Source organism: Pseudomonas sp. SGAir0191 (assembly GCF_002812565.2).
GTDB classification, from domain to species: Bacteria; Pseudomonadota; Gammaproteobacteria; order Pseudomonadales; family Pseudomonadaceae; genus Aquipseudomonas; species Aquipseudomonas parafulva_B.
Genome location: NZ_CP025035.2, coordinates 4,144,757 through 4,256,873 on the forward strand (window position 1 = coordinate 4,144,757; position 112,117 = coordinate 4,256,873).

Sequence of the window (112,117 nt, forward strand, 5' to 3'; positions counted from 1 at the left end):
TGGTACACACGCTTGCCTACAAAGCGGGTAAGGTCCACCGGGCCGGTGCTGACCACCAGCACCCAGTCGGCGTCGGCGATCTGCGCTGCGTCGAGCTGTCGTTCGGGATGCTCGGCATCCTGCACCTCGACCTGGGTGGTCCAGCCACGGCGCTGAGCCGCAGCCGCCAGCAGACGTGCGCTGAGCACGCTCGATACCTGGCCGTTGGGGCAGGCAGTGAGAATGACAATGTTCATTGGCAACCCTCTTGTTGTTCTGTCAGGCTCACAGCGGCTTGCAGGCGGGCCAACTGGTCATGGTCGTTGATGCCGAAACCCACCTGGGTGACGGCCTGTGCGGCGATGGCGGTGGCACGGGCCAAGGTGCGCGATGCGGCTTCACCCTGCAACAGCCCGTGGACCATGCCGGCCACGAGGGAGTCCCCAGCACCGACCGTGCTGGCCACCTTCACCTTGGGCGGTACCGCCGCCAGGGTGAAATCATGGGCGAACCAGCGTACCCCGTGCTCGCCGGCCGAAACCACCACGTGCTCGACGCCCTCATCCAGTAGCTGCCGGGCGGCCAGTCGCTGTTGACTGGCATCGTCCACGGGCGTGCCCAGGGCTTCGCCCAACTCTTCGGTATTGGGCTTGACCAGCCAGGGCAGGCTTTGCAGACCGACGCGCAGCGCCTGACCGCTGGTGTCCAGCGCCACTTTCAAGCCCATGGCCTTGAGCTCATCGAGCAAATCACCAAACCATTGAGGGCTAATCCCGCGTGGCAGGCTCCCAGCAACGACCACGGCGTCATGCCCCGGTGCTTCCTGGCGCAACAGGCGCAGCAAGGCATCGCGGGCGGCCGCGTCCACTTCCGGGCCCAGGCCATTGATGTCGGTGACGCGGCCATCGGCCTCGACCAGCTTGAGGTTGCTGCGGGTTTCCCCAGGCACGCGCACGAAGCAATCGCAGAAGCCGCGCCAGTCGATCAGCGCTTCGAATGCCTGCAGGTTGTCCTGCCCAAGAAAACCACTGACGGTCACGGTATGGCCCAGGTCGGCCAGCACCTGGGCGACGTTCAAGCCCTTGCCAGCTGCGTGGCTGTGCTGGGCCTGGCTGCGGTTGACGTGACCGGGGCGCAGGCTGTCGAGCCCGATGGTGATGTCCACGGCAGGGTTGAGGGTCAGGGTCAGGATCTTGGCCATTCAATAACGCTCCACCAGCGCGCGAACCGCGGCGGCGCTGTCTTGTTGCAAGGCCTCGCGCGCCAGGGCGCGGGCTGTACGGGAATCGGCCTGGCGCACCAGGGCCTTGACTTCGGCAACGCTGCGCGACGCCACGCTCAGCTCGTCCACTTCAAGCCCCAGCAGCACCGCGACGGCCTGCGGGTCAGCCGCCAGTTCGCCGCAAACCCCCACCCACTTGCCATGGGCGTGGGCGGCGCGCACTGTCATGTCGATCAGGCTGAGGACCGCAGGATGCAGCCCATCGGCCTGGGCGGACAGGCTGGGGTGGCCACGGTCGATGGCCAGGGTGTATTGGGTCAGGTCATTGGTGCCGATGCTGAAGAAGTCCACCTCGCGCGCCAGTTGCGGCGCCAACAAGGCTGCCGAGGGCACCTCGACCATGATGCCCACCTGCAGGTCTGCCATGGGAATCTCCATACGCAGGCGCTCGACCATCGCACGTGCCTCGCGCCACTCGTGCATCTGCCCGACCATGGGGAACATGATGCGCAAAGGGCGTTGATCGGCGGCGCGCAGCAGGGCACGCAGCTGGTCTTCCATCACCTGCGGGCGCTGCAGGGTCAGGCGCACGCCGCGCACGCCGAGGAAGGGGTTTTCTTCCGCGGCGATCGGCCAGTAGGGCAGCGGTTTGTCACCGCCCACGTCCAGTGTACGCACCACCAGCGGGCGCCCGTCCAGGCCATCGAGCACGCGCCGGTACTCGGCCTCTTGGGTGGCCACATCCGGCGCCTGGGAATGGGCCATGAAGATCAGCTCGGTGCGCAACAGGCCGACGCCTTCGGCCCCCTGCTCCACCACTTTGGCGATACCGCTGCTTTCACCAATGTTGGCGAACACTTCGATGGCATGGCCATCACGGGTCACGGCTGGGTCGAAACGTTTGGCCCAGGCGGCTTGCAGACGCTGCTCGCGCAGGTCGCGCTCAGCCAATGCACGCTGCAGCTCTTCGGCTGGCGGCGCGACGTTGACCACACCGCGCTGGCCGTCGAGCAGCAGCGGCGTGCCATTTTCCATTAGCAGCACGCTGGCGCCGGCTCCGACCACGGCAGGGATACCCAGCGCCCGGGCGACAATGGCGCTGTGCGCGGTGGCGCCACCCTGGGCCGTGACGATACCGGCAACCCGCGCCGGGTCGAGCCTGGCGACATCTGAGGGGCCGACCTCGCTCATCACCAGTACGTAAGGTTGGTCAGGCTCGCTCTGCGTCTGGACCCCGCACAGCTGGGCCAAGACGCGGCGGCCCACGTCGCGCAGGTCGGCAGCCCGCTCGGCCAGCAAAGCGTCATGCAGCGCTTCCTGCTGGCTGGCGGCTGACTCGATCACCGCCACCCACGCGGCAGCGGCACTCTCCCCCTGGGCCAGGCGTTGCTCGACGTCGTCGGTCAGAGCCGGGTCGGCCAGCATTTCCTGATGGGTGACGAAAATCTCGCCGATGGCCGCGTCGCTGCGCTGCACCAGCACCTGAAGATCGGCACTGACGGCAGCCACCGCCTGGGTCAGCTTGTGACATTCCTGATCGTACGACTCGCCGTGCAGCGGGTAGTCGTACGTGCGCTCGGTCACGACGTGGGCAGGGCCGCACGCGATACCCGGGGCAGCGCCCACACCCTGTACGCGGCTGCCGGCCGCCGGCGCCTTCGCCGTTTCGATGGCTGGCTGCGCAGAGGCCTCTGGGACAAGCGGCAGCGCCTCCACCTCCTCGCCCAGCCCTTGCTCGATGGCTGCCAGCAACGCAGGCAGGGCATCGGCGGCGATAGCGGGCTCGGCCACCAGTTCCAGTTCCTGGCCACGGCGCGCGCCCAGGCTCAACAGCTTGCTCAGGCTTTTCACCGAGACGCCAGGCTGACCGCTCTCGACCACGCGCACGCGAATGTCGCCCTCGAAACGTTTGGCCAGTTGCGCCAGCACCTTGGCTGGGCGGGCATGCAGGCCGTGGGCATTGGCCAGCAGGATGCGTGCGCTCGGCCAGTCGGCAGGCGCCTCGCCGCCGAGCACTTCGAGCACGGCGCGGCTGCTGGTGGCCTGGTAGAGCATCTGCCCGCGGCCTTCGATCAACACTTCGCACAACCGTTCGAGCAATGCCTGGTGGGCAGCCCCCAGGCTGGCCAGGCAGAACAGGCCAGTCAGCGGTTGATCGCGATAACGCACAGGTTGTGCCGGGGTGACGAAGGCCAGGCCTGGCTGGCGAACCTGGCGTTCGCTGTGCAGCCACCACAAACCCTCTCCCAGCGGCAGCGGCTCTGCCTGCTGGAGCACGGCGGCAAAGCCGCTGTCCACGCAGTTGGCGCGCTGCAACAGGCGCGCACCGCGCCAGGCCAGCTCATCGAAGTCTTCGGCCGGAAGGTTCAGGGCGATCAACTGCGCATCGAGCGCCAGCGCCTGCGGTGCACCCTGCAGCAGTTTGAGCAAGGCCTCGGCCGAGCCCGCACGGCGCAGGGCTTCTGCCAGATCGGTTTCGCCCAGGGCACGGGTCAGCAATTGCAGAAGGCGCAAGTGCTCGTCAGAGCGCGCGGCGATGCCAATGGCCAGGTACACGATCTGCCCATCCCCCCAATCCACACCCTCGGGAAACTGCAACAGGCGCACGCCCGTGGTGTACACCAGGTCGCGGGTCTGCGGCGTACCGTGGGGGATGGCGATGCCCTGGCCAAGGAACGTGGAACCTTGCGCCTCGCGATCCTGCAACCCTTGCAGGTAGCCCTCGGCGACCAGTCCGTCGGCGACCAGGCGATCCGCCAGCAGGCGCAATGCATGTGCCTTGTCTGGGGCCGTCTGGCCCATGGCTATCTGCTCCTTGGCGAGCTCAAGCATGACCTTCTCCCTTTGCAGTTCCCGGATGGGTACTGGAGTATTGTTGTGAAATTCACGGAAATGGCCAGTTCAACCGCCTTGCACAGTGGGCAGCAGAGGCAGAAAATCAGGAGGCTGAAACGTTTAATCTGACCAGGCGGCCACGTTACTCGATAATCTGCCGATGAAAAAGCCCCATCCTGTCGGACAATTGCGACAATGCTCGCCTGCGCTCGCTGCGGTATCAGGGTCAAATTGCCTGGTCATCGCCTACAGCCAGCTTTGGTCATAACAAGGAAAACTCGGTGAAACTCAGCGATATCGCCCGCCTGGCCGGTGTGTCCGTCACTACCGCCAGCTACGTCATCAATGGCAAGGCCGAACAGCAACGCATCAGCAACAGCACCGTGGAGCGCGTGCAGGCGGTGGTGCAGGCCCATGGATTTACGCCCAACCCTCAAGCCGCTGGCCTGCGCAGCCGGCATACCCGCACGCTGGGCTTCATCCTCCCGGACCTTGAGAACCCCAGCTACGCGCGTATTGCCAAGCGCCTTGAGCAAGGGGCTCGGGCCCGGGGCTACCAGTTGCTGATCGCCAGCAGTGACGACCAGCCCGACAGCGAGCGCCAGTTGCAGCAGCTGTTCCGGGCGCGCCGATGCGATGCCTTGTTCGTCGCCAGCTGCTTGCCGCCGCACGATCAGAGCTACCGCGAGTTGCAAGACAAGGGCCTGCCGGTCATTGCCATCGACCGAGGCCTGGACCCCCGGTATTTCTGCTCGGTGATCAGCGATGACCATGATGCCAGTCGTCGTCTGGCCGCCAGCCTGTTGAGCACCTCGCCAGGCAGCATTGCCTTGATCGGCGCACGCCCTGAACTGTCGGTCAGCCAGGCACGCGCCGGTGGCTTCGACGATGCGCTACAGGGCTTTGCCGGTGAGGTGCGCCGCTACCAGGGCGAAGCGTTCAGCCGAGAGTGCGGGCAGCGCCTCATGCAGCAATTGATCGATGAGCTGGGTGGCCTGCCCGATGCCTTGATCACCACTTCGTACGTGCTCCTGCAGGGAGTGTTCGACGCGCTGCACGCCCAGCCCACCGAGTCGCGCCGGTTGCAGCTGGGTACATTCGGCGACAACCAGTTGCTCGACTTCTTGCCGCTGCCGGTCAATGCCATGGCCCAACGTCACGGTGACATGGCCGCCAAGGCACTGGAACTGGCCCTTGCCGCGATTGAAGAAAAACGCTACGAACCAGGCGTGCATGCGGTCTCGCGCACCTTCAAGCAACGAATCGACCCGTCATGAACCTGCGTCTGATCGACACCCACACGCACCTGGACTTCCCGGACTTCGACGCCGACCGCCCGAGCCTGATGGCCCGTGCAAGCGCGCAAGGCGTCGAGCGAATGGTGGTACTGGGGGTTCATCAGGCCAACTTTCAGCGGGTATGGGACCTGGCCTGCAGCGACTCACGCCTGGCCGCGGCGCTTGGCCTGCACCCGGTCTACCTTGAAGATCATCAACCGAGCCACATCGAGCAGTTGCGCGCCTGGCTGGAGCGCTTGCGTGGCGATAGCCGCCTGTGTGCGGTGGGCGAGTTCGGACTGGATTACTACCTCCCTGAACTGGACAAGGCTCGTCAGCAGGACGTGTTCGAAGCGCAGTTGCAAATGGCGTGCGACTTCCAGCTACCGGCCTTGCTGCACGTGCGCCGCAGCCACGCCCAGGTGATTGCCACCCTCAAGCGCTACAAGCCCATGCGGGCGGGTATCATCCATGCATTCGCCGGCAGTTACGAAGAGGCACGTGAGTACATCAAGCTAGGCTTTCGGCTTGGGTTGGGCGGCGCGGCGACCTGGCCCCAGGCCTTGCGGCTGCGCCGTACGATTGCCCGCTTACCGCTCGACAGCGTGGTGCTGGAGACCGACGCACCGGACATGGCGCCGGTCATGCATCCGGGGGTGCGCAACAGCCCCGAGCACCTGCCAGACATCGCACAATCGCTGGCAGAGTCAATGGGCGTGCCCGTCGAGCAATTGGCCGAAGCGAGCACGCGCAATGCCTGCGAGCTGTTTGGTTGGCAAGCCCTGCGTTGATTCGCACCGGCCCGCCCCGCGCGGTCAGGCCAACACGGTCCACAACGCGAAAGCGGCATACCACAGCACACCACAACGCAGCACCAGGTCCCATAGGCTATCCAGGCGCCGCATCCCGCAATCATTCTCACTGGCAGTGCCGGCATTAGTGCCGTCATCAGCCATACGCCCGACGCGGGCTACCAGGTGCGCGGCAGTAATATGCCAGTTCAACAACTCGTGCAACATTTCGCGGGCAACGGCGACGAAGTTGCCGACCAGGGCAAAGCTCAATGCCACCACCCTGACCGGCACCCAGTCCATGAGGTGGCGAAGCTGCTCGGCGCGGTGCCGGAGTGCGGGTCGCTGACTGTGCGCTTGGCACAACGCCAGAAGGCGGTAAGCCAGGGCAATGGCTGGCCCCAACAGGAAATACCAGAGGATGACGGCGAAAAAGCCCTGATAAGCCTCCCACAGCAACCTGCTTTGCAGGCGTTCGCGCAGGTTGCGTGGCCCATCGGCCACTATGCCAAGGTCACGTGCAGCCACGTGCAGCGCGGCTTGTTCATCGCCCCTGTGCCAGGCGTCACGCACAGGCCCAAGGGAAGCCTTGGCATCACCACGTCCCAGGCTATAAACCAGCACCAGAAGATGCACCGGCAAGGCCAGCAGGCCGTAGGCAACGGGCTCAAGCACATGTAACAGCAGTGTCAGCACCAGCACCGGAGCCAGCACCACAGCGGCCAGTACCCACCCTACCGGCAGCCCACCTTTGCGCTCAAGGCGCGCCAGTTCGCCAAGGAAGAAACCGTCACGCTGGACCAGATGGCGCAAGCCGGAAAATTTCTCGAACCACAGCACCAGGATCAACACCAGAAAACTCATGCCTCAGCCCTCCTCGCGCTGTAACGCCTGGCGATACCGCACCCAGTCGAAGGCAGGGCCGGGGTCGGTCTTGCGCTGGGGGGCGATATCGCTGTGCCCTTGGATACGCTCAAGTGCGATGGCCGGCCAGGCCTTGCGGATGTGCCGCGTCAAGCGGTCGAGGGTCAGGTACTGCGCCTCGGTATACGGCATATCGTCAGTGCCCTCCAGCTCGATGCCGATCGAGAAATCGTTGCAGCCCTCACGGCCGTCGAAACAGGAGACGCCGGCATGCCAGGCCCGATCATGCAACGAGACGAACTGGGTCACCGCCCCCCCACGCTCGATGAACAGGTGTGCAGAAACTTTCAGGTGCTCGATGCTGGCGAAATACGGGTGTGCGTTCGGGTCGAGCCGGTTCTGAAAGAACGCCTGGACGTAACCGCCGCCGAAGTTGGCCGGCGGCAAGCTGATGTTGTGAAGCACCAGCAGAGAAATCTGCTCACCTTGCGGGCGAGCATTGAAATTCGGTGAGGGGCAGTGGGTGATTCCGTCTCCGTGGAACCAGCCAGTGGCACGGTCCAATTGCATGAGGGGCCTATCCTGAAAAGTGCTGCACAGAGCGTCAGTATGCCCTGCTGCCGCTAGCGTTGACACGGTAATCATCACAAGGCAGCGGGCCCGCTCCTGTGCAAATCCTCTATGACCGCTTCCAGGGCGCGCTCGAACAAAGGACCGTCATCCAGTACGCGAACGGTGCCGGCTTCCAGGGCCTGGGTGAGGCCTGCGCCACTCCACTCCCGCACTTTCATACCGCTGCGATTTGCAAAGACGAGCTTGTCGCAACTGTCCAGGCGTGCCACCAACTTGCAGCGCTGAATGCCACTGTCATCGGACACTTCAATCCAGGTGCCCATGCGCAAGCGTTGCACCTTCTGCGAGACCTTGCCCTTGTCACCGGCCGGTTGCTGCCCAGGCCCGTCTGCCTCTTCGGCCAACGCCAACAGGATGTCCTGGGTGACCAGGATGTCGTCCTCGTCTGCCTCGGCGCCACCTGCATAAGCACGTATGTGCAGTTGTTCGAGTTTGCGGAAAAATTCACGGGTCACCAGCGAGTCGGTCCCGACACTGGCCAGCCCATCGCGCAACGACTTGAGTAACGGTGGTACCTGATGCACCAGGGCCTGCGGCTGAAGCGATGGCGTCACACTGGCCAGCAAGGTATCGAGGGTCTGCAGCGCACTGCGCCAGCCCAGAGACGCTTCGCCGTGTCTGAGCCAAGCCAGCATCATCACCTGGCTCCAGTTGTTGATCAGCATCTGTACCACTGCCTGGGGCCAGACCCGTCCGCGCAGGCGCTGGCTGAGCACGTGTTGCACCTGTCGCCTGGCAAGCGATGCATTGGCCCGCCCCTCTTCGGCATCCCGGGTGCGCTGCTCGAACAACTCGGTACGCCGCCGTTCATGCTGGGTCTGCCCGAGAAAGTCCTCGAGCAGCTCACCGAACAGACGCGTGTCTTCGGCAAAGTCGATGAGCAGGCGCTGAACCACACGTTCAGCGCGCAGTTGCAACGCATCACCCTGCTCTTGCTCGCGCGGATCGCAGCCGAGCCCCGCCGCCGCCATTTCGTTGAGCAGCCGTCGGGCGGGATGACTGGCGCGGCTGAGCAGCCCCCTGTCCAGCAGCGCCACCTTGAGCAGCGGGATCTGCAGGCGCGCCAGCACGGCTCGCAGGCAGGGGGGTAGATTGTCGTCGCGAGCAATAAACCTGAACACGTGATCGATCAGGTTGATCATGTCTTCGTCGTCCCCGCCAATAAAGCGGCGGGTACCGCTACGCACGCTGATGGTCAGCAGCAACTGCTCCACTTGCTGGCCAAGGGCGAAATCGTCAGCCGCATCGGGCTCTGGCACATAGTGCTGCAGATGTGAGAGTAACCGCAGCAGATCGGCTCTGCTGACCGGCTGGGCGCCGGCCGGTGCCTCCAGGCGAGGCGCGAACAAACCACGTGCGGATCGCAGAAGCGGTTGCAGGGAGGCGAACAACGCATCGCCTGCGGTATCTTCGCTCGCTTCAGGCTCATGGTAGGAGCGCTCGTCCGGCTCTGCCAGCAAGTAACTGTCCCCGGCTCGTCGGCAAGGCGTCGGTGGCAGCTGACCCAGCACGCCTGCCGCAATCAGCAGCCTGTTGGCTTCGCCGTAGATGACTTGCGCGTCGCACAATACATACCGCTCGAACAGCTTGAGCAGCACCAGCTTGACGCGCGGCCCTACACCCAGGCTTTGCCCGGCCTCGAGAAAGCAGCGACACAAGGCAATCGGGTTCAGGGGGTTGCACTGCTCAGGCACATGACGTTCGAGCAGCGTCTGCAAGCGCAGGCCCAGCTGCTGTAGCGCGACGCCATCACGGGCCTTTACCCTGGTCACCATCGCCTCCACCGCTGCTGCACGCTCGGACTGACCGGGGGTGAACGACAATACGGGAGCGACGGTTGCCGGGGTATGCTCAGGCTCAGGCTCGGCCAAGCGCGCGAAGGCTTCATGGACGGTATCGAGAAATAGCCGCTCGATGCTCTTGCGCTTGAGTCGCAAGTCGCGCATGGCTTCGAAATACAGGTGCTGAGCGAACCGGTCCGCTGCCTTGTCGGCCATTTCGAACAGGGTATCGTCAGCATTGTCGAACAGCGCCTGCAAACCCTGGCGCAGTTGCAGGGCGGCCTGATCGCGCACCTGCAGCAGCGCGATGGGCAGACTCGTGGGGGGCGTGCGCCGTCCATGTTCAGCCGCCGCCAAGGGCACTACCTTGCCCTCTTTGTGCATCCTGTACTCCTTGCAGGGTGTCGGGCCTAGACGCGGCCAGTTTCGCCAATAGCATGACGCCAAATATCAGACAGCATTATCAGGAATAATTCCTTTTACTGCCAGACGCGTTTCCTTGCTAAATGTCTTGACCCTGCACAGGCAGTGATTGCTCAACCCGTTGCGTCATGGCAGCCGAGCACCGGCTGTACACGCCTGCGCCCTGCCCTATAATCGCGGGCATCTCGCTTGTGGAGCCAACCATGCCTAACCTACGCCTTGCCGACCTCACCGCCGAAATCGAAGCCAACGTGCGCCGTGCGTTGCTGGAGGACATCGGCAGCGGCGACATCACCGCCCAGCTCATCCCGGCCGAGCGGCTGGCCAAGGCAACGATCATTACCCGCGAAGCGTGTGTGGTGGCCGGTACGGCCTGGGTCGATGCGGTGTTTCGTCAACTCGATCCACGCGTAGCCGTGCACTGGCAGGTGGTAGACGGCGATCGCGCCCAGCCCAACCAACCGCTGTTCCACCTGGAGGGCCCGGCGCGGGCGCTGCTCAGCGGCGAGCGCAGTGCACTCAACTTCCTGCAGATGCTGTCCGGGGTCGCCACGCGCGCGCGCACGTTGGCGGATCTGGTCCAAGGCACTCACGTACAGTTGCTGGACACCCGCAAGACCTTGCCGGGCCTGCGCCTGGCGCAAAAGTACGCAGTGACTTGTGGCGGCTGCTACAACCACCGCATAGGCTTGTATGACGCTTTCCTGATCAAGGAAAACCATATCGCCGCCTGTGGTGGCGTCGCCGAGGCGGTACAAGCCGCACACCGCATCGCCCCCGGCAAGCCGGTGGAAATCGAGGTGGAAAGCCTGGAGGAATTGCATCAGGCGCTAAGCGCGGGTGCCGACATCATCATGCTCGATGAGCTGACGCTCGACGAGATGAAAGAAGCCGTCGGGATCACCGCTGGCAAGGCCAAGCTGGAGGCCAGTGGCGGCGTCAGCGAAACGACCCTGCGGGCCATCGCCGAAACCGGTGTGGATTACATCTCGATAGGTTCGATGACCAAGGATGTGCGAGCGGTCGACCTGTCGATGCGCCTGAGCCTGTAACACGGGGCCGCCAGGCGGCCCCGGTCGAGGGATCAGAACGATGCGTTGGCCAGGCCGTCCAGGTAGCGCTCGACGTCCAGGGCGGCCATGCAACCAGCACCGGCCGAGGTGATGGCCTGACGGTAGACATGGTCAGCCACGTCACCTGCGGCGAACACACCCGCGACGTTGGTGGCGGTGGCGTTGCCTTCACGGCTGCCGCTGACCACCAGGTAGCCGTCCTTGAGGGTCAGCTGGCCCTCGAACAGCGAGGTGTTCGGGGTGTGGCCGATGGCGATGAACACGCCATCTACCTTGATCTCGTCAGTGCTGCCATCGTTGTTCTTCAAGCGCGCGCCGGTCACACCCATGTTGTCGCCCAGGACTTCATCCAAGGTAGCGTTGAGCTTGAGTTCGATCTTGCCTTCGGCGACGCGGGCATGCAGCTTGTCGACCAGGATCTTCTCGGCGCGGAACGTATCGCGGCGGTGCACCAGGGTCACCTTGCTGGCAATGTTCGCCAGGTACAGCGCCTCTTCAACGGCCGTGTTGCCACCGCCAACTACTGCGACCGGCTTGTTGCGGTAGAAGAAACCATCGCAGGTGGCGCAGGCCGATACGCCCTTGCCCATGAACGCTTCTTCCGACGGCAGGCCCAGGTAGCGAGCACTGGCGCCAGTGGCCACGATCAGGGCGTCGCAGGTGTAGGTGCCGCTGTCGCCGGTCAGGGTGAACGGCTTGTTGGCCAGGTCCACGGCATTGATGTGATCGAAGACGATTTCAGTCTCGAAACGCTCGGCGTGCTCCTGCATGCGTTGCATCAGTGCCGGGCCGGTCAGGCCGTGCGGGTCGCCTGGCCAGTTGTCGACTTCGGTGGTAGTGGTCAATTGGCCACCGGCCTGCATGCCAGTGATCAGCAGCGGCTTGAGGTTGGCACGGGCCGCATAGACCGCTGCGCTGTAACCGGCAGGGCCGGAGCCCAGAATGATGACGCGCGAATGACGTGCTTCGGACATGTCGAACTCCTGTCGAGCGGGCTGGAAAGGCCAGCTGTGCAAATGAAGTAGGGCCTGCACCACGGGCAGGCCGGTGACGCTGAAATATGAGCGCACTGTAGCGAGGTGGCAAAGAGTAAGGAAATATCCTTAGACAATCCACCTCATAGCCATCGTCTATGCGCGTCGTTGCGTTGGCAGGGTCCGATCATTGGCTTTTGTTACCACCGGTTTCACCCAGATGGCGCAGCTTCCGCATCCCCCCGAAACTCGGTAATGTCTGCCAACCACCTTTTCTGCGGAGTGATACATGCAAGCCCCCGTTCTTTCCGGGCCGCAGTACCTGCGCGAAGGCCTGAAGCTGATCCTGAGCCCTGGCCTGCGCTTGTTCGTGCTGCTGCCGCTGACCATCAACCTGCTGCTGTTCGGTGGCCTCATCTATTTTGCCGGCCACCAGTTCAGCCAGTGGCTGGACGCGCTGGTGCCCACACTGCCAAGCTGGCTCAGCTTTCTGACCTATATCCTCTGGCCCCTGTTCGTGGTGTTGCTGGTGCTGATGGTGTTCTTCACCTTTACCCTGGTGGCCAACATCATCGCCGCGCCGTTCAATGGCTTTCTGGCTGAGAAGGTGGAAGTGGTGGTGCGCGGCGACGATCACTTCCCGGCCTTCAGCTGGGCCGAGCTGCTGGCGATGATCCCCCGCACACTGGGCCGCGAAATGCGCAAGCTCGGCTACTTCCTGCCGCGCGCCACCGGCTTGTTCATCCTGTCGTTGATCCCGGTGGTCAACGTGGTCGCCGCGCCGCTTTGGCTGATTTTCGGCGTGTGGATGATGGCCATCCAATACATCGACTACCCGGCCGACAACAACAAGATGAGCTGGCAGGACATGCTCGCCTGGCTGCGGGAGAAGCGCTGGCAGTCCCTGGGCTTTGGCGGGGTGACCTACCTGGCGTTGCTGATCCCGGGGGTGAACGTGGTGATGATGCCGGCGGCGGTGGCTGGGGCTACCTTGTTCTGGGTGCGTGAGAACGGGAATGCACGGGCCGTGAACACACCTGCGCATCGAGCCTGAGCCTGCCCCAGGCGTTACCCTACCTCATCTACAGGAGCAGACCATGAACCGCTTCAGTCCCGCCAAACTCAAGCTGTCGAAATGGACCGCGACGCAGCCGGTGAACCGTGAAAAGCACTTCCTGGTCACCGACCTGGAGCACGACGAAGCGGGCGTGTTGCTGCGCGTGGAACTGCAGGCGGTGCACAGCGGGCGCAGCGAGTGGCTGGATTGGCGGGTGCTGCGCGACGCCCAGGTATGGGCGATGGGCTGGCGATGAGCGAGTGACTGACCGAACCGGCCGCGTGCCCGTCAGGCAGCGGCCGATCTTAGGCGCGTCCAACGGGAGCGCCGCCGCGTCGCCTCACCATGGAACACAACTGCCCAGCATCACTGCCCCAGGCGGCTGGAGAACTGCCCCACCACATCCACCACCCGCCTGGCCCCTTCCTGGATTTCCTCGATCACGTTTCCGGTCTGGTCCGCCAGCGCGCGGCCTTCTTCGGCCTGGCGCTTGCTGGTGTCGATGATCGACACTGCAGCCTGGGCCAACTGCTCGTTTTGCTGCACCACACGGGCTATTTCCTCGGTAGCCGTACTGGTGCGCGAGGCCAGCTGTCGCACCTCATCGGCCACCACCGCAAAGCCCCGCCCCTGCTCGCCAGCACGGGCGGCTTCGATGGCGGCGTTGAGCGCCAGCAAGTTGGTCTGCCCGGCGATATCGCTGATGGTCTTGATGATCGAACCGATGACCCGCGACTGGGTATCCAGCGCCTGGATGCCTTCGGCAGCCTGAAGCATCGAGGCTTCGAGCCCACGCATGACGCTGACGCTCTGCCCGACCACCTCTGTGGCCCGACGGGCGCTGGTGTCCGTTTCCCGGGAGGTGTTGTAGGCGACGTCCGCCGCCTGGGCCACCGCTTGTTCCTGGTTCACCTGATCGGTGATGACCGTGGCGAACTTGACCACTTTGTACAGCTCATCGTGGGCGTTGAAGATCGGGTTGTAGGAAGCTTCCAGCCAGATCACCCGGCCATGGGCATCGATCCGACGGAAGCGTTCGGCAATGTACTCACCGCGGCGAAGCTTGTCCCAGAATGCCTGGTAGGCGGGTGAGTTGACCTCGGCCGGTTCGCAGAACATGCGGTGGTGCTTGCCACGGATCTGATCCAGCCGGTACCCCACTGCCGACAAGAAGCGTTCGTTGGCGGTCAGGATCATGCCATCGAGATCGAACTCGATAACCGCCGTCGAGCGCATCAGCGCCTTGATCAGGCTCTCGTGCTCGCGGGAGGTGACGATGGTACGGGTCAGGTCGCTCGAATGCAGGGTGAAATACTTGATGCGCCCGTCGCTACCCTTCACAGGTTGCAGGATCGAACGTAGCCAGGCTTCCTGGCCGTCCCCGCGCAGCAGGCGAAACGCGCCATTGAAATGCTCGCCCCGGCTGATGGCATTTTTCATGCGCTGGTGAAAATCCAGTGACTTGACGTGGGCAGGCACGATGTCGTCGATGTTGCGCCCAAGCAATTGGTCAGCCCGATACAGCATCTCGGTTTCGAAATTGCCATTGACGAGTTCGATCCGACCGGCAGGATCGAGTTGCAGCACCAGCATCTCGCTGTCCAGGCTGCTCTTGATCTGGTCGATGATCATCAGTTCTTCACGCAACTGCCGGATTTCTTGCTTGAGCTTGTTGTTGAACATCACCGCTCTCCTGGAGCGTGGGGGCGAATGCAACTGCATCGGCGGGCAACTGCGCCTCTTGAGTGCAGCCTTGATGAATATTCGTGCGCGTTACAGGCGTCATGCCCCCTGCATCATGCCGACGTCACTTCGCCGTCATGCCTCGGCAATGCAGCAAGTGGATAATCTGTTCATGAATACACCAGCTCTGCACATCTGCCTCGTCAGCGATACCTTCGCCCCGCACGTCAACGGCGTGGCCTGCACACTGTTGAACCTGAGCGAAGGGCTGCGCCTGCGTGGCCATCACGTCAGGATCGTGCGCCCCCGACAGCCAGGAGAGCAGGCTTCGGGGCACAACCCTGGCGTGCGACTGTGGCGCGACTGGCCACTGCTCGGCTATCCGGGTTTGCAACGGGACAAGGTCTCCCTGCGCACGCTGGCAAGGCACTGGCGCCGGCAACGGCCTGACGTCATTTACATCGCCACTGAAGGCCCCCTGGGGCTGAGCGCATTACGCACCGCTCGGCGATTAGGGATCGCCGTTGTTAGCGGATTGCATACCCACGTTGCGCACCTTTCAGGGCAACACGGCATGGGCGTAGTGGGACGCCTGCTAAGCCTTTACCTGCGCTGGTTTCATCGCCGGGCCGTCTTGACGCTCGTGCCCAGCTTGAGCCAACGGCGTTGGCTGGAACGCCGCGGCTTCGAGCGGCTGGTGCACATGCCGCACGGTGTGGACGCGGAGCTGTTCAACCCGGCCCGTCGCAGCCAGGCGCTGCGCGAACACTGGGGTCTGGGCCACGATGATATCGCCGTCCTGCATGTGGGGCGGTTGGCACCGGAGAAAAACCTGGGGCTTTTGCAAAGCTGTTTCGAGGCTTTGCAACGGGCTATGCCACAGCGAAGGGTACGCCTGATCCTGGTGGGGGACGGGCCACTGCGGGGGAAGCTACAGCAGCAGGTCCCCGGGGCTGTGCTATGCGGCGTCCAGCGAGGCGAACAACTGGCCGAGCACTATGCCAGCAGTGACCTGTTTCTGTTCCCCAGCCTGATCGAGACGTTTGGCCGTGTGGTGCTCGAAGCCATGGCGTCAGGGTTGGCGGTGGTCGCTTATGACCAGGCAACGGCTGCGCAGCACATCGGCCATGGCCACAATGGGGCGCTGGCCATGCCAGGGGATGCGGCAGCCTTCATCGATGCCGCTTGCTGGCTGTTGCAAGACAGCGAGACCCTGCGGCGGGTGAGGCTCAACGCTCGACAGCATGCCAGCCACCAGGGGTGGTCGAAAATCGTCGACCAGTTCGAAGCGCACCTGCTCAGCGCTTCACAGAGCGTTCATGCGCGCCAAGCGACCTCGATACAGCCCATGCCGCCGCTGTGAAGCCACTGCAGCGGCCGAGGTGAGCACCCGGTGCATGATCAGCCCAGGGCCTTTTCGATGGCCTGGACCACCGCAGGATCATCCGGCGCCGTGCGCGGGGAGAAGCGCGCCAATACCCGCCCGTCCTTGCCCACCAGGAATTTCTCGAAATTCCAGGTAATGTCCCCCGGAAACTCCGCGCCCTCGCCCGCCAGAAGGCGATACATCGAATGGCGCTGAGGCCCGTTCACATCGAGCTTGGCGCCGAGCGGAAAGCTCACGCCGTAGTTCATGCTGCAGAATTCCTGGATTTGCGCTTCGCTCCCCGGCTCCTGCCCTGCGAACTGATTGCAGGGCAGGCCAAGGATCGTGAAGCCTTTGTCCTTGTACGTCTGGTAGAGCTGCTCAAGCGCCGCGTACTGAGGTGTCAGGCCGCACTTGGAGGCCACGTTGACCACCAGCACTACCTGCCCCTTGTACGGCTTCAAGGACAGATCGCCACCGTCAAGCGCGTTCAACTTCAGGTCGTGAAATGCACTCATGCTGTAATCCCCTTTTCAGGTCGCCGACGGCACCTGGGCAAATTGCGCCCACTAAAAAGGCGTTCGTTCAAGCCGTCGCCTTCCTTGGGAAGGCAGGGGGGCTTGCCCGAACGCCTGGCGACTTTCTGAGCTTAGCGCAGAAAGATCAGTGGTGATGGCCACCTTCACCGTGGATGTGACGGTGAGCGATTTCTTCTTCGCTGGCGTCACGTACGTCAACGACCTTGACCTGGAAGTTCAGGCGCTGGCCGGCCAGTGGGTGGTTGCCATCGACGGTCACGTCGTCGCCGTCCACGTCACGGATGGTGACGATCTGCATCTGGCCATCGGGGGCCGAGGCGTGGAACTGCATGCCCACTTCCAGCTCGTCGACGCCTTCGAACAGGCTGCGGTTCAGGGTGCTGACCAGCTCGGCCAGGTATTCGCCGTAGGCCTCTTCAGGCTCGATGGAAACGGTCAGCTCGTCGCCGGCCTGTTTGCCTTCCAGGGCTTTTTCCAGGCCTGGGATGATGTTGCCGGCACCTTGCAGGTATACCAGCGGCGCGCCACCGGCGGAGCTGTCGATGGTCTCCCCGGCGTCGTTAGTCAGGGTATAGTCGATGGAGACAGCCTTGTTGGCGGCGATCAGCATGGGGCAAGACCTTTTGCAAAAGAATGTAGAACGCACAAGTGTAACCAAGCCATCGCCCGATTGCGAACCTCGCCTGGATCCGCCCATGCCCATCAGTCGGATCATCGCTTTTTCCCAGGATGCCGAAGGCCACTGGGTCGCCCAGTTGAGCTGTGGCCACACCCAGCACCTGCGCCACGTACCGCCCTGGCAGCTGCGCCCATGGGTGCTCGACCCCGAACAGCGAGCGCAGCGCATTGGCCAGGCGTTCCCGTGCGGTTGGTGCGCACAGGGTGCCGATAGCGCTACCCTTGATCGCTGATCCCTTGCACCGCTTATTTCGAGAAGCACGCATGCAGACTTTTTTCATCGCACCAACCGACTTTGGCGTCGGCCTTACGTCCATCAGCCTGGGCCTTGTGCGCACACTGGAGCGTGCCGGCCTGAAAGTGGGCTTCTTCAAGCCTGTTGCCCAGCCCCACCCGGGCGACACCGGCCCGGAGCGCTCCACCGAGCTGATCGCTCGTACCCACGGCATCATGCCGCCGACGCCGCTGAGCCTGGCCCAGGTCGAACGGATGCTGGGCGATGGTCAGCTGGACGAGCTGCTCGAGTCAATCGTTCGCCTGTACCAGCAGGCTTGTGTCGGCAACGACGTGGTAGTGGTCGAGGGCATGGTCCCTACCCGTCACGCCAGCTACGCAGCCCGCGTGAACCTGCACCTTGCCAAGAGCCTGGATGCCGAAGTGATCCTGGTATCGGCCGCCGAACAGGAAGTGCTCAGTGAACTGTCCGGCAGGGTCGAGCTACAGGCCCAGCTGTTCGGAGGCCCGCGCGACCCCAAGGTGCTGGGTGTGATCCTGAACAAGGTGCGCACCGACCAGAGCATGGAGCAATTCTCGACGCGTCTGCGTGAGCACTCGCCGCTGCTGCGCGGCAACGATTTCCGCCTGATCGGCTGCATTCCCTATCAGCCGGAACTCAATGCCCCGCGCACGCGGGATGTGGCAGAGCTGCTCGGGGCCCAGGTCCTCAATGCCGGTGACTTTGAGCAGCGCCGCATGACCAAGATCATCATCTGCGCCCGCACGGTGGCCAATACCGTGCCGCTGCTGACATCTGGAACGTTGGTGGTGACGCCCGGCGATCGCGACGACATCATCCTCGCCGTGAGCCTGGCAGCGATCAACGGCGTGCCGTTGGCAGGCCTGCTGCTGACCAGCGACAGCAAGCCCGATGCGCGCATCCTGGGGCTATGCCGCGGGGCGCTGCAGGCAGGGTTGCCGATCCTGTCGGTCAGCACAGGGTCATATGACACCGCCAACCAGCTCAATGCCCTGAACAGGGAAATCCCGGTCGATGACCGCGAGCGCGCCGAGTTCATCACCGACTTCGTGGCCAGCCACCTCGACGGCGCCTGGTTGAGCCAGCGCTGCGGCGCTCCGCGCGAGATGCGCCTGTCACCTGCGGTATTTCGCTATCAACTGATCCAGCGCGCGCAGCAGGCCAACAAACGTATCGTCCTGCCCGAAGGGGCCGAGCCGCTGCTGGTGCAGGCGGCGGCCATCTGCCAGGCACGCGGCATTGCCCGCTGCGTGCTGCTCGCCAAGCCTGAAGCGGTCGATGCCGTGGCCCGAGCCCAGGGCATCACCCTGCCCGAAGGGCTGGAGGTGTTGGACCCGGACCTGATCCGCGAGCGCTATGTCGAGCCCATGGTGGCGCTGCGCAAGAGCAAGAACCTCAACGCACCGATGGCCGAACAACAGCTTGAAGACCCGGTGGTCATCGGCACCATGATGCTGGCCCTGGACGAAGTCGATGGCCTGGTCTCGGGTCTGGTGCATTCCACGGCCAATACCATCCGTCCTGCATTGCAGCTGATCAAGACCGCACCGGGCGCCAGCCTGGTTTCTTCGGTCTTCTTCATGCTGTTTCCGGACCAGGTGCTGGTCTACGGCGACTGCGTGATGAACCCCCACCCCAATGCCGCCGAACTCGCCGAGATCGCGCGTCAGAGTGCTGCATCTGCACATACCTTCGGCATCACGCCACGGGTCGCGATGATCAGTTATTCAAGCGATTCGGCAAGCGACGAGGAGGTGGAAAAAGTGCGAGAGGCCACACGCATGGCCAGGGAGGGGGCCGAGCAGCTGTTGATCGATGGGCCGCTGCAATACGATGCGGCTGTCAACCCTGCCGTTGCACGCGACCTGGCGCCGCGCAGTCAGGTGGCCGGCCGCGCCACGGTGTTCGTATTCCCGGACCTGAACACCGGCAATACCACACACAAGGCCGTGCAGCGCAGTACCGACGGCGTGAGCCTGGGGCCCATGCTGCAGGGGCTGCGCAAGCCGGTGAACGATCTACCGCGCGGGGCGCAGGTCGACGACATTGTGCACACCATTGCCCTGACCGCCATTCAGGCAAGCGAAGTGCGCTGAATACGGGGGCCATCAAGTGGCCCCCACCTTCGGGTCAGGGATACTGCTGAACCTGGCCCTGCTGCTGATCGTACTGCTGGCCAGGGATCGGCTTGAGGTTCACTTCCACGCGGCGGTTCTGCGCACGGCCATTGGCATCGGCATTGCTGGCGATCGGTTGATCCGGGCCCATGCCGCGCACGGTGACCCGCGAGGCGTCCACACCCTGGGAAGTCAGGTAGCTGCTGACGGCCTGGGCACGACGCTGGGACAGGTCCATGTTGTGCTGGCGGCTACCGGTGCTGTCAGTGAAACCCACCACTTCGATGTTGTTCTGGTTGAACTGCTTGAACGAGCCAGCCAGGTTGTTCAGCGGCGCGTAGAAGCTTGGCGAGATGTTGGCCGAATCGGTGGCGAAGGTGATGTTGCCGGGCATGATCAGTTTGATCTGGTCGCCCTGGCGCTGAACCTCGACACCGGTGTTGGCCATTTTCGCGCGCAGTTCGGCTTCCTGCTTGTCGGCGTAGTAGCCGTAGCCGGCCGCCGCGGCGCCAATGGCCGCAGCGCCGATCAGTGCGCCCTTGCCACGGTGATTGTGATCGATCGCGGCGCCGGCCACGGCACCGGCCAGGGCACCAAGGCCACCGTACTTGGCGGTCTTGCTCATGCCGCCGGCCTCTTGCCCCTGGTTCTCATAGGGGTTTTGCCCCGCACAGCCGGTCATCAGGGCAGCAGTGGTTGCGACGATAATCAGGCGACGCATGGTGAACATGGGCAAGCTCCTCGTGTTGGTCATGTATGCCGTAGGTCTGGAACGGCTCTATGTCAGGCTTGGAGTGTCTTGCCGGGTGAAAATTCCGCGCCCGCCTGCGCATTTGTGCACCGCCCTGTTCACCCCTCAGGGCAAATACAACCGGAACAGGCCGCCCCCGAGCGCCCCCCCGTTGGAGATGTCGATGCGGCCCTGCACGCCGCCGCTTTCATGCAAGGCCGCAATGCGCGCAGCGAAATACAAGCCAAGGCCCGTGCTGCCACTGGTGGAGTCGATGCCCTGGATGTATTCCTGTTGCCGTTCGATCATGCGCGCCGGGTAGCCGGGCCCGTCATCGTTGATGCAGATGACCAGTTGGTTGTCGGCCTCTTCGATGGTGATCAACAGGGCCTTCTCGGCGAACCGCGTGGCATTGGTGATGACGTTGGTCACCACCGATGCCACCAGCTCGCGATCGAAAAAGCCCAGGGGATTATCGGTATCGATGCGCCAGTTCGCCTCGATGGCATTGTGCTGCAAGACTTCTTCGTGGGCTGCCAACTGCGCCTCGATGAAGTCGTCGAGTTCGTGGTAGTCCGGGCATACCGGCAGTTGATTCACACCGAGCTTGTACAAGCCCAGCAACTGCACCAGCATGCCATTGAGGTGCCGGAACTCATGCTCCATCACCCCCTGTTCCGCGCCACCGCGCAGCTCTTCGGGCAAGCGCTGGACCCACTGGCCGTGGGACTGGATCAGTGCCGAGAGCGAATTCTTCAGGTCGTGCACGGTGGAGGCGATCACCGTGGAAAAATCCAGCCCCTGATTATCAAGATTCATGCGCCGAACACCCGGGTATGCAGTTTGCGGTAGCGGTCATAGCGGTTATCGCTGGCGGGGATACCGGCCACGCTGGTCAAGGCGTCGCGGCATTCCTGCATGATCGCAGGCTGAGGATTCTCTCCGCCAATGCGCAGCAGCGCCTGGGCGGTATTGAGGGCGATACTGATGTTCCTGGGCTGCAGGCCCAACGCTTTACGGAACAGCTGCAACGCCTCGCCGAGCTGACCTCCCTGGTAACTGCGCACGCCCTGACGATTGAGCGTAACGGCTTCGGTGATGGCGTTCAGCACACTGGGGTCATCCGTCAGCTGGCCTACTCTTTCCATGACCTTGGGGTCGTCGCCATAACTCTCCACACAACTTCTGAGCACGCCGATGGCCGCGGCATCCTGCCCCGACGCCTGCAATTGTCGGGCAACGGTCAGGGCCGCATCGACCGAGAAGAACTGGTTCATCTTTTCCAGGCGCTGGACGGCCTGGTCGGTCAGCTTGGCCGCGGTCTCCGGGTCGCCGGCCTGCTGCAGGCTGGCGGCTTTCATCATGCGGGCACGCACCTGAAGGCCTTGGTCTTCCGGGTTTTCCTTGGCCACCTCGCTGAGCGTGGTGTTGATCTCGACCCGGGTGCGAGCGTCCAGACCGAAGCCTGCATTACGGCTCATCAAGGCCTGCACCAGGCCCAGGTTGTTCTCGGCATCCTTGTAGCGTGAGCTCTGCCCCTGATTCACGGCGTGCCGGAACGCCTTGGACGCGCTGTCGAAGTCTTCGTTGGCCAACGCCAGCTTGCCCAGCTTCGATTGGCGCCGAACCGATAACGGCGAAAGCCGCACGGCCTCCTCCAATAGCCCTTGGGCGCGCTTGGTTTCGCCTTGCGCCTCCAGCACATCGGCCATGCCATCGTAGAGACTGGGCATGATCGGGAAGGCCTTGAGCGCCTGCTCGTAGACGGCCTGGGCCTGGGCATGCTGGCCGCGCTTGTGCATCAGGCTGCCCAATGCCGCATAGACCCAGGGCTGCGGGCGGCTGGCGAGAATGGCCTTGAGAAACTTCTCGAGCTCTTCGAAGCGGTTGAGGTTGCGCAGCGCATCGGCCCGGTAGCGTAGGCACAGCGGCGCCAGACGCGGGTCGCGCTTGCACAGCTCGGCACAGGCTGCCAGCACTTCGCCTGGGCGGTTGCGGTCCAGGGCCTGGAGAATCGGTTTCAACAGCGCTTTGCGCTGGTAGAGCTTTTCCACGCGCTGGGCAAGGCCTACCCGGTTGAAGGGCTTGGTCAGGTAGGCGTCGGGCTCGTGCTCGATGGAGCTCAGTACAATGGCCTGGCTGCTTTCGGCAGTGACCATGATGAACACGCATTCGTGGCTGATGTGCTTGTCGATGATCAGGTCTTCGAGCACCTGCTGGCCGTTTTTCTTGCCATCGCCCAAGTGAAAGTCTTGCAGGATGCAGTCATAACGCTTCTGGGCGCACATGCGTAGCGCCTGCTCGCCACTGTCGGCGGTGTCCACGTCGCGAACGCCCAGCTCGCGCAGCATGGAGCGGGTCGACGTGCGAAAGTCGGTGAAGTCGTCAACGATCAGAAAACTCTTTTGCCCGAACTGCAGCATCAACACGACCTGCCCTGGAAGAAATGGAAAGATGGCACGAGGCGAACCACCGAACGCTGTATCGGCAGGCGGTCGGAAAAGATAAGCGTGGCGTACGCGCCACTTCGAAGGTGGCATCAGGCCAGCATTTTAACTATCCACCGCACCCCCTGCCAGTGTCACTCCAGCAAGCCAAGTGCCTTGGCCTTGGCTACGGCCTGGGTGCGGCGCTCGACCCCCAGCTTGCTGTTGATGTGGCTGGCGTGTGTCTTGACCGTGTGCAGCGAGATGAACAGCCGCTCGCTGATCTGCTGGTTCGACCAGCCCTGGGCGATCAGCTCCAGCACAGCCCGTTCGCGGCTACTGAGTGCATCAGCACTGGCGGTGGTGCATGGCAAGCCGGGCAACCGTTCGAGCAGCTGGGCCCGAACCGAACTGTTGTCGCTGCCCTGGACCTGCTCGCGCAGCCACTGCGGGTAGCGTTGCAGCAGTTCCTGGAACGGCTGCAGCACACCGCCACTGGCCGCCTGTAGCAGTGCCGGCAGCAACCGTGCTGCCTGTGCCTGGTGCCCCTGGTCAAGGTGCAAGGCGATCAACGGGCACAAGGCGCTGACCGCCAGCATCATGCCCCCACAGCCCTGGCCACGCTCGGCTAACTGTTCAAGGTTGCGCGCCGCCTGTGCCTCACGCCCCTGAATGCGATCAAGCGCGGCTTGCTGCAACGCGACATGGCAGGGCAACAACGGGTGGAATTCGGGCGCCAGGGCCGCCTGCGCGCCGCCGTAAGTCTGCCCCAGGCGCGACAGCCATGACTCGGCAAGGTCCATGCGCCCTTGCGCGAGCCAGAGCTCGCATTTGACCAAAGTGATCATCGCCAGGTAGTACACAGGTGGCACGTCCCAGATATGCATCAGACGTTCGGCTTCGGCGAGTTCAGTGAACGCCTCGGCGAAGCGCCCTTCCCGGCCGTCGAGCATAGCAATCACGCAATGACCGATGAGCACACTGATGTCACGGCAGGCACGTGCCTCGCCCAGGCCACCACGCAGCCGAGCCAGCCCCTGCTCCGGACACAGGCGCGCGACCAGCAGATAGCCTTCGTACAAGGTCAGCCGCGCCCGGATTGCATACAACCGCTGTGCAGACAACCCGTGCAAACGCTGTAGCCCTTCACGCACTTCGCCCAGTGCACGCACGACCTCGCCTCGGGCATGCAATACCCGGGCCCTGTCGTAGTGGGCCAGGGCCTCGAACAGTGGATTGCCGACGCGCTGCGCCAGCTCCAGCGCTTCCCTGTTCCAGCCCCGCGCACGCCAGAAGTCGCCCTCGGCGATGGCCAGGTTCGACAACGTCGACAGGCACACCAGACGCTGGCCATACCGTTTGCAGGGCAGGCTGTGCAGTGCTTCGGTGCAGCAGGTCAGGGTGCGTTCACGATCGCCCCGGCCTCTGGCGATCACGCCGCTCAGCGCCAGCCACTGGGCGAGCATGGACTTCTGGGCAGTGGCAGAAGGCGCCGGCAGAAAGCGCCCCAGATGGCTTGCCAGTTCCTCGGCAGCGTCGAGCTGACACGCCAGGCCAAGGGCCCAGCTGTACAACACGATCAGGCGCGGTGTGCTGACCAACAGGCTGTCGGGCAGGTCCATTTTCCAACGCAGCAGCATCGCGACGTTCTGCTCGGCCAGCAGTTGCTCTTCGGACAAGCTTTGCACGAGATCGGCCGCCGCGTTCAGATCGCCCCCGCGCAACGCCTGCTCCACCGCCTCGTCCAGCAAGCCCTGGGACTGGAACCAGCAAGAGGCGCGCAGGTGCCGCTCGGTCAAAGGCTCGCGTGCCTGGCGGCTGCGAAGCAGGTCGGAGAACAGATGGTGGTAGCGAAACCACCGGCCGTGCTCATCCAGTGGCACCAGGAACACCTGGTGCGATTGCAGAAAATCCAGGATGGCGTTGCTGTCCTGTTGCAGCCGTACCGCGTCGCACAGGGGCGCGCAGAAGCGTTCCAGGCATGCCGTCTCGTCGAGAAAGCGCTGCACAGGCGCCGGCAGTATGTCGATCACCTCTTCGAGCAGGTAATCGCGGATCAGGCCTTCGCCACCGTGCAACGCCTGGGGCAGAACGTTTTCATCGCTGGACTCGCTAGCGGCCAGCTGCCAGAAACGCAGCCCGGCCACCCAGCCATCGCTACGCTGGATGAGGTTGTCCAGCGCCTGGCCACGCAGCCCAGTGGGCCTGCGCCCCAGCACCGCCAGCGACTCTTCGGCGGTCAGGCGCAGGTCCTGCTCGCTCAGCTCGGCCAATTGCCGGGACAGGCGAAGGCGTGCCAGGTGCCAGTCCGGGCGCTGACGGCTGGTCACCAGCAGCACGAGGCCTGCGGGCAAGTGATTGAGGAAGAATTGCAGGCAGTGGTCCAGGACAGGACCTTGGGCAAGGTGGTAGTCGTCCAGCACCACCAGCAAGGGCGACTCGCTGCGCAAGTGCAGCGCCAACGCGTCGAGCACCGTGCCAAGCCACGGCTCGAAAGCAAACGGCTGGTGGCGCTGGCGCATCTTCAACAGCCCCATCGCCTGCCCCCCCATGGCGGGGCAGTGCTGCTGCAACCCGTCGAGCAGGCGCTCGAGAAAGCGCCCGGGATCGGCGTCTCGCTGGCTCAAGCCCAACCACAGCGTGCGCCAATGGGCAGGCAGCGTCTCGCAGAACTCGATGGCCAGCGAACTCTTGCCGAAACCCGCTGGCGCACTGATCAGCAGCAATCGCCCGCCTAGCCCGGCCTGCAGGCGCTGGCACAGGCGCTGACGCGGGACATGGCCATCGGGCAAGGGCGGTCGAAAGAAGTGCTCGTCCATCAGGCCCACGGCCTGGCTGGTGCATCCATGCGTACGGGACAGATCTGTCATGGCCGGCTCGTTCTGGGTGGACAAATACGGCGTAGGGGTGGTTGCGAGACTAGCGGTTAACGCCCTGCATTTGAAGTTGACGGGGAGACTGCGCCGGAAAAAGACTACGACAAAAAGCAACAGCGCCGATCGACGCAGGCTGGAACGGGGGTTTTGGCGGGGTATTCAGACGGTTTATCGCAATGGCCCGGCGCTTCTGCCGGGGGCTGGCACCCCCTGCATTGGCGCGATGGGGCCACCGAGGGTGGCCCTGTCACTTACTTCTTCGGTATCAGCGGATGCCTGACTGACGCAGGGCCGCAGGCTGGAAGTCGGCCTTGCTGGCAGTGAAGCCGAAGTCGTAGGCACGTTTTTCTTCGTTCTTCATGCCCAGGGCCAAGTAGCGCCCCGATTGCAGGTCATAGATGGCTTCCAGGGTGATCCACGGTACCTCGACGTTGTAGTACGGCTGCGCATGGGCTTCAGACACACGCCAGAGCTGGTTGCGCCCGTCATACTGGTCGATCACGGCGGCTTGCCAGGTGTCCTCGTCGATGTAGAAGTCACGCTTGGCATAGATGTGTCGCTGGCCGGGCTTGAGCGTGGCCACCACGTGCCAGACGCGACGCAGCTCGTAACGTGCCAGGTCCTGGTTGATGTGCCCTGCCTTGATGATGTCGGCGTACTTGAGTTTCGGGTCGTCGAGCTTGAAGGCGTTGGAGGCGATGTACAGTTCCTTCTTGCCTTCGAGCTTCCAGTCATAGCGGTCCGGGGCGCCGTTGAACATGTCGAGGTTATCGGAGGTTCGCAGGCCGTCTGCAGCGGTCCCCGGGCCGTCGTACGACACCTGCGGCGCCTGGCGCACGCGGCGTTGACCGGCGTTGTAGATCCACGCCTTGCGCGGTTCCTTGACCTGGTCGAGGGTCTCGTGAACCAGCAACACGGTGCCTGCAAGGCGAGCTGGCGCAGTCACTTCCTGCTTGAAGTAGAACAGGATGTTCCCTGGATTGTTGGGGTCGTAGTCTTTCATTCGATCACGGAACACGAACTGATCGGAGAACGACACCGGGTTGAATGATCCATTCTGCTGCGGGGTCGCCTGGATGACCTGGCGGCTCACGCTGCCGCCACGGTAGCGAGTGATGTGGTTCCAGATCACTTCCAGACCGTTCTGCGGGATAGGGAACGGCACCGCCGTGCGGAAGTTGTTCAGGCCGTTACCCCCCTCCACCAGGGTGGCCTGAGTGGCGTTTTCCTTGATTGCAGCGAACACCTCGGCCGGTACCGTTGCCCCACGGTGCGTCTTGTAGACGGGAAGCTTATAGGTGTCCGGGTAGCGCTTGAGCATGGCCATCTGGCCTGGGGACAGCTTGTCCTTGTACTGCTCGGCGTTCTGCGCGGTGATGGTGAACAGCGGTTTCTCAGTACCGTAGGGGTCGGCGAGGAAACCTTTGCCATCGACGCTGCCGGCCGTCTTCGAGAGCGGCTGCCATGGCCCGATGGAGCCATCGGCATTACCGGCCTTTTCCGCGCCCATGGGGGTCAGGGTGGCACCCAACTTGGCTGCTTCGCCGGCCGGTACTGCCGCCATCACGCTGGTAGCCAGCAGGGACAGGCCCAGCACACCGGCTTGCAGCAGACTTCTGGTGTTGTTCATGTCGTGTCGTCCTGGATCCGTATGCTTAGAAGTTCACGCCGAAGCTGAGGGCGAGGAAGTCGCGGTCATCCACGGTGCTGTACTTGCCGTCGAAGAAATTGGTGTACGACAGGCTGGCGGTGTAGGTGTTCTGGTACTCGGCATCCAGCCCCAGGCTGACCGCCTTGCGTCCCTCCTCGAAGTTGCCGCCAGGGCCTGGCGAATAACCGGAGACGTCATGGGACCAGGCCACGCTCGGCTTGAGGTTGACGCCTGCGAACACATCGTTGTAGTCCCAGATGACCCGGGCGCGGTAGCCCCACGAAGTGCTGGTGGTATAGCCGTCGTTCTCGCACTTGCGGTTCAGGTTGGCTGTCGAGGCACCGGCGCCTGCACCACTAATGGTGCTGGTGTTGAGCGCCTGGCAGGTATTGGCCCCACCGGTGGCGGGCAACGGGCCGGGGCCGAACACCGGGTCGCGGCCGTAGCGTGTGTCGTAGGCGCTTTCCAGGCCGCCGACATGGGTCACGCCCACCTCGCCCACCACGGTCATGCGGCTGGCACCCATCACTTGGTCGAAGAAGTGGGTCAGGGTGGTCTGGAACTGGGTGACTTCCTTGCGCCGGTAGCCATGCAGGTCCTGGCCAGGCACGCCATCGAGCAGCGAAGCGTTGCTCAAGGCGCCGCCCAGCGGGCGCACACCGGCGAACAGGATGTCGGTGGTGTTGAGCTGCACAGGAGCGTTGGGACGGTAGCTGATTTCACCGCTCCAGGCGGTGCCGGTGGGCAGGGTGGTGGAGAAGCTCAGGCCATACAGGCGGATGTCCTCGGGGTACTCGACGAAGTACTTGGAGTTGCCGGCCACGATCAACGGTGCCAATGCACGCAACTGCGCTGGAAGGGTCGGGATCGCGGCGAAGACCGAAGGCGAGGCGCCGGTTGCGCTGAAGATCGGCGCACGGCTGTGATAGTTCATGAAGTAGGCGCCAAACTCGGTGTCCAGCGGCTCGAACATGTAGCGCATGGCCACGCCGAACTGCCCGCTGTCACGGGCATCACGGTCGCCGCCACGGCGCACCATCACCCCTTCTTCGTTGAGGTTGACGCCGCGGGTGGCCAGGAACTGGCGAGCGGCGGCAGGCACGGTACGGCTGCTGTTGAGCACACGCAGGTTGTCGGTGCAGCCGTCGGCAATGATGTCTGGCTGCGAGAAGAACGTGCCGCAGTTGTCGACGACGGTCTGGTCCCACTCAAGCTGGTAAAAGGCCTCGGCCGACAGGTTGTCGGTCAGGCTCTGGGAAACATAGAACATGTTGACCGGAATCAGGCCTTCCTTGATCTCGGCCCCTGGCCGGCGAAACGCCGACACGTCAATTGGGTTGACGGCATTGATGCCGCTGCCGATGAAGGTGCTCTCGCCCCAGCTGACCACTTGCTTGCCCAGGCGCACCGAGCCTGGCTGATCGCCGATGGAGTAGTTGTGGTAGACGAAGGCGTCGAGCAGCTCGGCACCCGAGGACTTGGCCCCTTCCTTGCGGTTGGAGTCGCTGATGTCCTTGAATTGCCGGCCCTCGTCCTTGAGTTCGAAGTCGTACCAGTACTTGCCGCGCACGAAGATGCCGGTATCGCCGTACTTGAGCTCCAGGTCGTGGATGCCTTTGAAGATCTTGGAGAAGGTCTCGCCCTTCTTGAAGTTGAGGTGGCCATCGTCGGACGTTTGCGAAAGGCCCTTGCCGCCGTTGTTGACCCCGATCAGGTTGCGGTTGGGACTGGCTGTCGACCAACTGGCGCCGATGGAGAGCGAGGAGTCGAACTGGCCTTCGATTTCACCGATGTTGAAACTGACCGCGAAAGCGGGACTGGCAAGGGTGGACGCCAGGCTTACAGCCATGGGCAACCTGGCCCTGCGCCAGAACGGGTTTGCAGATTTCATCGACGCTACTCCATGTTCTTTTTTGTTATGGCAGTGGTGCTTCCAGGAATGGCCCGAACGACCGGTGTGCAAGACAGCGCCTGCTCACCCTCCCCTCCCGAAAAGCCCCTGGCCCCGACTATAGCCACCAAGGCACAGGCGCTCGATCCCTCTAAAGTGTGATTTGCGCTCCGTGCCGCCTGGGCGGTGCTGTGTGCTCCGATTGCGCCCCGGCCGTGCTGAAGAATGGCGCATTTGCGCCATTTGGCAAGCACTGCTCCGCTCTGGCATGCGGGTTGGCCCAGGACAGATTGCCGCATACCCGCTTTCACAGGGTGGACAGGAAGGCACTGTTACAGGCCTGCCACTCGATGATGTCCTGGCGGATGCGTTTCTTGTCGAGCTTGCCGACACTGGTCTTGGGAATTTCAGTAACAAGGGCGATCTGGCTGGGGATGGCCCACTTGTTGATGCGCCCCTGCTCCACGAAAGGCTTGAGGTGTTCCTTGAGTCCCCTGGCATCGATCACCTGGCCTTCGCGCACCACCACCAGGGCAAACGGGCGCTCGCCCCACTGGGGATCGGCCGCCCCTACCACAGCCACTTCCCGCACAGCCGGGTGCGCGCTGATCATGTCTTCCAAATCCAGCGAGGACAGCCACTCACCACCGGTCTTGATCACATCCTTGATGCGATCGCGGATGTCGATAAAACCCATGCTGTCGAGCGTGGCGACGTCGCCGGTGTGCAGCCAGCCGTTCTCCCACAGCGCCTGGCTCTTTTCCGGCTCCTTGAAATAGCCCTGGGTCAGCCACGGCGCACGCAACACCAGTTCACCCTGGGTTTCACCGTCGGCGGGCAGGAAACGCCCTTCTGCATCGATGATGGCCGTTTCCACCAGCGGCACCGGTACACCGGCCTTGATGCGGTAGCTGATGCGCTCATCTTCGGTGCCGGCCTGCAATTCGTCGTTGAGGTGCGCGGCACTGATCAATGGGCACGTCTCGGACATGCCGTAGGCCGCTGTCAGCTGAATGCCGCGGGCAAAGGCCGCATCGTAGAGCGAGCGGTTCAGCGCACTGCCGCCGATGATGATTTTCCAGCCGGCGAAATCCACACCTGTGCCGTGGGGGCAGTTGAGCAGCATCTGCAGGATGGTCGGTACGCAGTGTGAGAAGGTGACCTGCTCTTCGCGCCACAGCTTGAGCAGCATCTCGGGCTCGTAGCGGCCCGGGTACACCTGCTTGATGCCCAACATGGTCGCAACGTAGGGAATACCCCAGGCATGCACGTGGAACATGGGGGTGATGGGCATGTACACGTCATTGCTGCCCAGCAGCCGCACGCTGTCGATGCTGCCCATGACCGAGGCTTCGGCCAGGGTATGCAGGACCAGTTGCCGATGAGTGAAATACACCCCCTTGGGGTTGCCCGTGGTGCCTGTGGTGTAGAAGGTGGTGGCGACCGAATGTTCGTCGAAGTCGGGGAAATCGTACTGCGTGCTCGCCCCAGCCAGCAGCTGCTCATACTCGCCGACCAGGTTGGGCAAGGCCGCATGGGTATCCACCCCGTCGGTCAGCAGCACAGTGCGCTCGACCGTGGTCAACTGGCCGGCAATGGACTGGTACAGCTCGATGAAGTCACTGTTGACCAGCACCAGGCGGTCTTCGGCGTGATTCATGGTGTAGAGAATCTGGTCGGGCGAGAGGCGCACGTTGATGGTATGCACCACTGCGCCGATCATCGGGATGGCGAACATGCACTCAAGATAGCGGTGGCTGTCCCAGTCCATCACTGCCACGGTGTCGCCGGCCTTGACGCCGGCTTCGCTCAGCACGTTGGCCAACTGCGCGATGCGCTGGCTCAACTGCGCATAGGTCAGTCGCACCTGGTCCCGGTAGACGATCTCACGGGTCTTTTCGTAGCGGCTGGCCGACATCAGCAGGCGCTTGATCAGCAGGGGGTAGGCGTAGGCGTCGTCGGCGGGCTTGAGGAGACGGGTCTGCAGCATAAATATCCCTTTTATTGAGGCGCGGGCTTGCAAGGCGTGGCGTCACTGTAGTGCGCGACTGCGCCGGTCAAATCAGCCGAAGGAATGATTTGGCCGGTGGAGCCTGCGGCTTCAGGCGTTGACGGGCGGCAAGCAGGGGCTGGACACTGATCCACAGGCGTCAACCAGACCTTCATCCCCTTTTGTTGAACCGGAGCCCACCTATGCCCAGCTCGCGCCACGCCGTTTTTCTCGACCACGACTCCCTGGACCTGGGCGACCTGGACCTGACGCCGCTGCATCAATCGTTCGATTCACTGGCGCTGTTCGCCGCCACGACGCCAGAGCAGGTGGCCGAACGTCTTCAAGGCGCTGTTGCGGTGATCAGCAACAAGGTGGTGCTCGACGCCGCCTGCCTCGAAGCCAACCCACAGCTCAAGCTGATCCTGGTGGCTGCTACCGGCACCAACAACGTCGACCTGGCCGCCGCCCGGGCGCAAGGCATCACGGTCTGCAACTGTCAGGGCTACGGCACACCTTCGGTTGCCCAGCACACCCTGGGCCTGCTGCTGGCACTGGCCACGCGCCTGTGTGATTACAACAAGGCGGTGGCCGAGGGACGATGGGCCAATGCCAGCCAGTTCTGCCTGCTGGACTATCCGATCGTCGAGCTGGAGGGCAAGACCCTCGGCCTGCTCGGCCATGGCGAACTGGGCGGTGCGGTGGCACGCTTGGCCGAAGCCTTCGGCATGCGCGTGCTGAGCGGGCAGATTCCAGGCCGGCCGAGCCGTGCCGACCGCCTGCCACTGGATGAGCTGCTGCCACAGGTCGACGCCCTCACCCTGCATTGCCCCCTGAATGAGCACACTCGGCACATGATCGGCGAGCGCGAACTGGCCCTGCTCAAGCCCGGTGCACTGGTGGTCAATACCGCACGTGGCGGGTTGATCGACGAGCAGGCGCTGGCCGATGCATTGCGCAGTGGTCATTTGGGCGGGGCTGCAACCGACGTGTTGAGCGTCGAGCCTCCGGTAGACGGCAACCCCTTGCTCGAACCTGGCATCGAGCGCCTGATCATTACCCCTCACAGCGCTTGGGGGGCTGTCGAGGCGCGCCAGCGGATCGTGGGCCAACTGGCGGAAAACGCCCAGGCGTATTTTGCCGGGCAGGCACGCCGCGCGGTCGGCTGAGGCACAGTCGCGGCTCTGCTACACTGCGCGATTTTTCGGAGGCGTCGTCCATGGACCCGCGCAGTGAAGTGTTGCTCCGCCAGGCAGAGCTGTTCCAGGGCCCGCTGCTGATTGCCGGGGCCCCGGCCGATGGCCTGTTGGCCCAACTGCCCCAGGCCCATGCCTGGACCTGGCACGCAGGCGATCACGCCCTGCTCGAAAGCCGCTTTGTCGGCCGCTGCCACTGCGCGGTGGAGCCCCCGGCGGTGGACGTGCCCACTGCCGTGCTGTTTCTTCCCAAGTCGCGCGAGCTGGCGGCTTACCTGCTCACCACCCTGGCCGCACGCCTGCAAGGCGGCACGTTGTACGTGGTGGGTGAAAAACGCGGAGGGATCGAAAGCGTCGCGCGGCACCTCCAGGCTTTTGGCAAGCCGCGCAAACTCGACAGCGCCCGGCACTGCCAACTGTGGCAGGTCAGCGTTGAACAGGCGCCGCAGGCAGCCGCGCTGCACACACTGGCCAAGCAGTTCGAGCTGTCACTGCCAGACGGCCCCTTGCAGGTGGTGAGCTTGCCTGGAGTCTTCAGCCACGGCCGCCTTGACCGAGGCACGGCGGTGCTGCTGCGCCACCTGGAGGCGCTGCCAGAGGGCCACGTGCTGGACTTCGGCTGCGGCGCTGGCGTGCTGGGTGCGGCAGTGAAACGGCGCTACCCTGGCAGCCACGTGACGATGCTGGATGTGGATGCCTTCGCCGTGGCAGCCAGCCGCCTCACCCTGGCGGCCAACGGCCTGGAGGCCGAGGTCGTGCAAGGTGACGGTATCGATGCGGCCCCTTTGGACCTGGAGGTGATACTGAGCAACCCGCCATTTCACACCGGGGTCCATACCGATTACCAAGCATCGGAGAATCTTCTGCAAAAATCGGCCATTCACCTGCGAAAAGGCGGCCAAATACGCTTGGTTGCCAATACTTTCCTGCGCTACAAACCGATCATCGAAGCGGCGCTGGGCAACTGCCAGGTCCTGGAGGAAGCCGACGGGTTCAGGATCTACCAGGCAACACGCTGATAAAAACAGCGCTTGCCGAAACCGTTTCGCCTAGGCAGAATCCGCACCGTCCTAGGGGAGTAGTCTCCCGCGAGCGCCACGCTCGCCCGGTACGCGTCAACATACTTGGTCCACAGACCATGGCGCGTGCGACCCACCATGCAAACGTGCATGACCAGGCCTGCGCAGACAGGCCCGGGGTTTGACAAGACCTATGACACGAACACCTTACCCGGGGCGGGGAGGTCGTACGTGTCATAGCCGTGTCGACCCGCCCCCGTAGGAATCCTGATGCTGGAATCTCTGCTGGTACCCACCGCAATCGTTGCCCTGGCCGAAATCGGCGACAAGACGCAGCTGCTCGCGCTCATCCTCGCTGCCCGCTTTCGCAAGCCCTGGCCCATCATTGCCGGTATCGTCGCCGCTACGCTGGCCAACCATGCCGCAGCAGGGGCCGTGGGCGCCTGGTTCGGCAGTTTCTTCAGCGACGCTGCGCTGCATTGGATCCTGGCCGCCAGCTTCACCGCCACGGCCCTGTGGACGCTGGTGCCGGACAAGATGGACGACGACGAAAACCCTGCGCGCCGCTTCGGACCGTTCCTGACCACGCTGATCGCCTTCTTCCTGGCCGAGATCGGAGACAAGACTCAGGTCGCCACGGTCATGCTGGCTGCACAGTACCCTCACCTGATCATGGTCATCGTCGGGACCACGCTGGGCATGCTGATCGCCAACGTGCCCGTGGTGCTGGCGGGTAATTTCGCCGCGGACAAACTGCCGCTGACGCTGATTCGCCGCCTGGCGGCCGCCGCGTTCTTCGTGCTCGCGATCGTTGCGGTCTACACGGCCATGAAGGCCAGCGGCTGGGTGGGTTGAGGCACGGGCGGGCAGAGCGGAGCCTTCATGGCACTTGCTTGCCCGCCTGCAGCGGGCCTCAGGGCTTGGCCGCTGCCTGATACAGCGGCATGACTTTGGGGATGGCTGCCTGCAAGGCGGCAATACGGCTGGCCGAAGCCGGGTGAGTACTCATGAACTCCGGCGGGGCCCCTTCCGAAGCCTTGCTCATCTTGTTCCACAGGGTGATGGCCGCGTTCGGGTCGTAGCCTGCACGCGCCGAGAGCTCGAGACCGATCAGGTCTGCTTCGTTCTCGTTGGCCCGGCTGTTGGGCAAGGTCATGGCGTAGTTCACCACAGTGTCGGCCAACGCCATGCTGTCCTGACCCAGGCCGAAGATGGCGCCTGCACCCTGACGCGCCATTTCCACGCCGTAGGCCTTGGACATCGCTTCACGGCTGTGCTCGCGCAAGGCGTGGGCGATTTCGTGACCGACGACGGCCGCGATCTCGGCGTCGTTGAGCTTGAGCTGATCGATCAGGCCGGTGTAGACGATGATCTTGCCGCCTGGCCCGCAGTTGGCATTGAGCTCATCGCTCTTGATCACGTTGACTTCCCATTTCCACTGCGCAGCGTCCGGCCGGAACTGGGGCGCCTGGGCAATCAAACGGTTGGCGATGGCCTGTACGCGCCTGGCATCTGCACTGGATTTGTCGAGTAAGCCCTTGCTGGACGCTTCGCCCAGGGTCTGCTGGTACGACTGGGCGTACATGGTGTTGACCTCGTCGGGCGAGAGCATGCTGAACATGTACTGCTTGCGCTCAACGCCCACCGCACCGCCGCTGGTGGTGTTCACCCCTTGGCAGCCAGCGAGCAGGATGCCAGCGCTCATTAGGCTGATGACAAAAGACTTACGCATGGAAACACTCCTTTTTACATGCGCCGTATCCTAGGATGACTCATGGGTGGGCCGCCATAGCCGCAGGGAAGATTTTGTACACCCGCCCGCTCTGCGCGGCGAGCAACCGAGCATGCACTGGCACTCAGGCCGGGGTGAGGCACTCGGGCGCGTCCAGTTTCGGGTCGTTGACGAAAGGCGCCAGGGCCCGCTCGCGCAAGGGCACCGAGGGGCTTGCCAGCAATTCCTGCAAACGGATCAGCGGCGTCTGCGGGTCCAGCCAGGCAGCCTGCCCTGCTTCGTCCAGAATCAGGGGCCTGCGTTGATTCATCGCCGCCTGGGTGACCACGGCGCAGCTGAGCCAGACTTGTTCCTGTACGGCATAAGCCTCCCACACAGCGGCGAAATACAGCGACGCCCCCTCGCCCGGTGTCAGCCAAAAGGGCCGTTTGCGCACGCTGCCTCGCCACTCATAGAAACCGTTGGCCGGTATCAGGCAGCGTCGTTGGCCAAAGGCTTCGCGGAACATCGGCTGCTCGGCCAGCGTTTCGGCGCGGGCATGGGCGGGGGTGCGGGAAAGGTCGGTGAGCCACGGCGGCGTCAGGCCCCAGCGCGCCTTGGCCACTTGCAGCTGCCCGTCCAGCTGGCGCTGGATGAGGACGGTATTGCCGGGCGAAATATTCCACTGGGCAGGCTGCCCGGCGGGAAAGCCAGGCAGGCTGGCCAATGCCTGGGGCCAGCGGAACAGGGCGTAACGTCCACACATGAGGTAATTCTAAACCTAGCAGATCAAGGTACCGGGGAAGCTCTCCGGCTCGTCGCCAATCAGCGGCTGGGCGCCATTGTACGCATCGATCAACTGCCGTGCGTATTCGGCCTGTTCATCGGCCACCGACAAGCCCAGCAGCCCGTGCAGGGGCAATTCGCCGGTCGCCCCGACCAGGTCGCGGCCCACCAGGTGCGCCTGCACCCCTTCGCTGGCGAGCATACCGGCCAGCATTTCTGCTTCGAGCAGGCTTTCGGGTTCGTAGATACGCCTCATCACGCATCGTCCTCACGTCTGACATCGAGCATCCATTCGTCGTCATGCACCTGCAGCACGAACACGATCGGCTGACAGCACACCTGACAGTCTTCGGTGTATACCTGGTCGCCGCCGGACAGATCGACGGAGGTTTCCACCCGCTCGCCACAATAAGGGCAATCGTAGAACTCTGTTTCCAGCATCAGGGCCTCCACGACGAGTTATGCGTATAATTGCCGCTCTGTTTACAGGGCCACGTGCGTCCGAGCCGTTTTTCGGAGCCTGCCCGTACTTCATTATTACCCTAGCCGTTTCCAACAAGAGAGCATGATGGGCGAATTCGATGCCATCCGACCATACGACGACGCTGAGGTCCCTGGAGTTCTGGCACGCCTGCTCAGCGACCCGGCATTCCTCGATATCCTGACTCATTTCCGCTTCCCGCGTGCGGCCGGTGCCCTTGGCTGGCTGCTTAAACCGCTGATCGCCCGGCGCCTGCGCAAGGAGTTCGCTGGTGTGACCTGTGTATCGACCCTGCAGGACAAGGTCGAGCACTACGTTGATCGCACCATCGACCGCGCCACCGATGGCGTGACCTATTCGGGTGTGGAACAGCTCAAGGCCGGCACGGCTTATCTGTTCCTGGCCAACCACCGTGACATCGTCATGGACCCGGCATTCGTCAACTACGCGGTGTACCACGCCGGCCTGCCCACCCCGCGCATCGCCATTGGCGACAACCTGCTGCAAAAACCGTTTGTCAGCGACCTCATGCGGCTCAACAAGAGCTTTATCGTGCACCGCTCGATCACCGGCCGTCGCGAGAAGCTGGCCGCCTACCAGCTGCTGTCGGCCTACATCAATCACTCCATCGTCAACGACGCCACTTCCATCTGGATCGCCCAGGCTGAAGGCCGCGCCAAGGATGGCGACGACCGGACCGATTCGGCCATCCTCAAGATGTTCCACATGAGTCGCAAGGACGAGGCGTTCGGCGCGGTCATCCAGAGCCTGAACCTGACGCCGGTATCGATCAGCTACGAATACGACCCCTGCGACCAGGCCAAGGCCCGTGAGTTGTACATCCGCGCCACCACGGGTACCTACCAGAAGGCACCTGGCGAGGACGACCACAGCATCGCCAAGGGCATCACCGGCTACAAAGGTCGCGTGCACATCAACTTTGCACCGCCGGTGACCCAGTATTACGAGGACACCAAGCAGCTGGCCGCGGAAATCGACCGGCAGATACTCGGCGGTTATCGACTGTTCCCGGTGCATTACCTGGCCTACGCCATGTGGGCCGAGCAGGATGACACGCTGCAGGTGCCAAGCGCCGAGCAGGTGTTCCCTGCCGACGAACTGGCCAAGGCCAAGGAAGAATGGCAGCGCCGGCTGGATGCCTGTCCTGAAGAGCAGCGGCCTTACCTGGTGTTGCAGTACGCCACGCCGGTGCGCAATCAGTATCAGGTCAGGCAGCAGGCACCGCTTGCTTGAGCAGTGAGGGGGCGCTGTTGAACGCGAGCATCCCGATCAGCATGAGCCCCCAATTTACTCAGGCCCAGGTGCTGACCCACGACAGCACCAGCGCACTGGCCAGGCAGGCGAAGCCCATACCGTAGCGCTGCCTGGGCACCCACCCTGCGAATCGCGCATACGGCCTTTGCAGCCCTCCCGGCCCTGGCTGTGCATCGGCCGCGCTTCGCCTGGCGCTGTGCAACAGCAGCCCGCCTGGACACGTCAGCAGCAAGGCCAGCACATTGATGAGCTTGGTGGGATGGGCGGCAATCAGCCCCCAGAGCATGTGCATGGACATCGCGTCACCTCGGCGTAGACCTGAACAAAAGCCAGCATTCTACCCAACCCACCTGACGCTGCCTGCACGGTACCGACCGCGTGTCATTTAATTTCATCTGTCATCGGTTCGTCATCAGAACAGGCCACCCTGTCGTCCTTCCTAGCACCGGAGCTTGTCATGCTGCATGCCGAAAACCAGGACCGCCTCTACCTCGTTGCCCAGAGTGATGAGCAACAGGCGCTCGTCGATGGCCTGGCCATCAATGTGCAAGACCGTCAATGGCTGGTCTACTGCGCCCTGGGCGGGCATGCCCATGAGCACTGGCCCGAGGTGGATGCCCAGACCGGGATCAGCCTGCTGGACCTGCGCATAGCGACGGCCTGATACCGGTACGCGGCATAAAAAAACCGCTGGCCGTCACCGGGCAGCGGTTTGGATGAGCCATTGAAGGCTATTGCGCCAGCACCTGACCGATACTTGGGTCCTTGAACAACCGGGTCAGCGCGTCGCTCAGCACATCGCTGACCAACTGGGTGTTGGTGTCCTGGTTCGGCGCCATGCCAAAGCGCTGGTCCAGCGAAGCGCCATAGCGACCGGTGTAGCGGCGACCATTGTTGGCGACGTCAGCACGGAAGGTGGCGCCGATGGTGGCTTCGGTCACGTACAGTTTGTCCTTGGGCGACTGGTACTTGAGCTCGGCCAGGGTAACGGTCAACTGGGGCGCGTTGCCTGCAGTGGTGGGCGTAAAGCCCAGCAAGCGCACGGCAGCCTCGGCCTGGGCCTGCAGCTTGGGCACCACCTGGTTGCCGCTGACACTGATGGTACTGGTTTCCGGGTACATGCCACCGCGGGTGCCCAGCGACGGTGAAGGCCTGCCGTCTACCACTCGCACCACCACCGGCTGCCCCTGCCCCACCGGGGTGAGTTGCGCCGTGAGCTTAGGCTGCGGATTGAGTTGTTGCGGGCTGTGGGCACAACCGACCAGGCTGAGGCTGGCTACGGTGATCAAACCGAACAACAGTCGTTGCAACATGCGCGATTCTCCAGAAAATGCGGCGATGGCGCACAGTATACCTAGCGGCAAGGGCCTGGCTACAAGCGGCGTGCACCGCTTGCACCCGGTACGTCCGAGGTTGTCACAAACGCTTAACCGGCAACGCTTAATGTGGCTGCACGCTCACCTGCACAGGACATCTGCCATGGTCTCGCTTTTGCACCTGCTGTTGCCTGCTCCTCGCCACACCGCCTACGCCCTGCTCGACATGAATGGCACGTGCCTGGCCTTCAAGCACTGCTCGCAAGCACCTGAGGGCGATGGCTGGGTGCAGGTGCACGAGGTGCAGCTTGCCTGGCTGGGTCATGCACTGCCGGACGGTGCCCGGGTTTGCAAGCCGACAAGTCGCCGCTGGCATCAACGCAACCTGGCTGCCTGAAAAACCCTGCAATAAAACCGCGAAATGGCGACATTTCTAGCTGCGACCTCGCTATAATCTCCCCCCGATTATAAGGACGTCTCCTGATCGGGCCCCGCATCCGCCGTCTGACCACGGCAAATCTACCCGCCTCGCCCACAGAGAGCCTTCCACTCAGGTCTTGCATCGGCTGTCGTGCCTGCTTCCATGGCCGTCACACTGCATAGAACCTGCGGGTTGCCATCGCGCAGTCCCCTTTTGAGGTTCACGTCTCCAAAAGAGCGTGAAAAAACGGTTTTCACTACTTCACAAGAGTGTGGCGAGCAAATGAACAATCTGGCATGTGCAAAAGCGGCAGGTGTGTCCCCTTCAGCCCTGAACAGGCAGCAAATGGCCCCAACCTGGATGCGTGTCTGAGCGGCTTGCATAGCGTATCCGACGGTCGTTGACCATAAGTCGAATTGCCGCACCTGGGGCAAACAGGGTTCAATAGGCAAACCCAAAGACTGGTTGGCGGTGTCCGCGGACGTTGCATGAACTGCGAAAAGTCGGACATGGCGATCCTGGAGAACCCGGTGATCCTGTGCTGTCAATTAGGTAGCTGTAGATTGTGGAGACGCGTTAAATGGCGCAGAACGAATCGGTTGATGTAGTACTGGTAGGCGCAGGCATCATGAGTGCCACCCTGGCCGTACTGCTCAAGGAGCTCGACCCGACCCTGAAACTCGAAGTGGTCGAGGCGATGGACTCCGGGGCCGCAGAGAGTTCCAACCCCTGGAACAACGCAGGCACCGGCCACGCTGGCTTGTGCGAGCTGAACTACACACCCCAGGCCGCTGATGGCAGCATCGACATCAAGAAGGCCGTGCACATCAATACCCAGTTCGAGGTGTCTCGCCAGTTCTGGGCCTACCTGAGCAAGAAAGGCAACTTCGGCCCGGCGCGGGCGTTCATCAACCCGGTACCGCACCTGAGCTACGTCGAGGGTGACAAGGGCATCGCCTTCCTGAAGAAGCGCTACGAACTGCTCAAGCAGCATCACGCCTTTGCCGAGATGGAGTACACCGACGACAAGGCCGTGATGAACGAGTGGATGCCGCTGATGATGCCGGGCCGCCCAGCTGACCAGCACATTGCCGCCACCCGGGTGCTCAAGGGGACCGACGTCAATTTCGGGGCCCTGACCAACAAGCTGCTCAAGCTGCTGGGCGACGCGCCCGACGCGCAGGTCAAGTATTGCAAGAAGGTCGTAGGCCTGCGTCGCAACGGCGCCGGCTGGACGGTCAGCATCAAGGACGTCAACAGCGGCAACAGCCGCGAAGTGGACGCCCGCTTCGTGTTCCTCGGCGCCGGTGGCGCTGCCCTGCCGCTGTTGCAGGCCTCCGGCATCCCCGAGAGCAAAGGCTTTGGCGGCTTCCCGGTCAGTGGCCAATGGCTGCGTTGCGACAATCCGGAAATCGTCAGCCAGCATCAGGCCAAGGTCTATAGCCAGGCCGCCGTCGGCGCGCCGCCCATGTCCGTGCCGCACCTTGATACGCGCGTGGTCGACGGCAAGAAATCCTTGCTGTTCGGGCCGTACGCCGGCTTCACCACCAAGTTCCTCAAGCACGGTTCGCTGCTGGACCTGCCCCTGTCGGTACGCCTGGGCAACCTGGGCCCGATGCTGGCGGTGGCCCGTGACAACATGGACCTGACCAAGTACCTGGTCAGCGAGGTGATGCAGTCGATGGAGCAGCGCCTGGAATCGCTACGTCGCTTCTACCCCGAAGCCAAGGCCGAAGACTGGCGTCTGGAAGTGGCTGGCCAGCGTGTGCAGATCATCAAGAAAGACCCGAAAAAAGGCGGTGTTCTGCAGTTCGGTACCGAGTTGGTGTCTGCCCAGGACGGCAGCCTGGCGGCGCTGCTGGGCGCATCGCCCGGTGCTTCGGTGACCGTCTCGATCATGCTGGAGCTGATCGAGCGCTGCTTCCCGGAGCAGGCGAAAGGTGCCTGGGCAGCCAAGCTCAAGGAGATCTTCCCGGCACGCGAGAAGACCCTGGCCACCGACGCTGCGCTTTACCAGAAAATCAGCGCCGATAACGATGCGGCACTGGACCTGGTGCAAAGCAGCCCGGCAGCCAAGCATTACGCCTGAACCGCCCGGCCAGTGAAAAACGCCCCTCGGGGCGTTTTTTCATGCCCCAGAGCGGGCGTTTTCGATGATTTCGATGTACTCGTCGCCATTGCGCTGATCGGCAATCTGCTCGGCGAACGTCTTGCCATGCTCGTCCTTGCCATCGAGGTCGAAGCCTGCTTCGACGAAGAAGCCGACGAAACGCCGGAAGTCATCTACGCGCAAGCCGCGGTACGCCTTTAGCAGTTTGTGCAGCGAGGGCGACGTGACCCCATCGGCGGGCTCGAACTGGAGAAACGCCTTGATGTAGTCGTCACTGATTTCGTCACCGATTACCTGTTTCTTGTCTTTACGCATTGCCGACTCCAACTGGACCATCACGATGTTCAAAGGGCGGCAGTGTACCTTCCGCCGCGCGCGAGCCTCAACGCGTACGTACGGTGCCAGTGTGCAGGTCCGCCCAGATGTGCCCGTTGGCATAGGTGAGAAACTGCACATACAGGGTCTCGTTGCGCAGCAGGTCCATGATGACCCGGTAATCGCTGAGCGGATAATTCAAGTTCAGCGTGCGAGTCTTTTCGTCGTAGACCGGCTTTTTCAGGCTCTTGGCCGCTTCGCCGTCGAAGGTCAGCAGCACCTGGGTCATGGTGGCCGCCTTGCTCAAGGGCTTGCCCTTGAGGCGCACCTGCAAGGATGAGGTGATCGGAATGGGTTGCTGGTCCGACTGGCGCTGGGCGCCGACTACCACGGTGTAGTCGGTGACTTGAAGCAGTTGCTGAGCGGTGGGCGCTGCCTGGCGCAGGGATTGGTCATCGGGCGGCAGGAATTGGCTGTGCATCGGCGCGGCAGCCAGGGGCAAGCTGACTGCCAGCAGGAACGGGATGAACGCACGCATGTGAGGCTCCTTGGCTTGAAGGAGCACTCTAGCATGCTGCACCTGAGCGGCAGGTAGGCTGCGCTCAGAGCCCCTTGACGGCGAAGATGCCGTTGGCGTTGCGCCAGTAGCCCTTGTAGTCCATGCCGTAGCCGAAGATGTAGCGATCGATGCACGGCAAGCCCACGTAGTTGGCCTTGAGGTCCGGGCTGGCCTTGCGGTCGTGGTCCTTGTCGATCAACACGGCCGTGTGCACGGCGCGGGCGCCGGCGTGCTTGCAGAAATCGATGATGGCGCTGAGGGTGTGGCCCTCGTCGAGGATGTCATCGACGATCAGCACATCGCGGTCGATGAACGAGACTTCCGGCTTGGCCTTCCAGAACAGCTCGCCGCCGCTGGTCTGGTTGCGGTAACGGGTGGCGTGCAGGTACGAGGCTTCCAGCGGGAACTGCAGGTGGGTCAACAGCTTGCCGGCGAAGATCAGGCCGCCGTTCATCACGCAGAACACCACGGGGTTCTTGTCGTGCAGTTCTTGGCAGATCTGCTCGCCGACCTTGGCGATGGCCGCTTCGACTTCGGCTTCGGTGTACAGGCAGTCTGCTTCACGCATGACTTGACGGATATGCTCGAGATCGGCGGACATGGCGCTCTCCAGGAGGTGCATTTTGGAAAAGCGGGCAAAGGTACGCATCCGCTCGTCACAGATCAAGCGTTTATGGACTAACGTGCAAAATGATCAGACGACAGCACAGGCTGAATAGATTAATCTAGCGCGGTTTTTTTGCCCGCCTTTCGGAGCCCCCCTATGCCCACTCGTGAGATCCGCCATCCGCTGATCCGCCACAAGCTCGGCCTGATGCGCCGTGCTGATATCAGCACCAAGAATTTTCGCGAACTTGCCCAGGAAGTCGGCGCCCTGTTGACGTATGAGGCCACCCAGGACCTGCCGCTGGAAACCTACGAAATCGACGGCTGGTGCGGCAAGGTTGCCGTGGAAAAGATCGCCGGCAAGAAGATCACCGTCGTGCCGATCCTGCGCGCAGGCATCGGCATGCTAGACGGCGTGCTCAGCCTGGTGCCGGGTGCCAAGGTCAGCGCGGTGGGCGTGGCCCGCAACGAAGAGACGCTTGAGGCCCACACCTACCTGGAAAAGCTCGCGCCGGACATCAATCAACGCCTGGCCCTGATCATCGACCCGATGCTGGCCACCGGCGCCTCGATGGTTGCCACCATCGACCTGCTGAAAAAGGCCGGTTGCCGGGAAATCCGCGCCATGGTCCTGGTAGCTGCCCCAGAGGGCATCGACGTGGTGCACAAGGCCCACCCGGATGTACAGATCTACACGGCCTCGATCGACCAGCGCCTGAACGAACATGGCTACATCGTTCCAGGCCTGGGTGATGCCGGCGACAAGATCTTCGGCACCAAGCAAAAGGACGCCTGACCATGCAGGACGGCTACAACGACCCGCTCTGGCGTCAGGTCGTTTCAGGCGCGCAGATGCTCTTCGTGGCATTTGGCGCGCTGGTGCTGATGCCCTTGATTACCGGCCTGGACCCTAACGTCGCGCTGTTCACGGCGGGCCTTGGCACCTTGCTGTTTCAACTGGTCACCGGGCGTCAGGTGCCGGTTTTCCTGGCATCGAGCTTCGCTTTCATCACCCCGATCATTCTCGCCAAGGGTCAGTTCGGCCTGGCAGAAACCATGGGCGGCGTCATGGCCGCCGGGTTCGTCTACACCTTCATGGGCCTGATGGTGAAGATCAAGGGCACAGGCTTCATCGACCGCATGCTGCCCCCGGTGGTGATCGGCCCGGTGATCATCTCCATCGGCTTGGCCATGGCACCGATCGCGGCCAACATGGCGATGGGCAAGGCTGGCGATGGGAGCGTGCTGCTGCCCTACAGCACCGCCATGCTCATTTCCATGCCGGCCCTGCTGACGACGCTGATCGTGGCCGTGTTCGGCAAAGGCATCTTCCGCCTGGTGCCGATCATCGCCGGCGTGCTGGTGGGTTTTGCCCTGTCGTTCGCTTTCGGGGTGGTCGACACGGCAAAAATTGCAGCCGCCCCTTGGCTGGAATTGCCCAACTTCACCGCCCCTGCCTTCAACTGGCAGGCCATCCTGTTCATCGTGCCCGTGGCCTTGGCACCGGCGATCGAGCATATCGGCGGGGTCATCGCGGTAGGCAGCGTGACGGGACGGGACTACCTGAAAACGCCTGGCCTGCACCGCACGCTGCTGGGTGACGGCATCGCCACCACGGCAGCCGGCCTGTTCGGTGGACCGCCCAACACCACCTACGCCGAGGTGACCGGCGCGGTCATGCTGACCAAGAACTACAACCCGAAGATCATGACCTGGGCTGCGGTGTTCGCCATCACCCTGGCCTTCATCGGCAAGTTCGGCGCCCTGCTGCAGAGCATTCCGGTGCCGGTGATGGGCGGCATCCTCTGCCTGCTGTTCGGCTCGATCGCAGCCGTGGGGCTCAACACCATGATCCGCCACAAGGTCGACCTCGCCGAAGCGCGGAACTTGGTGATCGTGTCGGTGACCCTGGTGTTCGGTATCGGCGGGGTACTGGTCGGCAGCGGTGACGGCCCTGACGATTGGGGCCTCAAGGGCATCGCGCTGTGCGCCATCGTGGCGATCGCGCTCAACCTGATCCTGCCAGGCAACGATGCCTGGAAACACAAGCAACAGGATGATCAGTTGCCTTGACGCCTGAGCCGCCTGGCTTGTCCCAGTCCTCGACGGGGTCAGGCCAGGCAGGCCATTACGCGTTTTCGCAGAGCTTGGCCAACACCTTCACCCATTCGGGGTGTTCGTTCATGCAAGGCACCAGCACCAGCTCCTGACCACCGGCCTCGACGAATTGCTCGCTGCCGCGCATGCCGATTTCCTCGAGCGTCTCGATGCAGTCGGCCACGAAGGCCGGACACATCACCAGCAACTTCTTCACTCCGGCCTGGGCAAGCTCGTCCAGCCGCGTCTCCGTATAGGGTTCGATCCACTTGTCCCGCCCCAGCCGCGACTGGAACGACACCGACCATTTGCCCGCCGGTATGCCCAGCCTCGTCGCGAACGCCCTGGCCGTGGCCAGGCACTGCCCGCGGTAACACACGGCACGCACCTCGGCGCTGGCGCCTTCGCAGCATTCGGCTGCACGCAGGTCATGTTTCGTACCGCTGGGGAAGAGCTTCTTCAAATGGCGTTCGGGCAGGCCATGGAAGCTGAGCAGCAGGTGATCATAGTCCTGCTCCAGGTAGGGCCGGGCACTGGCGACCAATGCGTCGATGTAATCCGGATCATCGTAGAACGGTTGCAGCACGCGCATCTGCAGCGGCAGTTGCTGCTCGGTGATGGTCTGCCGGGCGAGTTCGACGACGGTGGTCACCGTGCTGTCGGCAAATTGCGGGTACAGGGGGGCCAAGGTGACCTTGCGTATGCCCTGCGCCGCGAGCCGCTCCAGTACCTGGGGCAAGGCTGGCTGACCGTAGCGCATGGCAATTTCAACCGGCCCATGGGGCCAGTGGTCGACCATGGCCGCTTGTAGGCGACGGGTAAGCACTACCAGCGGCGAGCCCTCGTCCCACCAGATCGAGGCATAGGCGTGGGCGGACTGCTCGGGGCGCTTGATCAGGATCAACGACACCAGCAGGCGCCGGATGGGCCAGGGCAAGTCGACCACATAGGGGTCCATGAGAAACTGATTGAGGTAGCGGCGAACATCGGCTACCGACGTGGAGGCCGGTGAACCCAGGTTGACCAGCAGCAAAGCGTGATCGGTCATGCAGCATCCTATGTCAGAGGCGACTGGACAAATTGCCCAGCGCCGATTGCAGATCGTTGAAGCGGAATGTGAACCCGGCCGCCAGCAACCGCGCGGGGTAGGCACGCTGGCCACCGAGCAGCAGGTTCGACATCTCGCCCAGGCCGGCTTTTAGCAGCAACCCAGGCAGGGGTATCACAGCAGGCCGGTGCAGCGCCTTGCCCAGCTGCTTGGCAAATTCACGATTACGCACAGGTTCAGGTGCACAGGCATTGTAAGGGCCGCTGGCGTCGGTGCGCTGCAAGAGAAAATCAATCAGGGCGAGCTGGTCGTCTATATGGATCCAAGGCATCCACTGCCGACCGTTGCCTATCGGCCCTCCTAGTCCCAACTTGAAGGGCAAACGGAGCCGGGACAGGAAGCCGCCGTCGCTGGCCAGCACCAACCCTGTACGTACCAGCACCACCCGAATGCCCTGCGCTTGCGCACGACACGCCGTTTCTTCCCAGGCAATGCACAGCTGGCTGGCGAAATCTTCGACCACAGGAGGCAGGTCTTCGGTCAACTCGCGTTCGCCGCCGTCACCATACCATCCCACGGCCGAACCTGAGATCAGCACCCCAGGACGCTGCTCACGCCTGCCCAGCCATGCCAGCAATTGCTCCGTAAGGGCGATGCGGCTTGACCAGAGCAGGTTGCGCCGAGACGCCGTCCAGGGTCGGTCGGCAATAGGCGCACCGGCCAGGTTGACCACGGCGTCGAGGTGGTCGGCCGCCTCCAGCTCATCAAGCTCGGCAATGCCCCTGACGCCTTCGCCGCAAAGCATCGCCACTGCTTCTGGACGTCGACTCCACACGGTGAGCCGATGCCCTTGAGCAAGCCAGTGACGGCACAAGTGCCGGCCAATCAACCCGGTGCCGCCTGTCAGCAGGATGTGCATGGCAGTGTCCTCATGGAATAAGGCAGTGGTCTATTTTTAACATCAAGGCACTTTCTAGCGCCCATGCTCTCCCATAAACATAGGCCAACCAATCATTACTTACGGGATATACTTATACACATTCGAATGATTGTACAGGTTTGCCTGACAGCGTAGTCTGCGCATAGCAAGGTTTGAAGAGGCCATCATGACCATACCTATTGCCATCATCGGGGCAGGCATTGCCGGCCTGTCAGCCGCCCAGGCACTGCAGAGCGCCGGGCAGACCGTGCACCTTTTCGACAAGGGCCACGGCAGCGGCGGGCGCATGGCCAGCAAACGCAGCGAAGCCGGCGCCCTGGACCTGGGGGCGCAATATTTCACCGCCCGCGACCGCCGTTTCGTCGAAGAACTGCAGCACTGGGTAACCGCCGGCTGGGCGGCGCAGTGGAAACCGCAGCTGTACAACTACCGTGACGGGGCGCTCACTCCCTCCCCCGACGAACAGACGCGCTGGGTGGGCGTACCACGCATGAGCGCCATTACCCGCGGCCTGCTCAAGGACATGACCGTGAACTTCGCCTGCCGTATCACCGAAGTCTTTCGCGGCAAGGACTACTGGCACCTGCAGGACACCGACGGGTGCAGCCACGGTCCGTTCAGCCGGGTGGTGGTTGCCGTGCCAGCGCCACAGGCAACGCCGCTGCTGGCTGCCACGCCAAAGCTCGCAGCCGTGGCCGCCGGGGTGCAGATGGAGCCGACCTGGGCGGTGGCGCTAGGCTTTCAGGCCCCTCTGGATACGCCCATGCAAGGCTGCTTCGTCCAGGAAAGCCCGCTTGACTGGCTGGCCCGCAACCGCAGCAAGCCAGGGCGCGACGAGACCTTGGACACGTGGGTGTTGCACGCCACTTCCAGTTGGAGCCGACAACACATCGACTTGTCCAAGGAGGAAGTTGTCGAGCACCTGCGCGGCGAGTTCGCCGAACTGGTCGGTTGCGTCGTGCCTGAGCCTACGTTCGCCCTGGCCCACCGCTGGTTGTATGCACGCCCTGGCAGTCATCACGAATTTGGCGCCTTGGCCGACGCCGACCAAGGGCTATATGCCTGCGGGGACTGGTGCCTGTCCGGGCGGGTGGAAGGTGCATGGTTAAGTGGCCAGGAGGCCGCGCGCCGTTTACTTGAACACTTGGACTGATCGGCTATCTACACACTAAGGGTTCGCATCGGGCCCGCTATGTGCTGGAATATTCCTGTACATAATTTATGATTTGTACAGGTTTATGGAGGCAGCTATGCACGACCCCGCAGTTCACAACAAGCCGCGCATCGCTATCAGTGCCTGCCTGACCGGGCACAACGTGCGTTACAACGGTGGCCACAAGTCCTCGGACCTGTGCCGCACCCAGCTGGAAGAACATTTCGAATGGACGACGGTGTGCCCAGAAATGGCCATTGGTCTGGGGGTACCCCGTGATCCCATCCGTCTGGTGGGCGACCCTGAACATCCTGAAGTCGTAGGCACGCGCAATCCTGGGCTGGACTATACGAGCCCCTTGCGTGATTACGGCAAGCAAATGGCCGCCGAACTCGATGATATTTGCGGCTACATCTTCATGCAGAAGTCGCCCTCGTGCGGTCTTGAGCGTGTGAAGGTCTACCAGGACAACGGTCACCCAGCCATCAACGGCGGTCGTGGCGCCTATGCGCAGGCTTTTTGCGAGCTAAGGCCAGACCTGCCGGTCGAAGAGGAAGGCCGCCTGCACGACCCTGTGCTGCGCGAAAACTTCATCAGCCGCGTGTACGCGTACGCCGATTGGCAGCATCTACTTGAAGAAGGCGTGAGTCGCCACGCACTGCTGGCTTTCCACGCCCGCTACAAGTACCTGCTGATGGCGAACAACCCGCAGGCGTATCGCACCTTGGGACGCATGCTCGGCACCATGAGCAAAGACGACGACCCTGACGTTATTGCCCCCCGTTATTTCTCCGAGCTGATGCAGGCCTTGCGCCGCCGCGCCAGCCGTGGCACTCACAGTAATGTGCTGCAGCACCTGAGCGGCTATTTCAAAAATGCCCTGACCCCTGCCGATAAAGCCGAGCTGCAAACGTTGATCGGGCAGTATCAGCAAGGGGTCGTACCTTTGATCGTGCCGCTGACCCTGCTCAAGCATCATCTGCGCAACCACCCCGACCCCTACCTGCTGCAACAAGCCTACTTGCAGCCTCATCCTGAACGCCTGGGGCTACGTAATGCGGTCTGAGATTCTTTTACCAATTGGTGAGTTGGCCCGGCGCACGGGCGTCAACCCGGTCACCCTGCGCGCATGGGAGCGGCGCTACGGTTTGCTCAAGCCACAGCGCACGCCCAAGGGGCATCGACTGTACCCGGTCGAACAGGTCGAGAGAGTAGAAGCGATCCTGGCATGGTTGCAGCGAGGCGCATCGGTCAGCCAGGTGGGAGAGTTGCTGGACAAGCCACTCAGCACACCACCGACTGGGGACTGGCAAACCCGTCAGTTCCAGATGCTCGAAGCCATCGCCAACCTGTCGCAACGGGCGCTCGATCATCAGCTGAACCAGGCCATGGCGCTCTACCCCGCCGTCACGTTGTGCGAGCAGTTGCTGCTGCCTTTGCTGGACCTGCTGGAACTGCGCTGGCGCAACTACTTCAACGCACGGCTTGAGCAGGTGTTCTTCCACACCTGGTTGCGCAGCAAACTGGGCGCGCGGGTGTATCACGACAATCAGTTGCTACAGGGCCCACCGGTTCTGCTTGCCGAAGACAGTGACCGAGGCTTCGACCCCGGCCTGTGGCTGTGCGCATGGCTGTTCACCAGCAATGGCTTTGCGGTGGAAATCCTCGAGCAGGCCGTGGCCGGTGCGCAGTTGCAGAGTGCAGCTGCGGCCTTGAAGCCACGCGCAGTGCTCTTGAACCTCGGCCCGCGCATCGATACCCGCGCGTTGCAGCGCACGCTTCAGAACCTGCAATTGCCCACCCTTGCCGGGGGTGCCTTGCTCGCCCTGCATCAGACCCAACTGGGCTCGCTCGACCTGCCTCACCTGCACACCTTCGATACCCCTCAAGCGGCCTTGCGACTACTGCAAGGCCTGTGACTGCCAGCCTGGAGAGATTCCGATTTCATGCATTTGACCTGGCTTCGCAGTGACCTGCGCGTTACCGACAACACGGCCCTTAGCGCCGCCAGTGAACGTGGCCCAACCCTGGCCCTGTGGCTTATCAGCCCTGGCCAATGGCAGGCCCATGACGATGCGGCCTGTAAAGTGGATTTCTGGCTACGCAACCTGCGCGAAGTGCGGCAGTCGCTTGACGCGCTCAACATCCCACTGCTCATACGCAAGATAGACACCTGGGATGATGCGCCTGAGGCTGTGCTCGATGTCTGCCGAAAGCACAATGTCCAGAGCGTTCACTGGAACGAGGAATACGGCATCAACGAGGCCCGCCGTGACGCAGCCACGTGCAAATTGCTCAAAGCTTCAAAGGTTGAGGTTCACACTCACCTCGACCAACTCCTGTTCCGTCCTGGAACGGTGCTGACCCGTAGTGGCGGCTACTTCCAGGTGTTCGGCCAATTCAAGAAAAATTGCCTGGAGCACTTGCACCGCAGCCTGCCCTCGATGGCCGCACCGGTTAAACGCCAAGCCCCGACATCGATCAAGAGCGACCCGATTGCGCAACATGTCGAACCCTTCGAAAAGCCCGCAGACGCGCTGCGCAAACGTTGGCCCGCTGGCGAGAAGGAGGCTCTGGCAAGGCTTGCCCGGTTCACCGATGAAATCATCGACGACTACGAGACGCTGCGTGACCTTCCTGCTCGGGAGGGCACCAGCCAGCTGTCAGCCTATCTTGCAGCGGGGGTCATCTCACCCCGCCAATGCCTGCATGCCGCGCTGGCCCACAACCGGGGCGAGTTCGACAGCGGCAGCAGCGGCGTCCAGACCTGGGTCAACGAATTGCTCTGGCGCGAATTCTACAAGCACATCCTGACGGGCTATCCCCAGGTGTCCCGGCATCGTGCCTTCCGTGCGCACACCGAGGCGTTGCCCTGGCGTAAGGCACCCAAGGAGTTCGAAGCCTGGCAGCAGGGCCGAACCGGCTTCCCGATTATTGATGCGGCCATGCGCCAGATGCTGGCCACCGGCTGGATGCACAACCGGCTGCGCATGCTGACTGCCATGTTCCTGAGCAAGAATCTGTTGATCGACTGGCGGCTGGGGGAACGTCACTTCATGCGCCATCTGATCGACGGGGATCTGGCAGCCAACAACGGTGGCTGGCAGTGGAGCGCATCCACCGGTACCGACTCGGTGCCCTACTTCCGGATCTTCAACCCCGTGTCGCAGTCACAACGCTTCGACCCCAAAGGCCGCTTCATCCGTCAATGGGTCCCTGAATTGCAGGGCATCGACGACAAAAATATCCATGACCCTGGAAAATGCCACGGCTTGATTGATGCTAATCTCTATCCCAGTCCTATCGTCGATCTTCACAGTAGTCGACAGCGGGCGCTCCAGGCTTTCAAGGAGTTGCCCCGCTAGTCGTGTATAGAGGGCAATGCCGTGAGCGGCTCACGCAGTTTTTGGGTTACGGGCGCAACGGATGGGCTGGGCCTGGCACTGGTCCGCGATCTTTTGACAAACGGGCACCGTGTCGCCGCCAGTGCAGGTGCAAGCGAGGAACTCGATCGCTTGTGCATGCACCATGGCGATCGTTTGCTGCGGCTTCCAGGCCAGTTGCAGCAGCAGCCTGATGCTGACGAGGCAGGCCGCATGATCGGCCATGCCTGGGGATCCTTGGATGGCTTGATCCTGAATGCCGCCACCTGTGATTACCTGCTTCCAGGCACCTCGGACGGCGAGTTGTTCGAGCATCTGATCACCACCAACCTTCAGGCGGCACAGCACTGCCTTGAGTACGCCACGCCCCTATTGGCCAAGGGCGATACGCCCCAGATAATGGCTGTTTTCAGTCGGTACTCCGCCGCGCAGCTTTACGCGCCGACGCAGTGTCCTGCTGGCTGGAACAACGCCGTGCAGTGGGTGAGGGAGCAGCGCCCGTCGTTGCTTGCCAATGGCATAGCGTTGACGGTGGTAGCACCGCAGTCCCTGAAAAACCCCGTGACGGCCGTCAGCGCGGTGCCTGAGGACTGGACTGCCGACACTGCCGCGCTAGAGCTTCTGACGCGCTTGCCTGCACGTGAGCCTGAGCTGGTGCTCGAGACGCTGAACCCGTCGAACCTCTGGCCGCTGCCGCAGCACTAGGTGGTACTGCGAGGGTAGAAACGCCAGTCATGCAGGGCACTGCTCAGGACGTGAAACGTTCTACGTCCTGAGATGGGTGCCACAGCACCGGAAGGATATCCATCAACGCACGTGGTTCGGCGCTGGTCCAGAAGCGGGTCAACCGAGCTGGGCCGCGTGCAAGCAGATCAGCCCCTGCGAGCAGGCGTTCGAGTTGACGGGCCACGGCAGCGCCCGTATCGATGACGGCCACGTGCGGGGGCACCGTTTCAGCCAGCAAGGGTTTCAAGAACGGATAATGCGTGCAGCCCAGTATCAAGGTATCGCAGCCTGCCGCCAGAAGCGGTTCAACGTAACTGCCCAGCAAAGTGCGTAACACCGGGCTGGTCAGGTCCCCCGTTTCGATCAGTTCGACAAGCCCAGGGCAAGGCTGGGTGACTACCCGCACGTTACTGGCAAAGCGATCGAGCAAGGCGGCGAACTTGGCGCTCTGCAAGGTCCCGGTCGTGGCCAGCACGCCGACTATCCCTGAACGGGTAGCCGCTGCGGCAGGCTTGACCGCCGGCTCCATGCCCACGATCAGCCAGTCAGGATAGTGCGCACGCAGGTCGGCCACCGCAGCCACGGTGGCCGTGTTGCAGGCCAGTACCATGGCCTTGGCGCCTTGCTGATAAAAGAAGGCGGCGATGTGGCGACAGCGTTCGCGAATGTAGTCCGGCGATTTTTCCCCGTACGGTACATGGCCACAATCGGCGAGGTAGTGAAGCGTTTCGTTGGGCAAGCGCTGACGAATCTCGGCAAGCACTGACAGCCCCCCCACCCCGGAGTCCATCACCCCGACTGGCCCCTCGCGCTTAGCCACCGCGCTTGCCACACACCGCGCAGCCAGGGTCGCGTTTGACCCGCAATTCACGGATACGCGTGCCCAAAGCGTCGATCAGCAACAGTCGCCCTACCAAGGGTTCGCCGAAGCCGGCCAGCAGCTTCATGGCCTCCAGCGCCTGCAAGCTGCCCACCAAACCTACCAGGGGGCCGATCACGCCCGCCTCGCTGCAGGTCAGCTCAGCCTCGCTGCCGTGACCATACAGGCAGTGATAGCAGGGGCTGTAGTCGCGGCGCGGGTCGAAAACCGAGAGCTGGCCTTCCAGGCGGATCGCGGCGCCACTGACCAGGGGCTTGGCAGCCGCCACGCAGGCCGCATTGACCGCCTCGCGCGTCCCGAAGTTATCCGAGCAGTCGAGGACCAGGTCCACGGCCGCTACGGCAGCGGCCAGCGAGTCCTCATCCAGCGCCTGCCGGTGGGCAACCAGGTCGATTTCCGGGTTGATTGCCTGCAGACGCTGCAAGGCCGAGTCGACCTTGCTCATGCCCACGCTGGCACTGTCATGGATGACCTGGCGCTGCAGGTTCGTCAGGTCGACCGTATCGAAATCTGCCAGGTGCAACTCGCCAACGCCAGCAGCCGCCAGGTACAGCGCCACGGGCGAGCCCAGGCCGCCAAGTCCGACGATCAGGGCCTTGCTGTGCTTAAGGCGCAGCTGGCCGTCGATGTCGATCTGGGACAGCAATACCTGCCGACTGTAGCGCAGCAGCTCCTGGTCGCTCAGCATGGCAGGTGCCCCAAGGTGATGCGCGGGTGGCCGCCCAGATCGGTGCGGCTGCTCACCTCGACAAAGCCGTTTTCCCGCAGCAGCACCTGGACGGCATCAGCCTGGTCATAACCATGCTCGAGCAGGAGCCAGCCGCCTGGGGTGAGGTGGCTTGGCGCCTGCGCGGCGATGACCCGCAGGTCATCCAGACCATCGACCCCGGCTACCAGCGCGCTGCTGGGCTCGAAGCGTACGTCACCGTCGATCAGGTGCGGGTCTGAAGCCGCGATATAGGGCGGGTTACTGACGATCAGGTCGAAGCGTTCGCTGGAAAGGCCGTCGAACCAGTGGCTGACCTGGATGCGGGCGTTGGCCAGGCCAAGCCGCTGGCGGTTGCGCTCGGCCAACGCGGCGGCCTCGGGCACGCGATCGATCGCCGTTACCTGCCACGCCGGTCGCTCGCTGGCCAGCGCCAGGGCAATTGCACCGGTGCCGGTACCCAGGTCGAGCACCTTGGCCGGCAGCGCAGGCAGCAGCTCCAGCGCCGTCTCGACCAGCAGTTCGGTGTCCGGGCGCGGGATGAGCGTATGCGGGGCCACTTCCAGGTCGATCTTCCAGAAGCCCTGCTGGCCCAGGATATAGGCCACGGGCTCTCCGTCCCTGCGCCGCTGCAGATAGCCGTCGTAAGTCTGAGCAGCGTCGCTGCTGACGATGCGTTCTGGCCAGGTGTGCAAATAACTGCGCGATTTGCCAAGCGCCGCCGCCAGCAGCAACTCGGCATCCAGGCGCTCGGTAGGCGAATCGGGTAACTGCGCGTTGCGCAGCAGGCTGGCGATGATGGTCATCAGTCCCCCAGAGCAGCCAGTTGGTCGGCCTGGTATTCGGCCAGCAGGGGCTCGATCACCGCATCGACCCCACCGGCCAGCACGTCGTCCAGCGAGTACAAGGTCAGGTTGATGCGATGATCCGTGACCCGACCCTGTGGGTAATTGTAGGTGCGAATGCGCTCGGAGCGATCCCCGGAGCCCACCAGCAGCTTGCGCTCACTGGCGATGGCGTTCTGAGCGGCACTGGTCTGCATGTCGTTCAACTTCGCCGACAGCCAGGACAAGGCGCGCGCACGGTTCTTGTGCTGGGAACGCTCTTCCTGGCATTCAACGACAATGCCCGTGGGCAAGTGCGTGATGCGGATGGCCGAGTCGGTCTTGTTCACATGCTGACCGCCTGCGCCGGACGCGCGGTAGGTGTCCACGCGCAAGTCGGCTGGGTTGATCTCGATGGCCGCTTGCTCATCCGGCTCCGGCAAGACCGCCACGGTGCAGGCCGAGGTGTGAATGCGGCCCTGGGATTCGGTTTCAGGCACGCGCTGTACACGGTGCGCGCCGGACTCGAACTTGAGCTTGCCGTACACGTTCTCGCCCTCGACGCGGGCGATGATTTCCTTGTACCCGCCGTGCTCGCCTTCATTCTCGGAGAGGATTTCCAGCCGCCAGCCGCGCTTTTCCGCGTAGCGCGAATACATGCGAAACAGATCGCCCGAAAAGATCGCCGCCTCGTCGCCACCGGTACCGGCGCGAATCTCGAGAAACACGTTGCGCCCGTCGTTGGGGTCCTTGGGCAGCAACATGCGCTGCAGCTGAGCCTCCAACGCCACCAACCGGTCCTTGGCCTCGCGCACCTCCTCCACGGCCATATCACGCATGTCCGGGTCGCTGTCCTTGAGCAGCGCCTGGGCGCTTTCAAGATCGTCCTGGACTTTGCGCCATTGCTGATAGGCCGTGTGCACCGGTTCGACTTCGGCGTACTCGCGGGAATAGGCGCGAAAACGTGTCTGGTCGGAAATGACCTCGGCATCACCAAGCAAAGCGGTGAGTTCTTCGAAGCGGTCCTGGAGAATGTCCAGTTTATTGAGCAGCGACGCTTTCATTACAGGGATTTGTCCGTGGAGCCCTCTTGGAGGGCAAAGAGTTCCTGGGCCATGGCCAGCGCATCGAGGCGGCCCTCGGCCGAGAGCTTTTTCAGCTGCACGCTGGGCGCATGCAGGAGCTTGTTGGTCAGGCCGCGCGCCAATTGGGCCAATACGTCTTCAGGGTTGCCACCGTTGGCCAGCAAGCGCTGGGCCTTTTGCAGTTCTTCATCACGCAGCCGTTCGCTTTGCTGGCGGTAGGCCCGCAGCACATCGACAGCAGCCAGCTCACGCAGGCGCGCCATGAAATCCTCGGCCCCCACCGCCACCAGTTCTTCGGCGGCCTGGGCGGCGCCCTGGCGGCTCTTGAGGTTTTCGGCAACCACGTCATGCAGGTCGTCGACGGTATAGAGGTACACATCGTCGAGCTCGCCCACTTCGGTCTCGATGTCGCGCGGGACGGCGATATCGACCATGAAGATGGGTTTGTGCCGGCGCTGCTTGAGGGCGCTTTCGACGGCGCCCTTGCCCAGAATCGGCAATTGGCTGGCGGTGGAGCTGATGACGATATCGCTGTTGGCGAGCTCTTGGGGGATATCGGCGAGTAGCACGGCGTGTGCACCGAATTGCTCGGCCAGGGTGCTGGCGCGCTCGAGTGTACGGTTGGCCACCACGATGCGGCGTACGCCCTGCTCGTGCAGGTGGCGGGCGACCAGGGTGATGGTTTCACCGGCGCCGATCAGCAGGGCCTGGCTGCGGGCCAGGTCGCTGAAGATCTGCTTGGCCAGACTGACCGCCGCGAAGGCGACCGACACGGGGTTTTCGCCGATGGCGGTGTCGGTACGGACCTGCTTGGCGGCGCTGAACGTGGCCTGGAACAGGCGCCCGAGCAGCGGCCCCACGGTGCCGGCTTCGCGGGCAACGGCATAGGCGGACTTCATCTGGCCGAGGATCTGCGGTTCGCCGAGCACCAGAGAGTCGAGGCCGGAGGCAACGCGCATCATGTGCCGGACGGCATCGTGCTCTTCGTGCACGTAGGCGCTGGCACGCAATTCGTCGAGGCTGAGGCGGTGATAGTCGGCCAGCCACTGGAGCACGGCATCGGCCGACAGCTGGTCCTGCTCGATGTAGAGCTCGCTGCGGTTGCAGGTGGACAGGATCGCTGCCTCGCGACTGGTGGTGAGGCGGCAGAGCTGCTGCAGGGCATCCACCAGCTGCTCCGGGGTAAACGCCACGCGCTCGCGTACGTCTACCGAGGCAGTCTTATGGTTGATACCAAGTGCAAGAAAGGCCATGCAAGATCGCTGGTTGTGACAGGAAGCCGATAATTGTCCTCTTTCGCAGGTTAGAGGACAACCACCGTTCGCTATTGCGCTGATAGTCGTGCGGCTATCACCTTTTCGTAGCCTGCCCAGGGAGTGTTTTCAAGTCTTGCCGGCTTTTGATCCTGACCTTGATATTCACGATTTCAGCAGGCCGAACGCGGGCCTTGCGCATGGAGGTGACGGCATGGAAGCCCGTCAAGCGCGGGGCCCTAGAATTAGGCCTGCAGCGCCGGTCCTCCCGAGAACAAGCCCTAAGCTCGGCCTCCTGAAGTCGCAATCTGCCGCACCTGATCTACTGCTCGCTTGAACACAACAGTCACAGAAAAAGCCAGAGCCATCGGCTCGACATCGCCCTGGCCAATCACGCCGACCGGGTCGAGGAGACTTTTGAAATATGTCAACAAGACTTGTCCACAGTCTTGTAGTCCATTTCCCAAATATATGCTCGCCTGTTGCCCTACCTTCCTTCCGCAACTAGTCTTGAGACCGTTACATCGATACTCCTCACCGAAACAGCGATACCAGCGGGATAACATCGCGTTAGCAGTCAGACGCTTTATTCGTACTGAAAAATAATTTTCTATGCTGGGTTAGGCTTCATGCGTGGCCGGAAGCCATTTAATAGGCGCGAGCAATGGAAGAGTTTACAGCATTTCGCAGGCACTCAGCGCTTCTTTGGGGCGTTAACTTGTGTGCTATTTCGGCCTCTACGCTGAGCTATATTTATCTCTCCTACTATATTTATGCGCATACTGCTAGCCTAATCCTTTCCCAAGTGGTGCTGTTTGCACCCATGGTTCTGCCGGTCATTCTTGTCGCTCCAATCTACCGTCTGGCTGACTATCTAGCGCCACGCACCTTGCTGTGGAGTGCCAACTTGCTGTCGTTAGTCTGCGCGGCGGTCACCTACAAGAATCTGCCACATCATGTGGAAGTCGCCGTTTTAGGCGCGCTGGTCATTGGCACCCTGGATGCGCTGCAACGGGTAGGGCGTATTGTTGCCATCAAGTGGTATTTCCCGGGCGCGCAAATCGCCAACTCAGTGCCTCTGACACTTACCGCACAATTCATCGCCGGCGGCCTGGCAGGCCTCAGTCTAGTACTGTTCAAAGCCAGTATGACGCCTGGGTTAGCCCTGCTCATTACTGTCAGTCTTTTTTCCATCGCGGCTTTGGCGGCCTATCTACTGCCTGCGTCAACAAAGCCTCCGATCACCGCGCAGGTCGCCCCACGACTATTGAAAGCCCTTGGCTCGCTTTTGCAGGAGCATCCCGCGCTACGCCTCAGCCTCTGGCAGTTCATCATCTTCGTCAGTCTTTTTCAGGGTTTCTTCAATGTGTCCAGGGTGCTGTTGCCGGCCCATGTGCTGGGCTTGGGAGAGGTATATGTCGGTTTGTTGCAGGCCGTCAATAGTGTGGCAGCTTTGGTAGGCGCAGTACTGTTCTACCGTTTGAGCAAGTGTAATTTGCGCCCACCACCAACGCCAATGGCTTTAGTCAGCGGCCTGTTCATGATGTTCGCAGCGTTCGGCAATGATATTCATTCCAGTTACATTGCGTATTTTTTCTACATCTTCTTTTTTGAACTGGCATTTTTCAAATTGCAGGCCGATCTTGTCAGGAGCACACCTACCCGTGCAATGCCGTTGATGGCATCTGTCCAATATGCCGGGGTTTACTTAGGCATGATAATTACCATCTTTGTCGGTTCAATTCTGGTTAGGTATGCAGGCCTGTTCAGCACGAGCGTTATCTTCGTTGCTTTCTATTTTTTCGCAACCAACGCCCTTCGGAAGACAGTTGCGATAAACGGAAAAAAATCTATCTAAATAGCTTCTTCAAGGTGAACTCTATGCCCACATTGGCGCGTGCATTTCCGTTCGTACGTCTTTTGGATTTTGCGAACGTATTAACACTGTTCAATATCGGCTTGGCCTTCGGCACTTTTTATTTTGCGTTGCTAAGACGGTTTGTTCTGGCGGCAACGGTGATTTGCCTGGCCGCAATGCTCGACTTCCTTGACGGCCACATAGCCCGACGCTACCTGGCGGCGAACAATGCGCAACGGGCCTTTGGCAAGCATCTAGACAGTTTTGCCGACTTGCTCAATTTCAGCATCACGCCAGCCCTTATCATTCTAATCCTCCAGCCGTCTCTTTCGGCCACGCTGGCCGCAGCAACCCTGGTTTTCACGGCTATTTTGCGGCTGTCGCTGTTTGGCATGTCCAGCACATCGGCTGATGGGGGGTATCAGGGGCTACCCACCACCTATTCAGGATTTGTCTTTGCGCTGGCGCTGATGGGGCTATCGGCCGGGCATTACGGTGCCGGCGTGATCGTCGGCCTGGTGACCCTGGTCGGCATCCTCCAAGTCACCAGCTTGAGAATTCCCAAATATGGCGCACCTTCGACGGTCGCGTGCTTTGCACTGCTGTTCGGGCTCAGCACTCTTTACTTTCGTCTCTGGTAATCCGAGGTCCCAATGAAACACGTGGTTTTCGTCGACAGCACCGTAAGCGGCCTGCTGGCTTTTGAGGCAGCCAAACAGCTTGGCTGCCATGTCACCTTCATTCATCAACGCGACGCCTCATTCCTAACAATTTCGATCAAGGACGACACCTCCCGTCTGGAGCCTTACCTGCGATATGTTGATACCTATTTGCGTATCGATAATCTGGAAGACGGCGAACTCAGCCAGTTGTTGGCCAACCTGCACGCAGAGCATCCTATTGACGCCCTCCTATCTACCTCTGAAGCAGCCATATTACCGGTGGCGCGTGAGGCTCAACGTATCGGCACCCTCTACCCGAGGTACGAAGTTCTGTGGGGCGCGGTATATAAGAGTCGATTGCGCGAAACGCTGCGGGCACACGGAATACGCTCTCCTGATTTTGAAGTACTAAGCGAAGATCAACTGATCAACGGGGTAGTTCCGAGTTTGTCACTGCCATTCGTTGTCAAGCCGACCCGAGGATTCGCCAAGCAATTTTCCGCCATTTGCCACAGCCAGGCCGACTTTGACGCCTTTCTTGCCGAGCTGCACCAGAGTCGCAAGTGTGCTGACCCTATGATCAACCACTTGATAAGCCGGGACTATCTGGTCGAGCAATACATCGGCGGTACATTGCATTCAGCGGAAGTCATCGTCCAAGACGCCAAGGTCTCCTGCTTTGCGACCACCATCCGTTTCCGCGCCGACTATAGCGAAATATTAGAGATGACTGCGACCATGCCGTCAGGCCTTGACGCAGCACAGCGCGACGAGATCAAAGCCTATGTGCAAGCAGTGTTCAGCGCTCTGGGGCTGGACGTTGGCCTCTATCATGTTGAACTGTTGCGCGATGCCAAAGGACCCTGTCTAGTGGAGATCAACGCACGCATGATGGGTAGCGTAGCGCCGCAGATGTACCGGATGCTGACGGGCATCGACCCGTTCGAACTACTCATCCGTCTGCACCTGGGCGAGCCCATTCTAATTGACGACTCAGTGCTTCAGCGCGCAGGTAGCGTCGTAACTGTCGCCTCCCGCAATGGCGGTCATATTTCCAACGACTACGTACCTGACACCCTACAGTCATTACTGGACAAGTACGGCATCCGGTTTTGCACCGCCCACGTCGCGCCTGGCCAGGCGGTAAACGTCTATAGCGGCAACATCGGCACAATTGGCCACGTCATCGTTGAGGACGACTGCCCCTACGCTGCGGCGAAAAAGGGCAATCGCTTCCTGCGCGAGCTGTCCTCACTTTACGGCCTTGAACTCGCGACTTATACCGGCGTCGAGTTGGATTAAACGTGAAATAAACAGCCCCCTGCGAAGGACTGATTCGACTGATTAGGGAAGACATATGCACTCGGTAAATCCTTCTCCCGTGTTCGCTTTCTCTGGCAAGGCCGATACTCTGCAGCAATTGGGACCACCTCTGAGCACCGGGCAAGTGTTGCCCCTTCATCGATTCACCGTGGCACAGTGGCAGGAGGACTCGCAGGCTGTGATCGCGCAATGCCAGGCGTTCTTTGGCGACGAGCCGCTAATTGTACGATCCAGCTGTCTAGCCGAGGACCGCCACGGCCATTCCTGTGCAGGAATGTACGCGTCAATTCTAGATGTGTGTGGCGGCCAAGCACTCGTCGAAGCCATCAAGACGGTGATCGCCTCCTACGGCCTAGCTCGCGAGCGCGATGAGGTACTGGTGCAGCAGATGGCGTGACCGGAGAAGTCAAAGGCATCGGTCGCGAGATGGCCAGCGATTTCCAGACGTTGCATAAGGACGATTTTCTAAAGCTGCACGGTCATGTCCGGCCGGGTACCTATGATATACGCGTGGCACGCTACGACGAGACGCCCGAGCGTTATTTTGACTGGCAGCGCCCAGTACAGCGCCCCCCAAAACCTATGAACGGACTAACTGTATCTCGGGCCCAAGTCAACGCTATTCAGCAAGCTTTTGACCAGTGTGGTCTTAACGTTACCGCCGAGCAGTTCCTGCAATTTGCTCAGCACGCTATTGAATCGCGCGAGAAGCTCAAATACCTCTATGCAGCTTTTGTTTCGGATGTTTTGCGCTCACTGTGCGACTGGGGTGAGGTCCATGGTTTTGACCGCGACCAACTCAGCTTTGCGCAAATCGCCGACTTAACTGGCGTTTACGCCGACATCGATCGTAAACGCTTGCATCAATCGATCGCCCACAACCGCAGCCGCTGGTATGAAACGCAGTTAGTCCGTACGCCAAGCATCATCTGTCAGCCGCAAGATCTTTTCAGCCACCGAGTGCACTGGTGCAATCCCAACTTCATTACTCGGCGAGTCACTCAGGCGCGGGTGGCTCAAGTGCGTCCAGGACAATGGGCACCGGACATAGAGGGTTGCATTGTTTTAATCGAAAACGCTGATCCGGGTTTTGATTGGATTTTTACCCACCGTATTGCTGGCTTCATCACCGCCTACGGGGGCGAGAACTCGCATATGTCGATCAGAGCCCGAGAGTTTGCCATTCCCGCAGCTATCGGCGTGGGCGATACTCGATTCAAAATCCTATTGGCGGCGACGAGCCTGCTGCTCGACTGCGCCGAGCGGCGTATACAGGTGCTGGCGTGATTTTGGTTGGGGTGACCATGCTCAGGGTGTTCAACGCCGAACGCCAGGAATGGCGGGACGCGCTCGACCAGCGCTGGGTCGAATTCTTAAACCAATGTGGGCTGACCCCGCTGTACCTTCCAAACGACTCACGCGTCAGCATGGCGCTAGTTCAATCATTGCGCCCTCAGGGCCTCTTGCTTACTGGCGGAGGGAGTTGCCAGGCCCTGAGTGGTGCAGCCGACACACGCGACGTCACCGAGAGGGTCTTGCTTGATCTTGCGGAAAATCTACGGCTTCCGGTGTTCGGCGTATGCCGCGGCATGCAGGTAATGTTGACGCGAGCTGGCGGCACTTTGGAACCTTTGGAAGAGCACGTAGGCGAACACATGATCAATGTGCAAGAACAGCGGCGGCGAGTGAATTCCTATCATGAGTATGGCTTTCGCAAGGCGCCTGACGGCTACCGCGTACTGGCCCTGGCCGACGACGGGGTGATCGAGGCTGTGTATGACCACCACCGTCGGCATACCGGAATCATGTGGCACCCCGAGCGAGAACTACCTGCCGATCCATTGGATATTCACCACGTGCGAAATGCCTTTGGAGCTTTTTCATGAAAGCCATTATTCTTGCTGCAGGTCGCGGGAGTCGCTTAAAACCCCTGACCGATGAACGTCCCAAGGCCTTGGTACCCTTTAATGGTGTGTCACTGCTGCAGCGGGCGATTGAAACGCTCCGTCGATGCGACGTCAGCGAGGTCGGCATCGTTGCAGGCTATCGAAGCGAGATGCTTACATCCTTCGCCGACACTTTATTTCACAACCACCGCTGGCACAGCTCCGGTATTTTCAGCTCACTAAATTGCGCCAGCGATTGGTTGAGCAAAGCGCCTTGCCTTGTTAGCTACGGTGACATCTTCTACGACAGCACCCTGGTATCCGAGTTAATCAACCATCCAGCCGATATTGCCCTGGGCTACGATCCCGCTGCAGTGAACCTCTGGCAGCAACGCTTCAACAATCCGTTACCAGACCTGGAGAACTTCCGCTTAGTCAATGGAGTGGTGAGCGCTATTGGACAGGCCGCTACCAGTCTCGAGGTCATTCAGGGCCAGTACATAGGCTTGTTCAAAGTCACGCCAGCGGGTTGGCAGGCGTTGAAAAGGCAATTGAAAGGGCTCACGCCTCAGGCACGCGACCAAATCGACATGACATCGCTTTTAGGGGCACTCGTCAGCAAAGGTTTTCCAGTCGCCGGCGTGGCGACGCACGCTCCGTGGGGAGAAATTGACTGCCCCAGCGACGTGGCACTGTACGAGCGGATCTATCCTGACCTGTGATTTCGACAAAAGTATCGGGGCGACTAGCGCTGAAGGTAGAGTCGAGGATCGCAGCGGGTGACTACCGTTACTATCGGACCTTTTTAAGTGTCTCTTGCACCACGTGAAAATTGAGTAAAGGAAAAGTCCCCCGGAATATGACAGCCACAAAACTTTGACAAGTACGCCTGATCCGCGTCTGGTAAATGGTCCAAGGTTTTGCAGGCTCTGGTGGCTGAACCGGACATAGAAGTGGATGTTCCAAGGCTCACCCGCACAGTGCCGGTTCTTCCAGGGCCATAAAATTACAGGCAGGGGCTGGTTCATTGCGTCAAAAGTCCCTTCGAACCTCTACCCCATCCCGCGGTCCCACTCTGCATCACCCAGCCTGTAAACCACGACCTTTGCAGGTGGGTTTGCCCCAACGCTTGTGTCATCATGCTCCCACCGCCGGTGAGTCCTTTTTAAAGCCCTCTATGAACAAACCCTACGCATTGCTGCTTGCCTTCGCCCTGCTCCAGGGCTGCCAGAGCCTGCCCGCACACAAGGCCGAGCCTGCTGCTGCCGACGCCGGCAAACCCGAAGCCGAGAAGCCCATGGTGTACGGCTCGTTCAAGCAGGATACGCTCTATAACCTGTTGGTAGCCGAGCTTGCCGGGCAACGCAATCGCTTCGACATCGCCCTGGCCAACTACACCGATGAAGCCGCGCGAACCCAGGATCCTGGCGTCTCCGAACGCGCCTACCGTATCGCCGAATACCTGGGCGCCGATGAACCTGCGCTGGACAACGCCCTCATCTGGGCCCGCAACGACCCGCAGAACCTCGATGCGCAACGCGCCGCCGCCATCCAACTGGCCCGCGCAGGCCGCTATGACGATGCCATGGCCTATATGGAAAAGGTCCTGCAAGGCCAGGGCGATACCCATTTCGATTTTCTGGCCCTGTCGGCTGCCGAAACCGACCAGAGCACACGTGACGGCCTGCTGCAGAGCTTCGAACGCCTGTTGGTCAAGTACCCTGACAACGGTCAGTTGATCTTCGGCAAGGCCCTGCTGCTGAACCAGGACGGCAAGGCCGAAGAGGCGCTCGAACTGCTCGAATCGCACGCGCCACAAAACGGCGAGATTGCACCGATCCTGCTGCGCGCTCGCTTGCTGCAAGCCCTGGACCGTGGTCCAGAAGCCCTCCCCCTGCTGCGCAAGGCGATTCGCGAAAACCCCGACGACAAGCGCCTGCGCCTGACCTATGCCCGGACCCTGGTCGAACAGGACCGCATCGCCGACGCCAAGGGCGAATTCGTCAGCCTGGTCCAGCAGTATCCCGAGGACGACGAGCTGCGCTATTCCCTGGCGCTGGTGTGCCTTGAAAACAAGGAGTGGGATGAAGCCGAAGGCTACCTGCAGGAGTTGGTCGAACGCGACAGCAACACCGATGCCGCGCACCTGAACCTTGGCCGCATCCGCGAAGAACGCCACGACCCGGCAGGTGCCCTGCGCCAGTACGCCCTGGTAGGGCCAGGGCCCGACTACCTGGCCGCGCAACTGCGCCAGGCCGACATCTTGATCGCCAACGGCCGCGGCACCGAAGCCTCTCGCCTGCTCGCCGAAGCCCGCGAAGCCCAGCCCGACTACGCGATCCAGCTGTTCCTGATCGAATCGGAAAGCTACAGCAACAACAACAAGGACGCCCAGGCCAACCAGGTGCTGCAACAAGCCATCCAGCGCTACCCGGACGACCTCAACCTGCTCTACACCCGTGCCATGCTCGCCGAAAAGCGCGATGACCTGGCCCAGATGGAAAAGGACCTGCGCGCCATCATTGCCCGCGAGCCGGAAAACGCCATGGCCCTGAATGCCCTTGGCTATACCCTGGCCGACCGCACTACCCGTTACGCCGAAGCCCAGGCCCTGATCGACAAGGCGCATCAGCTGACTCCGGACGATCCAGCGGTGCTCGACAGCCTGGGCTGGGTGAACTATCGCCTGGGCAACCTCGACAAAGCAGAGGGTTACCTGCGCCAGGCCTTCGCCAGCTTCCCCGACCATGAAGTCGCCGCCCACCTGGGCGAGGTGCTGTGGGCCAACGGCAAGCGGCGCGAAGCCCGCCAGGTATGGGCCAAGGGCTTCGAAGCCCAGGCCGACAGCCCTGTGCTGCGCAAGACCCTCCTACGCCTGACCGGATCCGAGACCCTTTAAGACCATGCTATTGCGCCATTTCGTAACCTTCACCCTCATCGCCCTCCTGGCCGGCTGTGCCGGCATTGGCAGCCGCGAAGCCTTGCAGGGCCACGGCGACCCACAGCAGTGGCGTGCCCACAAACAGCAGTTGAGCAGCCTCGACGGCTGGCAGATCAACGGCAAGGTGGGCATCCGTGCCCCACGCGACTCGGGCAGTGGCACCCTGTTCTGGCTGCAGCGCCAGGACTACTTCGACATTCGCCTGGCCGGGCCGCTGGGCCGTGGGGCCGCACGTCTGACCGGCCGGCCTGACGCCGTGGTGTTGGAAGTGGCCAACCAGGGCCGCTACGAAGCCACCAGCCCCGAAGCGCTGCTGGAAGAGCAACTGGGCTGGAAGCTGCCTGTTTCCCACCTGGTCTGGTGGGTGCGCGGCCTGCCAGCGCCGGACACCAAGAGCAAGCTGACCCTTGACGGCGACAGCCGCCTGGCCAGCCTTGAACAGGACGGCTGGCAGGTCGAGTACCTGAGCTATGCCGAGCATAACGGTTACTGGCTGCCTGAACGCCTCAAGCTGCACGGCAAGGACCTGGACGTAACCCTGGTGGTCAAGGACTGGCAGCCCCGCCAGCTGGGGCACTGAGTCGATGCAAGCGCTTACCCTGCCCGCGCCGGCCAAGCTGAACCTGTGGCTGCACATCATTGGCCGCCGTGCCGATGGCTACCACGAGCTTGAAACGGTCTTCCAGTTTCTCGACCACGGCGACGAGCTGAGCTTCGCTGTGCGTGAGGACGGCATGATCCGCCTGCACAGCGACCTCGATACCGTTCCCCATGACAGCAACCTGATCGTGCGTGCCGCTCGCCAGCTGCAGGTCCAATCGGGTACGCCCCTGGGCGCGGACATCTGGCTTGACAAGGTGCTGCCGATGGGCGGTGGCATCGGCGGCGGCAGCTCGGATGCCGCCACCACCCTGCTTGGCCTTGCGCACCTGTGGCAACTGGATTGGGACGAAGATCGCCTGGCTGCCCTGGGCCTCGGTCTGGGTGCCGATGTACCGGTATTCGTGCGCGGTCATGCCGCCTTTGCCCAGGGTGTGGGCGAACAGCTCACGCCGGTCGATCCAGAACAACCCTGGTATGTGGTGCTGGTTCCGCAAGTGTCTGTAAGCACAGCAGAAATTTTTTCACATCCGCAGTTGACACGTGATTCACTCCCCCTTAAGATGCGCCCCGTTCCCAAGGGAAACAGTCGAAATGACTGCCAACCGGTGGTAGAGCAGAATTACCCGGAAGTTCGCAACGCGCTGAACGCACTGGGAAAATTCACAGAGGCTCGACTAACCGGAACTGGAAGTTGTGTGTTTGGGGCCTTCCCAAGCAAAGCCGAAGCTGATAAAGTTCTGGCCCTTCTTTCAGCGACCCAAACAGGGTTTGTGGCGAAAGGAAGCAATATTTCGATGTTGCATCGCAAGCTGCAAAGTCTGATCAAGAAGTCGAGTGCCTAGCGCTCGCAGCAACAGATACAGGGGCGTCGCCAAGCGGTAAGGCAGCAGGTTTTGATCCTGCCATGCGTTGGTTCGAATCCAGCCGCCCCTGCCATTTTCCTTATACTCATCCAGGTATACCCTCAGCCTTCAGGTACTGCGCGTGTCCAAGATGATGGTCTTTACGGGGAACGCTAACCCCGATCTGGCTCGGCGTGTCGTACGTCAGCTGCATATCCCTCTCGGTGACGTCTCTGTCGGTAAATTCTCCGACGGCGAGATCAGCACTGAGATCAATGAAAATGTCCGCGGTAAAGACGTCTTCATTATTCAGCCGACCTGTGCACCGACCAACGATAACCTGATGGAACTGGTAGTGATGGCCGACGCCTTCCGCCGCTCCTCAGCTTCCCGAATCACCGCCGTGATTCCTTACTTCGGATACGCCCGCCAGGACCGCCGTCCGCGTTCGGCACGTGTAGCCATCAGCGCCAAAGTCGTCGCTGACATGCTCACTGTCGTGGGTATCGACCGTGTACTCACCGTCGACCTGCACGCTGACCAGATCCAGGGTTTCTTCGATATCCCGGTCGACAACATCTACGGTTCGCCCGTACTGGTCGACGATATCGAAGACCAGCGTTTCGAGAACCTGATGATTGTCTCCCCGGACATCGGTGGTGTCGTGCGCGCACGTGCTGTCGCCAAGTCCCTGGGTGTCGACCTGGGTATCATCGACAAACGCCGTGAAAAGGCCAATCACTCCGAAGTGATGCACATCATCGGCGACGTCGAAGGGCGCACCTGCATCCTGGTAGACGACATGGTCGATACCGCCGGCACCCTGTGCCATGCGGCCAAAGCCCTGAAAGAGCACGGCGCTGCCAAGGTTTACGCCTATTGCACGCACCCTGTCCTGTCGGGCCGCGCGATCGAGAACATCGAGAAGTCGGTCCTGGACGAGCTGGTGGTGACCAACACCGTTCCGCTGTCCGCCGCTGCTCAAGCCTGTGACCGTATCCGCCAGCTGGATATCGCACCGGTTGTCGCCGAAGCGGTTCGCCGCATCAGCAACGAAGAATCGATCAGCGCGATGTTCCGCTAAGCGGAACGCACGCTGACGAAAAGCGCCCCGCCCCAGCACATCTGCTGGGGCGGGGCTTTTTTGCCATCCCCGCTGGCGCTGGTCGCAAACGCCCTCGGGGGGCTATTTTGGAGAAACAAAATGACTGATTTCACTCTGAACGCCCAAGCGCGTACTGACCTGGGGAAAGGTGCGAGCCGCCGCCTGCGTCACTCCGCCAACATCCCAGCCGTTGTATACGGTGGTGATAAAGAAGCTCAATCCCTGACCATCGTGGCCAAGGAAATCACCAAGCTGTTCGAAAACGAAGCGGCCTTCAGCCACGTCATCGAACTGAACGTTGACGGCGTCAAGCAGAACGTCATCATCAAGGCCATGCAGCGCCACCCGGCCAAGCAGTTCATCATGCACGCCGACTTCATCCGCGTCGTTGCAGGCCAGAAACTGACCGCCAAGGTACCGGTTCACTTCATCAACGAAGAAGGCCCGGTCAAGAAAGGCGGCGAAGTTTCGCACGTTGAGTCGGAGCTGGAAGTTTCCTGCGAAGCCAAAGACCTGCCTGAGTTCATCGAGGTCGACCTGGCCAATGCTGAAATCGGCACCATCATCCACCTGTCGGACCTGAAAGCTCCGAAAGGCGTAGAGTTCGTCGCTCTGGCCCACGGTGATGACAAAGCAGTTGCCAACGTTCACGCACCACGCGTGTCCGCTGAAGCAGAGGAAGAAGGCGCTGCCGAGTAATCCACTCGCACGCCGGCGTTGATCGGGTTACAGTGCCGCGCGCCCTGTAACCCACCAACTCCAAGGAAGAGCCCCTGACGTGACCGCCATCCAGTTGATCGTCGGCCTGGGTAACCCCGGCCCCGAATACGAACAGACCCGGCATAACGCAGGGGCTCTTTTCGTTGAACGCATTGCCAGCGCCCAGCGCATCTCGCTGACCGCTGACAAGAAATATTTCGGCCTGACGGCTAAATTCAGCCATCAGGGCAACGATGTTCGCCTGCTGATCCCCACCACCTACATGAACCGCAGCGGCCAGTCCGTGGCGGCGTTGGCCAATTTCTTCCGGATTAAACCGGAGGCCATCCTGGTGGCGCACGACGAACTCGACCTGCCTCCTGGCGTTGCCAAGCTCAAGCGCGGCGGCGGCCATGGCGGGCACAACGGCCTGCGCGACATCATCGCGCAGCTCGGCAACCAGAACGACTTCCATCGCCTGCGGCTCGGTATTGGCCATCCAGGCGACGCCAAGCTGGTCTCCAACTTCGTCCTGGGCCGCGCACCGCGCGCCGAGCAGGAGAAGCTCGACGCCAGCATCGACTTTGCCCTCGGTGTGCTGCCGGACGTGCTCGCTGGCGACTTCGCCAAGGCGATGCGCGAGCTGCACAGCCAGAAGGCCTGATTTCCTTTAGAGAGGGGAATACCCATGGGTTTCAATTGCGGCATCGTCGGCCTGCCCAACGTCGGCAAGTCCACCCTGTTCAACGCCCTGACCAAGTCTGGCATCGCGGCAGAGAACTTCCCTTTCTGCACCATTGAGCCGAACAGCGGTATCGTGCCCATGCCCGATGCGCGCCTCAATGCGCTGGCTGAAATCGTCAAGCCCAACCGCATCCTGCCCACCACCATGGAATTCGTCGACATTGCAGGCCTGGTGGCCGGTGCTTCGAAAGGCGAAGGCCTGGGCAACAAGTTCCTCGCCAACATCCGCGAGACCGACGCGATCGCCCACGTGGTGCGCTGCTTCGAAGACGAGAACGTGATTCACGTTTCCAACAGCGTCGATCCCAAGCGCGACATCGAGATCATCGACCTCGAACTGATCTTTGCCGACCTCGACAGCTGCGAAAAGCAGTTGCAGAAAGTGGCCCGCAACGCCAAGGGTGGCGACAAGGACGCCCTGGCGCAGAAGGCCATTCTGGAACAGCTGATCCCGCATTTCACCGAAGGCAAGCCAGCGCGCAGCCTGATGAAGAACATGAGCGCCGATGAAAAGGCCCTGATCCGTAGCTTCCACCTGCTGACCAGCAAGCCGGTGATGTACATCGCCAACGTTGCCGAGGACGGTTTCGAGAACAACCCGCACCTGGACGTGGTGAACGCCATCGCCGAGGAAGAAGGCGCGGTGGTCGTACCGGTGTGCAACAAGATCGAAGCGGAAATCGCCGAGCTGGACGACGGTGAAGAAAAGGACATGTTCCTCGAGGCCCTGGGCCTGGAAGAACCTGGCCTGAATCGTGTGATCCGTGCCGGTTACGAGTTGCTGAACCTGCAGACCTACTTCACCGCCGGCGTGCAGGAAGTACGTGCATGGACCGTGCGCGTAGGCGCCACTGCCCCGCAAGCGGCCGGGGTGATCCACACCGACTTCGAGAAAGGCTTCATCCGTGCCGAAGTCGTGGCCTATGACGATTTCATCCAGTACAAGGGTGAGAGCGGCGCCAAGGAAGCCGGCAAGTGGCGCTTGGAAGGCAAGGATTACATCGTCAAAGATGGCGACGTGATGCACTTCCGCTTCAACGTTTGATCGACGCTTAACCGCAGCGTAAACAAGCAGGAGCGTTCAGCAGCCCGATTGAGGGTCTGCCGAACGCTCCTGTTTTTATTCAAGCCCGCAAAAAGCGGGAGCACGGCGCCAGTGCGTGCGGCTTACTCACCTCCCAGACCGCTGCTCGCCTGCCAGCATCACCAGCAAGACGATCACCATCACTGCGGCACCCAGGTTGTAGAGCATGCCGGCCACAAACGCATGCACATACTGGCCGGCTTGAACGACCAAGTCTTCCCCTGGCAGCGCTGCCGCGAAGAAAATCCCCACCACGGCCATCCCCAGCGCCGCACCGACCTGCTGCACGGTCGCGATCACGCCCGAGGCCATGCCCGCCTTCGCTTCGTCGACCAGGGCCAGTACCAGGTTGAGCAAAGGGGTCATCACCAACCCCTGCCCCGCACCTACCATGATCAGTACCGGGATCAGCCAAACTGGCACCAGCTGTGCGCCTGCCGCCTGGACCTGGGCAATCAGCAACCCGATCGACAGCGCGTACAGCAAGGCCCCTACCATGATCGCTCGTATTCCCCAGCCCGCAACCAGCCGCGGGGCAGCAAGCGATGCCAGTACGAAACCCACACTGCAGGGTGCGAAGATACTGCCCGCCATGAAGGGATCCAGACCCAGCCCGCTCTGCATCAGCAGGGCGAAGCACAGAAAGAAGGAACTGGATGTGGAATAGACCACCAGCACCAGCAGCGTGCCCAGTGCAAAGCGGCGCTGCGTCAACAGTTGCATGTCCACCAAGGGCAACCTGCCGGTCGCTCGTCGCCGTTGCTGCTGGCGCTTGAACAGCGCGAGCAAGCCCAATGCCAGGCCGAGCGCGAAGAAACTCCAGGCAGGCCACCCCTGCCCCGGTCCTTCGATCAGCGGCACGAGTAGCAATGCCAGGCCTACGCTGACCAGCGCCACGCCTGCCCAGTCCAGGTCCGGGCGCTGGAGCGCGCGGGTCTCGGGGATGTAGCGCGCCGCCACGATAGCCAGCAACCCAATGGGTACATTGATCAAAAAGATGCTGCGCCAGCCTGATCCGAACAGGTCAGCATGTACCATCCAGCCGCCCAGCACGTGGCCTGCGATGGCAGCCAGCCCCAGCGTCATCCCTAGCAAGCCGAAGGCGCGGCGGCTGTCCTGGGCGTCGAAGTTGACCCGAATCGAAGCATAGACTTGAGGGAACAGCAGCGCGGCGGCCAGCCCCTGCCGAGCGTCGCCATCTGTTCCTGCTGGCACATGCCCGTCCACCCGCAGAACCAGGCAAGACCTGGTGTGTCTTGCCGCCGCTGGTGAGGCGTTTGATGCACGACCTGCCGCACGCGGCCTTCGTCCTCAACCTGCGCGGGGATGTAATGGGGTTCAATGGGCTAGCCGACGCACTCTTCGGCTTCGCCGCGCACCCGCCTGAGCGCCGCAACCTGCTCTGGCTGCTGTTTACCGACCCGACGATGCATAGGCGCTTGTACGACTGGGACAGCCAGGCCCCAATGATGCTGGCAAGCTTTCGCCGCGACTTCGCCCGGGCCACGCAGGAAGCCGATATCCACGCATTGGTGGACGAACTGGAGCATGTCTCGCCGGCCTTCAAGGCCGGCTGGCGCACCCACGACGTGCATGCATCCTGCAGCGGCGTGCGCCAACTGGTCATTGATGGGCAGGCCCAGCCGTTCGAGCATACCTCGCTGACCGTCGATGAAGACCGGCACCTTCGGCTGGTGGTATACGCACGCCAAGATGGGCCGCCAGGCAGCCCATGATTCACGCGTCGTTTTCAGCTTCGGCCGGGCGTTGCCCGTCCTGCAACAGCACCATGCTCTGCGGCGCAGAGAGGGCGATACCTTCGTCGCGCAGGCGCCCCAGTATGGTGAACAGCAGGTCACTGCGGGCACCGCCCACCAACCGCGGCCCTGCCACATAACCACTGACGCCAATCACCATGCCGGCATTGGTCAGGTCCTTGAACGACACCGACGGCGCCGGTGCATCGAGGATGGCCTCGTGCTCCTGGAAGGCAGTCAGCAGCAGCTCACGGACCCGGTTGGCGTCGGTGTCCAGGGGCAAGGTCAGGGTAATACCGACCACGCCAAGGGCATTGCCCATGGTCACGTTGCGCACGTTCTGGGAGATGAACTGCGAGTTAGGGACGATCACGGTGGAGCGGTCCGACATCTGGATCTCGGTAGCGCGCACGTTGATGCGACGGATATCCCCCTCGACACCTGCCAGGCTCACCCAGTCACCCACCTTGACCGGGCGTTCGGTAAGCAGGATCAGGCCGGAGATGAAGTTCTGCACGATCTGCTGCAGGCCGAAGCCGATACCGACCGACAAGGCACTCACCACCCAGGTCAGGCTGGTGAGGTTGATGTGCAGGGTCGACATCACCAGCATGGCCAGGAACAGGAAGCCCAGGTAACCCACCAGGGTGACCAGCGAGGCGCGCATGCCGGCGTCCATGTCGGTTTCCGGCAGCAGGCGCTCACTTAACCAGCGCTTGACCACACGAATGGCCAGCATCCCGCCTACCAGTATGCCAAGCGCCAGCACGATGTCCTGGGGCACGATGTTCAGGTTGCCAAGTAGCTTGCCGCCCGTGCCATCCCAGTCACCCAGGCTCAGCAACAGTTCGCTGGGGCTGGTGCCCGACGGCATCAAGGTCAGCAGCAGGGCCAGGATCACCACGACGGTGCGACCAATGCCGGCGAGCACCGTGCTCGCCTGCGCCTGGTGCCGGGGTGCCAGGCCCAGCGTCGAGGCCAGCGCCAAGCCACCCGGTTGGCGAGGCGAGAGCAGCATTTCGCACAGATCACTCAGGAACGTTGTGAGCAAGTAGGCGCACGTGACGACCAGGCTTACCCATAGCAGCTTGGCTGTGAGGAAATAGGCCAGGGTGAGGTACCCGGTGATCAGCGATAGCAGGATCGCGGCTAGCCACACCACCATCACGAACGGGATCAAGCCGGCCAGGCCCGTCGCCCGGTCAATGCCATGCCGACGCCGAGCACGGCGGTAGGTCATCAGGGCGCCGGCGAAAATCAACGCCACCACCAGTGCAGTAAGGCCATTGACCGCCACGGTCAGGGCCAGGCTGACGCCGATCACACTGTTGACCCGCTCCAGGGTCATCATCACCATCAAGGCCAGTGCCAGCACCTTGGGGAACCAGCCCAGGGCCTCGGCCACTTCGTCGGCAATCGCCGGCAAACGCCAGGAGGGACGCTGCAACATCAACAGTGCCCGGCCAAGGCCGGTAATGAAGGCGCTGAACACCACCAGGGCAAGAATATGGTCGGTCAGGCTGGCCAGGTCCGAACCCAGTTGCGCACTGCTTTCAACGCCCCAGCGCAGCAGCGATACCGAGCCGGCAATGGTGCCCAGGGTTGCCAGGCTTACGCCCACGGCCAAGGCACTGCGACGCAAGCGTCCCTCCGGTAACCAGCGCACCATGGACCTTGCCAGCAGCCGCTCCAGCAAACCCCGCACCAAGGTCCATACCAGGATCGAAGCGATCAGGCTGGTGAAGAACAGCCAGCGGTGTTCAGCGCTCAGGGCACTGTCGAGCGCATCGGTGATCTCGCCGCGCAGGTCATGCAGCCGTGCCACATCGTCCTGGGTCGGGCGGATCATGCTCTGCCAGAACGCAGGGCTCAACGGCGACGCTGCCCGGCTGGATATCTGCGAGTTGAACAGGCTGCGGCGCAGGTTGACGATCTGCGTGGACAGGTCCCGCGCCGACTGGGTCAGCTTGGTGGCCTGATCCTGCTGGGTCACCAGGGTTTTCTTCTCGGCCTCCAGCGCCTTGCGCTGCTGGGTCAAGGTCGCAGGCTCGTCCGGCTGAGCGGGGCCGATGACCTTCAACTGATCGTCCACCTTCTGCGCATCGGCTGCACGCTGGGTGCTCAAGGCATCGGCCTGGCGCTGGACCTGCACGGCCGCCATGCGCAGTTGCGCCAGCAGGTCGTCGTTGGCATCACTGGTGACGCCCTGGCGAATCTGGTCCAGTCGGTCGCTAAGCTGGTCGACGGTCGCGGTTTCGTCCAGTGCTGGTGCGTCAGCGGCAGCCTGCGCCGTCGTCGCAGGGGCAGGTGCCGACCAGGCTGGGTTGGACGCTGTCACAATCAGCACCAGCAACAGCATCACGCTGTGACTAAAGCGGGAAAGGCTGACACGCCTCATCGAACATTCCTCTTTGCAATTCGATCTGGCGAGCGATTCTACGCCGCTTCGGGCCATCAGGAGAGGGCTGTTTCGCGCGCCAGCAATTGCCGTTTGCGCTCGATCCCCCAGCGGTAGCCGCTGATGTCGCCGTCCCGGCGCACCACCCGGTGGCATGGAATGGCCACGGCAATACGGTTGGCCGCGCAGGCCTTGGCCACTGCCCGCACCGCCTTGGGGGCGCCTATGCGCTCGGCGATGTCGCTGTAGCTGACCCGGCAGCCAGCGGGTACTTCACGCAGCGCTTGCCACACGCGCTCCTGAAAGACGGTGCCCTGCGCATCCAGCGGCAGGTCCAGGCCGAGCGCCGGCGCCTCGACGAACCCAATGACCTGCGCCACGACCTGTTCGTAGGCGGCATCGGCACCGATCAGCTCGGCGTTGCAGAACTGGTCTTCCAGGGCGTGCACCAGCGCCTCAGGCTCATCGCCGAGCAAAATCGCGCAGATGCCCTTTCCACTCTGGGCAACCAGGATGGCACCTAGTGAGCACTGGCCCACGGCGAAGCGAATGGTCACCCCGGCACCACCTGCGCGAAACTGCCGGGGTGGCATGCCCAGCCGCTGCTCAGCCCCGGCATAGAAGCGGCTGCTGGAGTTGTAGCCCGCCTCGAAAATGGCATCGGTGACCGAGCCCTGCCCATGCCCCAGGCTGGTCCTCAGGCGCTGGGCGCGGAAGGCCTCGGCGTAGGCTTTGGGTGTAAGGCCGGTTTGCGCCTTGAACAGCCGATGCAGGTGGAACGGGCTGACGGCCAGGCGCTCGCCCAACTGCTCCAGGCTGGGCGGTAGCTCGCACGCCTCGATCAGGCGACAGGCATCGCTGACCAGGCGCCGCGTACGCGCCGAAATGGCAGGCCGGCCCGTGCAGCGCTTGCAGGCGCGGTAGCCCGCTGCCTCGGCCAATGCCGGGGACTCGAAGAACTCCAGGTTGCTGCGCAGGGGGAGCCTGGCCTTGCAGCCTGGATAGCAGTAGATGCCGGTGGTGCGCACGGCATAGACGAAATGGTCCGCCGCCTCGGCAACACGTGCCGCAACGGCCTGCCAGCGCTGCTCGGGAGTGGTGTAGGTTGTCATGTTCGTCTTCCAGACTGAGTGCAGTTCGGCAAGCGCTCAGGCCCGCCACAAGTACCAGGCGGCGACGGTGCGATAAGGTCGCCAGGCGGCGCCCAGCGCGCGCATCTGTGCAGGCGTCGGTGCTTTTTCCAAGCCCTTGAGCCGCCGATAGCCCTCCCGTACGCCAAAGTCATCGACCGGCAACACATCCAGACGCTCCAGGCTGTAGATCAACAGCATCTCCACTGTCCATCGCCCTACCCCGCGCAGCGTCACTAGGCGCTCGATCAATTCATCGTCAGCCATGCCCAGGGCCTGCTCGCGGGTTGGCACCACACCGTCCAGGCGGCCTTGGGCAATGCCCAGCACCGTGGCCAGCTTGCTGGCCGAAAAGCCGCAGCTGCGCAAAGCGGCGGGGTCCGCTGTCAGCAGTTGCGTGGGCGTGGGGAAAGCCTCTTGCCCAAACAGCGCCAGCAGTCGCCCAAGGATGGCGTCGCCTGCACGGGCGTGCAGTTGTTGGTAAGCGACCGACCTCACCAGTGCCTCGTAGGGTTCGCGCCCTGGGGTAGTGCGGTGGCGGCAGGGGCCGACGGCGGCAATGTGCCGCGCCCAGTCCGCATCCAGGCCACCCAGGTATTCGGCCGCTTGTCGGTAGGCGAGGGGTTCGGCGTCGATCAACATTGAAGCGGCTCCATCGATCAGTGGAGATGCCAGCTTAACCCAGCCACTCATCGGCCGACTGCCGGATCTTGCGCAAGTAATTCCTGAGGCAGCATTGCCCGCCATGGCCTTACCCGCATAGAATTGAGAACCATTCACAATCACATCCGACAGGAACCGACCGTGGCGACGATGCAGCTTCCCGACACGCTCAAACCGACCGAGGTCGCCCTGCTCTACCAATCCCACCATGCGTGGTTGCGCGGCTGGCTACGCAGTCGCGTCGGTTGCAGCGAACATGCGGCCGACCTGGCCCAGGACACCTTCGTGCGCCTGTTGCGCGCCCGGCAGACCTCGCCGTTAAAAGAGCCTCGCGCCTACCTCAGCAGCATCGCCCGCGGCCTGATGATCGATCAGTTTCGTCGCCGTGCGCTGGAGCGGGCCTACCAGGACAGCCTGGCGCACCTACCCGAAACCGATATCCCGAGCGAAGAACACAGGCTGGTCATTCTCGACAGCCTGGAGCGCCTCGATCGTGCCCTGCACCAGCTCAAGCCGCGTGCTCGCCAAGCCTTTCTGCATGCGCAACTGGACGGGCTGAGCATCATCCAGATCAGCTTGCTCCTGGGCGTTTCGAAAGCGACCGTGGAGCGCGACCTGGCCAAGGCGCTGAAGACTTGCTACCGGTTGCGTTATGCCGACGCCTGACCAAGCACCCGCCCAGGCCCGGGTCGACCAGGCCATCGACTGGTTGGTGAGGCTACGCTTCGGCAGCCCAGGGCCGGATGCCGAGGCGCAGTTCCAGCAATGGTTGTCGTTGCACCCTCACAATGGGTTGGCCTGGCAGCGCGTCAGCAACCTGGGCGATGAGCTCGCCGGGCTACCCAAGGACCTCAGCCGTCGTACCCTGCAAGGCAGCGAGCGCCAGGGCATCAGCCGGCGCGACCAGCTCAAGCTGGGGGCCCTGTTGGTGGTCGGCAGCGGCCTTGGCTGGATGGCGCGCGAGCCGCTGGGCCTGCCGGAGCTGCTGGCCGACAGCGCCACTGCCACCGGCGAGCGCCGACAATTGCAAGGCAGTGATGGCAGCCGCATCCAGCTGAACACCGCCAGTGCTATCGACCTGCGCTTCACGGCGAGCCAACGCCGCCTGGCGCTTCTGCGCGGTGAAGTCAGCCTGGACAGCAATTCTGACGACAAACGCCCGTTCTTCATCGATACCCGAGTAGCCACCCTGCGCACCCTCGACGGGCAACTGCTGGTGCGCCAGAGCGATCACGGCTTGCTGGTGGCGGTGCGCCGGGGCGAAGTCACGGTGATGACCGGTGCTACGCCAGTGCGGGTGCATTCCGGCGAGACCTTGCGCGTGCAGGCCAATGGAAGCCATCAAGCCGTCACCCCGCCCAGTGACCCTTGGGGCTGGACGCAGGGTGTGCTCAGCGTTCGGCAAATGCCGCTGGCAGATTTCGTCGCTGAGCTGAACCGATACCGGCCCGGTCTGCTGCGCTGCGCCCCAGCGGTGGCGAAACTGATGGTTTCCGGGACCTACCAGCTGGCCGACACCAATCAGATCCTGCAGCTACTGGCCCGCAGCCTGCCAGTGTGTATCGATTACCACACCCGGTATTGGGTCAACATCGACGCCGCTTAGGTCACTGACACGGCTCAGTTGGTAACCACCGGAGCGAGCTGCAATGCCGTTCCTGCAGGCAAATCCGCTAGCTTTCAGAGGGGGTGCAGGACGGCTGCTCACGCCGATAAGACTGCCGTGCAAAGCACACGAACAGCCCGGCCATCAATGCCAGTGCCATGGGCAGCCCGTGGGGCGCCACGTCCATGGCCGCGCCGCTGATCAGCGGCCCCACCAGGCTGCCGACGCCCCACAACAAACCGACGCTGGCATTGGCGGTGACCAGGTCCTGCCCTTTGAAACGCTGGCCTATCAACACCAGTGCCAGGGTATAGATGCCGCCCGCGACAGCACCCAGTACTACCAGCAATGGCCACAACAGCCACGTCATGTTCAGCAACCAGGGCAACCCGATGCCAATGGCCATGGCCACTACCCCGCACGCCAGGTGCAGGCCGGTGCGCTCGACGCGGTCGGCAAGCCAGCCCAACGGCAGCTGGAACAGCATGTCCCCTGCGAACACCACGGTCACCATCAGCGCCGCCACACCCACGGCAAAACCGTGGCTGCTGGCGTACACCGGCAAGAGCGAGAGCACCACGGCATCGAAAAACGAGAAAAACAGCACAGCCACGCACAGCGCCGGGGCCACGCGAAAGAAACCGGCCAGGCCGAAGCTCTTGTCGTCTTCAGCGTGCAGCACCCGGTCATTGGGCACCGTCACCACGATGCACGCCAACGCCAGGCCATAGCAGGCCGTGACCACGCCGGTAATCCAGGGGCTGTGGGCACCAAGCATCGCCAGCATCGCCGGCCCAAGCACTTGGAAACCGGTAAAGCTGGTGGCGTAGAGGGCCATGATCTTCCCCCGGTTGTGCTCCTGGCACAGTTCGTTGACCCACGACTCACCGAGAATGATCGCGATGCCCATGCCAAGGCCCAGCGCCAGGCGCAAGATCGCCAGCCACCACAACGAGGCAAATGCAGGTTCCAGCAGGCCGATGCTCAGTGTGCACAGGCTGAAACACAGCAAATAGAGTGTGCGTCGCTTGAAATACCGGCAGCAGGCATCAACCAGAAAGGCCGACAGCATCATGCCAGCCGCCGGAATGGCGGAAATCATCCCGATTTCAAGGGTGCCTGCGCCAGCCTCGTGCAGGCGCAACGACACCAGGGGCAGGGTCGCGCCCAGGCTGAACCCCACGACCGAAACGGCGAACAGTAAGCCCGCCAGCAAACGCATGTTCATGAACCACTCCCAGCAAACCGATAAGACGTGCAGACAAAGGCACCCACCAGCACGGCGGACGCTGTTCAAACGCTGATCAGTTCAGGTGGGGCGAGAAGGTGAAGGCAAACAGGACGCTACGGCGGCGCTTGAGCACGGTGTCGCTCGGCCAGGCACGGCGCAGCCCATCCGGGGCAGGCTGACGGCGACAGGGCAAGGACAGGAAACGGCGCATTGCTTTGGCTACTACGCAGAAAGTGAGCAAGAGGCGGCACTCTAGGCCAGAGCAGGCGATACCGTCAATTGCCTCAGTGCCTGTGGCGTCAAGGGGGCATCCCTGCCCCTTTTTGAGCATCAGCGCTTGCCCGTGCTCGGCAGCAATACCGCCAGCACCCCGAACAGGGGCAGGAACGAGCAAAGCCCGTACACGTATTCGATACCGCGCAGGTCAGCCACATAGCCCAGCAATGCCGCGCCGATGCCGCCAAAGCCGAACATCAGGCCAAAGAAGATGCCCGCGATCATACCTACGCTACCGGGCACCAGCTCCTGGGCATACACCACGATGGCGGAGAATGCCGAGGCCAGGATGAAGCCGATCACCACGCTCAGTACCGTTGTCCAGAACAGGTCCGCGTAAGGCAGTGCCAGGGTGAACGGTGCCACGCCCAGAATCGAGAACCAGATCACCGCCTTGCGCCCGATGCGATCGCCGATGGGCCCGCCGAAGAAGGTGCCCGCCGCTACCGCGCCCAAGAACAGGAACAGGTGCAACTGCGAACTGGCGACCGATACGCCGAACTTCTCGATCAGGTAGAAGGTGAAGTAGCTGGTGAAGCTTGCCATGTAGAAGTATTTGGAAAACACCAGCAGCCCCAGCACCACCAGCGCGGCAACCACGCGCCCGCGGGAGATGCCGTGGGTAGCCTGTACCGCCTTGCGCGCCTTGGCTTGGCTCAGGTGCTCGATGTACCAGCGGCGCAGCATCAGGGTCACGGCGAGAAAGAACAGTGCAGCCACGCCAAACCAGGCGACATGGGTTTGCCCGAACGGGATGACGATGGCCGCTGCCAGCAACGGGCCCAGGGCAGAACCTGTGTTACCGCCTACCTGGAAGGTCGATTGCGCCAGGCCAAAGCGGCCTCCGGACGCCAATCGCGCAATACGCGAGGTTTCGGGATGGAATGTCGAAGAGCCGATGCCCACCAGGGCCGAGGCGAGCAGAATCATCGGGAAGCTGCCGACGAACGCCAGCATCACGATACCGATCAGCGTGCACACCGTGCCCATGGGCAGCAGGTTGGGCGTAGGCCGGCGGTCGGTGAAAAAGCCCACCCAGGGTTGCAGCAGCGAGGCGGTGATCTGAAACGTCAGGGTGATCATGCCGATCTGGGCGAAGCTCAAGTTGTAATTGGCCTTGAGCATCGGGTAGATGGCCGGCAACACCGACTGGATCAGGTCATTGATCAGGTGCGCCAGGGCGCAGAAGCCGATGATGCGCATCACCAACGGCGTAGCGGTGCTCGCCTGCGCTTGGGTGGACGCCGGGGCGGCGCTGGGGATGGCCATGGCCTGGATCTCCGTCGGAAAGCTGGGCTCCGATTATCGGGATACAAATAGATACATAGCTACCTTTTTTTCTACATCAGGTCTGGCCAGCCCTTTCTTCCAAAGCTCTGTGGATGCTCCGACAGGGCCGAGAGCGTCCGGGGCTCGAGCCGGTAAATACCGAAATTGAAGCCGATCAACCATACGATTTGGGGTTTTCAGGGGATGGATAACGCTGCGCGCACCGCGATCGCTCGCTAAGTTTTTGAAAGCGTGCAAATTTTTTTTATAAAGCGTGTTGACAGGGGGGCCGTTCAAGAGAATAATGCGCGCCATCGGCTACATAGCTCAGTTGGTTAGAGCATAGCATTCATAATGCTGGGGTCCGGGGTTCAAGTCCCTGTGTAGCCACCAAACAAGACGAAGGGCTTACCGCAAGGTAAGCCCTTTTTCTTTGCCCGCCAGAAAGTCAGGTGGTCTTCGCGAGCGTGCGCAATCACCTCACACCGCTCATCGCCAAAAACACAGCTACCAGGCTATCCACGCCAGTGCGCGAGCGACATGGGCGCGCGATAGGCCACGTTAAGCCACAGCGGGATTGCTGACTCACCTGGGCTTGCTGCAAAAGGATGACGCCGCACTGCCGTCACCGCCCCAGGTGCGGTAGCCGGCCGTGTCCAGATGAATGCGACCGCTTGGGTAGCGGCCAAGGCCCATGCCCCACGCCTGACCGTGCTGCTGCCAGAAACGGCACAGCGGGTTGGGGTCGGCCCAGGGCGCCAGCAAGACATCCACGGCAAATGCTTGGGTATGCGCACTGCCAATCGCCCCGCCGGCACAGCGATTGAGGCCTGGATCACGGTAGGCGGAGACCACTTCGAAATCGGGCAAAGCCCCTTGCTCACCCAGCGTTCGGAGCAACGACAGCGTAGCGCGCACAGCCGGCCACTGTTGCTCGGGCGGCACGGCAAACGGTGAAGCCCGGCACAATTTCCAGTCCGAGGCCGAGCGCAGCAGCTGATCAATGGGCACCACGCCGTAGACGCGCGCCTGCACGAGCATGTCCCGAAAAGGCCGTGTCGGGTGCTCACCCGCCCACTGGGCGAACATCCTCAGGTCGCGATCATCGGCCAGGGCCCCGCTGGACGCCGAATTTACCGCCAGCAACAGCGCGGCAACCACACTCCGTTTCTTCGACATCGCACACCCCTGCACGTCTTGGCAGCGGCCCTGCCGCTGGCTCAGTCCGGGAACAACGTGCAGGCCATCACCAGCGCATCCTCGCGACCACCCGCAGCTGGATAATAGTCGCGACGGCGGCCAATTTCATTGAAGCCGAAACGCTCGTACAAGCGATAAGCCGGGTTGCTGGCCCTCACCTCCAGGAAACACTCGCGACCGTTGAGCTGGTAGGCGCGCGACATCAGGTGTTCGAGCAGCCGCAAGCCCAGGCCGCGCCCCTGGTTTTCCGGCTTGACGGTGATGTTGAGCAGGTGAGCTTCGTCGATGATCACGTTGATCACGCCGTGGCCAACCTGTTGCTGCCCATCGAACATCAGCCAGACTTCATAGGATTTCAGGGCATCCAGAAAGATGCCGCGGGTCCAGGGGTGGCTGAACGCGGCATATTCGATTTTCAGCACGGCATCCAGATCCGCCTCGGTCATGGGGCGAAAGCTGATCGAGTCACTCATTCAACGCGTTTCCAGCGCGCCATCAGCTGGCGCATGGCTTTCCAGACGTCCGCTTTACGCTGCGGCTCGTCCATCAACAGTTCCAGGCCCGGCAAGGCCCACGCCTCGCCCAGGCCGTCGAGCTTGAGGGTTTGGTAATAAGCCTGGTCGTCGGCGCCGGCAGCAAAGCGCAGCGCCGGCATGCCCACCAGCCACAGGCAGGTGCAGGGCGCTTCTTCCAGGCGCGCCTGGACAAAACCCTGTACAAAATCGCGGGCTGCGTCCGGGCCCTGGTCCATGTTGCCGCGCATCAGCAGCGGCCAGCGCACTGGCTCACCCACGATCTGCGGGGCATCGGGTAGGCCAGCGGCGCGCAGCATGTCCTTGAGCAGCAGGTAGGACGGGTCACGGCTCTGGAAAGGCTGGCCGGTGGCCAGCTCGACCAGCAACAGGCAATCGCCAGCGCGCAGCAATTGCAAGGCAAAGCGCGGAGGCGGTACCGGCACTGGGCGAGGGGTCGCAGCCTGCTCGGGCGCCTCCACAGGCTTGGCCGCGGCCTTGGCGGAAACGCCAGGGCGCGGGACCTCGATCTTCGGCCGCTCGACGACCCGTGCCTGGGGAGCGACAGGTGATTTGTCGGATATCTGGCGTGGCGGCGGTTCGAAATCGATGTCCTCGGGCGGCGCCAACGGCAGCAGCAGCTCGGGCCGTGACGGCGCGGCGAACGGCAGCTCAGCGCGCGGCAGCCAGTGCACCACTTGCATGGCGGACAGGTAGGCGCGGCGACGTTGTTCGGTAAGCAAGGCGGTCATCCGAGGGGGGTTGGGACAGGTGCGCATTCTAACGCCGATGACCTGCCAGTGCCGCATCTGCTCGGCGGTTTTTTACGCATCCCCTGCCTGCCTGGGCAAGCCACAGGAAGCGCGTGGTCGATCAGCCTGTCGCACTCCAGACCAAGCGAATAAGAACCAACCCGTCGGATGCAGTACAATCGCCCCCTTTTTCTTGGCAACGAGTCCAAGCCGATGATCGAACCCAAGCGCGTCCTGCGTGCCCTAGCCGAACACTGGGCCCTGATCGAGCCGCTGTGCGAGCGTTTCGACCAGGGCACCCTCAGCCTGGTGGAGCTGCGCCAGCATGTGGCCCGCCAGCAGATCGAGAGCACCCCGCAGGACATTACCCAACTGCTCGATGTGTGGATCCGCCTGGACATCCTGGTACCCGTTGCCAAGAGCCCGAACCGCTTCGAGCTCAATGCCCAGATCCACGACTTTCTCGCCTACCTGCGCCGTGAACATCGCCTCGGCCTGTGCCTGGAGATCGAGGCCTACCTGCGTCACCTAGAGCGCCTGGCCGGGCACATCCAGGATGCCTTCGACACCCGCGACAGCGACGACCTGGCGCGGCAACTGCGGTTGCTGGACATGCGCGTGCGGGACGTGCTGAAAAAGCTCGACAACGATGAGCAAGCCCTGGTGGCCGTCGCCGAGCGGGCCAAGACCAGCAGCCGCCAGATACCGCTGCGCCAGCGCTATGCCGAGGTGCTGGCAACCTGGGACGAATACGTCGAGCCGATGATCCAGCTGGTCAACGCCGACGGCGCCTTCGAGCAAGGTGTGCGCAAGGTCGAGACCGTGCTGCTGAAGCTACTCGGTGAACAGGCGCGCCTTGGCCACCTGGTTGACGACGACATGCTGCTGCGCACCCATGCGCGCATTCTGGAGATGCAGACCAGCGCCCAGCTAACCCTGCGTCATGCCCGTGAGCTGCTGCTGCCGCTGCGCGAGGAAGCACGGCGTCATAACGCAGTTACCCGTGGCGCAGCCCTGGCACTGTCGGTGGTGCGCCGCAAGGGCCTGGACGCGCTGCCGCAGGCGGCCATGCCGTTGTTCACTCGGCCGCAGAGCACCTTCCTGGGTAGCGCCAGCCAGGTCGAAGCCTATGTCTATGCCTTGGCGCGCTTCGAGCCCAAACCGGCGCGCTTTCCCAAGGCGCACAAGAGCACGTCCGACGCCAAGCCTCGCGCACCGCGCACGGTCAAGGAAATGACCGAACGCTGTGAACAGGCACTGCCTCTGCCAGACCTGATGGTGTGGCTGCTGGAGCAGGAGCCCGAAGGCGCCACCGACGAACTGCTGTACTGGTTCTCGCGCCTGTCACGGGAAAAACGCTTCAACCGCGAGCGCCTCGAGCGGCGTGACTACGACACCCAGGAACACCGCGTCAGCCTGCGTTCGTACGCCCTGACCTCCAGCCGCGAAGCCGCCGCCAGTGCGTCCTCAGAACCCCACGCGAGCCCAGCCCATGCATCTTGATCTTTCCGAACTGTCCCAGCTCGCACCGATCTTCCGCGAGCTGTTCAAAGGTTTTCACATCAGCCGCCGCGACCCGGAGCTGTACGCGCAGTTGTCCAACTTCCAGGACCAGTACCGCAGCCTGTTCAAGGCCCTGGGCTTCGAGCTGGTGTGCGACACCCGCGGCTTCTACTACTTCGTGCCGGACATGACGGCGGCGCAGGTCAACAAGACGGCGCAGCGCCTGTCGCTGTTCACCTTCATCCTGGTCGAGCACCTGGCCGATCAAGGCCGTGACCCGATCGCGGTGCTCGACGGCGGCAGCGTTGGTCGCGACGAACTGCCTTCGTTGCTCGACAAATACCGTGACTTGTTCCTGCAAGCCGAGGTGCAGACGGTCGAGGACCTGGAAGAGAAGATCCTGCGCCGCATGACCCAGCTCGGCTTCGCCCATGAAGAAGGTGGCATCTACCGTTTCCTGCCGCCGATGCACCGGTTCCTGGACGTTTGCCTGGCCGTGCAGCAGGACCGGGACCTGGCGGCGACGCTGCACAGCGCCCTGCCCTTGCCCACCCCAGTGCTGGCCGAAGACCACGCCGAGCCAATGCTCGAACACACCGACGATCCGCTCGATCTGACGCCGTTCGAGGCTGAGGAAGACGAAGAACAGGCCCTGGCTCGTGCCATTCGCCAAGAGCAACAGGAGATCGACGCATGAGCCAGGAACGCTACGGCATCCGCCGCTTCGCATTGCTCAACACGGCAGGCTACAGCCTGGGTCTGTTCCCGCTGGAGCACCCGCTGTCGGTGTACGGCGCCAACAACCTGGGCAAGTCGGCATCGATCAACGCCCTGCAGTTCCCGATCCTGGCCCGCATGTCGGACATGAGCTTCGGCAAGTACAGCCTGGAGCAGTCGCGCCGCTTCTACTTCGCCAGTGACACCTCGTACATCCTCTGCGAACTGAGCCTGCCCCACGGGCCGCACGTGATCGGGGTCGTCGGCCGTGGGCCGGGTGGCGGCTTCGGGCACCAGTTCTTTGCCTACCAGGGCGAGCTGGACCTGGCGCACTATCAGAAGAACGACACGTGTCTGCGCCAGAAAGAGCTGTTCACCAACCTTGAAAGCAAGGGCATCAAGGCCTACGAGCTCAAGCCGGACGAGCTGCGCCGCCTATTGGTCGGCGGTCATACCTCGGTGCCCCTGGACCTGACCCTGATCCCGCTGCGCTCGACCAGCGAGCAGAGCCTCAAGACCTTCCGCGCGTTGTTCATCAACCTGCTGCACATGCGCGAAATCACGGCGGCCAAGCTCAAGCAGCTGTTCCTCGATGCCTTCGAGCACAGCCTGCGTTCTGGCAGTGTCGACTACATTGCCGCCTGCGAAGAAGCCTTCCGCGATGTGCGACGCATGGAACAGGACTACAACGCCCTGGTCGCCGCCGGCCCACTGGTCGAGGCACTGGCCGGCGGCGTCGCCCAACGCGACATCCTGCGCGGCAAGCTGCACCGTATTTCGCCGGTGCTCGACAACCTGCTGGGTACCTGGCAGGACTACGCCATGGCGCGCAAGGAAGAGCTGGTCATCCAGGCCGAGCATTACCGGGGTGAACAGGACCGCTTGCAAAACGATCAGCGCGGCGGCACCCAGGAGCTGATGCGCCTTGAGCGTGAAATCACCGGCATCCAGCGCTGGCTGGGCGAGCTGTCGGTGTTGCGCCATCGTTTTGCCTTGGTCGATGACGTCAAGGTGCTGGAGCAGCAGTTGCTGGCGGCCAAGGATGCCCATGACGAGCTCGCCGGCGCCCTGGCCCAGTCCCGTCAGTTCAGTGCCGAAGACCTCGATCAGCGCGTTGGCGACCTGGAAAAACGCCTCAGGCAGGTCAAGCAGCAGCTCGATCACGCCGACAACAACAGTTATGCCCGTTTGCGCGAAGAGTTCTCGCAGCAGGATGTCGACCGCCTGATGCGCCTGTTCAACGGTGCCCTGTTCAGCCTGCCATTGGGTGAGCGTGGCATCGAGCTGGACGACAGCGACCTGTGGGTGAAATCCCTTGAAGCGGTGCTCGACCGCTTCAAGGGTGAGCGTTTCGAGGTGCCTGGTCTGTCCATCGACCTGTCCCACATCGACCCCCCGGCCTTGCAGGCGCTGGCTGACCGCGCCGCGCTGCGTGATCAGAAGGAGCGCCTGGACAAGGAGCTGCGCCAGCTCAAGACCCAGCAGGCAGTGAGCGCCGACCGCTCGGCTTCAAAGGCGCAGACCGAAGCGCTGTACCAGCAGGTACTCGACGCCCAGAAAGCCCTGGAAGACTACCGCCGCAGCCAGACCCTGGCCGCCGAAGAGCCTGCCAAGCTCGAACAGCTCGCACAAATGGAGGCCGCTCAGGATGAACTCAAGCGCTCCAGCGATGCGTTCACCGAGCGGGTACAACAGCTGTCGGCCAAGCTGCAATTGGTGGCGCGCCAGCTGGGTGACCTGGAGTCCAAACAACGCACCCTGGACGACGCATTGCGCCGCCGTCAGCTGCTACCGGCCGACCTGCCCCTCGGCACCCCGTTCATGGAAGCCATCGACGACTCCATGGACAACCTGCTGCCACTGCTCAACGACTACCAGGACAGCTGGCAGAGCCTGCAGCGGGTGGATAACCAGATCGAAGCGTTGTACGCGCAGGTGCGCCTCAAAGGCGTGGCCAAGTTCGACAGCGAAGACGACATGGAGCGCCGCCTGCAGTTGCTGGTCAACGCCTATGCCCACCGTACCGACGAGGCATTGACCCTGGCCAAGGCGCGTCGCGCTGCCGTGACCGACATTGCCCGTACCCTGCGCAACATCCGCAGCGACTACGACAGCCTCGAGCATCAGCTTGCCCTGTTCAACCGCGAGATCAACCGACGCCAGGTGTCGAACCTGGAAAGCTTCCGCGTGGTGCTGGCACCGAACAAGGAGGCGCTCAAGCACATCGACCAGATCATCCACAGTGCTGGCCAATATGAAGAAGGCGAAACCCTGTCGGTGTTCGACCTCACCCAGAACGCCGACCAGGACAACCGGAACGAGCAGGCCAAGGAATACCTGGCGCGCCTGGTCGCCGCGAACCATAACCAACTGGGGTTGAAGGACCTGTTCGAGCTGGCGTTCGAGATCACCAAGGTCAACGGCCAGCCGATCATCCACGCCGACATCGACGGCGCGGCGTCCAACGGCACGACCATGACCATCAAGGCGCTGACCAACATGTACCTGTTGCTGCACCTGATGGACCGCGACTTGGCCGGGCGTGTGCGCCTGCCGTACTACCTGGACGAAGCGGCGGACATCGACGAACGCAACCAGGCGGCATTGCTGGAGACCAGCCTGCAACTGGGCTTCGTGCCGATCCTGGCGAGCGTCAAGCCGCAGGTTTCGGCACACGTGGCCATCGACCTGGAAGGCGGCAGCGGCCCCAACGGCATCTACATCGACGAATCGGACTGGAAGTTCATCAGCCCGCTGGAGGGGGTGAAGGTGGTGGTACGCGAAGATCAGGGTGAAGTGGTTATCTGACGGAGATCGTGGGGCCGCTGCGCGGCCCCGACAATGGATGTTGCGAAGCTGAGGTTCTGGGATTGACACGCCTCCCATCACCCCCACCTCAACACTCACAACGCATCCAACTCAAATCGACCCAGACCTGCCTATCACTGAGCCCACGGCAGAATCGGAATCGCCGTCACGGCATTCTGCGGGCTGCCTTCGACGATGCGGTCGCTGTATACCAGATACACCAGCGTATTGCGCTTCTTGTCCAGGAAGCGCACCACCTGCATGGTCTTGAATACCAGCGATGTGCGCTCCTTGAATACCTCATCGCCATCCTTGAGCTCACCCTTGAAGCTGATCGGTCCTACCTGACGGCAGGCGATCGAGGCCTCGGCGCGGTCCTCGGCCAGCCCCAGTCCACCCTTCACACCCCCCGTCTTGGCTCGCGACAGGTAGCACGTCACACCTTCGACCTTGGGGTCGTCGAAGGCTTCCACGACGATGCGGTCGTTCGGCCCCAGGAACTTGAAGACAGTGGACACCTGGCCGATTTCCTCGGCGCCAGCCAGCATCGGCAACCCAAGGGCTGCCACGACAAACAGTTTCTTCAGCATGTTCATACCAGCACCAGATTGTCACGATGCACCAGCTCAGGCTCGGCGCTATAACCCAGGATAGACTCGATGACGTCGGAGGATTGGCCGATGATCTTCTGCGCCTCCAGGGCACTGTAGTTGGCCAGGCCCCTGGCCACCTCCAACCCATCAGGGCCCACGCACACCACCATCTCGCCACGTCTGAAGCTGCCCTGGATGGCCTTGACACCCACTGGCAGCAAACTCTTGTTGGCCTGGCGCAGTGCCTGTACCGCACCCTCGTCCAATACCAGCGTGCCGCGGGTCTGCAAATGGCCCGCCAGCCACTGCTTGCGGGCTGCCAGCATGCCACGCTCAGGCGACAGCAAGGTGCCCAACCGCTCACCGGCCTTGAGACGATCAAGCACGCGCTCGATGCGCCCGCCAATGATGATGGTGTGGGCACCGGAGCGTGCCGCCAAGCGCGCAGCGCGCAGCTTGGTCTGCATACCGCCGCGCCCCAGTGCACCACCGGTGCTGCCGGCCACGGCGTCCAGCGCCGGATCATCGGCACGGGCCTCGAAGATCAGTTGCGCGTCGGGGTTGTTGCGCGGGTCGGCATCGAACATGCCATCACGGTCGGTCAGGATCACCAGCAGGTCGGCTTCCACGAGGTTAGCCACCAATGCCGCCAGGGTATCGTTGTCACCGAAGCGAATTTCGTCGGTCACCACGGTGTCGTTTTCATTGATCACCGGCACCACGCCCAGTTCGACGAGGGTGCGCAAGGTGCTGCGCGCATTGAGGTAGCGCTTGCGGTCGGACAGGTCGTCATGGGTCAACAGGATCTGCGCGGTATGCTTGCCATGCTCGCCAAAGCTCGACTCCCAGGCCTGCACCAGGCGCATCTGACCGATGGACGCTGCTGCCTGCAGCTCGTTCATCGCACTGGGGCGTGACGTCCAGCCCAGCTGGCTCATGCCGGCGGCCACGGCGCCCGAGGAGACCAGCACCAACTCCACGCCCGCTTCACGCAGCGCGACCATCTGCTCGACCCACACGGCCATGGCGCCGCGATCGAGGCCTTTGCCATCGGCGGTCAGCAGCGCACTGCCAATCTTCACGACCCAGCGCCTGGCGCCCGTCACCTTGCTTCGCATCGTCTTCCAACCTATGTCGAATCTGTAGATACCGTGGATACAAAAACGCCGCTCAAGCGAGCGGCGTTTAGTGTACTGCAACCGATCAGTCGCGCACGTAAATGATTTCCGGGCCGTCTTCGTCGTCCTCGAAGTCATCATCCCAGTCATCGTCATCGCCGATGTCGTGCACGCTCTTGACACCGGTACGGCGCAAGGTGCGAGCATCGTCCAGTGCCTGCAACTGGGCCCGCGCCTCGTCCTCGATGCGCTGGTCGAGGTCGGCCAGTTCCTCGGCATAGGCCGGGTCGTTGGCCAGGCGGTCGGCACGGTCTTCGAGGTAGCGCATCAGGTCGTGGCTGAGCTTTTCGGTACCTTGCTTGGAGATGGCCGAGATCACGTACACAGGGCCCTCCCACTGCAGGCGCTCGACCACTTCCTTGACCCGCTCATCGCGCTCGTCATCCATGACCATGTCGGCCTTGTTCAGCACCAACCAGCGCTCACGCTCAGCCAGTGACGGGCTGAAGCGGGTCAGCTCGTTGACGATGACTTCGGCGGCATCGGCCGGGCTGCTCTCGTCCAGCGGCGCCATGTCCACCAGGTGCAGCAGAACACGGGTACGCGCCAGGTGCTTGAGGAAGCGGATACCCAGGCCAGCACCGTCGGAGGCACCTTCGATCAGCCCAGGAATGTCGGCGATGACGAAGCTTTTCCAGCGGTCGACACTGACCACGCCCAGGTTCGGCACCAGAGTAGTGAACGGGTAATCGGCCACTTTCGGCTTGGCGGCCGATACCGAGCGGATGAAGGTGCTCTTGCCCGCGTTCGGCAGGCCCAGCAGGCCCACATCGGCCAGCACTTTCATTTCCATCTTCAGGTCGCGCTGCTCACCCGGCTTGCCAGGGGTGGTCTGGCGCGGTGCACGGTTGGTACTGGATTTGAAACGGGTATTGCCCAGGCCGTGCCAGCCGCCCTGGGCGACCATCAGCTTCTGCCCCGGCTTGACCAGGTCACCGATCACTTCCTGCGTGGAGGCATCGATCACAGTAGTGCCCACCGGCACACGCAGGAACAGGTCTTCACCCTTCTTGCCCGTGCAGTCGGTGCTGCCGCCATTGGCGCCGCGCTGGGCTTCGTGGTGACGGGTGTAGCGATAGTCGACCAGGGTGTTGAGGTTCTCGTCTGCCACCATGAACACCGAGCCACCGTCACCACCATCGCCGCCGTTGGGGCCACCGTTCTCGATGAACTTCTCGCGGCGGAAGCTCATGCAACCGTTACCGCCATCACCGGCCTTGACCCGAATGGATACTTCGTCAACAAACTTCATTCAAAAACCGCCTCTCGCCTTCCGACGAGTTGAACACTGATAAACATGAGGCTCTTGCAAAAATGAGCGCGGCGGCCCCGTACGACCGTAGAAACCCACGCCGGCAACCCATACAAACAGCTTTGCAAGAGGCTCACCACAAACGAAAAAGCCCCGTCGCATGACGGGGCTTCTGGAGCGACGTCGCGATTAGGCTGCGACGATGCTCACGTAACGGCGGTTGAACTCGCCTTTCTTCTCGAACTTGATCACGCCTTCGATCTTGGCGAACAGGGTGTGATCTTTACCGATGCCCACGCCGTAGCCTGGGTGGAATTCGGTGCCGCGCTGGCGGACGATGATGTTGCCTGGCTTGATAACCTGGCCGCCATACATCTTCACGCCAAGGCGTTTCGATTCTGAGTCGCGACCGTTACGAGTACTACCACCAGCCTTCTTGTGAGCCATGGTTCAATTCTCCAAATAAATTCAGGGGATCTAGGGGATTAAGCCTGGATGCCGGTGATTTTGATCTCGGTGAACCACTGGCGGTGGCCCATGCGCTTCATGTGGTGCTTACGACGACGGAACTTGATGATGCGAACCTTGTCGTGGCGGCCTTGCGAAACGACTTCGGCCACTACTTTAGCGCCAGCAACAACTGGAGCACCGATGGTGACTTCTTCACCGTTGGCGACCAGCAGAACGCGATCGAAAGTCACGGACTCGCCAGTGGCGACTTCCAGTTTCTCGACCTTGAGGAATTCACCTTCAGCGACTTTGTACTGCTTGCCGCCGGTAACGATTACTGCGTAAGACATGGTATTTCTCCGATAATCCTGCTCACCCAGCGCTTTATATGATGAGTATTGGCTGGCATGGCTGCACAGGGCTGGAACGGCCCGGCGCAATTGCGTAAGGCAGGTGCTGCCCAGGAAGTTAGGGTGCGCGATTGTACGCAACACAGGTTTTGCTTGCAAGTGCAGCGCCCGACCGACCGGCACCGTGCCTTGACACACCGGGACCCGCAACCTAGCATGCCGCGCAACCTCACTGGAGCAGCCGATGCAACCCCAAACCTTCTACCGTGCGGTGGCTGACGATTTCAGCGCCGTCGACGAGATCATCAAGAAGCAGCTGACCTCGCGCGTGCCGCTGGTATCGAAGATCGGCGACTATATCACGTCGGCCGGTGGCAAGCGCCTGCGTCCATTGCTGGTATTGCTGTGCGGCAAGGCCCTGGGCTACCGGGGCGACGACCTGCGGCTGCTGGCGGCAACCATCGAGTTCCTGCACACCGCCACCTTGCTGCACGATGACGTGGTCGACATGTCGGGCATGCGCCGCGGCCGCTCCACGGCCAACGCCCTGTGGGGCAACGCCCCAAGCGTGCTGGTCGGTGATTTCCTCTATTCCCGTTCGTTCGAGATGATGGTCGAACTGGGGTCGATGCCGGTCATGCAGATTCTGTCCAGGGCTACCCGGGTCATTGCCGAAGGTGAAGTGCTGCAGCTGTCGCGGGTTCGCGATGCCAGCACCACCGAGGACGTCTACATGGACGTCATCCGCGGCAAGACCGCCATGCTCTTCGAAGCCTCCACTCACAGTGCTGCGGCGCTGGCCCAGGCCTCCGATGCCCAGCGCGAGGCCTTGCGCATGTTCGGTGACCACCTGGGCGTGGCCTTCCAGCTGGTCGACGACCTGCTCGACTATGAAGGTGACGCCGAAGCACTGGGCAAGAACGTGGGCGACGACCTGGCCGAGGGCAAACCCACTCTGCCCTTGATCTATACCATGCGCGAGGGCACTGCCGAGCAGGCAGCGCTGGTGCGCCAGGCCATTCAGAAAGGCGGCCTTGAAGACCTGGAGCAGATCCGTGCCGCGGTTGAGGCCTCGGGTGCACTCAAGTACACCGCAGCCTTGGCGCAGGATTACGTCAAGCGCGCCATCGAGTGCCTGGAAGTGCTTCCTGCCAGCGAATACCGGGATGCGCTGGTCGAACTCAGCCAGTTCGCTGTCGCACGCACCCACTGACGGCACGCCCTTCCCCAGACGCGGTTCGTCCCCGAACCGCTACGAACTTTTGTACGGACATAATCACTTCTGAAACCAGACCTTCTACAATGGCGGCTTTTTCCGCCTGTTTGTTCGAGGAACCGAAGTGAGTACGTTGCCACCCTGCCCCAAATGCAATTCCGAATACACCTACGAGGATGGCACGCAGCTGATCTGCCCTGAATGTGCCCACGAATGGTCGGCCAACGGCGAAGCCGAACCTGCCAATGACGACGTGGTGAAGAAAGATTCCGTCGGCAATGTGCTACAGGACGGCGACACCGTGACCGTGATCAAGGACTTGAAGGTCAAGAGCTCGTCCCTGGTGGTCAAGGTCGGCACCAAGGTCAAGAACATCCGCCTGTGCGACGGTGACCACGATATCGACTGCAAGATCGACGGCATTGGCGCGATGAAGTTGAAATCGGAATTCGTGCGCAAGGTCTGATTTCACCCAGATCCGCCAATTGGTTCTTGCTATTTTGATAATAAGAATTATTCTCATTGGAAAGTTATCCAAGGAGAGTAGTCATGACTTATCTGATCGATGCCTGGCTGGACCGCCCTCATCCGTATCTGCGCATTCTTCATCGGGAGACTGGTGAAGTGTGCGCGGTGCTCGAAGCAGAAGCGCTGGACGAACTGCGCGACCAGGGCGATCTGGACCTGCGCGGGCTGAATTCGAATGAGCCGGGGGTGCTGAAGGAGTTGGTGCGCAACCTGTTTCTGTTCTGCTATGCACGGGCATTGCGCCCGGTGGGAACAGACTGGAACTGACAGTTCTAGCGAGCCGGGAAAGGGCCGCAACGCGGCCCCAGCGGTATTACAGAACGTCGAGCAGTTCGACGTCGAACACCAGCACGCTGTGCGGCGGGATGCTGCCGACGCCCTGGGCACCGTAGGCCAGTTCGCTTGGCACATACAGGCGCCACTTGCTGCCGGCGCTCATCAATTGCAGGGCTTCGGTCCAACCTGCGATCACGCCACCGACCGGGAATTCGGCCGGCTGACCACGATCGTAGGAGCTGTCGAACACGGTGCCGTCGATCAGGGTGCCGTGGTAGTGCACACGCACCTGGTCTTCGCGCGATGGCTTGGCGCCTTCACCTGTGCTCAGCGCTTCGTACTGCAGGCCCGAATCCAGGGTGACGATGCCGTCGCGCTTGGCGTTGTCGGCCAGGAACTGCTTGCCGGCTGCCGCTGCAGCCTCGGCCTTGGCGGCCGCCTGGGCTTGCATCACTTCACGGATAACCTGGAAGCTGGCCGACAGATCGGCCTCGCTGACGCGGCTGTCTGCACCGTTGAAGGCGTCGGTCAGGCCGGCCACGATCGCGTCCAGGCTCACCCCTGGCGGCGGGTTGTCACGCAGCTGGCCACCCAGCTGACGGCCGATGCCGTAGCTGACGCGGGTTTCGTCGGTAGACAGGTTGATCTCGGACATTGTCATGCTCCACTGCAGGGCGCAGCGCAGCCACGCCCTTGATGAAAAGGGCGAGCAGCCTAGCATATCGAGAGGCACCTCGCTGCACGCGGCAGACCACCGCGTGCAGCTGAAGTTGTGGTCAGTGCTTGGTGAGCTTGTCCAGGTAACCCATGCAGAACGCCGAGACGACGAAGGTCATGTGGATGATGACGTACCACATCAGGTAATCGGTGGAGATGTTCTGGGCATCCATGAACACCCGCAACAAGTGGATGGACGAAATGGCCACGATCGACGCAGCCACCTTCATCTTCAGCGAGGAGGAGTCCATCTTGCCGAGCCAGTTGAGCTTTTCCTTGCTCTCGTCGATATCCAGCTGCGAGACGAAGTTCTCATAGCCGGAAATCATCACCATGACCAACAGGCCGCCGACCAGCGACATGTCGATCAGCGACAGGATCACCAGGATGAGGTCGGCTTCGCTCAAGGCGAAGACGTTGGGCAGAACATGGACCACTTCCTGGAAGAATTTCAGCGCAAGGGCCAATAGGCCCAGGGACAGGCCGAAGTAGATGGGGGCGAGCAGCCAGCGGGAGGCATACATCGCATTTTCGAGAATACGTTCCATGGAGGATGAGGACTCGTAGGTGGCTGGAAAAAACGACCGCGAGTATAGCCAGCCGCTTCATGCAGCAAAAGCTGGATGACTGCCCCGGCCTGTTCAGGTCTCAGGATGGAACTGGTAATCGCCGAGGTTTTTGGTGCGCTCGCCGTTCATGCGCCGCAACTGCGCCTGCAAGTGCAGGCACCAGATGGGCGGGTCTTCGTTGAGCTGATACCCGTGCAGAGTCAGGCTGTCGACGATGGCATTGAGCACGGACTCGGCCACTTGCGGCCCGTGAAACGGCCCCTGGGCCTTTACTGCCGAGGGTTGTTCACCGGCCATGCCGGCGGCGAACAACAATGTCCACATACCAGTATCGCCAGCCAGGGGCCGAATGCTGCATTCGATGCGGGTCACAAGGCCCAGGCACTGACGTGTAAGGCTGAGGTTGCGCATGGCCGCGTCCTCTGAAAGCTCTGTTCAGCCCTGCGAATGGGCTGTCTTCATCCTGAACACTGATAGCGTCCTTGGTTCAGCATAGAAGAGCGCCAGCAAAAGATGGAAAACCGGCGCCGAACGGTAGCCACTGGCCGCCAGCGCCGGTTTATTGACTCAAGCAGGTTTAGCTTGCGCAATTACCTCTTCGAGACGCTCCTTCTCCGCCTTTTCGATGTCTTCCTCGCTGATCATCTCGGCAATCTCGCGCAGCCGTTCGACCACGCGCGCGTTGACGCTGCCTTCGGTAAACTGCCCTTTCTCGTCAGGCACACCCGCCTCCTCACCTACCAGCAGGCTCAGTGCCTCATCTGCCTGGCTGACCGCATACACGTGGAAAGTGCCGCTCTCAACCGCCTGCAGCACCCGTTCGTCGAGCATGAGCGTGGCCACGTTGGCACGTGGAATGATCACCCCCTGCTCACCGGTCAGGCCACGGGCTTCGCAGAGCCTGAAGAAACCTTCGATCTTCTCGTTCACACCACCGACCGCCTGCACTTCTCCGAACTGGTTGATGGAACCGGTGATCGCAAAGCACTGCTTGAGCGGGGTACGTGAAAGGGCCGAGATCAACGTGCAGGCCTCACCCAGCGAGGCGCTGTCGCCGTCCACGTAACCGTAGGATTGCTCCAGAGCGATGCTGGCCGAGATCGCCAGCGGGAATTCCTGGGCATAGCGACTGCCCAGGTAGCCGGTCAGGATCATCACCCCCTTGGAGTGGATGGGCTGGCCCAGGTTGACCTCGCGCTCGATGTCGACGATACCGCTGCCGCCCGGGTACACGGTGGCCGAGATACGCGCGGGCATGCCGAATGCCGAGTCGCCCACCTCCAGCACGGTCAGCCCGTTGCACTTGCCGATGGCCGCGCCCTGGGTGTCGATCAGGATGATGCCGGCCAGCATGTCGTCCAGCACCCGCTGCGAGACCCGCCCGGTGCGCGTCGCCTTGGCCTTGAGTGCACGTTCGATATGGCCAGCATCGGTCATTTCGTCGTTGGCCAGCTGACGGATGAAGTCGGCCTCGCTGACCAGCTGGAACAGATCGCCGATCCGGGCCGAGAGCCGTGCCTGGTTTTCAGCCAGGCGAGCGCTGTAGGTGGCCAGCCGGGCTACCGCGTCGCTGGTCAAGGGCGCCATGCCCTCCTCGTTGGTACGGGTGCGCAGCAGTTGGGCGAACTGCTCCAGGTTCTCGTCGACCATGGGCATGTCTTCGTCGAAATCCACCAGTACCCTGAACATCTCCTGGAAGTCCGGGTCGTGGTCCTGCAGCGCGTAATACAGCTGACGCGAGCCGATGATCACCAGCTTCACGTTGAGCGCAATTACCTGCGGGGTGAGGCTGACGGTTGCCACCCGGCCCAGCTCGCCCAGGGGTGACTCCATCTTGAGCTTGCGCGATTGCAACGCGCGTTTGAGCGCATCCCAGACAAAGGGCTCGCCCAGCATCTTCTCGGCTTCCAGGATCAGGAAGCCACCGTTGGCCCGGTGCAAGGCCCCTGGACGCAACTGCCGGTAGGAGGTGTAGAGCGCGCCCTGGTCGGTGCTGTACTCGATGCGACCGAACAGGTTGTCGTAGGTCGGATGCGGCTCGAACACCACCGGCGCCCCGCCGTCATGATGATGGCCCACGACCAGGCTGGGTGCGTACTGCTCTTCGAGCATCTTGCGCGCCACGGCGTCAGTCTTGCTGTCCTCGACCAGTTGCTCGACCACCGTGCGCAACAGGTTCAGTTGCACTGATTGCAGGTAGGCACACACAGCAGCGTTCTCGGCGTACTTTTCCGACAACGGTGCCAGCAAAGGCTCAAGCGCCAGGGTGATGGTTTCTTCGTTGAGCTGACGCAACTGGTTGTTCGATTCACGCTTCCATTGCGGGAGGCTGGCCAGCTCTTCGTTCAAACGCTCCTCGAGCAGGGCGATGTCTTCGTGAAACTGTTCGCGCACGTGCTCAGGCAACTGGGCAAACTCAGCCTCATCCAGAGCCTTGCCGTCTGCCATCGGCGTGAAGGCCACGTTGCTGGCATCGCGGTACAGGGCCACGTCCTTTTCCAGCGAAGCGCGCTCGATCACATCCAGGGCGCGGTCGTAGCGCTGGTTGAAGGCGCGGTCGATGGCGCCTTTTTTCTGCTGATACGAGGGGTGCTCGAACACGGCCGGGAACGTCGCCAGCAAGTTGTCGATCAACCCGTTCATGTCGGCGATGAAGTCCCCGGCACTGCCCGATGGCAATTCCAGGGCTCGCGGCTCGCGGGTGTCGTCGAAGTGATTGACGTACAGCCAATCGGATGGGGTCTGCTGACGCTTGCCCTCGGCCTTGAGGTAGCGTTTGACGAACGAGAAGCGGCCGGTACCGGGCTCGCCCATAACGTATACGTTATAGCCGGGGCGCGGCATGGCCACGCCGAATTGCAGGGCCTCGACAGCACGCTCCTGGCCCAGTACGCCGCGGAACGGCTCCAGATCGTCCGTGTTGGTGAAAGCAAACTGCTCGGGAGAGAAACGCCGGGTGAGGGCTTCAGGCGCAAGACGCAGGCGCGCAGCGACAGGATCGGGCATTGGGTTTCCTTACTTCGGCGGGGCAGATACGCAGCATTCTGGCGCTGCCTGCGCGCGGGTTGCAAGGCTCCTGGGGATTTATGTCGCAGGTGCGACGGTGTCTTGTACAAGCAAATTTTTCGCAATCAGTAACGCAACCTTTGGAACATGCCTAAACTCCAACTTGCGCGGGTGGGTGAAATGCTTTCCCGACCTGGCACCCGAGTTGCCAGAAACCTGACCCTTGGTTTAAGTCAAATAGAGAATAAATGCTATGAAACGGATTCTTCTGGGTACTCTGTTCACCGTCGCTTCGCTCAACGCCATGGCCGACGCGCCAGGCGGCCCGAACTGCGGCTGGGGCAACATGCTGTTCGAAGGCCAGCGCGGCACTCCGGCACACTTCCTGGCTTCCACCACCAACGGCACTTCCGGTAACGCCACTTTCGGCATGACCTCCGGCACCAACGGCTGCTCCACCAAGTCTGCACTGACCTACGGCGGCAAATCGTGGTTTGCCATGAACGGCATGATGAACGAGCTTTCCGAAGACATGGCCATGGGTCAGGGTGAAGCACTGACCACCTACGCCGTGGTACTGGGCGTGGCGCCGGAAGACCGTGCGCACTTCGCATCGGTTACCCACGACCACTTCAACCAGATCTTCAGCAGCGCCGACGTCAATGCTGAAACCGTGCACAGCAACACCCTGGCCGTTCTGAAGAACGACCCACGCCTGGCCAAGTACGCTACCGAAGCCTAAACGCGCGTTTCCCGCCCCGATTCCGGGGCGGGTCTCTCTTTCTTCGGCATCGTCTGGAAGTAGTTGCCCGATATGCTCAAACGCCTTGCCTCTCTGGCGCTGTTGCTCTGCGCCCCTGTTCATGCTGCGCCGATGCTGGATCAAGGCCGTCTCCAGCAGTTGGCCAGTACCCCCTACTGGATTGCTTTGGGCCATTACGAAACCGGCAAACTCGGTGGCTGGCGCAGCTACGTGGACGATGACGCCTTCTTCCTTGCCCAGGATGGCGCACATCACCCGGACCGTGAGCTGAAGGCGACGGTGCAGGCGCTGTATGCCCCGGCAAGCCTGGGCGACAAGCACGCCCAGTGTGTATTCCCGGCCCGTACACGCTGGCTGAAAGAGCAACTTGACCTACAGGATTTGCCGCAACCCCAGTGCCAGGAATTCAAGACCTGGTACCAGTCGATCGACCCGCACAGCGCCGCGTTGATCTTCCCGGCTGCCTACCTGAACAGCCCCTCGTCGATGTTCGGGCACACGCTGCTGCGCATCGACCAGTCCACTACCCGCAGTGACGACACCACGCTGCTCAGTTATGCGATCAACTTCGGTGCGTACATCGAAGGCAGCGACAACAGCATTCTGTATGCCTGGAAAGGGTTGGCCGGTGGCTATCCCGGGCTGTTCGCGCTGATGCCCTACCAGGAGAAACTGTCGGAATACCGCAGCCTGGAAAACCGCGACCTGTGGGAATACCAGCTGGACCTCACGCCAGAAGAAACTGGCCGCATGGTCGAGCACGTCTGGGAACTGAAACAGATTCAGTTCGACTACTTCTTCTTCGACGAGAACTGCTCCTATCGCCTGCTGGAGCTGCTGCAGGTGGCTCGGCCAGGCCTGGACCTGACCTCGCAGTTCCCGCTGACCGCCATACCAACCGACACCGTGAAGGCGGTGAAGCAATCGGGCTTGGTCGCCAGTGAAATCTACCGGCCATCGCGCGAACGCGAACTGCTGGCGCGTGCTGAGCCACTGGACCATGACGAGAAACGCCAGGTGCTGGCTGTAAGCGCCGACACGGCGCAATTGCAAAGCCCCGCATTCAAGGCACTGCCCCGCGAGCGGCAGGCCTTGATACAAGACGCCGCCTACCGCCTTGAGCGCTACCGAGCCAATGGCCAGGAACGTGACCCCGGCCAAGCCAAGCGCAGCTTCGAATTGCTACGCGCGATCAACACCAACCCGCCGCCGCCGTTGGCCATCGAGCGCCCGGGCTTGCCCGAGGACGGCCATGACTCGCGGACCTGGCAATTGGGTGTGGGCACTCGCCAAGACCGCGCCTATGCCGAGTATGGCCTGCGCATGGCCTACCACGATCTCAACGACAACGCCTACGGCTTCCCACTGGGGGCGCAGATCGAGATCCTGCAACTGAAAGTGCGTCAGTACGAAGGCAATGACTGGCAAGTGCAACGCCTGGACCTGGCAACCATCCGTTCGCTGACACCGCGCAACGAACTGCTCAAGCCTTGGTCGTGGCAAGTGGCCGGCGGCCTTGAGCGAGTACCGGGCAAACACGATGACGAGGTGCTGGTGAGCCACGTCAATGGTGGCGCCGGTGGCACCTGGCAGCTGGGTGATGACCTGCTGGGCTTTGCACTGGGCACGGTCCGTGTAGAACACCACAACGACTTCGCGCAATTCATCGCGCCTGCCGCAGGTTTCAATGGCGGGCTGCTGTGGCGCAATGGGCTTGGCAACATGACGCTGGAGGCCAAGGGCGATTACTTCACCAATGGCGAGGTGCGCCGAAGCGTCAGCCTGAACCAGCAGTGGGAAATCAGCCAGAACCTGGGGCTGCGCCTGAGTGCCGCGCGACAGTTCAGCCACCTGTCCACGGCGCAGAACGAGGTGATGCTGGAAGTGAAGTGGTATCACTATTGATGGGCTGGTCTGTTGCGAAAGCATTCATGTTTACGGCGATATTGCGGCCTGCGGCCTCCTCAACCCTTCTTTGACACGGTTTTGACAGCTCGCCCACAGGTGGCCTTCTAGACTTTACCTGGACGGCGTGAGGGCAAGGTCTATGGGGCGGTTCTGGTTGGGTCTGTGCGTGGCGATGCTGCTGTCGGGGTGCGAAACGACTCACGAGCAGATGCTTGGGCAGGGGTATCCCCCTGCCTACGCCGATGGCTTCGAGGACGGGTGCAGCAGCGGCCGTCAGGCCGCGGGTGTACCAGCAGGTGATTTTCGCAAGAACGTGCCGCGCTATCTTCAAGAACGGCAGTACGAGTCTGGCTGGGACGATGGCTTTCGCCAATGCCAGGCCATGCAGGAGCGCGCCGAACAGCAGCGCTACCACGAGCGTTTCTGGGACGAACGGGACCGTCAGTGGCAGCAGGAGAAAGACCGCGGCGCCGCCCGCGCCTGGCGCTGAAGGTGTCGCAGGTGGACATCGCTTGAAACCCCGCCCCTGCCATGATGGTCTTCTGCACAAGGAGGCACTCATGAGCCGAGCATTCGTCAACGAAGACCAAGCCGCCGCCCAGGCCGACCAACCGGTCGAGCGGCGTGTCAGCGACCAGCGTAATTACGTCACCGCCAACGGCCTGCGCCAGCTGCAACGGCGCCTGACCGAACTCAATACGTTGCGCAGTGAATTGCAGGCTCAGGGCGAGCGTGCCGACAAACAGCGGTTGGCCGAAGTCGAGCGGGATCTGCGGTATTTCGCCGCCAGGGTGCAAAGTGCCCAGGTGGTGCCGGCAGCCCTGTCCACCGAAAAAGTGCAGATAGGCAGCCGCGTCAGGTTCATTGACGATCAGGACCAGGAACACCTGGTGTGCCTGGTTGGGGAAGATGAGGCTGACGCGGCACGTGGCCTGATCAACTGGGGATCACCTCTGGGCAGGGCCTTGCTAGGCGCAGCCCCGGGAGATGAAGTGACATGGCGCCGGCCTGTAGGTGACCAGGCCATCGAGATCATCGAGATCGAAGCGGCAGGCCAATAGCCCACCGCAGCCGGCCCGGCGAGGCCGCTCAATACCCGAGTAGCCGGCGATGGGCTGCGAAGCCTCACCCAATCAGACGACCCCCTGGGCCAGCATTGCATCAGCCACCTTCACGAAGCCTGCAATGTTGGCCCCTTTCACATAGTTGACCCGGCCATCGTCCTGCTCACCAAAGTGAACGCAGGCGTGGTGAATCGACTGCATGATGCCATGCAGCTTGCTGTCCACTTCGCCGGCAGTCCACAGCAAGCGCATGGCGTTCTGCGACATTTCCAGGCCCGACACCGCAACGCCACCGGCGTTGGACGCCTTGCCGGGCGCATAGAGGATGCCCGCCTCGAGGAAGATGTCCACAGCCGCCAGGGTCGTCGGCATGTTGGCGCCTTCTGCAACGCAGATACAACCGTTGGCCAACAGCGCCTTGGCATCCTCGATGTCCAGTTCGTTCTGCGTCGCGCATGGCAGCGCGATGTCGCAGGCCAGGCTCCACGGCGTCTGGCCCTTGCGGAACTCCAGGCCGAACTCCCCAGCCAGCTCGCTGATGCGGCCGCGCTTGACGTTCTTGAGGGTCATCACCGCTTCCCACTGCGCGTCGGTGAGGCCCGCTTCGGCGTACAACGTGCCTTCGGAATCGGACAGCGAGATCACCTTGCCCCCCAGGTCCATGACCTTGCGCGCCGCATACTGCGCGACGTTGCCCGAACCCGAGATCGCCACGCGACGACCGTCGATGCGCTGACCCTGGCGCTTGAGCATCTCCTCGGCAAAATACACACAGCCATAGCCCGTGGCCTCCGGACGAATCAGGCTACCGCCATAGGTCATGCCCTTACCGGTCAGCACGGAGGTGAACTGGTTGGCCAGACGCTTGTACTGACCGAACATGTACCCAATCTCACGGGCGCCTACCCCGATATCCCCGGCCGGTACATCGCAGTCGGCGCCGATGTGACGGTACAACTCGCTCATGAAGGCCTGGCAGAAGCGCATCACTTCGGCGTCGCTCTTGCCCTTGGGATCGAAGTCAGACCCACCCTTGCCACCGCCCATGGGCAGTGAGGTCAGGGAATTCTTGAAGACCTGTTCGAATGCCAGGAATTTCAAAACACTGAGGTTCACCGAAGGATGGAAGCGCAGGCCGCCTTTGTAAGGGCCAATGGCGCTGTTCATCTGGATACGGTAACCGCGATTGACCTGGACCTTGCCCTGATCGTCCACCCACGACACCCGGAACAGCACTGCACGCTCAGGCTCGACCATGCGCTCTAGAATGCCCGCTTGCAGGTAGTGCGGGTTGGCTTCCAGAAAGGGCCACAAGGTGCGCAGCACCTCTTCGACAGCCTGGTGAAACTCCGGTTGGCCAGGGTCCCGCTGTTGCAGGCGTGCAAGGAAATTGTCGACGGATTCGATCATGGTAGACATCTCACCAAGAGGATTGGACTTATTGGTTTTTCCCGAATGTACCAAGAAGCAATTGCCCTGCAACAGGGCGAAATGTCGTTTTATTGAAATAATTTGGTGCGTTTTATGTAAATGTATACAAACCTTCGGGAAAGATGGGGGCGATCGTTCAAGCAACACGCGTGAGATACAAGGCGCTAGAAGGTCTGCCGTAGGCCCTCACGACCTGCCGACAGGATCGTGCCAAGTTGTGCTACACGCACGAAAATGGGGCCCCTGAGGGCCCCATTTCTGTGCAGCAAGATCTGGCTTATTGCGCCAGCTTCTTGTGCCGCACACGGTGCGGCTGTGCAGCGGCGTCGCCCAGGCGCTTCTTGCGATCGGCTTCGTACTCGGTGTAGTTGCCTTCGAAGAACACCACGTTCGAGTCGTCCTCGTACGCCAGGATGTGAGTCGCGACGCGGTCCAGGAACCAACGGTCGTGGGAAATCACGATAGCGGCGCCGGGGAAGTCCAACAGTGCCTCTTCCAGGGAACGCAAGGTTTCGACGTCCAGGTCGTTGGACGGTTCGTCGAGCAGCAGGACGTTGCCGCCCTCTTTCAAGGTCAGCGCCAGGTGCAGACGGCCACGTTCACCGCCCGAGAGGTCCTTGACGAACTTCTGCTGGTCGCCACCTTTGAAGTTGAAGCGGCCCACGTAAGTACGCGACGGGATTTCGTAGTTGCCGATACGGATCATGTCCGAGCCGTCGGAAATCTGCTGGAACACGGTCTTGGCACCGTCCAGGTCCTCGCGGCTCTGGTCGACACAGGCCAGTTGCACGGTTTCACCGATCTCGATGCTGCCCGAATCCGGCTGCTCCTTGCCCATGAGCATGCGGAACAGGGTGGATTTACCGGCACCGTTACCCCCGATCACGCCCACGATTGCACCCTTGGGCATGGCGAAGGACAGGTTGTCGATCAGGACGCGGTCGCCATAACCCTTGGTCACGTTCTTGAATTCGATGACCTTGTCGCCCAGGCGCGGACCGGCCGGGATGTAGATCTCGTTGGTTTCGCTGCGCTTCTGGAATTCCTGCGACTGCAGTTCTTCGAAACGCTGCAGACGTGCCTTGGATTTGGACTGGCGAGCCTTGGCGCCTTTGCGCACCCACTCCAGTTCTTCCTTCATGGCCTTTTCATGGGCGCTTTGCTGCTTGGATTCCTGGGCCAGACGGTCGGACTTGGCTTCCAGCCAGCCCGAATAGTTACCCTCATAAGGAATACCAGCGCCGCGGTCGAGTTCCAGGATCCAGCCTGCGACGTTGTCGAGGAAGTAACGGTCGTGGGTAATGGCCACCACAGTACCGGGGAAGTCGTGCAGGAAGCGCTCGAGCCAGGCGACCGAGTCAGCGTCCAGGTGGTTGGTCGGTTCGTCGAGCAGCAGCATGTCGGGGGCCGACAGCAGCAGACGGCACAGGGCGACACGGCGCTTTTCGCCACCGGAGAGGTGCTCGATACGTGCATCCCAAGCCGGCAGGCGCAGCGCGTCGGCGGCCACGTCCAGCTGGCGTTCCAGGTTGTGCCCGTCGGCGGCCTGCAGGATGGATTCGAGCTTGGCCTGCTCGGCGGCCAGCTTGTCGAAGTCGGCGTCCGGCTCGGCGTAGGCCGCGTAGACCTCGTCAAGGCGCGCCTGGGCGTCCTTGATGACGCTGACGGCTTCCTCGACCACTTCACGGACCGACTTGCTCGGGTCCAGCTGAGGCTCCTGGGGCAGGTAGCCCACGTTGATGTCAGGCATCGGACGGGCTTCGCCGTCGAATTCCTTGTCGACGCCCGCCATGATCCGCAGCAGCGTCGATTTACCCGCGCCGTTGAGGCCCAGCACGCCGATCTTGGCGCCAGGGAAGAACGACAGGGAAATGTTCTTCAGGATTTCCCGCTTCGGCGGCACGACCTTGCTCAGCCGATGCATGGTGTAGACGTATTGAGCCAAAACCAAGCCCTCTAATTCAGATAGGTAAAGACATCGACGATCGCCCCAGCGGGTCGGCCAGGGGTCGGGTGTCGTTGAACAAAGTGGACCATTCTACGCCAACGCGCAGTATTTGATAGGAGGCGCCGACCGCAACAACGCGCCGGCATCACGGCGCTGTACACGCCTGAATCTGCCGGCGGTGCAGGCCTGGAACGGTCGTCGAGCAGCAGCGATCATGCCCTGTGGCCGCGCCTGGCGAGCAGCCCTTGCTCAGACGTGACGCTGGCGCACCTTGCCCCGTGGCAGTCGGCAACGGTCGCCTTGCTCGGCCAGGCGCGCCGCCCAGGCGGACTTGACGCAAAACCCGCCCGAGCGCGCAGGCTGCGCAGCGGCGACACGGTTATCAGAGGTGCCGGACGTGACCGATGCCGCCGTCGGCGCACGTGGGGCGGCGCAAACGACTGCAGCTGGGACGGGTGCCTTGGCAGACTTGCGCAGCTCGGCCAGCGACGGCGCCTTGCTCTTGGTAGAAGTGGCCGCCTCGGGCTTGGCCAGTGAGCGCTGGCACGATTTGCAGGACACGTCCTCGGTCACGGCAGAGCTGACAAGGGTCTGACTGCTGCGCCCACAGGCGGAATCGAGGCCATTGATGGAAAAATGAGTAACCAAAACCGAACATCTCCCAGGCATTGTCATGTAAAGCGGGCGGTATTCTCGCACAGCAGGCATGCGCTTGCCGAATAGGGGCGGTCAGAAGCATGAATGGCACTGGCACTTTGCCATAATGCGAGGCATGCTAGCCGGTTTCGAGTGGTCGGCTTATAGTGCGCCACCGCGCATCGGTTACCTCATAAAAAAAGCATACGCCATGCCCGACCCCTCCCTGCCATCGCCAGGCCCATCGCAGGATCGACGCTTGATCACACTCACTCCACCGCCGTCATCGCGTAGCGTGTCCAAGGCGCCCGCTGCCAGCCTGCGCGGGTCGATCAAGGGTGCGCTGGCATTGCTCGCCCTGATTCTGCTCGGGCTGCTGCTATGGCAGCTGTTCGCGCAGTTCAGCCTGACCCAGGCCGAACTGCGCAACAAGCGCCTGGAAGACACGACCGAGCTGGCGGACCACCTGGGTCTGAACATGGCGCTCAAGGCGCAGCAGGCCATCAACCTGCTCCAGCCCTACCCAACCGTGGCGGCATCGGCAGCTGGGCCCCTGGTGGTCACGCTGCGCGAGCGAGTGCCTGCGCTGCGCAGCGTGGTCTGGATAGACGATGCCGGGCAGATCGTTGCCGACAGTGCACCTGCCAGCGACGACCACGCAGTCATCGGTGAGGTGCTGAGGCTCAACCAGGAGCGGCCCTATTTCTTTACCAATGCGCCCAGCAACGCCAACGTGTACCTGTTGCTGAGCCAATCACCAGGCCAAGGCCATTGGCTACTGCGCTTGTCGCCTGATTATTACCGCGCGCTTACCGGCCACCTGCACGAAGCTGACCATCTGCTATGGCTGCTGGAAAACAGCCGTACAGGCGAGGTGCTGCAACGCGACCTGGCCTCCGAGCGCCCCGACGCGCCCTTGCAGAGCGTCATGCTGGCGTTCATCGACAACAGTGCCTGGCAACTGCGCGGCCTGTTCGACGCTGACCGGGCGCGCAATGACCTGCTGCCTGCCTTGATAGGCAAATGCCTGCTGGTGCTGTTCTGCGCCCTGCTCCCAGTGCTGGCGCTGGTCAACATGCGCCGCCGGCAGCGGGCCTTGCAGGAAGACCGCAGGCGTTATCAGGAGATCTTCGAAGGCACAGGTGTGGCCCTGTGCGTGCTGGACCTGTCCAGTTTGCCCGGCCAACTGGACCGCTATCACGTGCGCAACCGCGCCGCGCTCAAGCACAGCCTGATGCTGGACCCTCACCTGCGCCGCTCGCTCCTGGCGCAACTGAAGATCACCGAAATCAACCAGGTAGCGCGCCAGCTGCTTCAACTCGAAGACCACCAGCAGGCCTGGCAGCGCCTGATCGACGACAGCGGTGACGGCCAGGACAGCGTTGGCATGCAGCTGCTCGAGGCCTTGATCGACCAACGCCCGTCCCTGGAGCTCGAGGTGCGCCTGCCTGCTCCGCATGGCGACGCACTGCACTTGTGGCTCACAGCGCGCCTGCCGCAATTGCGCCGCAACTACCAGGCCGTGATCCTCAGCATCAGCGACATCACCAGCCGCAAGAAGGTGGAGCTGTCGTTGCTTGAGCGCGAGCGGTTCTGGTCGGACGTGGTGCGTACCGTACCGGATCAGCTCTACGTCCAGGATATCCACAGCCAGCGGATGATCTTCAGCAACCGCCATCTGGGCCAGACGCTGGGGTATGACCGCACGGAACTGGCCCGCATGGGCGACCGCTTCTGGGAGCTGCTGCTGCACCCCGAAGACGCCGCGCATTACCAGGACCTGCGCCAACAGCAGCTCGACAACGGCCATGACTTGCCGCTGCACTGCCAGCTGCGTTTCCGACACCGTGATGGCAACTGGCGCTGCTACGACATACGCGAGCAAGTGCTGGCGCGTGACGCCGACGGCCGAGTGACGCGCATTATCGGTGTAGGCAAGGACGTGACCGTACAAATCGAGGCAAGCCAGTCGCTGCGCGACAGCGAACAGCGCTATCGGATGCTGGCCGAAAGCATCAGTGACGTGATCTTCTCCACCGACAGCCAGCTCAAGCTCGACTACGTAAGCCCCTCGGTGCAAAGCGTGCTGGGCTATCACGCCGACTGGATCTTCGCCAACGGTTGGCATTCGATCATCGCCAACCCCGCCCAGCTCACGGGCATCTACGGTTTGATGGAGCGGGTAAGCAAGGCGATGGACGACCCGGCTCAACTGGCCGAACTGCGTGGCCAGCTGCCGACCCAGCTGTTTCTGTTCGACTGCCTGCGCGCTGACGGCCGCAAGATCCCCATCGAGTTGCGCCTGGTACTGGTCTGGGATGACGACCAGCGTTTCGAGGGCGTACTGGGGGTGGGTCGCGACATCAGCCAGCAGCGCCGTGCAGAGAAAGACCTGCGCATGGCCGCGACGGTTTTCGAGCACTCGACTTCGGCCATTCTGATCACCGACCCTGCCGGCTACATCGTGCAGGCCAACGAGGCATTCAGCCGGGTCAGCGGCTACGCGGTCAGCGAGGTGCTGGACCAATTGCCGAGCATGCTGGTCATGAACGACCAGCAGCAGGCGCACCTGCGCTACATCCTCAAGCAGCTCAACCAGCGTGGCAGCTGGGAGGGCGAGGTGTGGCTCAAGCGCCGCGATGGCGACCACTACCCGGCCTGGGTAGGCATCACTGCCGTGCTGGACGATGAAGGCGACCTGGCCAGCTACGTGTGCTTCTTTACCGACATCAGCGAGCGCAAGGCCAGCGAACAGCGCATTCACCGCCTGGCCTACTATGACGCCCTCACACACCTGCCCAACCGGACGTTGTTCCAGGACCGGCTGTACAACGCCCTGCAGCAGGCCGAGCGGCAGAAGGCCTGGGTGGTGTTGATGTTTCTGGACCTGGACCGTTTCAAACCTATCAACGACTCCCTTGGCCACGCCGCGGGCGATCGCATGCTCAAGGACATGGCGCTGCGCTTGCTGGCCTGCGTGGACGAGGACGATACGGTCGCGCGCATGGGCGGCGATGAATTCACGCTGCTGCTACAGCCTCGGCCTACCCGCGAGCTGGCGTTGAACCGCGCCATTCACGTGGCCGAAAATATCCTCGGCAGCCTGGTCAAGCCGTTCGTGCTGGAGAACCGCGAGTTCTTCGTCACGGCCAGCATCGGCATCGCACTCAGCCCGCAGGATGGTAGCGAGTTGAGCCAGTTGATGAAGAACGCCGACACGGCCATGTACCACGCCAAGGAGCGCGGCAAGAACAACTTCCAGTTCTACCAGGCTGAAATGAACGCCAGTGCCCTGGAGCGTCTGGAACTGGAAAGCGACCTGCGCCATGCCATGGAGCAGAACGAATTCATTTTGTATTACCAACCGCAATTTAGCGGCGACGGCAAGCGCCTGACCGGTGCCGAGGCCCTGCTGCGCTGGCGGCACCCCACCCGCGGCCTGGTGCCACCGGGCGACTTCATTCCCGTCATCGAAGAACTGGGCCTGGTGGTGGACGTCGGTGACTGGGTGCTGCGCGAAGCCAGCCGTCAGCTGAAGGCCTGGCACAAAGCCAAGGTGCGTGTGCCGAAAGTGTCGGTCAACATCTCAGCGCGCCAGTTCTCCGATGGTCAGCTGGGCACGCGGATTGCCAACATCCTGGAAGAAAGCGGCCTGCCACCGGCGTGTCTTGAGCTTGAGCTGACCGAAAGCATCCTGATGCGCGAAGTGAACGAAGCGCTGCAGATTCTGGCCAGCCTCAAGAACCTGGGCCTGAGCATTGCGGTGGACGATTTCGGGACCGGTTATTCTTCGCTCAACTACCTCAAGCAGTTCCCGATCGATGTGTTGAAGATCGACCGCACCTTCGTCGACGGCCTGCCCGAAGGTGAGCAGGATGCGCAGATCGCCAGGGCGATCATCGCCATGGCCCACAGCCTGAACCTGGCGGTCATCGCCGAAGGCGTCGAGACTCATGAGCAACTTGAGTTCCTGCGTGAGCACGGCTGCGACGAAGTACAGGGCTATCTGTTCGGACGACCGATGCCGGCGCATCAGTTCGAGGCACAGTTCGCCAATGAGACGTTGTTCATGTTCAATTGAGCCGCCCTTGACCCTGCCTTCGCGCTGCGGTTGAAACGGCAGCGAGGCCTCTCACGCCTGGTCGCGCACCACACGCAGGCAACGCCAAAAACCGGACCTGAAAGTCAACTCGAATGCCCGCCCAGCCCAGCAACGGCGCGGGATGCAACATGAGCCCCACTGGTCCGCGACTTGATGCCACTTCATATGCCAGCGGCGGGTCAATGGGGTAGAATGCCCACCCACTTCACCCCCGATCCTTGAGGACCGCCATGTTCAGCCGTGATTTGACCATTGCCAAGTACGACGCCGAGCTCTTCGAAGCCATGCAGCAAGAAGCCCTGCGCCAGGAAGAGCATATCGAGCTGATCGCCTCGGAAAACTACACCAGCCCGGCCGTCATGGAAGCCCAGGGTTCGGTACTGACCAACAAGTACGCCGAAGGCTATCCAGGCAAGCGCTACTATGGTGGCTGCGAATACGTCGACGTGGTCGAGCAGCTGGCCATCGACCGCGCCAAGCAACTGTTCGGTGCCGACTACGCCAACGTCCAGCCGCACGCCGGCTCCCAGGCCAACGCCGCTGTCTACCTGGCCCTGCTGTCGGCCGGTGACACCATCCTGGGCATGAGCCTGGCCCATGGTGGTCACCTGACCCACGGCGCTTCGGTCAGCTCGTCGGGCAAGCTGTACAACGCCGTACAGTACGGCATCGACGGCAATGGCCTGATCGACTACGACGAAGTCGAGCGCCTGGCGGTCGAGCACAAGCCGAAGATGATCGTTGCCGGTTTCTCGGCGTACTCCCAGGTACTGGACTTCGCCCGTTTCCGCGCCATCGCCGACAAGGTCGGTGCCTACCTGTTCGTCGACATGGCGCACGTGGCGGGCCTGGTCGCCGCCGGCGTCTACCCTAACCCGGTTCCCTTCGCCGATGTCGTCACCACCACCACGCACAAGACCCTGCGCGGCCCGCGCGGCGGCCTGATCCTGGCTCGCAAGAACGAAGAGATCGAGAAGAAGCTCAATTCCGCGGTCTTCCCAGGCGCCCAGGGTGGCCCGCTGGAGCACGTGATCGCAGCCAAGGCCATCTGCTTCAAGGAAGCTTTGCAGCCAGAGTTCAAGGCCTATCAGCAGCAAGTGGTGAAAAACGCCCAGGCCATGGCCAGCGTCTTCATCGAGCGTGGCTTCGACGTGGTATCCGGTGGTACCGAAAACCACCTGTTCCTGCTGTCGCTGATTAAACAGGACATCTCTGGCAAGGACGCTGACGCGGCCTTGGGCAAGGCGTTCATCACCGTCAACAAGAACTCGGTCCCGAACGACCCACGCTCCCCGTTCGTCACCTCGGGCCTGCGTTTCGGCACCCCGGCCGTGACCACTCGCGGCTTCAAGGAAGCAGAGTGCCGCGAGCTGGCTGGCTGGATCTGCGACATCCTCGCCGACCTGAACAACGAAGCGGTGATCGATGCCGTGCGCGAGAAGGTCAAAGCCATCTGCAAAAAGCTGCCGGTGTACGGCAACTGATCGCTGATTGCTAACTGGAAAGCCCGGCCAGGTGCCGTAATGCTGTTCACTTAGTGCCGCTTCGCGACCATCGCG

At 62.3% G+C, this 112,117-nt stretch carries 105 protein-coding genes, 2 tRNA genes, 2 pseudogenes and 1 riboswitch (1 of these 110 only partly in view); of the genes and pseudogenes, 53 read left to right on the top strand and 56 right to left on the bottom strand.

All coding sequences use genetic code 11. From position 1 onward, the window contains the following. The 3 genes in view from CWR53_RS18540 to ptsP are tightly spaced (each overlapping or abutting the next) and all read right to left on the bottom strand, a layout consistent with a single transcriptional unit that may run on beyond the window. Positions 1-236, bottom strand: the 5' end (the start) of a protein-coding gene (locus CWR53_RS18540; protein WP_100852211.1) for a PTS fructose-like transporter subunit IIB. It extends 1,498 nt beyond the left edge of the window; only the first 236 of its 1,734 coding nucleotides appear in the window; its start codon is at positions 234-236; its stop codon lies off the left edge, out of view. Further along, a complete protein-coding gene (pfkB, locus tag CWR53_RS18545; protein ID WP_100852212.1) occupies positions 233-1,180 on the bottom strand; it encodes a 1-phosphofructokinase in 948 nt (315 codons plus the stop codon). Before pfkB ends, CWR53_RS18540 begins: the two co-directional genes overlap by 4 nt. After that, entirely contained in the window at positions 1,181-4,033 is a 2,853-nt protein-coding gene (ptsP, locus tag CWR53_RS18550; protein WP_100852213.1) for a phosphoenolpyruvate--protein phosphotransferase, read from the bottom strand. A gap of 284 nt (positions 4,034-4,317) precedes the next feature. Between ptsP and cra the strand changes: the two genes are divergently transcribed. Both cra and CWR53_RS18560 read left to right on the top strand, forming a co-directional pair. Next, positions 4,318-5,313 (top strand): catabolite repressor/activator, encoded by a 996-nt coding sequence (gene cra / locus CWR53_RS18555; protein WP_058605850.1) that lies wholly within the window; start codon positions 4,318-4,320, stop codon positions 5,311-5,313. Positions 5,314-5,315: 2 nt separating this feature from the next. Continuing rightward, the gene (locus CWR53_RS18560) at positions 5,316-6,104 is read left to right on the top strand and encodes a TatD family hydrolase (protein WP_058605869.1); all 789 of its coding nucleotides are present in this window, start codon (positions 5,316-5,318) and stop codon (positions 6,102-6,104) included. A gap of 24 nt (positions 6,105-6,128) precedes the next feature. Here CWR53_RS18560 and ampE read toward each other — a convergent pair whose 3' ends face one another. The 3 genes from ampE to CWR53_RS18575 form a co-directional block, all read right to left on the bottom strand. Beyond that, on the bottom strand, positions 6,129-6,968 hold the full coding sequence (ampE, locus tag CWR53_RS18565; protein WP_100852214.1) for a regulatory signaling modulator protein AmpE: 840 nt from the start codon (positions 6,966-6,968) through the stop codon (positions 6,129-6,131). Positions 6,969-6,971: 3 nt separating this feature from the next. Further along, positions 6,972-7,538: a 1,6-anhydro-N-acetylmuramyl-L-alanine amidase AmpD gene (ampD, locus tag CWR53_RS18570; RefSeq protein WP_058605852.1), complete on the bottom strand. Its 567-nt coding sequence runs from the start codon at positions 7,536-7,538 to the stop codon at positions 6,972-6,974. A gap of 74 nt (positions 7,539-7,612) precedes the next feature. Beyond that, a complete protein-coding gene (locus tag CWR53_RS18575; RefSeq protein WP_100852215.1) occupies positions 7,613-9,766 on the bottom strand; it encodes a DUF1631 domain-containing protein in 2,154 nt (717 codons plus the stop codon). Positions 9,767-10,008: 242 nt separating this feature from the next. Between CWR53_RS18575 and nadC the strand changes: the two genes are divergently transcribed. After that, positions 10,009-10,857 (top strand): carboxylating nicotinate-nucleotide diphosphorylase, encoded by an 849-nt coding sequence (gene nadC / locus CWR53_RS18580; protein WP_058605854.1) that lies wholly within the window; start codon positions 10,009-10,011, stop codon positions 10,855-10,857. A gap of 32 nt (positions 10,858-10,889) precedes the next feature. On the opposite strand, the gene trxB is transcribed toward nadC, so the two are convergent. After that, positions 10,890-11,852 carry a thioredoxin-disulfide reductase gene (gene trxB / locus CWR53_RS18585; RefSeq protein ID WP_058605870.1) on the bottom strand — a complete coding sequence of 321 codons (963 nt, stop codon included), beginning with the start codon at positions 11,850-11,852 and terminating at the stop codon, positions 10,890-10,892. Positions 11,853-12,141: 289 nt separating this feature from the next. Here trxB and cysZ point away from each other — a divergent pair, with 289 nt between their 5' ends. Beyond that, positions 12,142-12,906 carry a sulfate transporter CysZ gene (cysZ, locus tag CWR53_RS18590; protein ID WP_058605855.1) on the top strand — a complete coding sequence of 255 codons (765 nt, stop codon included), beginning with the start codon at positions 12,142-12,144 and terminating at the stop codon, positions 12,904-12,906. A 43-nt stretch (positions 12,907-12,949) separates the two neighbouring features. After that, the gene (locus CWR53_RS18595; protein ID WP_023534670.1) at positions 12,950-13,165 is read left to right on the top strand and encodes a TIGR02450 family Trp-rich protein; all 216 of its coding nucleotides are present in this window, start codon (positions 12,950-12,952) and stop codon (positions 13,163-13,165) included. 110 nt (positions 13,166-13,275) lie between these two features. On the opposite strand, the gene CWR53_RS23590 is transcribed toward CWR53_RS18595, so the two are convergent. Together CWR53_RS23590 and CWR53_RS23595 are read right to left on the bottom strand one after the other, a co-directional pair. After that, on the bottom strand, positions 13,276-13,854 hold the full coding sequence (locus tag CWR53_RS23590; protein ID WP_375335504.1) for a methyl-accepting chemotaxis protein: 579 nt from the start codon (positions 13,852-13,854) through the stop codon (positions 13,276-13,278). A gap of 9 nt (positions 13,855-13,863) precedes the next feature. Further along, positions 13,864-14,631, bottom strand: a pseudogene (locus CWR53_RS23595) (PAS domain-containing protein); the annotation flags it as partial. Positions 14,632-14,764: 133 nt separating this feature from the next. On the opposite strand from CWR53_RS23595, the gene CWR53_RS18605 reads away from it, so the two are divergent. Then, positions 14,765-15,955, top strand: coding sequence for a glycosyltransferase family 1 protein (locus tag CWR53_RS18605; RefSeq protein WP_100852676.1), 1,191 nt, complete (start codon positions 14,765-14,767; stop codon positions 15,953-15,955). A gap of 38 nt (positions 15,956-15,993) precedes the next feature. On the opposite strand, the gene CWR53_RS18610 is transcribed toward CWR53_RS18605, so the two are convergent. Both CWR53_RS18610 and CWR53_RS18615 read right to left on the bottom strand, forming a co-directional pair. After that, positions 15,994-16,476, bottom strand: coding sequence for a glutathione peroxidase (locus CWR53_RS18610; RefSeq protein ID WP_100852217.1), 483 nt, complete (start codon positions 16,474-16,476; stop codon positions 15,994-15,996). A 145-nt stretch (positions 16,477-16,621) separates the two neighbouring features. Then, complete coding sequence (locus CWR53_RS18615) at positions 16,622-17,107, bottom strand: peptidylprolyl isomerase (protein WP_058605858.1); 486 nt, start codon at positions 17,105-17,107, stop codon at positions 16,622-16,624. Here CWR53_RS18615 and CWR53_RS18620 point away from each other — a divergent pair. Continuing rightward, positions 17,106-17,408: a DUF3565 domain-containing protein gene (locus CWR53_RS18620; protein ID WP_058639476.1), complete on the top strand. Its 303-nt coding sequence runs from the start codon at positions 17,106-17,108 to the stop codon at positions 17,406-17,408. The genes CWR53_RS18615 and CWR53_RS18620 overlap by 2 nt on opposite strands. A 31-nt stretch (positions 17,409-17,439) precedes the next feature. Further along, positions 17,440-19,527, top strand: coding sequence for a phosphate acetyltransferase (gene pta, locus CWR53_RS18625; RefSeq protein WP_100852218.1), 2,088 nt, complete (start codon positions 17,440-17,442; stop codon positions 19,525-19,527). Between the two features lie 34 nt (positions 19,528-19,561). On the opposite strand, the gene CWR53_RS18630 is transcribed toward pta, so the two are convergent. From CWR53_RS18630 to CWR53_RS18660, 7 genes are all read right to left on the bottom strand, one after another. Further along, entirely contained in the window at positions 19,562-20,278 is a 717-nt protein-coding gene (locus CWR53_RS18630; protein WP_023534691.1) for an OmpA family protein, read from the bottom strand. 126 nt (positions 20,279-20,404) lie between these two features. Beyond that, positions 20,405-21,097: a sensor histidine kinase KdpD gene (locus tag CWR53_RS18635; RefSeq protein ID WP_058605860.1), complete on the bottom strand. Its 693-nt coding sequence runs from the start codon at positions 21,095-21,097 to the stop codon at positions 20,405-20,407. Next, positions 21,094-22,701, bottom strand: a complete 1,608-nt coding sequence (locus CWR53_RS18640; protein WP_100852219.1) for a tetratricopeptide repeat-containing response regulator — start codon at positions 22,699-22,701, stop codon at positions 21,094-21,096. Before CWR53_RS18640 ends, CWR53_RS18635 begins: the two co-directional genes overlap by 4 nt. A 158-nt stretch (positions 22,702-22,859) precedes the next feature. Beyond that, positions 22,860-25,574, bottom strand: coding sequence for a LuxR C-terminal-related transcriptional regulator (locus CWR53_RS18645; RefSeq protein ID WP_100852220.1), 2,715 nt, complete (start codon positions 25,572-25,574; stop codon positions 22,860-22,862). A 271-nt stretch (positions 25,575-25,845) separates the two neighbouring features. Next, a complete protein-coding gene (locus CWR53_RS18650) occupies positions 25,846-27,210 on the bottom strand; it encodes a DUF1329 domain-containing protein (RefSeq protein WP_058605862.1) in 1,365 nt (454 codons plus the stop codon). A gap of 25 nt (positions 27,211-27,235) precedes the next feature. Further along, positions 27,236-29,122, bottom strand: a complete 1,887-nt coding sequence (locus CWR53_RS18655) for a DUF1302 domain-containing protein (protein WP_058605863.1) — start codon at positions 29,120-29,122, stop codon at positions 27,236-27,238. Between the two features lie 307 nt (positions 29,123-29,429). Continuing rightward, entirely contained in the window at positions 29,430-31,112 is a 1,683-nt protein-coding gene (locus CWR53_RS18660; protein ID WP_100852221.1) for a fatty acid--CoA ligase, read from the bottom strand. Between the two features lie 203 nt (positions 31,113-31,315). Between CWR53_RS18660 and CWR53_RS18665 the strand changes: the two genes are divergently transcribed. The 3 genes from CWR53_RS18665 to CWR53_RS18675 all read left to right on the top strand — a co-directional run bounded on the left by CWR53_RS18665 (position 31,316) and on the right by CWR53_RS18675 (position 34,182). Further along, positions 31,316-32,281 (top strand): 2-hydroxyacid dehydrogenase, encoded by a 966-nt coding sequence (locus CWR53_RS18665; protein ID WP_100852222.1) that lies wholly within the window; start codon positions 31,316-31,318, stop codon positions 32,279-32,281. 50 nt (positions 32,282-32,331) lie between these two features. Further along, a complete protein-coding gene (locus CWR53_RS18670; protein WP_058605866.1) occupies positions 32,332-33,327 on the top strand; it encodes a class I SAM-dependent methyltransferase in 996 nt (331 codons plus the stop codon). Positions 33,328-33,369: 42 nt separating this feature from the next. Then, a riboswitch (yybP-ykoY riboswitch) is annotated at positions 33,370-33,509 on the top strand. Positions 33,510-33,597: 88 nt separating this feature from the next. Then, on the top strand, positions 33,598-34,182 hold the full coding sequence (locus tag CWR53_RS18675; protein WP_023534668.1) for a TMEM165/GDT1 family protein: 585 nt from the start codon (positions 33,598-33,600) through the stop codon (positions 34,180-34,182). A 58-nt stretch (positions 34,183-34,240) separates the two neighbouring features. On the opposite strand, the gene CWR53_RS18680 is transcribed toward CWR53_RS18675, so the two are convergent. The 4 genes from CWR53_RS18680 to CWR53_RS18695 all read right to left on the bottom strand — a co-directional run bounded on the left by CWR53_RS18680 (position 34,241) and on the right by CWR53_RS18695 (position 36,265). Beyond that, entirely contained in the window at positions 34,241-35,059 is an 819-nt protein-coding gene (locus tag CWR53_RS18680; RefSeq protein ID WP_058605868.1) for a M48 family metallopeptidase, read from the bottom strand. 124 nt (positions 35,060-35,183) lie between these two features. After that, positions 35,184-35,804 (bottom strand): SOS response-associated peptidase, encoded by a 621-nt coding sequence (locus CWR53_RS18685; protein WP_078479101.1) that lies wholly within the window; start codon positions 35,802-35,804, stop codon positions 35,184-35,186. Positions 35,805-35,819: 15 nt separating this feature from the next. After that, positions 35,820-36,080 carry a putative signal transducing protein gene (locus tag CWR53_RS18690; RefSeq protein WP_058605736.1) on the bottom strand — a complete coding sequence of 87 codons (261 nt, stop codon included), beginning with the start codon at positions 36,078-36,080 and terminating at the stop codon, positions 35,820-35,822. After that, positions 36,080-36,265: a CPXCG motif-containing cysteine-rich protein gene (locus CWR53_RS18695; protein WP_058605735.1), complete on the bottom strand. Its 186-nt coding sequence runs from the start codon at positions 36,263-36,265 to the stop codon at positions 36,080-36,082. Before CWR53_RS18695 ends, CWR53_RS18690 begins: the two co-directional genes overlap by 1 nt. Positions 36,266-36,392: 127 nt before the next feature. Here CWR53_RS18695 and CWR53_RS18700 point away from each other — a divergent pair, with 127 nt between their 5' ends. Then, entirely contained in the window at positions 36,393-37,559 is a 1,167-nt protein-coding gene (locus CWR53_RS18700; protein WP_058605734.1) for a 1-acyl-sn-glycerol-3-phosphate acyltransferase, read from the top strand. A gap of 58 nt (positions 37,560-37,617) precedes the next feature. On the opposite strand, the gene CWR53_RS18705 is transcribed toward CWR53_RS18700, so the two are convergent. Continuing rightward, complete coding sequence (locus CWR53_RS18705) at positions 37,618-37,878, bottom strand: hypothetical protein (protein WP_058605733.1); 261 nt, start codon at positions 37,876-37,878, stop codon at positions 37,618-37,620. A 159-nt stretch (positions 37,879-38,037) separates the two neighbouring features. Between CWR53_RS18705 and CWR53_RS18710 the strand changes: the two genes are divergently transcribed. Next, positions 38,038-38,244 (top strand): hypothetical protein, encoded by a 207-nt coding sequence (locus CWR53_RS18710; protein WP_058605732.1) that lies wholly within the window; start codon positions 38,038-38,040, stop codon positions 38,242-38,244. A 67-nt stretch (positions 38,245-38,311) separates the two neighbouring features. On the opposite strand, the gene CWR53_RS18715 is transcribed toward CWR53_RS18710, so the two are convergent. Continuing rightward, complete coding sequence (locus CWR53_RS18715; RefSeq protein ID WP_023534676.1) at positions 38,312-38,893, bottom strand: YajG family lipoprotein; 582 nt, start codon at positions 38,891-38,893, stop codon at positions 38,312-38,314. A 166-nt stretch (positions 38,894-39,059) separates the two neighbouring features. On the opposite strand from CWR53_RS18715, the gene CWR53_RS18720 reads away from it, so the two are divergent. After that, positions 39,060-39,293 (top strand): hypothetical protein, encoded by a 234-nt coding sequence (locus CWR53_RS18720; protein WP_058605731.1) that lies wholly within the window; start codon positions 39,060-39,062, stop codon positions 39,291-39,293. Positions 39,294-39,897: 604 nt separating this feature from the next. Further along, a complete protein-coding gene (gene mqo / locus CWR53_RS18725; protein ID WP_058605730.1) occupies positions 39,898-41,406 on the top strand; it encodes a malate dehydrogenase (quinone) in 1,509 nt (502 codons plus the stop codon). A 39-nt stretch (positions 41,407-41,445) separates the two neighbouring features. On the opposite strand, the gene CWR53_RS18730 is transcribed toward mqo, so the two are convergent. The 3 genes from CWR53_RS18730 to CWR53_RS18740 all read right to left on the bottom strand — a co-directional run bounded on the left by CWR53_RS18730 (position 41,446) and on the right by CWR53_RS18740 (position 42,902). Continuing rightward, positions 41,446-41,742, bottom strand: coding sequence for a PA4642 family protein (locus CWR53_RS18730; RefSeq protein WP_058605729.1), 297 nt, complete (start codon positions 41,740-41,742; stop codon positions 41,446-41,448). A 67-nt stretch (positions 41,743-41,809) separates the two neighbouring features. Beyond that, on the bottom strand, positions 41,810-42,280 hold the full coding sequence (locus CWR53_RS18735) for a hypothetical protein (RefSeq protein WP_058605728.1): 471 nt from the start codon (positions 42,278-42,280) through the stop codon (positions 41,810-41,812). A gap of 64 nt (positions 42,281-42,344) precedes the next feature. Continuing rightward, positions 42,345-42,902 carry a hypoxanthine-guanine phosphoribosyltransferase gene (locus tag CWR53_RS18740; protein ID WP_027916613.1) on the bottom strand — a complete coding sequence of 186 codons (558 nt, stop codon included), beginning with the start codon at positions 42,900-42,902 and terminating at the stop codon, positions 42,345-42,347. A 162-nt stretch (positions 42,903-43,064) separates the two neighbouring features. Between CWR53_RS18740 and upp the strand changes: the two genes are divergently transcribed. Both upp and CWR53_RS18750 read left to right on the top strand, forming a co-directional pair. Next, positions 43,065-43,703: a uracil phosphoribosyltransferase gene (gene upp / locus CWR53_RS18745; protein ID WP_027916614.1), complete on the top strand. Its 639-nt coding sequence runs from the start codon at positions 43,065-43,067 to the stop codon at positions 43,701-43,703. Positions 43,704-43,705: 2 nt separating this feature from the next. Then, complete coding sequence (locus tag CWR53_RS18750; RefSeq protein WP_023534705.1) at positions 43,706-44,980, top strand: uracil-xanthine permease family protein; 1,275 nt, start codon at positions 43,706-43,708, stop codon at positions 44,978-44,980. Between the two features lie 55 nt (positions 44,981-45,035). Here CWR53_RS18750 and hemH read toward each other — a convergent pair whose 3' ends face one another. After that, positions 45,036-46,052, bottom strand: a complete 1,017-nt coding sequence (hemH, locus tag CWR53_RS18755; RefSeq protein ID WP_058605726.1) for a ferrochelatase — start codon at positions 46,050-46,052, stop codon at positions 45,036-45,038. A 13-nt stretch (positions 46,053-46,065) separates the two neighbouring features. Continuing rightward, a complete protein-coding gene (locus tag CWR53_RS18760; protein ID WP_100852223.1) occupies positions 46,066-46,971 on the bottom strand; it encodes a TIGR01777 family oxidoreductase in 906 nt (301 codons plus the stop codon). A 187-nt stretch (positions 46,972-47,158) separates the two neighbouring features. Here CWR53_RS18760 and CWR53_RS18765 point away from each other — a divergent pair, with 187 nt between their 5' ends. The 5 genes and pseudogenes from CWR53_RS18765 to CWR53_RS18785 all read left to right on the top strand — a co-directional run bounded on the left by CWR53_RS18765 (position 47,159) and on the right by CWR53_RS18785 (position 52,233). Continuing rightward, entirely contained in the window at positions 47,159-48,145 is a 987-nt protein-coding gene (locus CWR53_RS18765; RefSeq protein ID WP_100852224.1) for an NAD(P)/FAD-dependent oxidoreductase, read from the top strand. A 97-nt stretch (positions 48,146-48,242) separates the two neighbouring features. Continuing rightward, positions 48,243-49,211, top strand: coding sequence for a DUF523 and DUF1722 domain-containing protein (locus CWR53_RS18770; RefSeq protein WP_100852225.1), 969 nt, complete (start codon positions 48,243-48,245; stop codon positions 49,209-49,211). Further along, a pseudogene (locus tag CWR53_RS18775) lies at positions 49,201-50,101 on the top strand (MerR family transcriptional regulator). Before CWR53_RS18770 ends, CWR53_RS18775 begins: the two are co-directional and overlap by 11 nt. After that, on the top strand, positions 50,092-51,510 hold the full coding sequence (phrB, locus tag CWR53_RS18780) for a deoxyribodipyrimidine photo-lyase (RefSeq protein WP_100852226.1): 1,419 nt from the start codon (positions 50,092-50,094) through the stop codon (positions 51,508-51,510). Before CWR53_RS18775 ends, phrB begins: the two are co-directional and overlap by 10 nt. Before the next feature lie 21 nt (positions 51,511-51,531). Then, on the top strand, positions 51,532-52,233 hold the full coding sequence (locus CWR53_RS18785; RefSeq protein WP_100852227.1) for an SDR family oxidoreductase: 702 nt from the start codon (positions 51,532-51,534) through the stop codon (positions 52,231-52,233). Positions 52,234-52,276: 43 nt separating this feature from the next. Here CWR53_RS18785 and murI read toward each other — a convergent pair whose 3' ends face one another. The 5 genes from murI to hemA are packed head-to-tail and all read right to left on the bottom strand — an operon-like array spanning position 52,277 to position 57,002. Continuing rightward, entirely contained in the window at positions 52,277-53,074 is a 798-nt protein-coding gene (murI, locus tag CWR53_RS18790) for a glutamate racemase (RefSeq protein ID WP_100852677.1), read from the bottom strand. After that, on the bottom strand, positions 53,067-53,822 hold the full coding sequence (locus CWR53_RS18795) for a molybdopterin-synthase adenylyltransferase MoeB (protein WP_100852228.1): 756 nt from the start codon (positions 53,820-53,822) through the stop codon (positions 53,067-53,069). Before CWR53_RS18795 ends, murI begins: the two co-directional genes overlap by 8 nt. Beyond that, positions 53,816-54,646 (bottom strand): peptide chain release factor N(5)-glutamine methyltransferase, encoded by an 831-nt coding sequence (prmC, locus tag CWR53_RS18800; RefSeq protein WP_100852229.1) that lies wholly within the window; start codon positions 54,644-54,646, stop codon positions 53,816-53,818. Before prmC ends, CWR53_RS18795 begins: the two co-directional genes overlap by 7 nt. Continuing rightward, positions 54,646-55,728, bottom strand: coding sequence for a peptide chain release factor 1 (gene prfA / locus CWR53_RS18805; RefSeq protein WP_058605370.1), 1,083 nt, complete (start codon positions 55,726-55,728; stop codon positions 54,646-54,648). The genes prmC and prfA overlap by 1 nt, the downstream gene beginning before the upstream one ends. Next, a complete protein-coding gene (gene hemA, locus CWR53_RS18810) occupies positions 55,728-57,002 on the bottom strand; it encodes a glutamyl-tRNA reductase (RefSeq protein ID WP_058639472.1) in 1,275 nt (424 codons plus the stop codon). Before hemA ends, prfA begins: the two co-directional genes overlap by 1 nt. 664 nt (positions 57,003-57,666) lie before the next feature. Here hemA and CWR53_RS18815 point away from each other — a divergent pair. The 15 genes from CWR53_RS18815 (at position 57,667) to ychF (ending at position 70,710) form a co-directional block, all read left to right on the top strand. After that, positions 57,667-58,860, top strand: a complete 1,194-nt coding sequence (locus CWR53_RS18815; protein WP_258313165.1) for a hypothetical protein — start codon at positions 57,667-57,669, stop codon at positions 58,858-58,860. Positions 58,861-58,883: 23 nt separating this feature from the next. Continuing rightward, positions 58,884-59,501, top strand: a complete 618-nt coding sequence (locus CWR53_RS18820) for a phosphatidylcholine/phosphatidylserine synthase (protein ID WP_100852230.1) — start codon at positions 58,884-58,886, stop codon at positions 59,499-59,501. A gap of 12 nt (positions 59,502-59,513) precedes the next feature. After that, positions 59,514-60,824 carry an ATP-grasp domain-containing protein gene (locus tag CWR53_RS18825; protein WP_100852231.1) on the top strand — a complete coding sequence of 437 codons (1,311 nt, stop codon included), beginning with the start codon at positions 59,514-59,516 and terminating at the stop codon, positions 60,822-60,824. A 55-nt stretch (positions 60,825-60,879) separates the two neighbouring features. Further along, positions 60,880-61,242, top strand: a complete 363-nt coding sequence (locus CWR53_RS23040; RefSeq protein WP_181405441.1) for a PEP/pyruvate-binding domain-containing protein — start codon at positions 60,880-60,882, stop codon at positions 61,240-61,242. Next, complete coding sequence (locus tag CWR53_RS18830) at positions 61,239-62,132, top strand: PEP-utilizing enzyme (RefSeq protein WP_181405442.1); 894 nt, start codon at positions 61,239-61,241, stop codon at positions 62,130-62,132. Before CWR53_RS23040 ends, CWR53_RS18830 begins: the two co-directional genes overlap by 4 nt. A 17-nt stretch (positions 62,133-62,149) precedes the next feature. Then, positions 62,150-62,731: a type 1 glutamine amidotransferase gene (locus tag CWR53_RS18835; RefSeq protein ID WP_181405443.1), complete on the top strand. Its 582-nt coding sequence runs from the start codon at positions 62,150-62,152 to the stop codon at positions 62,729-62,731. Further along, on the top strand, positions 62,728-63,453 hold the full coding sequence (locus tag CWR53_RS18840; protein WP_100852233.1) for a phosphocholine cytidylyltransferase family protein: 726 nt from the start codon (positions 62,728-62,730) through the stop codon (positions 63,451-63,453). The genes CWR53_RS18835 and CWR53_RS18840 overlap by 4 nt, the downstream gene beginning before the upstream one ends. 455 nt (positions 63,454-63,908) lie before the next feature. Continuing rightward, a complete protein-coding gene (locus CWR53_RS18845) occupies positions 63,909-65,630 on the top strand; it encodes a tetratricopeptide repeat protein (protein ID WP_100852234.1) in 1,722 nt (573 codons plus the stop codon). A 4-nt stretch (positions 65,631-65,634) separates the two neighbouring features. Beyond that, positions 65,635-66,252, top strand: coding sequence for a lipoprotein insertase outer membrane protein LolB (gene lolB, locus CWR53_RS18850; RefSeq protein WP_023533208.1), 618 nt, complete (start codon positions 65,635-65,637; stop codon positions 66,250-66,252). Between the two features lie 4 nt (positions 66,253-66,256). Further along, entirely contained in the window at positions 66,257-67,117 is an 861-nt protein-coding gene (ispE, locus tag CWR53_RS18855) for a 4-(cytidine 5'-diphospho)-2-C-methyl-D-erythritol kinase (RefSeq protein WP_100852235.1), read from the top strand. 19 nt (positions 67,118-67,136) lie between these two features. Continuing rightward, positions 67,137-67,211 (top strand) — tRNA-Gln (locus CWR53_RS18860). Between the two features lie 48 nt (positions 67,212-67,259). Next, on the top strand, positions 67,260-68,201 hold the full coding sequence (locus CWR53_RS18865; RefSeq protein ID WP_003247410.1) for a ribose-phosphate pyrophosphokinase: 942 nt from the start codon (positions 67,260-67,262) through the stop codon (positions 68,199-68,201). Between the two features lie 120 nt (positions 68,202-68,321). Then, complete coding sequence (locus CWR53_RS18870) at positions 68,322-68,921, top strand: 50S ribosomal protein L25/general stress protein Ctc (protein ID WP_058603087.1); 600 nt, start codon at positions 68,322-68,324, stop codon at positions 68,919-68,921. Between the two features lie 79 nt (positions 68,922-69,000). After that, entirely contained in the window at positions 69,001-69,585 is a 585-nt protein-coding gene (pth, locus tag CWR53_RS18875) for an aminoacyl-tRNA hydrolase (RefSeq protein ID WP_016501511.1), read from the top strand. 24 nt (positions 69,586-69,609) lie between these two features. Continuing rightward, positions 69,610-70,710: a redox-regulated ATPase YchF gene (ychF, locus tag CWR53_RS18880; RefSeq protein WP_058603088.1), complete on the top strand. Its 1,101-nt coding sequence runs from the start codon at positions 69,610-69,612 to the stop codon at positions 70,708-70,710. Between the two features lie 126 nt (positions 70,711-70,836). Here ychF and CWR53_RS18885 read toward each other — a convergent pair whose 3' ends face one another. Further along, positions 70,837-71,964, bottom strand: a complete 1,128-nt coding sequence (locus CWR53_RS18885; RefSeq protein WP_258313166.1) for an MFS transporter — start codon at positions 71,962-71,964, stop codon at positions 70,837-70,839. 53 nt (positions 71,965-72,017) lie between these two features. Between CWR53_RS18885 and CWR53_RS18890 the strand changes: the two genes are divergently transcribed. After that, positions 72,018-72,485, top strand: a complete 468-nt coding sequence (locus tag CWR53_RS18890) for a PAS domain-containing protein (protein ID WP_258313253.1) — start codon at positions 72,018-72,020, stop codon at positions 72,483-72,485. A 1-nt stretch (position 72,486) separates the two neighbouring features. On the opposite strand, the gene CWR53_RS18895 is transcribed toward CWR53_RS18890, so the two are convergent. From CWR53_RS18895 to CWR53_RS18905, 3 genes are read right to left on the bottom strand one after another with little or no spacing between them, the layout of a single operon-like run. Then, a complete protein-coding gene (locus CWR53_RS18895) occupies positions 72,487-74,904 on the bottom strand; it encodes a DUF3772 domain-containing protein (RefSeq protein ID WP_100852236.1) in 2,418 nt (805 codons plus the stop codon). Positions 74,905-74,960: 56 nt separating this feature from the next. Continuing rightward, complete coding sequence (gene ada / locus CWR53_RS18900; RefSeq protein ID WP_100852237.1) at positions 74,961-76,016, bottom strand: bifunctional DNA-binding transcriptional regulator/O6-methylguanine-DNA methyltransferase Ada; 1,056 nt, start codon at positions 76,014-76,016, stop codon at positions 74,961-74,963. Positions 76,017-76,052: 36 nt separating this feature from the next. Next, positions 76,053-76,676, bottom strand: a complete 624-nt coding sequence (locus tag CWR53_RS18905; RefSeq protein WP_100852238.1) for a DNA-3-methyladenine glycosylase — start codon at positions 76,674-76,676, stop codon at positions 76,053-76,055. Between the two features lie 171 nt (positions 76,677-76,847). Between CWR53_RS18905 and CWR53_RS18910 the strand changes: the two genes are divergently transcribed. Then, positions 76,848-77,363, top strand: a complete 516-nt coding sequence (locus CWR53_RS18910) for a sigma-70 family RNA polymerase sigma factor (protein WP_027915459.1) — start codon at positions 76,848-76,850, stop codon at positions 77,361-77,363. Beyond that, positions 77,350-78,303 carry a FecR domain-containing protein gene (locus CWR53_RS18915; protein WP_100852239.1) on the top strand — a complete coding sequence of 318 codons (954 nt, stop codon included), beginning with the start codon at positions 77,350-77,352 and terminating at the stop codon, positions 78,301-78,303. The genes CWR53_RS18910 and CWR53_RS18915 overlap by 14 nt, the downstream gene beginning before the upstream one ends. Before the next feature lie 67 nt (positions 78,304-78,370). On the opposite strand, the gene CWR53_RS18920 is transcribed toward CWR53_RS18915, so the two are convergent. From CWR53_RS18920 to CWR53_RS18925, 3 genes are all read right to left on the bottom strand, one after another. Further along, complete coding sequence (locus CWR53_RS18920) at positions 78,371-79,531, bottom strand: MFS transporter (protein ID WP_058603093.1); 1,161 nt, start codon at positions 79,529-79,531, stop codon at positions 78,371-78,373. A 76-nt stretch (positions 79,532-79,607) separates the two neighbouring features. After that, a complete protein-coding gene (locus CWR53_RS23045) occupies positions 79,608-79,745 on the bottom strand; it encodes a hypothetical protein (RefSeq protein WP_167338938.1) in 138 nt (45 codons plus the stop codon). A gap of 119 nt (positions 79,746-79,864) precedes the next feature. After that, positions 79,865-81,079 carry an MFS transporter gene (locus CWR53_RS18925; protein ID WP_058603094.1) on the bottom strand — a complete coding sequence of 405 codons (1,215 nt, stop codon included), beginning with the start codon at positions 81,077-81,079 and terminating at the stop codon, positions 79,865-79,867. Positions 81,080-81,395: 316 nt separating this feature from the next. Here CWR53_RS18925 and CWR53_RS18930 point away from each other — a divergent pair. Continuing rightward, positions 81,396-81,472 (top strand) — tRNA-Met (locus tag CWR53_RS18930). Between the two features lie 192 nt (positions 81,473-81,664). On the opposite strand, the gene CWR53_RS18935 is transcribed toward CWR53_RS18930, so the two are convergent. From CWR53_RS18935 to CWR53_RS18945, 3 genes are read right to left on the bottom strand one after another with little or no spacing between them, the layout of a single operon-like run. Next, entirely contained in the window at positions 81,665-82,258 is a 594-nt protein-coding gene (locus CWR53_RS18935) for a D-Ala-D-Ala carboxypeptidase family metallohydrolase (protein WP_181405444.1), read from the bottom strand. A gap of 41 nt (positions 82,259-82,299) precedes the next feature. Beyond that, positions 82,300-82,752, bottom strand: coding sequence for a ribosomal protein S18-alanine N-acetyltransferase (gene rimI, locus CWR53_RS18940; protein ID WP_023533216.1), 453 nt, complete (start codon positions 82,750-82,752; stop codon positions 82,300-82,302). Continuing rightward, positions 82,749-83,534 carry an energy transducer TonB gene (locus CWR53_RS18945; RefSeq protein ID WP_100852679.1) on the bottom strand — a complete coding sequence of 262 codons (786 nt, stop codon included), beginning with the start codon at positions 83,532-83,534 and terminating at the stop codon, positions 82,749-82,751. Before CWR53_RS18945 ends, rimI begins: the two co-directional genes overlap by 4 nt. Before the next feature lie 222 nt (positions 83,535-83,756). Here CWR53_RS18945 and mksB point away from each other — a divergent pair, with 222 nt between their 5' ends. From mksB to mksF, 3 genes are read left to right on the top strand one after another with little or no spacing between them, the layout of a single operon-like run. Beyond that, the gene (gene mksB / locus CWR53_RS18950; RefSeq protein ID WP_100852680.1) at positions 83,757-85,046 is read left to right on the top strand and encodes an Mks condensin complex protein MksB; all 1,290 of its coding nucleotides are present in this window, start codon (positions 83,757-83,759) and stop codon (positions 85,044-85,046) included. After that, a complete protein-coding gene (mksE, locus tag CWR53_RS18955) occupies positions 85,036-85,743 on the top strand; it encodes an Mks condensin complex protein MksE (RefSeq protein ID WP_100852240.1) in 708 nt (235 codons plus the stop codon). Before mksB ends, mksE begins: the two co-directional genes overlap by 11 nt. Next, complete coding sequence (gene mksF / locus CWR53_RS18960; protein WP_100852241.1) at positions 85,740-88,571, top strand: Mks condensin complex protein MksF; 2,832 nt, start codon at positions 85,740-85,742, stop codon at positions 88,569-88,571. Before mksE ends, mksF begins: the two co-directional genes overlap by 4 nt. A gap of 134 nt (positions 88,572-88,705) precedes the next feature. Here the strand turns inward: mksF and CWR53_RS18965 are convergent, their stop codons facing one another. The 5 genes from CWR53_RS18965 to rplU form a co-directional block, all read right to left on the bottom strand. Further along, positions 88,706-89,161, bottom strand: coding sequence for a CreA family protein (locus CWR53_RS18965; RefSeq protein ID WP_371259680.1), 456 nt, complete (start codon positions 89,159-89,161; stop codon positions 88,706-88,708). Positions 89,162-89,163: 2 nt separating this feature from the next. After that, the gene (gene proB / locus CWR53_RS18970; protein WP_058603097.1) at positions 89,164-90,282 is read right to left on the bottom strand and encodes a glutamate 5-kinase; all 1,119 of its coding nucleotides are present in this window, start codon (positions 90,280-90,282) and stop codon (positions 89,164-89,166) included. Between the two features lie 85 nt (positions 90,283-90,367). Next, complete coding sequence (gene cgtA, locus CWR53_RS18975) at positions 90,368-91,594, bottom strand: Obg family GTPase CgtA (RefSeq protein WP_023533221.1); 1,227 nt, start codon at positions 91,592-91,594, stop codon at positions 90,368-90,370. A gap of 189 nt (positions 91,595-91,783) precedes the next feature. Then, positions 91,784-92,041, bottom strand: coding sequence for a 50S ribosomal protein L27 (gene rpmA, locus CWR53_RS18980; RefSeq protein WP_023533198.1), 258 nt, complete (start codon positions 92,039-92,041; stop codon positions 91,784-91,786). A gap of 38 nt (positions 92,042-92,079) precedes the next feature. Beyond that, positions 92,080-92,394: a 50S ribosomal protein L21 gene (gene rplU / locus CWR53_RS18985; protein WP_023533254.1), complete on the bottom strand. Its 315-nt coding sequence runs from the start codon at positions 92,392-92,394 to the stop codon at positions 92,080-92,082. Positions 92,395-92,638: 244 nt separating this feature from the next. Between rplU and CWR53_RS18990 the strand changes: the two genes are divergently transcribed. The 3 genes from CWR53_RS18990 (at position 92,639) to CWR53_RS19000 (ending at position 94,405) form a co-directional block, all read left to right on the top strand. Next, entirely contained in the window at positions 92,639-93,607 is a 969-nt protein-coding gene (locus CWR53_RS18990) for a polyprenyl synthetase family protein (protein ID WP_100852242.1), read from the top strand. Between the two features lie 127 nt (positions 93,608-93,734). Next, positions 93,735-94,076, top strand: coding sequence for a zinc ribbon domain-containing protein YjdM (locus CWR53_RS18995; RefSeq protein ID WP_100852243.1), 342 nt, complete (start codon positions 93,735-93,737; stop codon positions 94,074-94,076). 83 nt (positions 94,077-94,159) lie between these two features. Next, positions 94,160-94,405, top strand: coding sequence for a hypothetical protein (locus CWR53_RS19000; protein ID WP_023533238.1), 246 nt, complete (start codon positions 94,160-94,162; stop codon positions 94,403-94,405). A gap of 46 nt (positions 94,406-94,451) precedes the next feature. Here the strand turns inward: CWR53_RS19000 and CWR53_RS19005 are convergent, their stop codons facing one another. The 4 genes from CWR53_RS19005 to CWR53_RS19020 all read right to left on the bottom strand — a co-directional run bounded on the left by CWR53_RS19005 (position 94,452) and on the right by CWR53_RS19020 (position 98,706). After that, entirely contained in the window at positions 94,452-95,069 is a 618-nt protein-coding gene (locus CWR53_RS19005) for an FKBP-type peptidyl-prolyl cis-trans isomerase (RefSeq protein ID WP_100852244.1), read from the bottom strand. Positions 95,070-95,190: 121 nt separating this feature from the next. Next, positions 95,191-95,679 (bottom strand): TIGR00645 family protein, encoded by a 489-nt coding sequence (locus tag CWR53_RS19010; protein ID WP_003247486.1) that lies wholly within the window; start codon positions 95,677-95,679, stop codon positions 95,191-95,193. A gap of 93 nt (positions 95,680-95,772) precedes the next feature. Beyond that, on the bottom strand, positions 95,773-96,111 hold the full coding sequence (locus CWR53_RS19015; protein WP_027915475.1) for a hypothetical protein: 339 nt from the start codon (positions 96,109-96,111) through the stop codon (positions 95,773-95,775). A 156-nt stretch (positions 96,112-96,267) separates the two neighbouring features. Beyond that, positions 96,268-98,706 carry a Lon protease family protein gene (locus CWR53_RS19020; RefSeq protein WP_058603100.1) on the bottom strand — a complete coding sequence of 813 codons (2,439 nt, stop codon included), beginning with the start codon at positions 98,704-98,706 and terminating at the stop codon, positions 96,268-96,270. Between the two features lie 253 nt (positions 98,707-98,959). Here CWR53_RS19020 and CWR53_RS19025 point away from each other — a divergent pair, with 253 nt between their 5' ends. The 4 genes from CWR53_RS19025 (at position 98,960) to CWR53_RS19040 (ending at position 102,438) form a co-directional block, all read left to right on the top strand. Beyond that, complete coding sequence (locus tag CWR53_RS19025) at positions 98,960-99,448, top strand: DUF3015 domain-containing protein (RefSeq protein ID WP_023533283.1); 489 nt, start codon at positions 98,960-98,962, stop codon at positions 99,446-99,448. Positions 99,449-99,520: 72 nt separating this feature from the next. After that, positions 99,521-101,374: a DUF4105 domain-containing protein gene (locus CWR53_RS19030; RefSeq protein ID WP_100852245.1), complete on the top strand. Its 1,854-nt coding sequence runs from the start codon at positions 99,521-99,523 to the stop codon at positions 101,372-101,374. 142 nt (positions 101,375-101,516) lie between these two features. Next, positions 101,517-101,867, top strand: coding sequence for a hypothetical protein (locus CWR53_RS19035; RefSeq protein WP_058603102.1), 351 nt, complete (start codon positions 101,517-101,519; stop codon positions 101,865-101,867). A 70-nt stretch (positions 101,868-101,937) separates the two neighbouring features. Further along, positions 101,938-102,438, top strand: a complete 501-nt coding sequence (locus tag CWR53_RS19040; protein WP_100852246.1) for a GreA/GreB family elongation factor — start codon at positions 101,938-101,940, stop codon at positions 102,436-102,438. A 72-nt stretch (positions 102,439-102,510) separates the two neighbouring features. Here the strand turns inward: CWR53_RS19040 and gdhA are convergent, their stop codons facing one another. From gdhA to CWR53_RS19055, 3 genes are all read right to left on the bottom strand, one after another. Then, positions 102,511-103,851 (bottom strand): NADP-specific glutamate dehydrogenase, encoded by a 1,341-nt coding sequence (gene gdhA, locus CWR53_RS19045; protein ID WP_058603178.1) that lies wholly within the window; start codon positions 103,849-103,851, stop codon positions 102,511-102,513. Between the two features lie 298 nt (positions 103,852-104,149). Beyond that, positions 104,150-105,817: an energy-dependent translational throttle protein EttA gene (gene ettA / locus CWR53_RS19050; RefSeq protein ID WP_023533201.1), complete on the bottom strand. Its 1,668-nt coding sequence runs from the start codon at positions 105,815-105,817 to the stop codon at positions 104,150-104,152. Positions 105,818-106,069: 252 nt separating this feature from the next. After that, positions 106,070-106,468 (bottom strand): hypothetical protein, encoded by a 399-nt coding sequence (locus tag CWR53_RS19055; protein ID WP_100852247.1) that lies wholly within the window; start codon positions 106,466-106,468, stop codon positions 106,070-106,072. 199 nt (positions 106,469-106,667) lie between these two features. Here CWR53_RS19055 and CWR53_RS19060 point away from each other — a divergent pair, with 199 nt between their 5' ends. Both CWR53_RS19060 and glyA read left to right on the top strand, forming a co-directional pair. After that, positions 106,668-110,537, top strand: coding sequence for a bifunctional diguanylate cyclase/phosphodiesterase (locus tag CWR53_RS19060; RefSeq protein WP_100852248.1), 3,870 nt, complete (start codon positions 106,668-106,670; stop codon positions 110,535-110,537). 251 nt (positions 110,538-110,788) lie between these two features. Next, complete coding sequence (glyA, locus tag CWR53_RS19065; protein ID WP_023533265.1) at positions 110,789-112,042, top strand: serine hydroxymethyltransferase; 1,254 nt, start codon at positions 110,789-110,791, stop codon at positions 112,040-112,042. Positions 112,043-112,117: the final 75 nt, after the last annotated feature.

Excerpts from the sequence above, each read along its gene's own strand:
- cysZ (WP_058605855.1), top strand. The coding sequence starts at position 12,142 with ATGCAAGCCCCCGTTCTTTCCGGGCCGCAGTACCTGCGCGAAGGCCTG.
- CWR53_RS18720 (WP_058605731.1), top strand. The coding sequence starts at position 39,060 with ATGGTCTCGCTTTTGCACCTGCTGTTGCCTGCTCCTCGCCACACCGCC.
- CWR53_RS18750 (WP_023534705.1), top strand. The coding sequence starts at position 43,706 with ATGCAGGACGGCTACAACGACCCGCTCTGGCGTCAGGTCGTTTCAGGC.
- CWR53_RS18630 (WP_023534691.1), bottom strand. The coding sequence starts at position 20,278 with ATGTTCACCATGCGTCGCCTGATTATCGTCGCAACCACTGCTGCCCTG.
- rpmA (WP_023533198.1), bottom strand. The coding sequence starts at position 92,041 with ATGGCTCACAAGAAGGCTGGTGGTAGTACTCGTAACGGTCGCGACTCA.
- CWR53_RS23040 (WP_181405441.1), top strand. The coding sequence starts at position 60,880 with ATGCACTCGGTAAATCCTTCTCCCGTGTTCGCTTTCTCTGGCAAGGCC.
- lolB (WP_023533208.1), top strand. The coding sequence starts at position 65,635 with ATGCTATTGCGCCATTTCGTAACCTTCACCCTCATCGCCCTCCTGGCC.
- mksE (WP_100852240.1), top strand. The coding sequence starts at position 85,036 with ATGCATCTTGATCTTTCCGAACTGTCCCAGCTCGCACCGATCTTCCGC.
- CWR53_RS19005 (WP_100852244.1), bottom strand. The coding sequence starts at position 95,069 with ATGTCCGAGATCAACCTGTCTACCGACGAAACCCGCGTCAGCTACGGC.
- phrB (WP_100852226.1), top strand. The coding sequence starts at position 50,092 with ATGCATTTGACCTGGCTTCGCAGTGACCTGCGCGTTACCGACAACACG.
- CWR53_RS18815 (WP_258313165.1), top strand. The coding sequence starts at position 57,667 with ATGGAAGAGTTTACAGCATTTCGCAGGCACTCAGCGCTTCTTTGGGGC.
- CWR53_RS18825 (WP_100852231.1), top strand. The coding sequence starts at position 59,514 with ATGAAACACGTGGTTTTCGTCGACAGCACCGTAAGCGGCCTGCTGGCT.
- CWR53_RS18620 (WP_058639476.1), top strand. The coding sequence starts at position 17,106 with ATGGGGCAAGACCTTTTGCAAAAGAATGTAGAACGCACAAGTGTAACC.
- rimI (WP_023533216.1), bottom strand. The coding sequence starts at position 82,752 with ATGAGTGACTCGATCAGCTTTCGCCCCATGACCGAGGCGGATCTGGAT.
- CWR53_RS18640 (WP_100852219.1), bottom strand. The coding sequence starts at position 22,701 with ATGCTGCAGTTCGGGCAAAAGAGTTTTCTGATCGTTGACGACTTCACC.
- CWR53_RS18735 (WP_058605728.1), bottom strand. The coding sequence starts at position 42,280 with ATGCGTGCGTTCATCCCGTTCCTGCTGGCAGTCAGCTTGCCCCTGGCT.
- CWR53_RS18920 (WP_058603093.1), bottom strand. The coding sequence starts at position 79,531 with ATGAACATGCGTTTGCTGGCGGGCTTACTGTTCGCCGTTTCGGTCGTG.
- cgtA (WP_023533221.1), bottom strand. The coding sequence starts at position 91,594 with ATGAAGTTTGTTGACGAAGTATCCATTCGGGTCAAGGCCGGTGATGGC.
- proB (WP_058603097.1), bottom strand. The coding sequence starts at position 90,282 with ATGCGAAGCAAGGTGACGGGCGCCAGGCGCTGGGTCGTGAAGATTGGC.
- CWR53_RS18740 (WP_027916613.1), bottom strand. The coding sequence starts at position 42,902 with ATGTCCGCCGATCTCGAGCATATCCGTCAAGTCATGCGTGAAGCAGAC.
- ispE (WP_100852235.1), top strand. The coding sequence starts at position 66,257 with ATGCAAGCGCTTACCCTGCCCGCGCCGGCCAAGCTGAACCTGTGGCTG.
- CWR53_RS19025 (WP_023533283.1), top strand. The coding sequence starts at position 98,960 with ATGAAACGGATTCTTCTGGGTACTCTGTTCACCGTCGCTTCGCTCAAC.
- gdhA (WP_058603178.1), bottom strand. The coding sequence starts at position 103,851 with ATGATCGAATCCGTCGACAATTTCCTTGCACGCCTGCAACAGCGGGAC.
- mqo (WP_058605730.1), top strand. The coding sequence starts at position 39,898 with ATGGCGCAGAACGAATCGGTTGATGTAGTACTGGTAGGCGCAGGCATC.
- CWR53_RS19040 (WP_100852246.1), top strand. The coding sequence starts at position 101,938 with ATGAGCCGAGCATTCGTCAACGAAGACCAAGCCGCCGCCCAGGCCGAC.
- CWR53_RS18915 (WP_100852239.1), top strand. The coding sequence starts at position 77,350 with ATGCCGACGCCTGACCAAGCACCCGCCCAGGCCCGGGTCGACCAGGCC.
- CWR53_RS18695 (WP_058605735.1), bottom strand. The coding sequence starts at position 36,265 with ATGCTGGAAACAGAGTTCTACGATTGCCCTTATTGTGGCGAGCGGGTG.
- CWR53_RS18845 (WP_100852234.1), top strand. The coding sequence starts at position 63,909 with ATGAACAAACCCTACGCATTGCTGCTTGCCTTCGCCCTGCTCCAGGGC.
- CWR53_RS18895 (WP_100852236.1), bottom strand. The coding sequence starts at position 74,904 with ATGAGGCGTGTCAGCCTTTCCCGCTTTAGTCACAGCGTGATGCTGTTG.
- CWR53_RS18610 (WP_100852217.1), bottom strand. The coding sequence starts at position 16,476 with ATGAGTGCATTTCACGACCTGAAGTTGAACGCGCTTGACGGTGGCGAT.
- mksB (WP_100852680.1), top strand. The coding sequence starts at position 83,757 with ATGATCGAACCCAAGCGCGTCCTGCGTGCCCTAGCCGAACACTGGGCC.
- CWR53_RS19030 (WP_100852245.1), top strand. The coding sequence starts at position 99,521 with ATGCTCAAACGCCTTGCCTCTCTGGCGCTGTTGCTCTGCGCCCCTGTT.
- CWR53_RS18870 (WP_058603087.1), top strand. The coding sequence starts at position 68,322 with ATGACTGATTTCACTCTGAACGCCCAAGCGCGTACTGACCTGGGGAAA.
- ampD (WP_058605852.1), bottom strand. The coding sequence starts at position 7,538 with ATGCAATTGGACCGTGCCACTGGCTGGTTCCACGGAGACGGAATCACC.
- CWR53_RS18990 (WP_100852242.1), top strand. The coding sequence starts at position 92,639 with ATGCAACCCCAAACCTTCTACCGTGCGGTGGCTGACGATTTCAGCGCC.
- CWR53_RS19020 (WP_058603100.1), bottom strand. The coding sequence starts at position 98,706 with ATGCCCGATCCTGTCGCTGCGCGCCTGCGTCTTGCGCCTGAAGCCCTC.
- CWR53_RS18765 (WP_100852224.1), top strand. The coding sequence starts at position 47,159 with ATGACCATACCTATTGCCATCATCGGGGCAGGCATTGCCGGCCTGTCA.
- CWR53_RS18660 (WP_100852221.1), bottom strand. The coding sequence starts at position 31,112 with ATGCTGCAGACCCGTCTCCTCAAGCCCGCCGACGACGCCTACGCCTAC.
- pfkB (WP_100852212.1), bottom strand. The coding sequence starts at position 1,180 with ATGGCCAAGATCCTGACCCTGACCCTCAACCCTGCCGTGGACATCACC.
- CWR53_RS18730 (WP_058605729.1), bottom strand. The coding sequence starts at position 41,742 with ATGCGTAAAGACAAGAAACAGGTAATCGGTGACGAAATCAGTGACGAC.
- CWR53_RS18670 (WP_058605866.1), top strand. The coding sequence starts at position 32,332 with ATGGACCCGCGCAGTGAAGTGTTGCTCCGCCAGGCAGAGCTGTTCCAG.
- hemA (WP_058639472.1), bottom strand. The coding sequence starts at position 57,002 with ATGGCCTTTCTTGCACTTGGTATCAACCATAAGACTGCCTCGGTAGAC.
- CWR53_RS18925 (WP_058603094.1), bottom strand. The coding sequence starts at position 81,079 with ATGGCCATCCCCAGCGCCGCCCCGGCGTCCACCCAAGCGCAGGCGAGC.
- CWR53_RS18575 (WP_100852215.1), bottom strand. The coding sequence starts at position 9,766 with ATGCACAAAGAGGGCAAGGTAGTGCCCTTGGCGGCGGCTGAACATGGA.
- CWR53_RS19035 (WP_058603102.1), top strand. The coding sequence starts at position 101,517 with ATGGGGCGGTTCTGGTTGGGTCTGTGCGTGGCGATGCTGCTGTCGGGG.
- CWR53_RS18905 (WP_100852238.1), bottom strand. The coding sequence starts at position 76,676 with ATGTTGATCGACGCCGAACCCCTCGCCTACCGACAAGCGGCCGAATAC.
- nadC (WP_058605854.1), top strand. The coding sequence starts at position 10,009 with ATGCCTAACCTACGCCTTGCCGACCTCACCGCCGAAATCGAAGCCAAC.
- CWR53_RS18840 (WP_100852233.1), top strand. The coding sequence starts at position 62,728 with ATGAAAGCCATTATTCTTGCTGCAGGTCGCGGGAGTCGCTTAAAACCC.
- CWR53_RS18910 (WP_027915459.1), top strand. The coding sequence starts at position 76,848 with ATGCAGCTTCCCGACACGCTCAAACCGACCGAGGTCGCCCTGCTCTAC.
- CWR53_RS18650 (WP_058605862.1), bottom strand. The coding sequence starts at position 27,210 with ATGAACAACACCAGAAGTCTGCTGCAAGCCGGTGTGCTGGGCCTGTCC.
- CWR53_RS18965 (WP_371259680.1), bottom strand. The coding sequence starts at position 89,161 with ATGCTGAAGAAACTGTTTGTCGTGGCAGCCCTTGGGTTGCCGATGCTG.
- CWR53_RS18645 (WP_100852220.1), bottom strand. The coding sequence starts at position 25,574 with ATGACAGATCTGTCCCGTACGCATGGATGCACCAGCCAGGCCGTGGGC.
- CWR53_RS18685 (WP_078479101.1), bottom strand. The coding sequence starts at position 35,804 with ATGTGTGGACGTTACGCCCTGTTCCGCTGGCCCCAGGCATTGGCCAGC.
- CWR53_RS23045 (WP_167338938.1), bottom strand. The coding sequence starts at position 79,745 with ATGCGCCGTTTCCTGTCCTTGCCCTGTCGCCGTCAGCCTGCCCCGGAT.
- ampE (WP_100852214.1), bottom strand. The coding sequence starts at position 6,968 with ATGAGTTTTCTGGTGTTGATCCTGGTGCTGTGGTTCGAGAAATTTTCC.
- CWR53_RS18675 (WP_023534668.1), top strand. The coding sequence starts at position 33,598 with ATGCTGGAATCTCTGCTGGTACCCACCGCAATCGTTGCCCTGGCCGAA.
- ychF (WP_058603088.1), top strand. The coding sequence starts at position 69,610 with ATGGGTTTCAATTGCGGCATCGTCGGCCTGCCCAACGTCGGCAAGTCC.
- CWR53_RS18665 (WP_100852222.1), top strand. The coding sequence starts at position 31,316 with ATGCCCAGCTCGCGCCACGCCGTTTTTCTCGACCACGACTCCCTGGAC.
- prmC (WP_100852229.1), bottom strand. The coding sequence starts at position 54,646 with ATGACCATCATCGCCAGCCTGCTGCGCAACGCGCAGTTACCCGATTCG.
- rplU (WP_023533254.1), bottom strand. The coding sequence starts at position 92,394 with ATGTCTTACGCAGTAATCGTTACCGGCGGCAAGCAGTACAAAGTCGCT.
- CWR53_RS19015 (WP_027915475.1), bottom strand. The coding sequence starts at position 96,111 with ATGCGCAACCTCAGCCTTACACGTCAGTGCCTGGGCCTTGTGACCCGC.
- ptsP (WP_100852213.1), bottom strand. The coding sequence starts at position 4,033 with ATGCTTGAGCTCGCCAAGGAGCAGATAGCCATGGGCCAGACGGCCCCA.
- glyA (WP_023533265.1), top strand. The coding sequence starts at position 110,789 with ATGTTCAGCCGTGATTTGACCATTGCCAAGTACGACGCCGAGCTCTTC.
- CWR53_RS18635 (WP_058605860.1), bottom strand. The coding sequence starts at position 21,097 with ATGAATCTTGATAATCAGGGGCTGGATTTTTCCACGGTGATCGCCTCC.
- CWR53_RS18795 (WP_100852228.1), bottom strand. The coding sequence starts at position 53,822 with ATGCTGAGCGACCAGGAGCTGCTGCGCTACAGTCGGCAGGTATTGCTG.
- CWR53_RS19010 (WP_003247486.1), bottom strand. The coding sequence starts at position 95,679 with ATGGAACGTATTCTCGAAAATGCGATGTATGCCTCCCGCTGGCTGCTC.
- upp (WP_027916614.1), top strand. The coding sequence starts at position 43,065 with ATGCCCACTCGTGAGATCCGCCATCCGCTGATCCGCCACAAGCTCGGC.
- pta (WP_100852218.1), top strand. The coding sequence starts at position 17,440 with ATGCAGACTTTTTTCATCGCACCAACCGACTTTGGCGTCGGCCTTACG.
- CWR53_RS18615 (WP_058605858.1), bottom strand. The coding sequence starts at position 17,107 with ATGCTGATCGCCGCCAACAAGGCTGTCTCCATCGACTATACCCTGACT.
- CWR53_RS18690 (WP_058605736.1), bottom strand. The coding sequence starts at position 36,080 with ATGAGGCGTATCTACGAACCCGAAAGCCTGCTCGAAGCAGAAATGCTG.
- CWR53_RS18655 (WP_058605863.1), bottom strand. The coding sequence starts at position 29,122 with ATGAAATCTGCAAACCCGTTCTGGCGCAGGGCCAGGTTGCCCATGGCT.
- CWR53_RS18935 (WP_181405444.1), bottom strand. The coding sequence starts at position 82,258 with ATGTCGAAGAAACGGAGTGTGGTTGCCGCGCTGTTGCTGGCGGTAAAT.
- trxB (WP_058605870.1), bottom strand. The coding sequence starts at position 11,852 with ATGTCCGAAGCACGTCATTCGCGCGTCATCATTCTGGGCTCCGGCCCT.
- mksF (WP_100852241.1), top strand. The coding sequence starts at position 85,740 with ATGAGCCAGGAACGCTACGGCATCCGCCGCTTCGCATTGCTCAACACG.
- CWR53_RS18705 (WP_058605733.1), bottom strand. The coding sequence starts at position 37,878 with ATGTCCATGCACATGCTCTGGGGGCTGATTGCCGCCCATCCCACCAAG.
- ada (WP_100852237.1), bottom strand. The coding sequence starts at position 76,016 with ATGACAACCTACACCACTCCCGAGCAGCGCTGGCAGGCCGTTGCGGCA.
- prfA (WP_058605370.1), bottom strand. The coding sequence starts at position 55,728 with ATGAAAGCGTCGCTGCTCAATAAACTGGACATTCTCCAGGACCGCTTC.
- CWR53_RS18700 (WP_058605734.1), top strand. The coding sequence starts at position 36,393 with ATGGGCGAATTCGATGCCATCCGACCATACGACGACGCTGAGGTCCCT.
- CWR53_RS18835 (WP_181405443.1), top strand. The coding sequence starts at position 62,150 with ATGCTCAGGGTGTTCAACGCCGAACGCCAGGAATGGCGGGACGCGCTC.
- hemH (WP_058605726.1), bottom strand. The coding sequence starts at position 46,052 with ATGACCGATCACGCTTTGCTGCTGGTCAACCTGGGTTCACCGGCCTCC.
- CWR53_RS18715 (WP_023534676.1), bottom strand. The coding sequence starts at position 38,893 with ATGTTGCAACGACTGTTGTTCGGTTTGATCACCGTAGCCAGCCTCAGC.
- CWR53_RS18770 (WP_100852225.1), top strand. The coding sequence starts at position 48,243 with ATGCACGACCCCGCAGTTCACAACAAGCCGCGCATCGCTATCAGTGCC.
- CWR53_RS18760 (WP_100852223.1), bottom strand. The coding sequence starts at position 46,971 with ATGCACATCCTGCTGACAGGCGGCACCGGGTTGATTGGCCGGCACTTG.
- CWR53_RS18605 (WP_100852676.1), top strand. The coding sequence starts at position 14,765 with ATGAATACACCAGCTCTGCACATCTGCCTCGTCAGCGATACCTTCGCC.
- CWR53_RS18820 (WP_100852230.1), top strand. The coding sequence starts at position 58,884 with ATGCCCACATTGGCGCGTGCATTTCCGTTCGTACGTCTTTTGGATTTT.
- CWR53_RS19000 (WP_023533238.1), top strand. The coding sequence starts at position 94,160 with ATGACTTATCTGATCGATGCCTGGCTGGACCGCCCTCATCCGTATCTG.
- CWR53_RS18710 (WP_058605732.1), top strand. The coding sequence starts at position 38,038 with ATGCTGCATGCCGAAAACCAGGACCGCCTCTACCTCGTTGCCCAGAGT.
- CWR53_RS19060 (WP_100852248.1), top strand. The coding sequence starts at position 106,668 with ATGCCCGACCCCTCCCTGCCATCGCCAGGCCCATCGCAGGATCGACGC.
- CWR53_RS18595 (WP_023534670.1), top strand. The coding sequence starts at position 12,950 with ATGAACCGCTTCAGTCCCGCCAAACTCAAGCTGTCGAAATGGACCGCG.
- CWR53_RS18680 (WP_058605868.1), bottom strand. The coding sequence starts at position 35,059 with ATGCGTAAGTCTTTTGTCATCAGCCTAATGAGCGCTGGCATCCTGCTC.